The sequence below is a fragment of the Actinomadura luteofluorescens genome (assembly GCF_013409365.1).
In the GTDB taxonomy this organism is placed as follows: Bacteria; Actinomycetota; Actinomycetes; order Streptosporangiales; family Streptosporangiaceae; genus Spirillospora; species Spirillospora luteofluorescens.
Map to the genome: position 1 here is coordinate 6,852,515 of NZ_JACCBA010000001.1, position 115,343 is coordinate 6,967,857.

95 protein-coding genes and 2 tRNA genes (1 of these 97 cut by a window edge) are annotated in these 115,343 nt (G+C 72.0%); 48 read left to right on the forward strand and 49 right to left on the reverse strand.

Going from position 1 to position 115,343, the window contains the following annotated elements; translation table 11 throughout:
- From BJY14_RS31845 to BJY14_RS46800, 5 genes are all read left to right on the forward strand, one after another.
- Positions 1-207 carry the end of an alpha-L-rhamnosidase gene (locus tag BJY14_RS31845; protein ID WP_179846995.1) on the forward strand. It extends 2,490 nt beyond the left edge of the window, so the window shows 207 of its 2,697 coding nt (coding positions 2,491-2,697); the start codon falls outside the window, past its left edge; it ends in the stop codon at positions 205-207.
- 79 nt (positions 208-286) lie between these two features.
- Entirely contained in the window at positions 287-1,567 is a 1,281-nt protein-coding gene (locus BJY14_RS31850; protein ID WP_218905678.1) for an ABC transporter substrate-binding protein, read from the forward strand.
- 2 nt (positions 1,568-1,569) lie between these two features.
- The gene (locus BJY14_RS47440) at positions 1,570-2,544 is read left to right on the forward strand and encodes a carbohydrate ABC transporter permease (RefSeq protein WP_179846996.1); all 975 of its coding nucleotides are present in this window, start codon (positions 1,570-1,572) and stop codon (positions 2,542-2,544) included.
- Positions 2,541-3,368, forward strand: a complete 828-nt coding sequence (locus BJY14_RS31860) for a carbohydrate ABC transporter permease (RefSeq protein ID WP_179846997.1) — start codon at positions 2,541-2,543, stop codon at positions 3,366-3,368. The genes BJY14_RS47440 and BJY14_RS31860 overlap by 4 nt, the downstream gene beginning before the upstream one ends.
- Before the next feature lie 50 nt (positions 3,369-3,418).
- Complete coding sequence (locus tag BJY14_RS46800; protein WP_179846998.1) at positions 3,419-7,096, forward strand: glycosyl hydrolase; 3,678 nt, start codon at positions 3,419-3,421, stop codon at positions 7,094-7,096.
- A 42-nt stretch (positions 7,097-7,138) separates the two neighbouring features.
- Here BJY14_RS46800 and BJY14_RS31870 read toward each other — a convergent pair whose 3' ends face one another.
- Entirely contained in the window at positions 7,139-8,719 is a 1,581-nt protein-coding gene (locus BJY14_RS31870) for an alpha/beta hydrolase (protein WP_218905679.1), read from the reverse strand.
- Between the two features lie 317 nt (positions 8,720-9,036).
- On the opposite strand from BJY14_RS31870, the gene BJY14_RS46805 reads away from it, so the two are divergent.
- On the forward strand, positions 9,037-11,574 hold the full coding sequence (locus tag BJY14_RS46805; RefSeq protein ID WP_312879493.1) for a collagenase: 2,538 nt from the start codon (positions 9,037-9,039) through the stop codon (positions 11,572-11,574).
- A 60-nt stretch (positions 11,575-11,634) separates the two neighbouring features.
- Here the strand turns inward: BJY14_RS46805 and BJY14_RS31880 are convergent, their stop codons facing one another.
- From BJY14_RS31880 to BJY14_RS44620, 5 genes are read right to left on the reverse strand one after another with little or no spacing between them, the layout of a single operon-like run.
- Positions 11,635-12,591: an ABC transporter ATP-binding protein gene (locus BJY14_RS31880; RefSeq protein ID WP_179846999.1), complete on the reverse strand. Its 957-nt coding sequence runs from the start codon at positions 12,589-12,591 to the stop codon at positions 11,635-11,637.
- Positions 12,588-13,553 (reverse strand): ABC transporter ATP-binding protein, encoded by a 966-nt coding sequence (locus BJY14_RS31885; RefSeq protein ID WP_179847000.1) that lies wholly within the window; start codon positions 13,551-13,553, stop codon positions 12,588-12,590. Before BJY14_RS31885 ends, BJY14_RS31880 begins: the two co-directional genes overlap by 4 nt.
- Entirely contained in the window at positions 13,550-14,539 is a 990-nt protein-coding gene (locus tag BJY14_RS31890; protein WP_179847001.1) for an ABC transporter permease, read from the reverse strand. Before BJY14_RS31890 ends, BJY14_RS31885 begins: the two co-directional genes overlap by 4 nt.
- Complete coding sequence (locus tag BJY14_RS31895; RefSeq protein WP_312879494.1) at positions 14,536-15,483, reverse strand: ABC transporter permease; 948 nt, start codon at positions 15,481-15,483, stop codon at positions 14,536-14,538. The genes BJY14_RS31890 and BJY14_RS31895 overlap by 4 nt, the downstream gene beginning before the upstream one ends.
- A complete protein-coding gene (locus tag BJY14_RS44620; protein ID WP_246396191.1) occupies positions 15,483-17,147 on the reverse strand; it encodes an ABC transporter substrate-binding protein in 1,665 nt (554 codons plus the stop codon). The genes BJY14_RS31895 and BJY14_RS44620 overlap by 1 nt, the downstream gene beginning before the upstream one ends.
- Positions 17,148-17,246: 99 nt before the next feature.
- Here BJY14_RS44620 and BJY14_RS31900 point away from each other — a divergent pair, with 99 nt between their 5' ends.
- On the forward strand, positions 17,247-18,692 hold the full coding sequence (locus BJY14_RS31900) for an aminopeptidase P family protein (RefSeq protein ID WP_179847003.1): 1,446 nt from the start codon (positions 17,247-17,249) through the stop codon (positions 18,690-18,692).
- Positions 18,693-18,766: 74 nt separating this feature from the next.
- Here the strand turns inward: BJY14_RS31900 and BJY14_RS31905 are convergent, their stop codons facing one another.
- The 3 genes from BJY14_RS31905 to BJY14_RS31915 form a co-directional block, all read right to left on the reverse strand.
- Positions 18,767-20,038 (reverse strand): S1 family peptidase, encoded by a 1,272-nt coding sequence (locus BJY14_RS31905; RefSeq protein ID WP_179847004.1) that lies wholly within the window; start codon positions 20,036-20,038, stop codon positions 18,767-18,769.
- A 181-nt stretch (positions 20,039-20,219) separates the two neighbouring features.
- On the reverse strand, positions 20,220-20,888 hold the full coding sequence (locus tag BJY14_RS31910) for a GntR family transcriptional regulator (protein WP_179847005.1): 669 nt from the start codon (positions 20,886-20,888) through the stop codon (positions 20,220-20,222).
- A gap of 104 nt (positions 20,889-20,992) precedes the next feature.
- Entirely contained in the window at positions 20,993-21,949 is a 957-nt protein-coding gene (locus BJY14_RS31915) for a LysR family transcriptional regulator (protein WP_179847006.1), read from the reverse strand.
- Positions 21,950-22,197: 248 nt separating this feature from the next.
- Here BJY14_RS31915 and BJY14_RS31920 point away from each other — a divergent pair, with 248 nt between their 5' ends.
- Positions 22,198-23,013 carry an ATP-binding protein gene (locus BJY14_RS31920; RefSeq protein WP_179847007.1) on the forward strand — a complete coding sequence of 272 codons (816 nt, stop codon included), beginning with the start codon at positions 22,198-22,200 and terminating at the stop codon, positions 23,011-23,013.
- Positions 23,014-23,038: 25 nt separating this feature from the next.
- On the opposite strand, the gene BJY14_RS31925 is transcribed toward BJY14_RS31920, so the two are convergent.
- The 6 genes from BJY14_RS31925 to gcvPA are packed head-to-tail and all read right to left on the reverse strand — an operon-like array spanning position 23,039 to position 29,211.
- Positions 23,039-23,707, reverse strand: coding sequence for a GntR family transcriptional regulator (locus BJY14_RS31925; protein WP_218905680.1), 669 nt, complete (start codon positions 23,705-23,707; stop codon positions 23,039-23,041).
- Positions 23,704-24,348: a GntR family transcriptional regulator gene (locus BJY14_RS31930; protein ID WP_179847008.1), complete on the reverse strand. Its 645-nt coding sequence runs from the start codon at positions 24,346-24,348 to the stop codon at positions 23,704-23,706. Before BJY14_RS31930 ends, BJY14_RS31925 begins: the two co-directional genes overlap by 4 nt.
- A gap of 34 nt (positions 24,349-24,382) precedes the next feature.
- On the reverse strand, positions 24,383-25,141 hold the full coding sequence (locus BJY14_RS31935; RefSeq protein ID WP_179847009.1) for an SDR family NAD(P)-dependent oxidoreductase: 759 nt from the start codon (positions 25,139-25,141) through the stop codon (positions 24,383-24,385).
- A 14-nt stretch (positions 25,142-25,155) separates the two neighbouring features.
- Positions 25,156-26,262, reverse strand: coding sequence for an ATP-NAD kinase family protein (locus tag BJY14_RS31940; RefSeq protein WP_179847010.1), 1,107 nt, complete (start codon positions 26,260-26,262; stop codon positions 25,156-25,158).
- 7 nt (positions 26,263-26,269) lie between these two features.
- On the reverse strand, positions 26,270-27,850 hold the full coding sequence (gene gcvPB / locus BJY14_RS31945) for an aminomethyl-transferring glycine dehydrogenase subunit GcvPB (protein WP_312879495.1): 1,581 nt from the start codon (positions 27,848-27,850) through the stop codon (positions 26,270-26,272).
- A complete protein-coding gene (gcvPA, locus tag BJY14_RS31950) occupies positions 27,847-29,211 on the reverse strand; it encodes an aminomethyl-transferring glycine dehydrogenase subunit GcvPA (protein ID WP_179847011.1) in 1,365 nt (454 codons plus the stop codon). Before gcvPA ends, gcvPB begins: the two co-directional genes overlap by 4 nt.
- 98 nt (positions 29,212-29,309) lie before the next feature.
- On the opposite strand from gcvPA, the gene BJY14_RS31955 reads away from it, so the two are divergent.
- From BJY14_RS31955 to BJY14_RS31975, 5 genes are read left to right on the forward strand one after another with little or no spacing between them, the layout of a single operon-like run.
- The gene (locus tag BJY14_RS31955; protein WP_179847012.1) at positions 29,310-30,659 is read left to right on the forward strand and encodes an ABC transporter substrate-binding protein; all 1,350 of its coding nucleotides are present in this window, start codon (positions 29,310-29,312) and stop codon (positions 30,657-30,659) included.
- Positions 30,660-30,675: 16 nt separating this feature from the next.
- On the forward strand, positions 30,676-31,611 hold the full coding sequence (locus BJY14_RS45835; RefSeq protein WP_179847013.1) for a carbohydrate ABC transporter permease: 936 nt from the start codon (positions 30,676-30,678) through the stop codon (positions 31,609-31,611).
- Positions 31,608-32,453 carry a carbohydrate ABC transporter permease gene (locus BJY14_RS31965; protein WP_218905682.1) on the forward strand — a complete coding sequence of 282 codons (846 nt, stop codon included), beginning with the start codon at positions 31,608-31,610 and terminating at the stop codon, positions 32,451-32,453. Before BJY14_RS45835 ends, BJY14_RS31965 begins: the two co-directional genes overlap by 4 nt.
- The gene (locus tag BJY14_RS31970) at positions 32,450-34,465 is read left to right on the forward strand and encodes a beta-galactosidase (protein ID WP_179847014.1); all 2,016 of its coding nucleotides are present in this window, start codon (positions 32,450-32,452) and stop codon (positions 34,463-34,465) included. The genes BJY14_RS31965 and BJY14_RS31970 overlap by 4 nt, the downstream gene beginning before the upstream one ends.
- Before the next feature lie 2 nt (positions 34,466-34,467).
- Positions 34,468-36,621, forward strand: a complete 2,154-nt coding sequence (locus BJY14_RS31975; RefSeq protein WP_179847015.1) for an MGH1-like glycoside hydrolase domain-containing protein — start codon at positions 34,468-34,470, stop codon at positions 36,619-36,621.
- Between the two features lie 49 nt (positions 36,622-36,670).
- Here BJY14_RS31975 and BJY14_RS31980 read toward each other — a convergent pair whose 3' ends face one another.
- The 7 genes from BJY14_RS31980 to BJY14_RS32010 all read right to left on the reverse strand — a co-directional run bounded on the left by BJY14_RS31980 (position 36,671) and on the right by BJY14_RS32010 (position 44,938).
- Positions 36,671-37,597: a formylglycine-generating enzyme family protein gene (locus BJY14_RS31980; protein WP_179847016.1), complete on the reverse strand. Its 927-nt coding sequence runs from the start codon at positions 37,595-37,597 to the stop codon at positions 36,671-36,673.
- A 53-nt stretch (positions 37,598-37,650) separates the two neighbouring features.
- On the reverse strand, positions 37,651-39,651 hold the full coding sequence (locus BJY14_RS31985; RefSeq protein ID WP_179847017.1) for a beta-N-acetylhexosaminidase: 2,001 nt from the start codon (positions 39,649-39,651) through the stop codon (positions 37,651-37,653).
- A 56-nt stretch (positions 39,652-39,707) separates the two neighbouring features.
- Positions 39,708-40,688, reverse strand: a complete 981-nt coding sequence (locus BJY14_RS31990; RefSeq protein WP_179847018.1) for an aliphatic sulfonate ABC transporter substrate-binding protein — start codon at positions 40,686-40,688, stop codon at positions 39,708-39,710.
- Complete coding sequence (locus tag BJY14_RS31995) at positions 40,685-41,461, reverse strand: ABC transporter ATP-binding protein (protein WP_179847019.1); 777 nt, start codon at positions 41,459-41,461, stop codon at positions 40,685-40,687. The genes BJY14_RS31990 and BJY14_RS31995 overlap by 4 nt, the downstream gene beginning before the upstream one ends.
- Complete coding sequence (locus BJY14_RS32000) at positions 41,458-42,228, reverse strand: ABC transporter permease (RefSeq protein ID WP_179847020.1); 771 nt, start codon at positions 42,226-42,228, stop codon at positions 41,458-41,460. The genes BJY14_RS31995 and BJY14_RS32000 overlap by 4 nt, the downstream gene beginning before the upstream one ends.
- Entirely contained in the window at positions 42,228-43,697 is a 1,470-nt protein-coding gene (locus BJY14_RS32005; protein ID WP_179847021.1) for a sulfatase family protein, read from the reverse strand. Before BJY14_RS32005 ends, BJY14_RS32000 begins: the two co-directional genes overlap by 1 nt.
- A 74-nt stretch (positions 43,698-43,771) precedes the next feature.
- Positions 43,772-44,938, reverse strand: coding sequence for an ROK family transcriptional regulator (locus tag BJY14_RS32010; protein WP_179847022.1), 1,167 nt, complete (start codon positions 44,936-44,938; stop codon positions 43,772-43,774).
- Positions 44,939-45,007: 69 nt separating this feature from the next.
- Here BJY14_RS32010 and BJY14_RS32015 point away from each other — a divergent pair, with 69 nt between their 5' ends.
- The 3 genes from BJY14_RS32015 to BJY14_RS32025 all read left to right on the forward strand — a co-directional run bounded on the left by BJY14_RS32015 (position 45,008) and on the right by BJY14_RS32025 (position 47,254).
- Positions 45,008-45,985: an ROK family protein gene (locus tag BJY14_RS32015; protein ID WP_312879497.1), complete on the forward strand. Its 978-nt coding sequence runs from the start codon at positions 45,008-45,010 to the stop codon at positions 45,983-45,985.
- Between the two features lie 361 nt (positions 45,986-46,346).
- Positions 46,347-46,532 (forward strand): hypothetical protein, encoded by a 186-nt coding sequence (locus BJY14_RS32020; protein WP_179841661.1) that lies wholly within the window; start codon positions 46,347-46,349, stop codon positions 46,530-46,532.
- Positions 46,529-47,254 carry a peptidoglycan-binding domain-containing protein gene (locus BJY14_RS32025; RefSeq protein WP_179847023.1) on the forward strand — a complete coding sequence of 242 codons (726 nt, stop codon included), beginning with the start codon at positions 46,529-46,531 and terminating at the stop codon, positions 47,252-47,254. Before BJY14_RS32020 ends, BJY14_RS32025 begins: the two co-directional genes overlap by 4 nt.
- 6 nt (positions 47,255-47,260) lie before the next feature.
- Here the strand turns inward: BJY14_RS32025 and BJY14_RS32030 are convergent, their stop codons facing one another.
- From BJY14_RS32030 to BJY14_RS32040, 3 genes are read right to left on the reverse strand one after another with little or no spacing between them, the layout of a single operon-like run.
- A complete protein-coding gene (locus tag BJY14_RS32030; RefSeq protein WP_179847024.1) occupies positions 47,261-48,064 on the reverse strand; it encodes a class I SAM-dependent methyltransferase in 804 nt (267 codons plus the stop codon).
- A 34-nt stretch (positions 48,065-48,098) separates the two neighbouring features.
- A complete protein-coding gene (locus BJY14_RS32035; RefSeq protein WP_179847025.1) occupies positions 48,099-48,836 on the reverse strand; it encodes a glucose 1-dehydrogenase in 738 nt (245 codons plus the stop codon).
- A 27-nt stretch (positions 48,837-48,863) separates the two neighbouring features.
- On the reverse strand, positions 48,864-49,949 hold the full coding sequence (locus tag BJY14_RS32040; RefSeq protein ID WP_179847026.1) for an NAD(P)H-dependent amine dehydrogenase family protein: 1,086 nt from the start codon (positions 49,947-49,949) through the stop codon (positions 48,864-48,866).
- 287 nt (positions 49,950-50,236) lie between these two features.
- On the opposite strand from BJY14_RS32040, the gene BJY14_RS32045 reads away from it, so the two are divergent.
- Entirely contained in the window at positions 50,237-51,499 is a 1,263-nt protein-coding gene (locus BJY14_RS32045) for a hypothetical protein (protein WP_179847027.1), read from the forward strand.
- On the opposite strand, the gene BJY14_RS32050 is transcribed toward BJY14_RS32045, so the two are convergent.
- The 5 genes from BJY14_RS32050 to BJY14_RS32070 form a co-directional block, all read right to left on the reverse strand.
- On the reverse strand, positions 51,486-52,100 hold the full coding sequence (locus BJY14_RS32050; protein ID WP_179847028.1) for a TetR/AcrR family transcriptional regulator: 615 nt from the start codon (positions 52,098-52,100) through the stop codon (positions 51,486-51,488). The genes BJY14_RS32045 and BJY14_RS32050 overlap by 14 nt on opposite strands.
- Before the next feature lie 5 nt (positions 52,101-52,105).
- The gene (locus tag BJY14_RS32055) at positions 52,106-53,224 is read right to left on the reverse strand and encodes a hypothetical protein (protein WP_179847029.1); all 1,119 of its coding nucleotides are present in this window, start codon (positions 53,222-53,224) and stop codon (positions 52,106-52,108) included.
- Between the two features lie 16 nt (positions 53,225-53,240).
- Complete coding sequence (locus BJY14_RS32060; protein WP_218905683.1) at positions 53,241-54,752, reverse strand: NAD(P)/FAD-dependent oxidoreductase; 1,512 nt, start codon at positions 54,750-54,752, stop codon at positions 53,241-53,243.
- 100 nt (positions 54,753-54,852) lie between these two features.
- On the reverse strand, positions 54,853-55,233 hold the full coding sequence (locus BJY14_RS32065; protein WP_179847030.1) for a hypothetical protein: 381 nt from the start codon (positions 55,231-55,233) through the stop codon (positions 54,853-54,855).
- Positions 55,234-55,340: 107 nt separating this feature from the next.
- On the reverse strand, positions 55,341-55,685 hold the full coding sequence (locus BJY14_RS32070) for a hypothetical protein (protein WP_179847031.1): 345 nt from the start codon (positions 55,683-55,685) through the stop codon (positions 55,341-55,343).
- A gap of 100 nt (positions 55,686-55,785) precedes the next feature.
- On the opposite strand from BJY14_RS32070, the gene BJY14_RS32075 reads away from it, so the two are divergent.
- A complete protein-coding gene (locus BJY14_RS32075) occupies positions 55,786-56,232 on the forward strand; it encodes an NUDIX domain-containing protein (protein WP_179849772.1) in 447 nt (148 codons plus the stop codon).
- A gap of 418 nt (positions 56,233-56,650) precedes the next feature.
- On the opposite strand, the gene BJY14_RS32080 is transcribed toward BJY14_RS32075, so the two are convergent.
- The 3 genes from BJY14_RS32080 to BJY14_RS32090 form a co-directional block, all read right to left on the reverse strand.
- Positions 56,651-56,854: a ribbon-helix-helix domain-containing protein gene (locus BJY14_RS32080; RefSeq protein WP_179847032.1), complete on the reverse strand. Its 204-nt coding sequence runs from the start codon at positions 56,852-56,854 to the stop codon at positions 56,651-56,653.
- A gap of 103 nt (positions 56,855-56,957) precedes the next feature.
- Entirely contained in the window at positions 56,958-59,117 is a 2,160-nt protein-coding gene (locus BJY14_RS32085) for a serine/threonine-protein kinase (protein WP_312879498.1), read from the reverse strand.
- Entirely contained in the window at positions 59,114-61,333 is a 2,220-nt protein-coding gene (locus BJY14_RS32090; RefSeq protein ID WP_312879499.1) for a serine/threonine-protein kinase, read from the reverse strand. Before BJY14_RS32090 ends, BJY14_RS32085 begins: the two co-directional genes overlap by 4 nt.
- A 108-nt stretch (positions 61,334-61,441) precedes the next feature.
- Here BJY14_RS32090 and BJY14_RS32095 point away from each other — a divergent pair, with 108 nt between their 5' ends.
- The 3 genes from BJY14_RS32095 to BJY14_RS32105 all read left to right on the forward strand — a co-directional run bounded on the left by BJY14_RS32095 (position 61,442) and on the right by BJY14_RS32105 (position 64,386).
- Complete coding sequence (locus BJY14_RS32095) at positions 61,442-61,711, forward strand: hypothetical protein (protein ID WP_179847035.1); 270 nt, start codon at positions 61,442-61,444, stop codon at positions 61,709-61,711.
- Positions 61,712-63,015: 1,304 nt separating this feature from the next.
- Positions 63,016-63,891 (forward strand): SDR family NAD(P)-dependent oxidoreductase, encoded by an 876-nt coding sequence (locus BJY14_RS32100; protein ID WP_179847036.1) that lies wholly within the window; start codon positions 63,016-63,018, stop codon positions 63,889-63,891.
- A 9-nt stretch (positions 63,892-63,900) separates the two neighbouring features.
- The gene (locus BJY14_RS32105) at positions 63,901-64,386 is read left to right on the forward strand and encodes a MerR family transcriptional regulator (protein ID WP_179847037.1); all 486 of its coding nucleotides are present in this window, start codon (positions 63,901-63,903) and stop codon (positions 64,384-64,386) included.
- 345 nt (positions 64,387-64,731) lie between these two features.
- On the opposite strand, the gene BJY14_RS32110 is transcribed toward BJY14_RS32105, so the two are convergent.
- Complete coding sequence (locus BJY14_RS32110; RefSeq protein WP_179847038.1) at positions 64,732-65,634, reverse strand: LysR family transcriptional regulator; 903 nt, start codon at positions 65,632-65,634, stop codon at positions 64,732-64,734.
- Between the two features lie 282 nt (positions 65,635-65,916).
- Between BJY14_RS32110 and BJY14_RS32115 the strand changes: the two genes are divergently transcribed.
- The 5 genes from BJY14_RS32115 to BJY14_RS32140 all read left to right on the forward strand — a co-directional run bounded on the left by BJY14_RS32115 (position 65,917) and on the right by BJY14_RS32140 (position 70,228).
- Positions 65,917-66,417 carry an SRPBCC family protein gene (locus tag BJY14_RS32115; RefSeq protein ID WP_218905684.1) on the forward strand — a complete coding sequence of 167 codons (501 nt, stop codon included), beginning with the start codon at positions 65,917-65,919 and terminating at the stop codon, positions 66,415-66,417.
- A 1,087-nt stretch (positions 66,418-67,504) separates the two neighbouring features.
- The gene (locus tag BJY14_RS32125; RefSeq protein ID WP_312879805.1) at positions 67,505-68,473 is read left to right on the forward strand and encodes a tyrosine-type recombinase/integrase; all 969 of its coding nucleotides are present in this window, start codon (positions 67,505-67,507) and stop codon (positions 68,471-68,473) included.
- Positions 68,474-68,930: 457 nt separating this feature from the next.
- On the forward strand, positions 68,931-69,239 hold the full coding sequence (locus BJY14_RS32130) for a hypothetical protein (protein ID WP_179847039.1): 309 nt from the start codon (positions 68,931-68,933) through the stop codon (positions 69,237-69,239).
- Complete coding sequence (locus BJY14_RS32135) at positions 69,236-69,712, forward strand: PIN domain-containing protein (protein ID WP_179847040.1); 477 nt, start codon at positions 69,236-69,238, stop codon at positions 69,710-69,712. The genes BJY14_RS32130 and BJY14_RS32135 overlap by 4 nt, the downstream gene beginning before the upstream one ends.
- 174 nt (positions 69,713-69,886) lie before the next feature.
- The gene (locus tag BJY14_RS32140) at positions 69,887-70,228 is read left to right on the forward strand and encodes an SDR family NAD(P)-dependent oxidoreductase (RefSeq protein ID WP_179847041.1); all 342 of its coding nucleotides are present in this window, start codon (positions 69,887-69,889) and stop codon (positions 70,226-70,228) included.
- Between the two features lie 1,709 nt (positions 70,229-71,937).
- Here BJY14_RS32140 and BJY14_RS32145 read toward each other — a convergent pair.
- Positions 71,938-72,008: transfer RNA gene (locus BJY14_RS32145), tRNA-Gly, on the reverse strand.
- A 137-nt stretch (positions 72,009-72,145) separates the two neighbouring features.
- Between BJY14_RS32145 and BJY14_RS32150 the strand changes: the two genes are divergently transcribed.
- Together BJY14_RS32150 and BJY14_RS32155 are read left to right on the forward strand one after the other, a co-directional pair.
- Positions 72,146-72,219: transfer RNA gene (locus BJY14_RS32150), tRNA-Pro, on the forward strand.
- A gap of 487 nt (positions 72,220-72,706) precedes the next feature.
- Entirely contained in the window at positions 72,707-74,743 is a 2,037-nt protein-coding gene (locus BJY14_RS32155; protein WP_179847042.1) for a hypothetical protein, read from the forward strand.
- Here BJY14_RS32155 and alaS read toward each other — a convergent pair.
- Positions 74,734-77,370 carry an alanine--tRNA ligase gene (gene alaS / locus BJY14_RS32160; protein WP_179847043.1) on the reverse strand — a complete coding sequence of 879 codons (2,637 nt, stop codon included), beginning with the start codon at positions 77,368-77,370 and terminating at the stop codon, positions 74,734-74,736. The genes BJY14_RS32155 and alaS overlap by 10 nt on opposite strands.
- Before the next feature lie 129 nt (positions 77,371-77,499).
- Positions 77,500-77,880 carry a winged helix-turn-helix transcriptional regulator gene (locus BJY14_RS32165; RefSeq protein ID WP_179847044.1) on the reverse strand — a complete coding sequence of 127 codons (381 nt, stop codon included), beginning with the start codon at positions 77,878-77,880 and terminating at the stop codon, positions 77,500-77,502.
- Between the two features lie 123 nt (positions 77,881-78,003).
- On the opposite strand from BJY14_RS32165, the gene BJY14_RS32170 reads away from it, so the two are divergent.
- Positions 78,004-78,582 (forward strand): YceI family protein, encoded by a 579-nt coding sequence (locus BJY14_RS32170; protein ID WP_179847045.1) that lies wholly within the window; start codon positions 78,004-78,006, stop codon positions 78,580-78,582.
- 51 nt (positions 78,583-78,633) lie between these two features.
- On the opposite strand, the gene BJY14_RS32175 is transcribed toward BJY14_RS32170, so the two are convergent.
- From BJY14_RS32175 to BJY14_RS32185, 3 genes are read right to left on the reverse strand one after another with little or no spacing between them, the layout of a single operon-like run.
- The gene (locus tag BJY14_RS32175; protein WP_179847046.1) at positions 78,634-79,317 is read right to left on the reverse strand and encodes an HAD family hydrolase; all 684 of its coding nucleotides are present in this window, start codon (positions 79,315-79,317) and stop codon (positions 78,634-78,636) included.
- Complete coding sequence (locus BJY14_RS32180; protein WP_179847047.1) at positions 79,314-80,138, reverse strand: alpha/beta fold hydrolase; 825 nt, start codon at positions 80,136-80,138, stop codon at positions 79,314-79,316. Before BJY14_RS32180 ends, BJY14_RS32175 begins: the two co-directional genes overlap by 4 nt.
- A 27-nt stretch (positions 80,139-80,165) precedes the next feature.
- Complete coding sequence (locus BJY14_RS32185) at positions 80,166-80,765, reverse strand: TetR/AcrR family transcriptional regulator (RefSeq protein WP_179847048.1); 600 nt, start codon at positions 80,763-80,765, stop codon at positions 80,166-80,168.
- Positions 80,766-80,847: 82 nt separating this feature from the next.
- On the opposite strand from BJY14_RS32185, the gene BJY14_RS32190 reads away from it, so the two are divergent.
- Positions 80,848-81,645, forward strand: coding sequence for an SDR family oxidoreductase (locus tag BJY14_RS32190; protein ID WP_179847049.1), 798 nt, complete (start codon positions 80,848-80,850; stop codon positions 81,643-81,645).
- Between the two features lie 92 nt (positions 81,646-81,737).
- Here the strand turns inward: BJY14_RS32190 and BJY14_RS32195 are convergent, their stop codons facing one another.
- Together BJY14_RS32195 and BJY14_RS32200 are read right to left on the reverse strand one after the other, a co-directional pair.
- Entirely contained in the window at positions 81,738-83,573 is a 1,836-nt protein-coding gene (locus tag BJY14_RS32195) for a glycosyl hydrolase family 18 protein (RefSeq protein ID WP_179847050.1), read from the reverse strand.
- A 194-nt stretch (positions 83,574-83,767) separates the two neighbouring features.
- On the reverse strand, positions 83,768-84,253 hold the full coding sequence (locus tag BJY14_RS32200) for a MarR family winged helix-turn-helix transcriptional regulator (protein ID WP_179847051.1): 486 nt from the start codon (positions 84,251-84,253) through the stop codon (positions 83,768-83,770).
- A gap of 61 nt (positions 84,254-84,314) precedes the next feature.
- Between BJY14_RS32200 and BJY14_RS32205 the strand changes: the two genes are divergently transcribed.
- The gene (locus tag BJY14_RS32205; protein WP_179847052.1) at positions 84,315-84,731 is read left to right on the forward strand and encodes a cupin domain-containing protein; all 417 of its coding nucleotides are present in this window, start codon (positions 84,315-84,317) and stop codon (positions 84,729-84,731) included.
- Positions 84,732-84,747: 16 nt separating this feature from the next.
- On the opposite strand, the gene BJY14_RS32210 is transcribed toward BJY14_RS32205, so the two are convergent.
- Both BJY14_RS32210 and BJY14_RS32215 read right to left on the reverse strand, forming a co-directional pair.
- Positions 84,748-85,392, reverse strand: coding sequence for a response regulator (locus BJY14_RS32210; RefSeq protein ID WP_179847053.1), 645 nt, complete (start codon positions 85,390-85,392; stop codon positions 84,748-84,750).
- Positions 85,344-86,630, reverse strand: a complete 1,287-nt coding sequence (locus BJY14_RS32215; RefSeq protein WP_312879500.1) for a sensor histidine kinase — start codon at positions 86,628-86,630, stop codon at positions 85,344-85,346. The genes BJY14_RS32210 and BJY14_RS32215 overlap by 49 nt, the downstream gene beginning before the upstream one ends.
- 196 nt (positions 86,631-86,826) lie before the next feature.
- Between BJY14_RS32215 and BJY14_RS32220 the strand changes: the two genes are divergently transcribed.
- Positions 86,827-89,361, forward strand: coding sequence for a Tex family protein (locus BJY14_RS32220; RefSeq protein ID WP_179847054.1), 2,535 nt, complete (start codon positions 86,827-86,829; stop codon positions 89,359-89,361).
- A gap of 51 nt (positions 89,362-89,412) precedes the next feature.
- Here BJY14_RS32220 and BJY14_RS32225 read toward each other — a convergent pair whose 3' ends face one another.
- Positions 89,413-90,567: a DMT family transporter gene (locus BJY14_RS32225; RefSeq protein WP_179847055.1), complete on the reverse strand. Its 1,155-nt coding sequence runs from the start codon at positions 90,565-90,567 to the stop codon at positions 89,413-89,415.
- Between the two features lie 294 nt (positions 90,568-90,861).
- Between BJY14_RS32225 and tig the strand changes: the two genes are divergently transcribed.
- From tig to clpX, 4 genes are all read left to right on the forward strand, one after another.
- Positions 90,862-92,352 (forward strand): trigger factor, encoded by a 1,491-nt coding sequence (gene tig, locus BJY14_RS32230; protein WP_179847056.1) that lies wholly within the window; start codon positions 90,862-90,864, stop codon positions 92,350-92,352.
- A gap of 251 nt (positions 92,353-92,603) precedes the next feature.
- A complete protein-coding gene (locus BJY14_RS32235; RefSeq protein ID WP_141587275.1) occupies positions 92,604-93,236 on the forward strand; it encodes a ClpP family protease in 633 nt (210 codons plus the stop codon).
- 118 nt (positions 93,237-93,354) lie between these two features.
- On the forward strand, positions 93,355-93,960 hold the full coding sequence (locus tag BJY14_RS32240) for an ATP-dependent Clp protease proteolytic subunit (protein ID WP_179849775.1): 606 nt from the start codon (positions 93,355-93,357) through the stop codon (positions 93,958-93,960).
- A 173-nt stretch (positions 93,961-94,133) separates the two neighbouring features.
- On the forward strand, positions 94,134-95,408 hold the full coding sequence (gene clpX / locus BJY14_RS32245; RefSeq protein ID WP_179847057.1) for an ATP-dependent Clp protease ATP-binding subunit ClpX: 1,275 nt from the start codon (positions 94,134-94,136) through the stop codon (positions 95,406-95,408).
- Between the two features lie 263 nt (positions 95,409-95,671).
- Here the strand turns inward: clpX and BJY14_RS32250 are convergent, their stop codons facing one another.
- Positions 95,672-96,268: a TetR/AcrR family transcriptional regulator gene (locus BJY14_RS32250; protein ID WP_179847058.1), complete on the reverse strand. Its 597-nt coding sequence runs from the start codon at positions 96,266-96,268 to the stop codon at positions 95,672-95,674.
- 64 nt (positions 96,269-96,332) lie between these two features.
- Between BJY14_RS32250 and BJY14_RS32255 the strand changes: the two genes are divergently transcribed.
- Positions 96,333-97,496 (forward strand): SGNH/GDSL hydrolase family protein, encoded by a 1,164-nt coding sequence (locus BJY14_RS32255; RefSeq protein WP_179847059.1) that lies wholly within the window; start codon positions 96,333-96,335, stop codon positions 97,494-97,496.
- A gap of 19 nt (positions 97,497-97,515) precedes the next feature.
- On the opposite strand, the gene BJY14_RS32260 is transcribed toward BJY14_RS32255, so the two are convergent.
- Both BJY14_RS32260 and BJY14_RS32265 read right to left on the reverse strand, forming a co-directional pair.
- Positions 97,516-98,169 carry a response regulator transcription factor gene (locus BJY14_RS32260; RefSeq protein WP_179847060.1) on the reverse strand — a complete coding sequence of 218 codons (654 nt, stop codon included), beginning with the start codon at positions 98,167-98,169 and terminating at the stop codon, positions 97,516-97,518.
- Positions 98,166-98,966, reverse strand: coding sequence for a sensor histidine kinase (locus BJY14_RS32265; RefSeq protein ID WP_179847061.1), 801 nt, complete (start codon positions 98,964-98,966; stop codon positions 98,166-98,168). Before BJY14_RS32265 ends, BJY14_RS32260 begins: the two co-directional genes overlap by 4 nt.
- 376 nt (positions 98,967-99,342) lie before the next feature.
- Here BJY14_RS32265 and BJY14_RS32270 point away from each other — a divergent pair, with 376 nt between their 5' ends.
- Entirely contained in the window at positions 99,343-101,964 is a 2,622-nt protein-coding gene (locus BJY14_RS32270; RefSeq protein WP_179847062.1) for a valine--tRNA ligase, read from the forward strand.
- A gap of 136 nt (positions 101,965-102,100) precedes the next feature.
- On the forward strand, positions 102,101-103,081 hold the full coding sequence (locus BJY14_RS32275; protein WP_179847063.1) for a hypothetical protein: 981 nt from the start codon (positions 102,101-102,103) through the stop codon (positions 103,079-103,081).
- Here BJY14_RS32275 and BJY14_RS32280 read toward each other — a convergent pair.
- A complete protein-coding gene (locus BJY14_RS32280) occupies positions 103,053-104,255 on the reverse strand; it encodes a folylpolyglutamate synthase/dihydrofolate synthase family protein (protein ID WP_179847064.1) in 1,203 nt (400 codons plus the stop codon). The genes BJY14_RS32275 and BJY14_RS32280 overlap by 29 nt on opposite strands.
- Positions 104,256-104,344: 89 nt before the next feature.
- On the opposite strand from BJY14_RS32280, the gene BJY14_RS32285 reads away from it, so the two are divergent.
- The 9 genes from BJY14_RS32285 (at position 104,345) to rodA (ending at position 115,319) form a co-directional block, all read left to right on the forward strand.
- Positions 104,345-105,766, forward strand: coding sequence for a bifunctional folylpolyglutamate synthase/dihydrofolate synthase (locus BJY14_RS32285; protein ID WP_376770021.1), 1,422 nt, complete (start codon positions 104,345-104,347; stop codon positions 105,764-105,766).
- Between the two features lie 5 nt (positions 105,767-105,771).
- Complete coding sequence (locus BJY14_RS32290) at positions 105,772-106,116, forward strand: DUF4233 domain-containing protein (protein WP_179847065.1); 345 nt, start codon at positions 105,772-105,774, stop codon at positions 106,114-106,116.
- Positions 106,117-106,240: 124 nt separating this feature from the next.
- Positions 106,241-107,743 (forward strand): hypothetical protein, encoded by a 1,503-nt coding sequence (locus BJY14_RS32295; RefSeq protein WP_179847066.1) that lies wholly within the window; start codon positions 106,241-106,243, stop codon positions 107,741-107,743.
- A 46-nt stretch (positions 107,744-107,789) separates the two neighbouring features.
- Positions 107,790-108,197 carry a nucleoside-diphosphate kinase gene (ndk, locus tag BJY14_RS32300; RefSeq protein WP_179847067.1) on the forward strand — a complete coding sequence of 136 codons (408 nt, stop codon included), beginning with the start codon at positions 107,790-107,792 and terminating at the stop codon, positions 108,195-108,197.
- Positions 108,198-109,286: 1,089 nt separating this feature from the next.
- Complete coding sequence (locus BJY14_RS32305) at positions 109,287-110,321, forward strand: rod shape-determining protein (protein ID WP_132197821.1); 1,035 nt, start codon at positions 109,287-109,289, stop codon at positions 110,319-110,321.
- Positions 110,322-110,478: 157 nt separating this feature from the next.
- Positions 110,479-111,468 (forward strand): rod shape-determining protein MreC, encoded by a 990-nt coding sequence (gene mreC / locus BJY14_RS32310; RefSeq protein ID WP_179847068.1) that lies wholly within the window; start codon positions 110,479-110,481, stop codon positions 111,466-111,468.
- Between the two features lies 1 nt (position 111,469).
- Positions 111,470-112,069 carry a rod shape-determining protein MreD gene (mreD, locus tag BJY14_RS32315; RefSeq protein WP_179847069.1) on the forward strand — a complete coding sequence of 200 codons (600 nt, stop codon included), beginning with the start codon at positions 111,470-111,472 and terminating at the stop codon, positions 112,067-112,069.
- On the forward strand, positions 112,066-114,138 hold the full coding sequence (gene mrdA, locus BJY14_RS32320) for a penicillin-binding protein 2 (protein WP_179847070.1): 2,073 nt from the start codon (positions 112,066-112,068) through the stop codon (positions 114,136-114,138). Before mreD ends, mrdA begins: the two co-directional genes overlap by 4 nt.
- Positions 114,135-115,319 (forward strand): rod shape-determining protein RodA, encoded by a 1,185-nt coding sequence (gene rodA, locus BJY14_RS32325; protein ID WP_179847071.1) that lies wholly within the window; start codon positions 114,135-114,137, stop codon positions 115,317-115,319. The genes mrdA and rodA overlap by 4 nt, the downstream gene beginning before the upstream one ends.
- Positions 115,320-115,343 lie beyond the last annotated feature (24 nt).

The following is a 115,343-nucleotide window of genomic DNA, read 5'->3' on the forward strand; positions in this document are numbered from 1 at the left end:
CGCGACGGCGTGTTCGAACTGCGGGTGGCGGTGCCGCCGGGCGCGACCGCCACCGTCCACATCCCCACCGACGACCCGGACGGGGTCCGCGAGAGCGGGATCCCGGTGGCGGACGCCCCCGGGGTCTCGGTCGCCGGAACGGCGCGGCGGGAGCTCCGCTGCCGGACCGGCTCGGGGGAGTACCGCTTCACGGCGGCCCTTCAATGACGTCCGTCCCCGCGCGGGACGGCCGCGGCCGGGACCGCCGCCACCCCGGCGGTCCGCGCCGCGCACGCGAGGAGGAAAGATGACATCGTCGTTCCAGAACGCGGCCCTCAGCCGCCGAGGATTCCTGCGGATGTCCGGAGGAGTCGCCGCCGCGGCCGCGCTGCCGGCGGGACTGGCCGCCTGCGGGGGGTCGTCCGGCGGCTCGGGGACCCTGCGCCTGGTGGGCGTCGCCGACCAGCAGAAGGCGCTCGACCTGCTCACCAAGGCCTACACCGGGGCGAAGTTCAGCACCTCGTTCGCGCCCACCGACCAGGTGCAGACGTCGGTGCGCACCCAGCTCGGCGCGGGCAACGCCCCCGACCTGCACGTGGTCTACCCGGGCAACGGCAGCGCCATGAGCATGGCGCAGATCGCGCAGGCGGGGCTGCTCGCCGACCTGAGCGGCCAGGCGTGGACGAAGAAGATCCCGGCGAGCCTGAAGCCGGCGTTCCAGAAGGACGGCAAGACCTTCATCTACTCGGCCGGGTCGAGCGTCATCGGCGCCATCTACAACAAGAAGGTCTTCGAGAAGGCCGGCGTGGAACCGCCGAAGACCTGGAGCGAGTTCCTCGACGTCTGCGAGAAGCTCAAGAAGAAGGGCACGGTCCCGATCGCGCTCGGCGCGCAGACCCCCTGGGTCACGCAGCTGATCACCTACGCGCTGGTGCCGTCGACCGTGTACGCCAAGAACCCGCAGTTCGACAGCCAGATGCAGGCGGGGTCGACGTCCTTCGCCCAGTCCGGCTGGGTGCAGGCCCTCGACATGTACCTGGACCTGCAGAAGCGCGGGTACTTCAACGACAACCCCAACGGCACGACGTTCGAGCAGCAGACGTCCATGGTCGCCACCGGGAAGGCCGCCATGGCGATCCAGGTGTCGGCCGTCCTGCCCGACTTCCGCGCGGCCGCCGCGAACGCCGCCGACCTGTCGATGTTCCCGGTGCCGGGCGCGGACGACGCGGCGCAGGTGCGGATCCCCGCCGGGGTCGTCGTGGGGCTCGGCGTCAGCGCCCGCAGCAAGAACAAGGAGGCCGCCGAGAAGTTCGTCGCGTTCCTCGGCGAGCAGCAGAACATCAACCGCTGGGCCGAGGCCGTCGCCTGCGTCCCGCTCGTCCGCGACTCCTCCTCCAAGATCGACCCGGTGCTGGAGCCGTTCCTGCCGTACCTGGACGGCGACAGGGCCGACCCGTTCATGGACCAGGCGTGGCCGAACGCCGAGGTGCAGCCCGCCCACTTCGCGATGGTGCAGGAGCTGCTCGCGGGCAAGACCACCGTGGCCGAGGGCCTGGCCAAGATGGACGAGACCTACCGGAAGAAGTAGCCGTGCCCCCGACCGCACGTCCGGCACCGGCCGCCTCGGCGGCCGGTGCCGCGGGACCTCCCGACAGCGCGGCGCGCCTCCCCGCGCCGCCCCGCCGCCGCCGGCGCGGCGGCTTCCTGACGCCGCCGTGGTGGTTCGCGGCGCCCGCCCTGCTGGTGTACGCGCTGATCGTCCTGTATCCGAGCGCCAGCGGGATCCTCTACGCCTTCACCGACTGGAACGGCATCGGCGACCGGTCGTTCGTCGGCGCCGACAACTTCGACCGCCTGCTGAGGGACGACGCCGCGCGCGGGTCGCTGGTCAACACGCTGCTGCTGACGGTCGCGATCGTGGTCGTCCAGAACGGCATCGGGCTGCTGCTCGCGCTGGGCGTGCACACGCGCATCAGGTCGCGGGCGGTGCTGCGGGTCGTGTTCTTCGCGCCCGCCGTCGTCAGCCCCGTGATGGTGGCGTTCCTGTGGAAGTACGTCTACAACCCGGCGCCGGACGCGGGGCTCAACGGGATCCTCGGCGCGGTGGGGCTCGGCTCCCTGCGCCAGGACTGGCTCGGCGACCCCTCGCTGGCGCTGTGGTCGGTGGCCGGCATGGTGATCTGGCAGTTCTCCGGATACTCGATGGTCATCTTCCTGGCGGGGCTGGAGGGGGTGCCCGCGGAGCTGCACGAGGCCGCGATGATCGACGGCGCCGGCCGGTTCCAGCGGTTCCGCAGCGTGACCTGGCCGCTGCTGGCGCCCGCCGTCACGATCAACGTCATGCTGTCCACCATCGGCGGGCTCAAGCTGTTCGACCAGGTCTACGCGGCCACGAGCGGCGGGCCCGGCCATGCCAGCGAGACGCTGTCGACCGTCCTGTACAAGCAGGCGTTCGTCTTCGGCAACTACGGCTACAGCACGGCGATCGCGCTGGTCCTGGCGCTGTTCGTCGCCGCGGTCTCGCTGATCCAGATCCGGTACCTGCGCGGTCGGGAGGTGGCATGAGCCTGCGTTACGGACTGCGCACGTTCGCCCTGGAAGTCGTGATGATCGCGGTCGCGCTGGCGTTCCTGTTCCCGGTGTACGCGCTCGTCACGCTGTCGCTGAAGGACAAGCAGCAGATCGCCTCGGCGCCGCTGTCGCCGCCGTCGTCGCCGACGCTCGGCAACTACGCCGACGCCTGGTCGCGGGCGTCGCTGGGCTCGGCGCTGCTGAACAGCACGGTGATCACGGTGGCGAGCCTGGTGGCGCTCATCGCGATCGGGGCGTTCGCGGCGTACTTCCTCGCCCGCTGCGCCTCGCGGCTCGGCTACACGCTGTACGTGCTGTTCCTGCTCGGCATCGTGCTGCCGTTCCAGCTCGGCATGATCCCGCTGTTCAAGCTCGCCGACTCCGCGGGCCTGCTCGGCACCTACCAGGGAATGATCATCTTCTACACCGGCATCCAGCTGCCGTTCACGATCTTCCTGTACACGGGGTTCATCCGGGCGCTGCCGGGCGACTACGCCAACGCGGCGCTGATCGACGGCGCGGGCCACCTCCAGGCCTTCACCCGCGTCGTGTTCCCGCTGCTGCGGCCGATCACCGGCACGGTGCTGATCCTCAACGCCGTGTTCGTCTGGAACGACTTCTTCACCCCGCTGCTGTACCTGGGCGGGTCGGCGCGCGAGACGGTCCCGGTGCGGGTCTTCGCCTTCGTCGGCCAGTACGTCTCGGACTACGGCCTGGTCTTCGCCGGCCTGGTCCTCGCCGCACTCCCGATCATCGTGATCTTCCTGGTGCTGCAGCGGTATGTCATCAAGGGGTTCGCCAGCGGGCTCAAAGGATGAGCGAAGCGAACCGGGGGGTGTGGGGGGTCGTCCCCCCACAGGAAACAAGGATGAGCGGGATTCGGGGGCGGTTGGGGGAGGTGTTGGAGGCGCCGCCGCGTGCGTTCTCGCCCGTGCCCATCTGGTGGTGGAGCGGGGAGCGGCTCGACCGGCGGCGGCTGCGCGACCAGCTCGAACGGTTCGCCGAGGGGGGCGTGTACAACCTTGTCGTGCTGAACCTGGCGCCGTCGGGTCCGATGTTCGGCGCGGACGCCGACGATCCGCCCTTCTTCTCCACCGCGTGGTGGGACCTGCTGGACGCCGTGTGCGAGGACGCCGCCGAGCTGGGCGTGTCGCTCTGGTTCTACGACCAGCTCGGGTTCTCGGGCGCCGATCTGCAGGCCCGCCTGGTGCGGGATTTCCCGGACTACGCGGGGCGGTGGCTCCGGCGGGACGGGACGGCGGACGTGCGCGGTTTCGACTACCTGTCGGCCGAGGCGTGCGCGGCGCTTCTCGACCGTGTGCACGGCGAGTTCGCGCGGCGGCTGGGGCACCGGCTCGGCAACGTGATCGTCGGGTCGTTCCAGGACGAGCTGCCGTCGCTGCCGACCTGGTCGGAGGGGTTCGCCGGGGAGTTCGAGCGGCGCCGCGGCTACGACCTGGCGCCGCACCTCGCAGCGCTGTGGGGGAGCGGTGGCGGGGACGCCTTCCGGGTCCGCCTCGACTACCACCTCACCCGCGCCGAGCTGGCCGAGGAGGCGTTCTTCCGGCCGCTGGCCGAATGGCACGAGCGGTACGGCCTGCTGCACGGCTGTGACCAGCAGGATCCGGCGCGGGCGGGGCTTCCCGTGGACGGGGTCAGGCTGTACGCCGACTACGCGCGCACGCACCGCTGGTTCGGCGCCCCCGGATCCGACCACCACGGCGACGCCCGTGTCCACTCCTCGCTGGCGCACCTGTACGGCCGGGACCGGACCTGGATCGAGGCGTTCCACTCCAGCGGCTGGGGAGGGACGCTGGAGGAGACCTTCGACTGGCTGCTGCCGTGGCTGCGCGCTGGGGCGACGCTCTACAACCCGCACGCCGTCTACTACTCGACCAAGGCGGGCTGGTGGGAGTGGGCGCCGCCGTCCACCGACTGGCGCCAGCCCTACTGGCGGCACCACCGCGTCTTCGCCGACGCCGTCGCCAGGCTCTGCGCCGCCCTCTCGCTGGGGCGGCACGTGTGCGACGTGGCGGTGCTGTTCCCGACCGCCACCGCGCAGGCGGGGACGCGGCTCGACGGCGTGGACCCGGACGCGGCGCTCGCGCAGGAGGTCTACCGCGATCTGGTCGGCGACATGGCGTGGTTCCGGATGGTGCCCGGCGCGCTCGACCGGCTGGGGATCGACGCCGACGTCGTCGACGACGACTCCGTGCAGCGGGCCACGGTCGCCAAAGGGCGGCTGGACGTCGCGGACGAGTCGTACGGGGTCGTGCTTCTCCCGTCCTGCACCGTGCTCGAAGGGGAGACGGCGCGCAGGCTCACCGCCTTCGCCGAGCACGGCGGCCGTGTCGTCGCGGTCGGCGCGCCGCCCGTCCGAGGGGTCGGGGACCCGGGTGCCGACGAGGCGGTGGCGGGGCTCCGCGCCGTGCTGGAGGTCGTGCCGGGGACCGGCGCGCTCGGTGCCGCCCTCGACGGCGTCCGCCGGGTGGACGCGCCGGTCCCCGCCCTCGTCCGGGAGGTCGACGGCACCACGCTGGTGTTCCTGACGGCCGCGCCGTCGATGGCCAGCCGCGTTTCGGTGGGACGGCCCGACGAGCGCGGCGCCGACCTCGGCTGGCTGGACGTGACCTACGACTTCGATCCCGGCCGGTACGTGCGGGACATGCCGGTGCGGGTCCGGGGCGTGAGCGGTCCGGCGTTCGCCGCGAGCCCGTTCGGGGGCCCGCCGCGCCGGCTGGAGACGCGGGCGGTGGACGGGACGTCCGTCGAAACCGTCATCCCGTTCGACGACGGGCCCGCCGCGCTGCTCCTCTTTCCGGGAGGCGAGGACATCGCGGCACCGGACCCCGCCCCGGCAACGCGGGAGACCGTCCTCGACCTCGGCACGTCCTGGACGATGGACCTGGTTCCGACCCTCGACAACGCCTGGGGCGACTTCGCCCGGCCCGCGGCCGGTCACGACGTCCCATTCGAACGCTGGACGGTGAGTCACCGGACGGAGGAGGAGCCAGAGTGGTCCGAGGCGCACGCCACGTTCGGCCCGCACGGGGTCTGGGCCAGGGAGAGCGAGGGACGGTGGCGCCCCTTCGTGTACTCCGACTCCCGCGGCATACGCAAGGACACCCTGCACCGCGCCTTCCTCGGGCCCAAGGGGCACGTCCCGGAGGAGTTCCTCGATTTCGGGGACGTCCGGTCCGGTGACGCGGTCGTGTTCCGGACCCGCCTGACCGTGCCCGGCGACGGCGGCTTCGTGGCCATCGGCGCTGCCGCCGCCAAGACGGTCCGGCTGGACGGCGCCACCGTCGCGCTGGACGACCTAGGCCACCTGGCGATCGCCGAGGCGCCGGTCCCCGCCGGTGACCACGACGTCGAGGTCCGGCTCGTCCCCGACGAGGACGTCCGGCTGCGCGCCCACCTCGCCGTCGTCACCGACCGCGGGCGCTACCGGCGGCCGGAGTGGATCACGGTGGCGGGGCCCGCGCGGCCGGGGGCCGAGGTCGCGCTGAGCATGCCGCTCCCGGCGTCCGCCGCCGGGGCGATGCTCCAGGTGGCCTCGGCCGCGCCCTGCCGCGTCCTCGTCGACGGCGCGGAGATCGGCCGCCAGGGAGGGTTCGACCCGTACGCCGAGCAGGAGGTCCCGCGCGTCGGCCGCTACCGCGTGACGGGCGGCGAGCTGACCCTGGTCCTGACCGAGGGCGGCCCGCCTCCCGCGGTCCTCGTGGACGGGCCGGTCGTGTCCGGCCCAGGCTGGACCGCGGCGCGCGACGGCGCCCCGGTGCCCGTCGCGTCGCGGCGCGCGCAGTACGGCGACCCGGCGTCCCTCCACCTGCGCCGGCGGCCCCACCCGCTGCCCGGCGCGGCGTGGCTTGAGGACGACCCGGAAACGGACGTCGTCCTCCCCGCGACCCTCGCGATGCCGGACGCGGCGCCGCGGGTGGAGAGGCTGCGTTTCACCGTCCCGCCCGGCGCGACTCGCATGGCCGTCGACGTCCGCGGCGAACTTCTGGAAGCGACCCTGGACGGGGAGCCTCTGGCCCCGGCCCCCGAGATGCCGCTGCCGGGGCAGGAGGCTCCGCCCGGCCGGACGGCGGAACTGCGAATCCGTACCCATCCCGGCCACCGGGCGGGGGCGGCGCTCGCGGGGCCGGTGCGTTTCACGGTGGGGCCCGGCACGATCGAGCTGGGCGATTGGGAGGAGGCGGGTCTCGCCGGTTACAGCGGCGCCGTCCGCTACCGGCGCTCGTTCCGCCTCGCGGCGCCTCCGTCCGGAGCGGCGCTCGACCTCGGGCGGGTGCGCGGCACCGCCGAAGTCACCGTCAACGGCGAGCCCGCCGGGGTGCGCATCTGCGCCCCGTACCGTTTCGACGTCGGGGCGTCCCTGCGCGAAGGCGGCAACGAGATCGAGATCCTCGTCTGCGGAACCCTCGCGCCCTACCTCGACGAGGTGAGCCCCACGCACTTCGTCTTCCAGGGCCAGCGCGCCTCGGGGCTCTTTGGCCCCGTCCGGCTACTGATGGAGGCACCGGCCGCCGGCGGGCGCTGACCGAACGGGACGGTAGCGCCGCACGGCGGCCGGTGCCCCACGTCACCTCACGAACTGTCGCGGGACGGCGGTCGCCTGCGCGCCGGAGGCCGCGGCCGGAGCGGGCGTGACCCAGACCGGTGCCGGGTCGGGGTTCTTGGCGCAGGTGCGGTCGACCAGGCCGCGGTCCTGCGGCACCTTCCCGCCGCGCAGGTAGCCGACGAGGAGATCGTCGAGGCACGCGTTGCCCGCGAACGTGATCGCGTGGCTGCCGCCGCCCCTCTCCACGACGAGCCGCGCGCTCGGCAGGGCCCGCGCCATGTCGAGGCCGCCCTCGTACGGTGTGGCCGGGTCGTCCGTCGCCTGGAACAGCAGCATGGGCGGCAGGCCCTTGCCGGTGATCCTGGTGCGGTGCCCCGCCTTGACGGGCCAGGTCAGGCAGCCCGCGTTGAACCACATGTTGTTGTAGGTGTAGAAGGGCGCCTTCTCGTTGACCTTCGCCTGGTCCTTCCGCCAGTACCGGAAGTCGCGCGGCCACTTGCTGTCGCCGCACATCACGGCGTTGTAGAGGTCGAAGGAGTCGTCCTCCGGGTCCGGCGCGGCGTAGCGCTCGTACGCGGTGACGAGCGGCGCGGTGTCGCCCGAGTTGGTGTACGCGGAGAGCACCGTCGCGAGCCGGGGCCACCGGAGGACGTCGTAGCCGCCCGCGACCTGCGTGTCGTCGAACTCGTCGGGCCCGATCCGGCCCACGGGGTGCTCGCGCAGCCGGGTGCGCATGGCGTACCACCCGGCCTCGACCTCGGCGGGGTCCGTTCCGAGGTGGTAGACGCCGTCGGCCTTGGCGACCCATGCGGTGAACGCCTTGAACCGCTTCTCGTGCTGGAGGTCCTGGAGGACGTTGTGGTCGTACCAGGAGACGGACGGCCCGACGATGCTGTCCAGGACGAAGCGGCGGACGTGCCGCGGGTACAGCTGGGCGTACGTCGAGCCGAGTGTGGTGCCGTACGACCACCCGAAGAAGTTGATCTTCTCGGCGCCGAGCGCGCGGCGGATCGACTCCATGTCCCCGACGTGGTCGACCGTCGACAGGTGCGGCAGCAGCCAGGAGTGCTTCTCGGTGCACTTCGCGACGTACCCGGCGGCCCTGTCGAGCCACGCCCCCGTGGTGCCCTGGCCGACCTGGAAGTCGGGCCGCGGACCGTCGAAGTAGTGCGGGTCGCAGGACATGCGCGGCTCGCTGTGCTGGGATCCGCGCAGGTCGAAGCCGATCCAGTCGTAGGCGGCGGCGACGTCGGGCGGCAGCTTGGAGGGGATCCAGCTCGCCATCCACAGGCCGCTGATGCCGGGCCCGCCGGGGTTGAGCAGCATCGGTCCCTGCCGCCGGCCGGGGGGCGCGGTGGCGGGCAGCCGGTTCAGCGCGATCCTGACCGTGCGCCCGTCCGGGCGGGCGTGGTCGAGCGGCACCTCCAGCATCGCGCACTGCAGCGCGGGGTTCGCGGCGTCGCCGCAGGACTTCCAGTCCGGTCGCGGCGGGTCGCCGGCCGCGGCGGTCGCCGGCGGGGGCCCGGCCAGCGCCGCGGCCGCCAGCATGCCGCCGCACGCCGCGAGCGCGGCGCCCGCGCGTGTCCTGCTCGTTCGTCTCACAGACATCTCCAGAGGGTTGGTGACATTGCAGTGTACAATTTCACCTTTCTTTCGTCATTGTCCAGAAACGGCATCGGAAGGGCTTCGCGGGCCGGGAACGGGGCGCCACCTCGCGAAATTCCTTTCCGCCGCCGCCGGTGAGGTCCGCCCGACAGATCCATAACCCAGATCGATGGTGCGGTGTATGACCACGGGCCGTTTCCGCACCACAAACTGCGGGCGCACGCTTCCCCGAGCCTCCGGGCCCTGGACCCCGGAGCCCTGCGAGAACGTCCGGTACCCCCGCCGGACGCCCACCCCATGGAGGAAGACCCCCCGTGAGAAACAGACGCAGATCGACCCGCTGCCTGCTGGCGTCAATGGCGGTGGCCCTCGGGACGACGTTCCTCGTCGCGCCCGCGTCCGCCGCCCCGAAGCCCCCTCCCGCCAGCCTCCGCCCCGACGGCGGCGGCGACGCGCGCCACATCCAGAAGGCCCCGCTCCCCGCCAAGGACCGGCCGCCGCTCTCCGCGGACGACAGCGAGCTGAAGAGCAGTCCCGACAAGCCGAAGAAGTCGGCGGAGCACAAGCGCCCCTCCATGAAGGGCGCCCCGAAGGCGAGCGCGAAGGCGGCCGCGGCCGCGTGCAGCGCGAGCGACTTCACGAGCCGTTCCGGAAGCGCGCTCGTCCAGCAGATCAAGTCGTCCACGACCGACTGCGTCAACTCGCTGTTCAGCCTCACCGGCACCGACGCGTACTACGCGTTCCGCGAGTCGCAGATGGCGAGCGTCGCCTACGGCCTGCGTGACAACGGGCTCTACTACCCGGGCGACAACACCACCGGCACGGCCCAGCTGGTCCTCTACCTGCGGGCCGGCTACTACGTCCACTGGTACAACCCGTCGACCGTGGGGACCTACGGCCCCACGCTGAAGACGGCGATCCAGTCGGGCCTGGACGCCTACTTCGGCAACGCCAAGTCCTCGACGGTCAGCGACGCCAACGGCGAGGTCCTCGCCGAGGCGGTCACGCTGATCGACAGCGCGGAGGAGAACGCCCGCTACATCTCCGTGGTCAAGCGGCTGCTGACCGGCTACAACAGCTCCTACGACGCGTCCTGGTGGATGCTCAACGCGGTGAACAACGTCTACACGGTGCTGTTCCGCGGCCACCAGGTCCCGGAGTTCGTCACCGCGGTCCAGTCCGACCCGAGCCTGCTCGACACGCTCAACTCCTTCGCCACGGGCCACCTCTCCCTGCTCGGCACCGACCGCAGCTACCTGACGTCCAACGCGGGACGTGAGCTGACCCGCTTCGTGCAGCACTCCGCGCTGCAGACGAAGGTCAGGCCGCTGGCCAAGGGCCTGCTCGGGCAGAGCGCCATGACCGGGAAGACCGCCCCGCTGTGGGTCGGCGTCGCCGAGATGACCGACTACTACGACAAGGCGAACTGCTCCTACTACGGCACCTGCGACCTGGCGCAGCGGCTCGCCGCGAACGTCCTGACCATCAACCACACCTGCAGTTCGAGCATCAAGATCCGGGCGCAGGACATGACGGCCGCCCAGCTGTCGGACAGCTGCGCCAGCCTCCAGAACCAGGACGCCTACTTCCACGGCCTGGTGAAGGACGGGAACAGGCCCGTCGCGAACGACAACAACACCACGATCGAGGTCTGCGTCTTCGATTCGAGCACCGACTACCAGACCTACGCCGGCGCGATGTTCGGCATCGACACCAACAACGGCGGCATGTACCTGGAGGGCGACCCGGCCGCCGCGGGCAACCAGCCGCGGTTCATCGCCTACGAGGCCGAGTGGGTGCGCCCGGCGTTCCAGATCTGGAACCTCAACCACGAGTACACGCACTACCTCGACGGCCGCTTCGACATGTACGGCGACTTCAACGCCGGTGTCACCACGCCCACCATCTGGTGGATCGAGGGGTTCGCCGAGTACGTCTCCTACTCCTACCGCAAGGAGGTCTACGACGCGGCGATCACCGAGGCGGCGAGGGGCACCTACGCGCTCAGCACGCTGTTCGACACCACCTACAGCCATGACACGACCCGCATCTACCGCTGGGGCTACCTGGCGGTGCGGTACATGTTCGAGAAGCACCCGAGCGACGTCGCGACCGTTCTCGGCTACTACCGGACCGGCAACTGGAACGCCGCCCGGACGTTCCTGACGAGCACGATCGGCAGCCGCTACGACAGCGACTGGCGGACGTGGCTCGCCGCGTGCGCGTCCGGCGCGTGCGCCGGCGGCGGGGGCGGCGGCAACCAGGCGCCGGCCGCGGCGTTCTCGGCCTCGGCGAACGGCCTGGCGGTCTCCTTCACCGACCAGTCCACCGACTCCGACGGCACCATCGCCTCCCGGCGGTGGGACTTCGGCGACGGCGCCACCTCGACGTCGGCCAACCCGTCCCACACCTACGGCGCGGACGGTACCTACACCGTCTCCCTCACCGTCACCGACGACAAGGGCGCCACCGGCACCGCGACCAAGCAGCTGGCGGTGTCGGCCGGGGGCGGCGGCGGGACGACCGAGTGCACCGGGAGCGACACCCGCCAGCTCGGGCAGAACTGCCAGCGCGGCAACCTGTCGGCCACCCAGGGGAACCTCTCCTACCTGTACCTCTACGTGCCCTCCGGCACGCGATCGATCAAGATCACTTCGTCGGGCGGCACCGGTGACGCGGACCTGTACTACAGCTCCACCGGCTGGGCCACGTCGACGTCCTACACCCAGAGGTCGATCAACAGCGGAAACGCCGAGACCCTGACCATCACCAACCCGCCCGCGGGCTACAACTACGTGAGCCTCTACGGCAAGCAGGCGTTCAGCGGAGTGACCGTGAAGTCCGAGTACTGATCCGACACCACCCCCGACACGACCGCCGGGGCCGGACCGAGAGGTCCGGCCCCGGCTTCGTCACGAGGTGAGCGGTTCGGTTTCCGGGTAGTGGCAGGCGACCTGGCGGCCCGCGACCATCTTGAGGGACGGCAGGTCGCTGCGGCACCGCTCCTGCGCCTTGAAGCACCGCGGATGGAAGGGGCAGCCCGCCGGCGGCGCCGACGGGCTCGGCGGGTCGCCGCGGAGCACGATGCGCTCTCGCGCCCGCTCGGCCACCGGGTCGGGCAGCGGGATCGCCGACAGCAGCGCCCGCGTGTAGGGGTGTGCCGGCGCGCCGTAGACCACGTCCCTGGCCCCCGTCTCCACGATCCGGCCGAGGTACATGACGGCGATGCGGTCGCACACGTGCCGGACCACCGCCAGGTCGTGGGCGATGAACACCTGCGCCAGGCCGAGCCGGCGCTGCAGGGCGGCCAGCAGGTTGACGATCTGGGCCTGGATCGACACGTCCAGCGCCGACACGGGCTCGTCCGCGACGACCAGCCGCGGGCCGGTCACCAGGGCGCGGGCGATCCCGATCCGCTGGGCCTGGCCACCGGAGAACTCGTGCGGGTACCGGTCGAGGTGCTCGGCGCCGAGCCCGACGTACTCCAGCATCTCCTGGACGCGGGGCCGCGGGTCCCGCTCGCCCTGCACGCGCAGCGGCTCGGCCACGATGGAGCCGACCGTGTGGCGCGGGTTCAGCGAGGCGAACGGGTCCTGGAAGACGATCTGCAGGTCGCGGCGCAGCGGCCGCATCTCGCGCTGGGACAGCCGGGTGATGTCCTCGCCGTCGAAGATGATCCGCCCGGCCGTGGGGTCCAGCAGCCGGACGAGCATCCGCCCGGTCGTGGACTTGCCGCAGCCGGACTCGCCGACCAGTCCGAGCGTCTCCCCGGCCCGCACCTCCAGGTCCAGGCCGTTCACCGCCCGGACGGCGCCGCGCCGCGTCCGGAACGTCTTGGTGAGCCCTTCCAGCCGTAGCAGCGCCGTCATCCGGCCGCCCTTTCACTCGTGAGCAGGTGGCAGGCCGCCGGGTGGGACTCGCCGAGGAGCGCCGGACGGGTGGTCTCGCACACCTCGACCCGTTCGGCGCACCGCGGATGGAACGGGCACCCCGCCGGCGGAGACAGCGGAGACGGCGGGGTGCCCGCGATCGGGGACAGCTCGCCGGGCGGGCCGGTGAGCCGGGGGAGGGAGCCGAGCAGGCCGCGGGTGTAGGGGTGCAGCGGCACGGCGAACAGCGCGCCGGCCGTCGCCCGCTCGACGGCCCGTCCCGCGTACATGACCAGGACGTCGTCGGCGACCCGCGCGACCACCCCCAGATCATGGGTGATCATCAGGACCGCCAGGCCGCGCTCGCGCTGGATCCGCGCGATCAGCTCCAGGATCTGCGCCTGGACGGTCACGTCCAGGGCGGTGGTCGGCTCGTCGGCGATCAGCAGGTCCGGCTCGCAGGCCAGCGCCATGGCGATCATCACGCGCTGGCGCATCCCGCCGGAGAACCGGTGCGGGTGGTCGCCCGCCCGCTCCCCGGGATCGGGGATGCCGACGTCGGCGAGCAGCCGGGCGGCCTCCGCGCGCGCCGCGCGGCGCGACGAGCCGAAGTGCAGCCGCCGCGCCTCGGCGATCTGCTCGCCCACGCTGTAGTGCGGGTGCAGCGACGACAGCGGGTCCTGGAAGATCATCGCGACCCTCCGGCCGCGCAGCGCGCGGACGCGCTCGCGGGCCGCCCCGACGATCTGGGTTCCCGCCAGCTCGATCGACCCGCTCACCCTGGCGCCGTCGAGCAGCCCCATGATCGCCAGGCTGGTCACGGACTTGCCGGACCCGGACTCGCCGACGATGCCGAGGGTGCGGCCCTCCTCCAGGGTGAACGACAGCCCGTCCACCGCGCGGATCGTCCCCTTCGCGGTGCTGAACTCCACGGCGAGGTCCCGAACACTCAACAAGCTCATGTGAACCTCACCTGAGGATCGACAGCGGCGTAGAGCAGATCCACGACGAGGTTGGCGAACGTGATGAAGAACGCGGCCAGCAGTGCCACGCCCATCACGACGGGCTGGTCCGACTTGTCGATCGAGTCGATGGTGAGCCGCCCGATGCCGGGCAGCCCGAACACGCTCTCGGTGATCAGGGCCCCGCCGAGCAGCGCGCCGAGGTCCATGCCGAAGACGGTGAGGACGGGGGTGAGCCCGGCGCGCAGGCCGTGCTTGGCGACGACCGTCCGCTCGGGCAGGCCCTTGGCGCGGGCCGTCCGGATGTAGGGCTCGGCCATCGTCTCCACCATCGACGCCCGGGACAGCCGCGCGTACATGGCCGCGTACAGCAGCGCGAGCGCGACCCACGGCAGGACGAGGTTCTTCGCCCAGGTGGCGGGGTCCTCCGCGAACGGCACGTAGCTGGAGTAGGGGAGCAGCCCCCCGATCTGGACGACCAGGACGGTCAGCGCCATCGCCGTGAAGTAGATCGGCAGCGACGCGGAGGTGAGCGTGCCCACCATCAGCGTCCGGTCGAGCAGCGAGTCCTTGCGCAGCGCGGAGACGACGCCGACCGTCACGCCGCCGGCGAGCCACAGGACGGCCGCGCCGATCCCGATCGAGACCGTGGTCGGCAGGCGCTGCATCATCAGGTCCCAGACCGGCATGTTGTTCTGGTAGGAGAACCCGAGGCAGGGGAAGTGGCACGGGACGGCCTGCGGGCCCGAGCCGTAGCTCCGGCCCGCGAAGATTCCGCCGAGGTAGTCGGCGAACTGCCGCCACAGCGGCCGGTCCAGCCCCATCTGGTGGTGGAGCATGGCGAGCCGCTCGGGCGTGCACGACTTGCCGCACGCCTGCAGCGCGGGGTCGGCGGGGAACACGTAGAAGATCGTGAAGGTCACCGCGCAGATGACGAGCAGCACCCCGGCGACCCCGGCCAGGCGCGTCGCGACGTACCGGGTCACCGGCCCGCCCCCTTCGGGTCGAGGGCGTCCCGGAAGGCGTCGCCGAGCAGCGTGAACGCCAGCACGGTCAGCAGCAGGCAGACGCCGGGGACCACGAAGAACGTCGGGTCCACCTGGTACCAGTCGATCGCCTTGGCCATCATCTGCCCCCAGGACGCGTTCGGCGGCCGGACGCCGATGCCGAGGAACGACAGCGCCGCCTCGGTGCCGATGTTGACCGGGATGGTGAGCGTCGCGTAGACGAGGACCGGCGCCAGCAGGTTCGGCATGACCTCGCGGAAGACGATCCGGTGGCGCGGCATGCCGGTGGCGCGCGCGGCCTCCACGAACTCCCGGTGGCGCAGCGACAGCGTCTGGCCGCGGACGATGCGCCCGATGTAGGGCCAGCCGAAGAAGCCCATGACGAACACCAGCTCCAGCGTCCGGTTCCCCTCGGGCAGCACCGAGACCAGAGCGATCATGAAGATGAGCTGCGGGAACGACAGCACCAGGTCCATGACGCGGCTGATCGCCGCGTCGACCCGGCCGCCGGCGAAGCCCGCGGTGAGGCCGAGGGCGGTGCCGGCGGCGGTGGCGACGCAGGTCGCCGCGACGGAGATCAGCAGGGAGATCCGGGCGCCGTAGACCATGCGGCTGAACACGTCCCGGCCGGTGCCGGGCTCGACGCCGAGCCAGAAGTCGCCGTCGATGCCGCCGAACGCCCCCCTGGGCGCGCCGGCCAGCGCCTTGTCGATCTTCTCGGGGTGGAACTCGTTCGGGCCGTGCCCGTTCAGGGCGGTGAGCAGCGGGGCGGCCAGCGCCAGCAGCACGAACAGCGCGATGATCGCCAGGCCGGCGAGCGCGGCCGGGTCGCGGCGCAGCCGCCCGCCGGCCGGCCGCCACGGCGACCGGCCGGCGGGCGCCGGCACGCTGCCCGCCGCCTCGGTGAGGGGCGGGGCGGCCACTACATCACCCCGATGGTGGCGAAGTCGAACTCGCCTTCCCAGATGGCGTGGCCGAACGTGCCGGTGACCTTGGAGCCGCGCAGCAGCGGCAGCTTGTCGTGGATCAGGGGGACCATCGGCGACAGCCCCATCAGCTCGCGGTCGAGAGCCGTCCAGGCGGCCGGGTCGTTCCCCTTCACGGCCGCGCCGATCTTCTCGTTCACCGCCTTGTCGTTCAGCTGCGAGACGACGGTGTTGCCCTTGGGCGCGATGGTGCGCCCGTCGAAGATCGGCGGGATGAAGGAGGCCGCGGACGGGTAGTCGGCGCACCATCCGTAGAAGACGAGCTCGTCCTCCTTCGCGGTGTCGCCGATGGTGTCGTAGTAGACGCTCTTGGCGACCGGGTTGATCCGGACCTTCACCCCGACGCGGGCCAGCGCCTGCTGCACCGCCTCGGCCTCGGACTTGCCGAGCTCGCTGCTGGTCGTCGTCAGGTCGATCGAGAACCCGGCGCTCCTCCCTGCCGCGGCGAGCAACTGCCTGGCCTTGGCCGGGTCCCCGTTCGGCGGCGCCTGGTAGACGTTCTGCGCCTGCCCGCCGGTCATGGCGGGCGGGAGGTAGGAGCCGGCGAGTTCACCGACGCCGCTGCCGCCGTGCGCGGTGCGGTAGGCCTCCTTGTCGACCGCGTACTGCATCGCCTGCCGCACCTTCGGGTCGTCGAACGGCGGCCTGGAGGTGTTCATCGCCAGGAACCGGGTGCACAGGCTCGTCGCGCTGACGAACCGCTTCCTGACGTCCGGGCGGGTGAGGATGCGCGGCATGCTCGCCGGCGCGACCGAGTACAGCGTGACGGCGCGCTGGTCCCTGCCCTGGTCGGCGATGAGCCGCTGGTCGATGGTGGCCTGCGCGAGCCCCTCCTCCACCACGATCCTGTCGGGGTTGGCCTGGCGGACGCCGTCGGCGGCCTTGTCCCAGTGGGTGTTCCTGACGAGGATCAGCCGCTGGCCGCGGTCGTACGACTCGACCTTGTAGGGGCCGGAGGAGAAGGGGCGCTTGTCGAAGTTGACGCCGGTGTCCTTGGCCTTGGGGACGGGGGCGAACGTCGGCAGCGTGGTGATCTTCGGCCAGTCCATCGACGGTTCCCTGAGCCGGAACACGACCGTCCGCGCGTCCGGCGTAGTGATGGAGGCGAGGCCGCCCTTGTCCTTGTAGGGCCCCTTGTACCCGTCGCCGCCCTCCAGCATCGTCCTGGCGTATCCGGGGCCCTCCGGCAGGTCGGGCGCGAAGGAGCGCTCGACCCCGTACTTGACGTCGGCGCTGGTGATGGGCGTCCCGTCCTCGAACTTCAGTCCCGGCCTGAGGTGGTACGTCCACGTCCTACCCCTGTCGGACGTGGTTCCGGTGTCGGTGGCGAGGTCCGGGACGACCTTGGTGCCCTCCTGGCCCTCCGCGGCGGCGTAGGTGGTGAGCGTCCGGTAGAGCAGCCGCGTGCCGAAGTCCATCGCGAACATCACGTAGTTGCGCTGCGGGTCGAGATGGGCGAAGTCCTGCGTGTAGAGGACGGTGAGCGTGCCCCCGACCTTCGCGGCGGTGGCGTCGCCGCCCGAGCCGCAGGTGGAGGCGCCGCCGGCGGCGGCGCTGAGCGAGAGGGCGAGGGCGAGGCAGGTCCTGACCGGACGTTTCATGGCGTCTCCGTGCATCGACGGGCGGAGTGCCATATAAAATAGTACAGTGCAATTGCACTACAAGCCCCGTTATCGAATCTCCACATCCAGGACTTTCACATGGACGACCCAGCAGCCGGCCGCTTCGCGACGGGCAGCCACGACCTGCCCGTCTCCGAGACCCTCGCCTCCTTCATGACCCGGGACTGGGCCCCGAGCGGGAAACCGCTTCCGGCGCGCCTGGCCGTGGCGCCGTACGCGGAGAAACGCCGCGCGGCCCTGTCGGCCCTCTTCCCCGGTGAACGCCTCGTGCTGCCCGCCGGCCCGCCGAAGGTGCGCAGCAACGACACCGACTACCGCTACCGCGCGCACACCGCCTACGTCCATCTCACCGGGGACACCGGCGCCGACACCGGGACCGGCGCGGTCCTGGTGCTCGAGCCGACCGGCGCGGGCCACGACGCCGTCCTGTACCACCGGCCCCGGTCCCCGCGCGACGACGCGGGCTTCTTCCGCGACCGCAGGCACGGGGAGTTCTGGGTCGGCCCCCGCGCCGCACCGGCCGAGACCGAGGAGAAGCTCGGGCTGGCCTGCGCGCCGCTGGACGACCTGGCCGGGGCGCTCCGCGGCCGGGTCCCGACCCGGGTGATCCGGGGCGTGGACCCGGAGGTCGACCGCGCCGTCCCGGCAGGCGCCCCCGAGCCCGACGCCGAACTGGCCGCCTGCGCCGCCGAGCTCCGCCTGGTCAAGGACGACTGGGAGATCGCCCAGCTCCAGGCCGCCGTCGACCACACGGTGGACGGCTTCACCGCGGTCGCCGCCGGGCTCGCCCGCGTCACCGGGATGCCGCGCGGGGAGCGGTGGGCGGAGGGCACCTTCGAGCGCGTCGCGCGGATCAGGGGCAACGGCGTCGGATACGACACCATCGCCGCGGCCGGAGCGCACGCCTGCGTCCTGCACTGGACGCGCAACGACGGCACGCTGCGCCTCGGCGAGATGCTCCTGCTCGACGCGGGGGTGGAGACCGACACCCTCTACACCGCCGACATCACCCGGACCCTCCCGGTGAGCGGGTGGTTCACCCCGCGGCAGCGGCAGGTCTACGACCTCGTCTACCACGCGCAGGAGGCGGGGCTGGCGGCCGTCCGGCCGGGGGCGCGCTTCCGCGACTTCCACATGGCCGCCATGCGCGTCATCGCCGAAGGACTCCAGGACTGGGGCGTGCTGCGCAGCGCGGAGGACGCCCTCGATCCCGAGTCGGGCATCTACCGCCGCTACACCCTCTGCAGCAGCGGGCACATGCTCGGCCTGGACGTCCACGACTGCTCGGCGGCGCGGGCGTCCCAGTACCTGGACGGGGAGCTGCGCCCCGGGCACGTGCTGACCGTGGAGCCGGGCCTCTACCTGCAACCGGACGACCTGACCCTGCCGCCGGAGCTGCGCGGCATCGGCGTGCGCATCGAGGACGACGTCCTCGTCACCGAGACCGGCGCCCGCCTGATGTCCTCGGCCCTGCCCCGCCACCCCGAGGAGATCGAGACCTGGATGCAGTCGCTGAAGGGCTGACGGCGTGAGGGGCGGTGCCGTTCCCCTGGGCCACGGGGAACGGCACCGCCCCTGTGCTCGGGCCGACGGGGAGGTCAGCCGCTGAGCAGGGACACCCCCAGGCCGGACAGTGCCCGGCCTATGGGTTCGTGGATCATGCCGCACCCCGAGTTCGGACCGCCGCTGAGGATGCCGTGGGCGTAGCCGCCGTCGAAGACGCCGCTGCCGCTGTCACCGGGACCGTCGCACGCGGTGCTCCAGGTCATGCCGGACAGCGTCCGGTCCGGGTAGGAGACGGTGGCGTCGACCTCGGTGATCGACCCGCAGGTGTAGCCGGTGGTCGAGCCCTGCTTGCAGACGTAGCCGCCGACGTAGTCGCTCTCGCTTCCGTAGACGGACGTCTGGGGGAGCACCCAGCCCCTGGGCTGCCACCAGCCCGGATCGTCGATCGAGACGGCGGCGTAGTCGCCGTACCAGCCGAAGGTGTAGTTCGCCGCGCCTCCCACGTTCTGGTAGCCGTAGCTGTAGGTCGACACGTCCCACCAGTAGCCGAGTTCGGCGCAGTGGCCGGCGGTGAGCATGTAGTAGCGGCTGCCCGAGTAGGTCATGAACGCGCTGGTGCAGCGCGCCCCGCCGGTGAAGATGGCCAGCCCGGACCGCAGCGGCGGGTCGCAGCTGTAGTCGTCGTAGCAGTAGCGGGGCACCGACTTGTGGGCGTAGGTCGACACCCGTACCGCGCTGCCGAAGGTACGGCGCGCCCAGCTGACGACATCGCGCTGGGCGGGGGTGAGCGCCGCACCCTTGAGGCTGCTCAGCTTCACCACGTTGCCGGACGTGACGACGCCGGTCTGCAGGCCGTTCGCGGCCCCCTTGTTGGCTTCGGCGACCCGCTTGGCCAGCGAGGCGGACACCTGCTGGAGGTGCCCGAAGCCGTACCGGACCTTCTTCGTCCTGGTCGCGCCCAGGCCGGCGCTCTTCGCCTTCGACCGCACCGCGGCCGACGCGCCCGCCGCGGTGACGCCGACGGTGAGTTCGCCGCCGTGCGCCTGGTCGATCCAGGCGCCGCCGTACGCGGAGCCGAGATCCTTGCCGAGCCGGGTCGCCAGCGCGAACTGCGCGGGCTGCCGGTCGGCTCGGCGGCCCGCCTCGGCCGCCGAGACGCCGTGGTCCTTGACGATCTGCTTGACGAGTGTCTGCTGGGCCTCCTGCTGGAGCTGGGTCCGGGACCTGTGGTCCGGGGAGGGGGCGGGGGGCGCGCCACGGTCACCGGGGGCGTCGGCACGGGCCGGCGCCGCCAGTGAGGCCGCGGTCAGGGCGGCGGCCACGGCGGCGGCCGCGGCTGCCCTTCTGCGTTTCGGGCGGACCATTCGGGGAGCCTCCTTCGCGGACGGGGGTGCCGCGGCGTCCGGCCGCGGCGTCCGCAATGCAATGTGAAATTGCACTGTAAAATGTGAAACGGCACTTGCCAAGGGCCGCCTCCCCGGCGAAGGCCCAGCTCCAGGGAGTCATGGCCGGATCCGGCCAGGCGTCATGGGGGCGGGGGCGCCCTCAGCGGTGGTCGCCCCGCACGTGGTCGAGGTGGCGCGTCATGAGCTCCCGCGCCCGCTCGGCGTCACCGGCGACGAGCGTGTCCAGCAGCCCGAGGTGCTCCTCCGCCGACGCCACCAGCGTCTCGGTCGCGGCCGGCCGGGCGAGGCCGTGCATCTGCGAGCGGCCGCGCAGGTCCAGGATGGTCCGGACGAGCGTCCGGTTGCCGGTGAGTTCGAGGAGTTCGGAGTGGAAGCGGTGGTCGGCGTCGAGGAAGCCGATCGGATCGCCGTCCCGCGCCGCCGCGAGCGCCTCCTCGGCGAGGGCGCGCAGGCGGGGCCGGACCGCCTCGGGAACGGCGCCGGCCAGCCGCACGACCGCGGGGACCTCGACCAGTTCCCTGATCTCGGTGAGTTCGGCGAGGTCGCGGGCCGAGGGCCGCACGACCCGGAAGCCCCGGTTGCGCACGGCCTCGAACAGGCCGTCCCGGACGAGGTCGATCATGGCCTCGCGGACCGGAGTGGGGGAGATCCCGAACTCGTCCGCCAGGGTCGGGGCGGAGTACACGACGCCCGACCGCAGCGTGCCCGTCGCCAGCGCCTTGCGCAGCGCGTCGGCCACCTGGCCGCGCAGGCTGCTCTGGCCGCCGAGGTCAGGCAGCCCGACCATGGCATCGGCCACCGGATCCATTGGCCCTCCTCACCCACGATCAGAATACCGCCACGTGGGCGGCCAGAGGCCCGGCGTCCCGCACCGGGCGGCGAGATCACGAGCGCGCGGTCACCGGAGTGCCGTCACAGCAGCGGGTGCACCTGGGGATGGGCGTGCCACCAGGCCTCGAAGGTCGGATGGCTGCCGGTGTGCTCCACGTAGGCGGCCGCCAGCCCCCGGTAGAGCGCCGCGGCCTCCTCCTCGTCCAGGCGGTCCCGCCGCCAGGCCACGATGAGCCGAGCGACCTGCGGCTCCCCGGCCAGGGGCCGCACGACCGTGCCCGGGTGCGGCGGCCAGGACGGGTCCACCATCCGGACGCCGTGCCCCGCCGCGACCAGCGGGCACGCCGCCCCGCTCGGCGCCTCGTAGCGCACGATGGGCTCGAAGCCGGCGGCGCGGCACGAGGCCCGCAGGGAGGACAGCGAGCCGTCGTCGGCGCCCGGCGGGGCGATCCACGCCTCGTCCCGCAGGTCGAACAGGTCGATCTCGTCCCGGCCGGCGAGCGGGTGCCGCTCGGAGAGCGTGACGAAGATCGGGTAGCGCGGCACCAGGGTGCGGCTGACCACGGGCGCCGCCATCGGGATGTCGAAGCCCTCCATGAGCCCGATCAGCGCGGCGTCGAGATGGCCGCGGGCGAGGGCGTCGCCCAGCAGGGCGGAGGAGGGCTCGATGCGCAGGGACACCTCGCGGCCGGGAAGGGCCTCGCCCACCCGCGCGACGATGCTGCCGACGCAGGCGAGGTGGACGCACCCGAGGCCGAGCGTCCCCTCCGGGCCGCGCGGTCCGCGCAGGTCGCCGAACAGGGTGTCCATCTCGGACAGGATCGTCCGCGCCCGGCTGATGACCTGGCCGCCGAGCGGCGTGGGCTCCAGCCCGGACCGGCTGCGGGTGAACAGCACCCCGCCGACGATCTCCTCGACCCGGCGGAGCTGGTTCGACATTGCGGGCTGGGACATCCCCATCCGGGCCGCCGCCCGGGTGACGCTCCCGGTCTCCGCCATCGCGCACACCATCCGAAGGTGACTGATGTCGAGATCCATAGCTGGAAATTATGCATCAGCCGATGACCCGCGACTCGGACCGACCGCAATAATCTCCGTACTCCTCCACATAGGTAAGCGATCGCGGCGCCAGCGGCGCCCTCACCCTCGGTTCTCCTGGCCGTGATCGCGCGGATGGAAGAAGGGAGATCCCGTCTCGCCGGCCCCCAGGACGAGGACCTTCTCACCCCTTTCTCGCCATGGGGGCCGGACGCGCCGCCGATAATTCTCGTGGAAAGCGATTGCTCATGCCGGAAAAGTCGCAGACAGCGCGGGCAGAGGGTGCGGGACTGGCCGGCGGAGCGTTCCCGGCATGGCCCTTACCGTCCGGACCGGCGGCGGCGGCGTTCGCGCGCTCCATCGCCCGTTCGGTGCTCGCCGAGCTGGAGATGCCCCCGGCCGCCGTGGGCGACGCGCAGACGATCATCTCCGAGCTCGCCACCAACGCCGTCGTGCACGGCGACCGGGAGCGCGCCGAGGTGTGGGCGTACCTCAGCCGTCACCCCTCCCCGCGGCTCACCCTCAAGGTCTTCGACGCCGCCCCCTGGCGGGGGACCGGCGGCCCTGTCCCGGCGGACGCCACCGCGCTGATCACCGGCGAGCCCGCCTCCGACGCCTGCGGCGGCCGCGGGCTGATGCTCGTGGACGCGCTGACCGGGGAGGCCGGCGGGAGCTGGGGCGTCCACCCCACCCGCGGCAGGCTCGGCCCCGGCCCGGTGTCCGGGAAGGCCGTCCACTTCACGATCCCGCTGCCGGAGGCGTCCGCGGCCGTCCTGTCCCCGCCGGTGCCGGGCGCGGTGCCCGAACGGCTCTGCGAGCTCGCCGGCGTGCGCGGCCTGCGGGCCCTCGTCTCGCTCGGCGCGGAGGCGACGGTGGTGCACTTCGGGTCCGGGCTGTGGGTCTGGGTGAAGGACGGGGCGCTGCTGTACGAGCTGCCGGGACACGGCGTCGTCCGGCACCCGCAGTCGGACGCGGTCGAGGTCGTCGAGCAGATGGTCCGGCTGTGCGAGGAGGGCGCGGCCGGCGGGCCCGCCCCCCGCGCGCCGTCACGGGACCTGTGCTGAGCGGTGTCCTTGGGCGGGACCCGCCTCACCGTCCCTCGGGCCGGTCCGCCCAGATCCCCCGGACGTGCCGCAGGTGGTGGCGCATCAGCGCCTCGGTGCCCCGCGCGTCGCCGCTCGCCACCGCCTCGATCAGGTCCTCGTGCTCGCGTGCCGACGGTTCGAGCTCGCCCCGCTCCGCCAGCCGCGGCACCCCGTAGAGGCGGGACTTGTAGCGCAGCTCGCTCACCAGCCGGACGAGCTGGGCGTTGCCGCCGAGCCCGAGCAGCGCGAGGTGGAAGCGGTGGTCGGCGTCGATGTAGGCGACGACGTCGCGCCGCTCGGCCGCCGTCACGATCGCCTCGGCCAGCGGCCGCAGCGCGCGCACCTCCGCGTCCCGGCCGGCCCGCGCGAGCCGCACCGCGGCGGGGACCTCGATCAGGGACCGGACGTCGGTGATCTCGTCCAGCTCGTGGTCGGACAGGTCGGTGACCCGGAAGCCCTTGTTGCGGACGACCTCGACCAGCCCCTCCCGGGCCAGGTCGATCATGGCCTCCCGGACGGGGGTCGGCGACACCCCGAACCGCTCGGCGATGGCCGGGGCGGAGTACACGACGCCCGACCGCATCTCACCGCTGACGATCGACGCGCGCAGCGCGTGGGCGATCTGGACCCGCACGCTCTTGCGCGGGCCGAGCGAGGGCAGGTGCAGCATCATCGCTCCGTGAGGCGGGTGAGGATCCTGTCCTTGCCGCTCTGCCAGTTGGCCTTCAGGGCCTCGACGGCCCCCTCGACGTCCGAGGCGACCAGGCGTTCGGCGATCCGCTCGTGCTCCTCGGCCGAGCGTTCCAGCACCTCCCAGTCGCCGACCACGACGCGCTCGTAGCGGTGCATGGTGAGCTTCAGCGAGGTGATGAGGTCCATCAGCCGCTCGTTGGGACAGCCGGACAGCAGCAGGTCGTGCCAGGCGTCGTCGTAGCGCTCTATCACGGCGTGCTCCGCCTCGGGGACGGAGAACGCGCGGGCCTCCTCCAGGAGGCGGGGGGCGACCGCGTGCAGGAACTCGGGGTCGGTCGACTCCAGCGCCAGCGACTCCAGGGCGGCGACGATCGTGGTGAGGTCGTCGAACTCCTTCGCGCTCATCGGGGCGAACCGGAACCCCTTGCCGCGCTCGCTGACGATGATGCCCTCGCGCTCCAGCCCGATGAGCGCCTCGCGGAGCGGGGTGCGGCTGACGCCGAGGTCCGCGGCCAGCACCATCTCGTTGATCGCCTGTTCGGGGGCGAACTCCCCCTTGCCCAGCCGGTCGAGGATCTCGTCCTTGATCTGTTCGCGAAGGGGGCGGCGGTCGATCGGCATGCTGTCGTCTTCCTCTCCTGGGGTGAGCGGACGGTCAGGCCGTGCCGGCGCCGTCGACCGGGATGACGGCCCCGCTGACGAACGCGGCAGCGTCGCCGGCGAGGAACGCCACCATCGCCGCGATGTCGGCGGGCCGGCCGATCCGGCCGAGGGGGCGGTCCGCCGCGCCGGCGTAGAAGGCCTCCGCCGGTTCGCCGAGCTGGCGGGCCTCCTCGGCGAGCATGCCGGTGTCGGTGTCGCCGGGGCACACGCAGTTGACCCGGATGTTCTGCGGCCCGTGGTCGATCGCCATGGCCCGGGTCATGTTCACCACGGCACCCTTCGAAGCGCAGTAGGACACGGCCTGCGCTCCCCCTTGGATGCCCCATCCCGAGCCGGTGTTGATGATACTGCCGCCCCCGGCGGCGGCCATCAACGGTATCGCCGCCCGGCTCATCAACATGATCGATTTGACGTTGACGGCCATCACCAGGTCCCAGTCGTCCTCGCCGATCTCCAGGACGGTGGAGCGGCGGATGACGCCCGCGTTGTTGAACAGGACGTCCACCCCGCCGTAGGCGTCGCGCGCGGCGGCGACGATCCGCGCGCAGTCGGCCGCGCGGGAGACGTCCCCGCGCACGAAGGCGGCCCGGCCGCCCGCGGCCCCGATCGCCTTCGCGGCGTCCGCCCCGGCCTCGGCGACGTCGGCCAGGACGACCGCGGCGCCGAGCTCCGCCATCAGCTCGGCGGCGGCCCGCCCGATGCCGCCTGCGGCCCCGGTGACCACGGCGGTCTTGCCTTCGAGTGAGTTCACGTTCGGTCTGCCTCTCATCGGACGGGATACATGGCGAACCGGCCGTGCCCGGTCAGCACGGGCAGGTGGCCGCGCAGGTCGGCGTCGAGGTCCTCGTCGCCGGTGTCGACCAGCAGCGGGCGGCCGCCGAGCGAGGCGAGCTTGGCCTCGGTCGCCGCCACCGCGAGACGGTCGCGGCCGGCGGCGCGCAGCACGGCGGGGGAGATCTGCTGGTTGCCCCTGCCGAACAGGAAACCCTGCCCGCCGATCGGAGTCACGGCTATCCACGCCGGCGTCGTGCCCGCCAGCGCCTCCAGTTCGGCGGCGGCCACGTCCGCCGCGACGACCGTCCCGCTGCCCGCCAGCACGTTGACGCCCATGAGGGGGACGTCGGCGCCGAGCGCGTTCGCGACGGCGCGCATCGTGGTGCCGGGCCCGAGCACCAGCAGTTCGGACGGCCCGAGCCGCTCCGCGAGGGCCGCGGCGATGCCGCGGACCGACGACGGGTCGGTGACCGTGCCGCCCACCTTCCGCTGCTGCACGCGCACCGGGACGTCGGGCACCCTCACGTGGCCGTACAGGCGGGCGGAGACCCGGCCGTCCCGGACGGCGTCCTCGTCCAGGTCCATCACCTCGGCGTCCCGGATCCGCACGCCGCCGGCGGCCATCAGGGCGGCCGCCTCCCCGGCGGCGCGCGGCGTGGCCCCGAAGACCGCCGAGTGCATCTTCACGCCGGTGGGCACGCCGAGCACGGGCACCGAGGCGCCGACCGCGTCCAGCACGTCGCGCGCCGTCCCGTCGCCACCGGCGAACAGCAGCAGGTCGGCGTGCGGCGCGAGCGCGGCCGCCGCGCGGACGGTGTCGGCCGCCGTGGTGGGATCGCCCGGCCGGTACCGGACGTCGGGGATCAGCCCGGCGTCCAGGACGGCGTCCTCGCCCATCGGCCCGCCCGCGGTCGGCACCGTGAACGGGCCGCCGATCCGGGAGCGCAGCTCCGCCAGGGCGAGCGCGGCGCGCTCCGCCGCGTGCGGCGTCGCGCCGAGCGCCCGCGCCTTCTCCTGGACGTCGGCGCCGTCGCTGCCCTTGAGGCCGACCCGGCCGCCGAGCCCGGCCACGGGGTTGACCACCAGCCCGATCCTCATCGCGGCCTCATCCGCCGAGGACCTTGCGGCGGTAGGCGCGCCAGGTGACCGCCCAGGTGGCCGGGTCGTCCAGGACGTCCTCGCGGGCGCGGTGCACGGTGGAGCGGTGCGGCGCCGTCCGGACGGTCTCGGGGTCCTCGTAGGCCTCGCGGGCCACCTCGGCGAGGATGGCGGCGTACTCGTCCAGCTCGGCCCGGGAGTAGGACTCGGTCGGCTCCAGCGTCATCGGCTCGGGGACGATGTACGGGTGGTGGCTCGTCCAGTAGTGGGTGCCGAAGTCGGCCGCGCGGACGCCGATGTCCTCGCTGTGCACGCCGGTCTCCTCGGCGAGCTTCTCCCAGCTGTAGCGGACCTGCTCGACCCGCGGCCGTCCCGGCGCGTACGGCACCGACGCCCCGCGGATCTGGAGCACCTTCGCCATCAGGTAGTTGTTGTTGAGGACGGCCACCTCCGCGGCCTCGCGCAGGCCCGCGCCGCCCAGTGACATGATCCAGGCGTAGGCGCGCACCAGGTTCGGCACGACGCCGTAGAACGGCCGGATCTTCCCGATCGACTCGGGCCGGTCGTCGTCGAGGCGGTAGCGGGTGCCGTCGAACTCGACGGTCGGCGTCGGCAGGTAGGGGGCGAGCTCCGCGCTCACGCCGCACGCGCCGGCGGCGGGCCCGCCGCAGGCGTGCGGCGTGGAGAACGTCTTGTGCAGGTTGAAGTGGCACAGGTCGAACCCGGTGTCGCGGGCGCGGGTGATGCCGAGGATGCCGTTGGCGTTGGCCTGGTCGTAGGCGCACAGCCCGCCGGCCTCGTGCACGATCCGGACGAACTCCTCGATCCGCGGGTTGAACAGCCCGGTGTCCTCGGGGTTGGTGATGAGCAGGGCCGCGGTGCGGGGGCCGACCGCCCGCCGGAGCGCCTCGATGTCGGGGTAGCCGTCGGCGTCGGGGTACAGGGTGATGACCTTGAACCCGGCCGTCTTCGCGCACGCCGCGTTGGAGGGGTGCGAGAAGATCGTGGTGATGACCTCGTCGCGGGTCTCGGCCTCCCCGCGCGCCGCGAAGTAGGCGCGGATCATCGCGACGTTGGTGTAGATCGCGGCGGAGCCGGCGCCCGGCTGGAGGGAGAACCGGTCCATGCCGGAGATCTCCTTCAGCAGCCCCTCCAACCGGTACATGATCTCCAGGACGCCCTGCACGGTCCGCTCGTCCTGCAGCGGGTGCAGCCCGGCCACCTTCGGGTCGCGGACGAACCGGTCGTTGACCTTGGGGCTGTACTTCATGGTGCAGGTGCCCTGGCCGACGTCGACGTTGAAGTCGGCGCCGAGGTTCTCCTGGGACAGCCGCAGGTAGTGCCGCAGAACCTGGGGCTGCGACAACTCCGGCAGGGCGGGCGGCGCGGCGCGGCGCAGCCCGTCCGGCAGGACGACGTCCGCGGGCACCTGCGAGAGGGGCGGCAGCACGCCGCGCTCGCCGGGGGTGCCCAGCTCGAACAGCAGCGGCTCGTCCCAGCGGGCCTGGTGGAACCGGCGCAGCGGGGGCTTCGGGCCGATCTCGGCGTCGGCGGGGGTCAGGGGGGAGGGGGTCGGGCCCGTCTTCACTTGGCGATCTCCTGGAGGGTCTCGGCCAGCCGGTCGATGTCGTCCTTGGTGTGGATCTCGGTGACGCAGTACAGGGCGTCGGTCCCCGACAGGACCCTGCCGCCGAAGATCCCGTGCTCCAGCAGCGCCTCGCCGATCTCGGCGGCGGTCCGCGAGCCGGTGAAGCGGAGCGTGAAGTCGGCGAAGTGGGGGGCGCCCGCGTAGGGGGCCAGCACACCCGGGACCTCGGCCAGCCGGTCCAGCGCGTACCGGGTGTTCGCCAGGATCGTCTCCGCGACCTCGCGCATGCCCTGCGGTCCCATCAGCGCGAGGTAGACCCCGGCGGCGATGCCGTTCAGGGCGGCGGCGGTGCCCACCCACTCCTTGCCCTCCTCGCGGACGGCGAAGGAGGTGCGCTCGTAGGCCACGTCGCCGAAGCCGTACTCGCCCTCGACGCTGGTGGGCGCCAGGCCGAACAGCCGTGAGGGGAACTCGCCCACGTAGAGTTCCTCGTCCCGCGTCGCGATGAAGCCGCCGTTCATCCCGCCGAAGCTCATGGGCAGCCCGAGGGGCTGGATGTCGCCGCAGACGATGTCGGCGCCGTACCGGGACGGCGGGGTCACCGCCCCCAGCGAGATCGGGTTGCAGCCCACGACGTACAGGGCCCCGGCCTCGTGCGCCGGCTCGGCCAGCGCCGGGAGGGCGGGATCCAGGATCCCGGACGCGGAGGGCGCGTCGGCGAACACCGCCGCGACGTCCCCGCCCGCCAGCTCGGCTCGCACCGCGGCCGGGTCGGCCAGCCCGGTGGCGGGATCCACCGGCACGAGGACCACGTCGTGGTCGGGACGGACATAGTCCTCGATCTTGGAAAGCCTGCCCGGGGCGACGGCCGTCACCAGCAGCAGCCTCCGGCGGCCGGTGATCCGTCCCGCCATGCGCAGCGCCGTGGCGGCGGCCTGGTAGCCGTCGTACACCGGCACGCTCACGACGTCCATCTCCAGCAGCTCGCCCATCAGCGACTGGTACTCCCAGAGCGCCTGGAAGCGGCCGTGGTCCTCGTACGGCTCGCCCGCGTAAGCGGTGAGGAACTCGCTGCGGTTGACCACCTCGTCGACCACCGCGGGCACGTGGTGGTGGTAGCACCCGGCGCCGAGGAAGCTCAGCGCCTCCTGGGCGCTGGTGTTCTTGTTCAGCAGCGCGCCGACGTGCCGGACCAGCTCCGCCTCGGAGCGCAGCGGCGGAGGCAGGTCCAGCGGACGATCCAGCCGGATGCGGCCGGGCACGTCGGCGTAGAAGTCCTCGACGCTCCGCGCGCCGATCGCCGCCAGCATCTCCCGCTTGACCTCGGGCACCGAGTTCGGGATGTAGGGGTGCGCGTTCATCTCGCTCTCCTTCACATTCCTTGCCTCACCCTCTTGACGAGAACACAGGATGCAGTGTGCTGTATACAGCATTATCCCGAATCCCTTGGGGAGGCAAGATGGCGACCAACCCCGGACGGGCGGCCATCGGACGCCGGACCGTCCTGACCGCCGGAGTCGCCGGAGCCGTCTCGGCGGTGCTCGCGGCGAGCGGGTGCGCCACCGGAGGCGGCGCGAAGAAGGCGGGGCCCGCGCTGAGCGCCGGCGCCCAGGCCAAGATCGAAGGAAGGATCGCCGTCTGGTCCTGGGACGTCGCGGCGAAGGCGCTCAAGCGGCTCGCGCCGGCGTTCGAGCGGCGCCATCCCGGGACGAGCGTCGAGGTCGTCGACATCGGCTACGACAACGCCTACGACAAGATCACCGTGGGGATGAAGGCGGGGAAGGGCCTGCCCGACGTCCTCACCATCGAGGGCGGCAGGCTGCCCGGCTACATCGGCGCCTTCCCCGGCGGGCTGTACGACCTGACCCCGCTCGCCGGCGCCCGCCAGGCCGAGTTCGCCCGCGCGGCCTGGAAGGACGTCACCGACGAGCGCGGCAAGGTCTTCGCGCTGCCCTGGGACGGCGGGCCCTGCGCCCTCTACTACCGCACCGACATCTTCGAGAAGGCCGGCGTCGACCCGGCGGGCATCGCGACCTGGGACGACTACGTCCGCGCCGGCGAGCAGATCAAGGCCAGGACGGGCAAGAAGCTCCTCGTCATGGACCCGCAGGAGGACAGCATGTTCCCGATGCTGCTCCAGCAGCAGGGACAGGGATACGTGCGCGGCGGGAGGATCGCCGTCTCCGACCGGCAGGCCGTCCGCGCCGCGACGCTGCTCAAGACGCTCGCCGACAAGGACCTCGTCGCCTTCGAGAAGGGCTGGGACGGCCTGGTCTCGGCGACCAAGGCGGGCAAGGTCGCCACCACCCCCTACGCGGTGTGGTGGTCGGGCACCCTCACCGACGAGATGCCGGAGCTCAAGGGCAGGTTCGGCGTCGTGCCGCTGCCGGCGTTCGATCAGGGCGGCGTGCGGACGTCCAACGACGGCGGGTCGACGCTCGCCGTCAGCGGCCACAGCGCGAACGCGCGGGCGGCGTGGGCGTTCATCGAGTTCGCCCTCGCCGACACCGCCAACCAGGTGTCGATGCTGAAGAACGAGGGCCTGTTCCCCGCCTACCTGCCCGCGCTGAAGGACCCGTTCGTGACCGCGCCGCAGCCCTACTACGGCGGGCGGCCCGTCTTCGCGACGTTCGCCGACCTGGCGGACAAGGTGCCCCCGATCGAGGTCTCCAAGGACGGCCCCAAGGCGAGGGACGTCGTCAACCGGACCGTCTCCGGCATCGTGCTGCACGGGGACGACCCGGCCAAGGCCCTGAACTCGGCGGCCAGGCAGATCGCCGCCGCCACCGGCCGGTCGATCGCCGAGTGACGCCGTGGTCGTCGACGTGACGAAACGGAAGTCCGGGGGCGGCGGCCCCGCCCGGGCGGTCCGGCCGGACGCGCCCCGCCGTCGGGAGCGCTGGCGCCGCCGGTGCGCGCCGTGGACCTTCGCGGGCCCGGCCGCGGCGCTGCTGGCGCTCTTCTTCGCCTATCCGCTGCTGGCCGGCTTCTACCAGAGCTTCACCGCCGACCGCGACGGCGTGACGACCTGGGTCGGGCTGGCCCAGTACCGCCGGATGATGGAGGACCCCGTCTTCTGGGCCGCGCTGCGCAACACCGGCCTGATCCTCCTCGTCCAGGTCCCGGTCATGATCGGGCTGGCGCTGCTGCTCGCGTTCGGGCTGAACCAGTCCTGGCTGCGCCTGCGCTCGGGCCTGCGCATCGCCTACTTCCTGCCCGCCGTCACGATGCTGGTCGCCTACTCGGTGGTGTTCCGCGTCCTGCTCAAGACCGACGGCGGCCTGGTCAACCAGATGCTCGGCGCCGTGGGCCTGCCCTCGGTCGACTGGCTGAACGGCCCCGGCTGGGCGCGGCTCGCGCTGATCGGCTCGATCACCTGGCGGTGGACGGGCTACAACGCCGTCATCCTGCTGGCGGGGCTCCAGTCGATCGGGCGGGAGCAGTACGAGGCGGCGGCCATCGACGGCGCCGGGCCCGTCACCACGTTCGTCCGGGTGGTCATGCCGCAGCTGCGTCCGGTCATCCTGTTCTGCTCGGTGACCTCGACGATCGGAACGCTCCAGCTCTTCGACGAGAACTACGTCCTGACCGGCGGCGGACCGGGCAACGCCACGACCACGCCCGTCCTCTACCTCTACAAGGTCGGCTTCGAGCAGCTCGACTTCGGCTACGCGGCCGCCATCTCCTGGGTCGTCGTCGCGGTCATCGGGCTGATCTCCTACGCCCAGTTCCGCTTCCTGGGGAAGGAGAAGTCCCGGTGAGCCCGGTCACCGAGGGGAGGGGCCGCCCCCGCGCGGGCCGCCTGCTCGCCCTGCTGCTGCTCCTGGCGGGCGCGCTGATCAGCGCCGCGCCGTTCTACTGGATGGTGGTCGCCTCCACCCGCGACGACTCCGAGCTGTTCGCGTCCCCGCCGCCGTTCCTGCCCGGCGGGCGGTTCCTGCACAACCTGGTGGAACTGGAGCACACGATCGGCTTCGGCCGCGTCATGCTCAACAGCGCGGGCGTCACCGTGGTCTACACCGTGCTCAGCTCGCTGATCTCCGCCATGTGCGGGTACGCGCTGGCCAAGTACCGGTTCCGGGGACGGCGGCTGCTGCTCGGCGCCGTGCTGGCGACCATGATGATCCCGTTCCAGGTGCTGCTCGTCCCGCTGTTCCAGATGATGGCGAGCCTCGGGTGGGTCGACACCTACCAGGCGGTCATCCTGCCGTTCCTGGCCAACTCGTTCGGCATCTTCCTCATGCGCCAGGCGTTCCTCGCCTTCCCGGACGAGCTGATCGAGTCGGCCCGCATCGACGGCGCGGGCGACGTGCGGATCTTCTACCAGGTCGTCCTGCCGGTGGTCCGGCCCCAGTTCGGCGCCCTGGTCATCTTCACCTTCATGACGCAGTGGAACGCCTTCCTGTGGCCGCTGCTGATGCTGAACACCGAGGACAAGTACACCGCACCGGTCGCGCTGTACACGCTCATCGGGCAGAGCCACGTCGACTACGCCGGGCTGATCCTCGGCTCCTTCCTGGCGACGCTCCCCCTGATGTTGATCTTCTTCCTTTTCCAGAAGCAGTTCGTGTCCGGTCTGTTGGGAGGGGCGGTCAAGGGATGAGCGGAAAGGACGTTCGGGTGCCGGGGCTGCTCTATGGCGGGGACTACAACCCCGAGCAGTGGCCCGAGGACGTGTGGGTGGAGGACGTCCGGCTGATGAAGGAGGCCGGGGTCAACCTGGTGACGGTCGGCGTGTTCTCCTGGGCGCGGCTGCAACCGGGCCCGGACGACTGGGACTTCGGGTGGCTCGACCGGCTGCTCGACCTGCTCGCCGGGCACGGGATCGCTGCCGACCTGGCCACCGCCACCGCGTCGCCGCCCGCGTGGCTGGTGCGGCGCCACCCGGAGATGCTGCCCGTCACGGCGGACGGCGTCCGGCTGGAGTTCGGTTCCCGCCAGCACTACTGCCCGTCCTCGCCGGTCTACCGGGAGTCGGCGGCGCGGCTGGCCCGGATGATCGCGCAGCGCTACCGCGCGCATCCGGCGGTCGTGCTGTGGCACGTCCACAACGAGTACGGCGACCACGTGACCGAGTGCTTCTGCGCCGAGTCCGCGGCGGGCTTCCGGTCCTGGCTGGGGGAGAGGTACGGCGGTGTCGCGGAGCTGAACCGCGCCTGGGCGACCGACTTCTGGTCGCAGCGCTACGGCCGGTGGGAGGAGATCGAGCCGCCGCGCGCGGCGCCCGGCCCGGTGAACCCGACGCAGCTGCTCGACTGGCGCCGGTTCTGCTCCGACGCGCTGCTCGGCTGCTACCTGGCGGAGAAGGCCGTCCTGGACGAGGAGGGCGGGGGCCTCCCGGTGACGACGAACTTCATGTCGATGTTCAAGGCGCTGGACTACTGGAAGTGGGCGTCGCACGAGGACGTCGTGTCCGACGACGCGTATCCTGACCCGGCCGACCCGGCGGCGCACGTGAACGCCGCGATGAACTTCGACCTGATGCGCTCGCTGAAGGCGGGCCGGCCGTGGCTGCTCATGGAGCAGGCGCCGTCGGCGGTGAGCTGGCGCCCGGTCAACGTGCCGAAGCCGCCCGCGCTGGGACGGCTGTGGTCCTTCCAGGCGGTGGCCCGAGGCGCGGACGGCGTGCTGCATTTCCAGTGGCGGGCCTCGCGCGCCGGAGCGGAGAAGTTCCACAGCGCGCTCCTGCCGCATCGCGGCACCGGCTCTCCGCAGTGGGACCGGACCGTGCGCCTCGGGCGCGACCTCGCCCGCCTCGCCGAGGTCGCGGGCACCCGCACCACGGCCGATGTCGCGATCGTGCTGGACTGGGACTCCTGGTGGGCGCTGGAACTGGACGATCACCCCTCGTCCCGGCTCCTGCTCAAGGACCTCGTGCTCTCCTGGTACGGCGCCGCGCACGCGCGCAACGTGGCCGTCGACTTCGTCCCGTGCGGCGCGGACCTGGCTTCGTACCGGCTCGTGCTGCTGCCCAACCTCTACATGGCGAGCCGCGAGACGTCCGCCTGGCTCGGCTCGTACGTCGCGGACGGCGGCCGCCTGGTCTGCGGCTTCTTCAGCGGCATCGTCGACGAGCACGACCATGTGCATCTCGGCGGCTACCCGGCGCCGCTCCGGGACGTGCTCGGAGTCGTCGTCGACGAGTTCTGGCCCGTCCCGGACGGCGCGTCCGTCGAGGTGGCGTTCGGCGACCGCACGGTCCCGGCGACGCTGTGGAGCGAGTGGCTGGAGACCGCCGGGGCGCGGACCGCGGCCGTCTACGGCTCCGGGGCGCTCGCCGGACGCCCGGCGGTCACACGCAACGCCCACGGCGCCGGCCGGGCCTGGTACGTGAGCTGTCATCTGGGCGACGGCATCGGCCTCGTGCTGGACGAAGCGTTCGCCGACGCGGGCGTCCGCCCGGTGCACGCCGTCCCGGACGGGGTCGAGGCCACCCGCCGCGACGGGCCCGCCGCGTCCTACCTCTTCCTGCTCAACCATCGCGACGCCGAGACGGACGTTCCCGTTCCCGACGGCGTCGACCTCCTGTCCGGTGCCGCCGTGCGGGACACGCTGCGGCTGCCCCCGCTCGGGGCGGCGGTGCTCAGGACGGCCCACCCCCACCCCGAAAGGTGATCATGCGACGATCGCTCAACGCCCTGGCCGGGCTGACGCTCGGCTCCGCCCTCATCGTCACCGCCGTGCCGGCGTCGTCGGCCGCCGAGCGAAAGGCCGGGCCGGAAGGCTACGCCGACGTGCTCGACCTGCACGGCGTCCCGGCGAACGCCCTGCCCGCGGAGGTCAACGAGGTCAACGTCTTCAGCGACCGCGGCGCCTGGCACGCCTACGCCCTGCCGCGGCCGGGTGACAAGGACGCCTACGGCGGGTTCTCCGGGCCGCTCTACATCGCCCAGGAGTACCCGTGGTGGCTGAGCAAGGCGTTCAGCCGCATCCGGCTTCGCGCGGACGGCCGGGACCTCGACCTCGGCGCCGCCGGGCCGCCCCGGCTCACCGCGCTGCCCGGGATGCTGCGCCAGGTCTACGACCTGCCGGGGCTGCGGCTCACCCTCGAACTGCGCTTCGGCTCCGGGCACAGCGCGCTCGTCCGCGCCTCCGTCGCCAACACCGGAACCGCCCCCCGGACGGTGGAGGTCGGCTGGAGCGGGTCGCTCCTGCGCCCGGACGAGGAACCGATGAGGAGCGCGCCGTCCCTGCACGCCACGGAGCGCGGCGTCGCGGTCGGCTTCGCCCGCGTCCGCGAGCAGTGGGACTATCTCACCGACGGCACCGAACGGTTCGAGGTGACCCACGCCGACCCCGTCCGCACCACCGTCACCGGCGACTCCTACCGCACCGACCTGGCTCGGCCGCTCACCCTCGCGCCGCGCCGCTCGTCCGATCTGACCTGGACCGAGACCTACACCTTCACCGCCGCCGAACGCGAGCGGGAGGCCCCGGCCGTCCGCGACCTGCTGCGCCGCCCCGGCAAGGCGATCGGCGACACCGACGCCCGGTGGCGCCGGTACGTCGCGTCCGTCACCGCCGGCGTGCCCGCCGGACGGCGGCGGCTCGCGGTCAAGGCGCTCGAAACCCTCGTCACCAACTGGCGCGGCCCGGCCGGGCGGCTCGACCACGGCGGCATCACGCCGTCCATCTCCTACAAGTGGTTCACCGGCGGCTTCTGGGCCTGGGACACCTGGAAGCAGGCGGTCGGCGTGGCCGGCTTCGACCCGGCGCTCGCCCAGTCGCAGATCAGGTCGATGTTCGACCACCAGATCACCGCGGGTTCGCGGGACCGGCCGCAGGACGCCGGAATGATCCCCGACTGCCTCTTCTACAACGACCCCGCCCGCGGCGGCGGCAACTGGAACGAGCGCAACAGCAAGCCGCCGCTGGCCGCCTGGGCGGTCTGGGAGACCTACCGGCGAAGCGGCGACGTCCGGTTCCTGCGCGAGATGTATCCGAAGCTGGTCGCCTACCACGACTGGTGGTACCGCACCCGGGACCACGACCACGACGGGCTCGCCGAGTACGGCGCGACCGTCGACCCGTCCAACGACACGCCGGAGGCCCGGCGGCAGGCGGCCGCCTGGGAGAGCGGCATGGACAACGCCCCGCGCTTCGACGCCGCGCTCGGCACCACCGCCGTGGAGAACCGGGACGGCGCCGGACGGGTCGTGGGCTACTCGCTGAACCAGGAGTCCGTCGACCTCAACTCCTACCTCGCCGCCGAGAAGGGCTACCTCGCGGCGATCGCGCGTCGGCTCGGTGACCGGGCGGCGTCCAGCCGCCTGACCGCGCAGGCGCGGACGCTGACCGCCGCGATCCGCACGCGGATGTACGACCCGGCGACCGGCTACTTCTACGACACCGACCTCGCGTCGGGGCGGCGCCTCACCGACCGGGGCCGCGGCATCGAGGGTGCGATCCCGCTGTGGGCGGGCGTCGCGACGGGTCCCCAGGCCGCCGCCGTCCGCGGCAAGCTGACCGACCCGGAGGAGTTCGCGACTCCGATGCCGTTCGCGACGGTGTCGAAGAGCTCGCCGTACTTCGCCCCGGAGAAGTACTGGCGCGGCCCCGTCTGGCTCGACCAGGCGTACTTCTCCCTGGAGGGCCTGCGGAGGTACGGCTACCGCGCCGACGCGTCCGCTCTCGGCGACCGCCTGCGCGGCTCGGCGTCCGGGCTGCTCGGAGACGCGCCGATCATGGAGAACTACAACCCCCTGACGGGAGCCCCGCTGAACTCGACCAACTTCAGCTGGTCCGCCGCGCTGCTGCTGGCCCTGGACTGACGCCCCGGGCGGCGCCGGCGCCCGGACGGCCCTGGCCTCCCAGGGCCGTTCAGGCGTCGGCGGCGCAGCGGAAACCGGCGTTGCCGGTGGCGGAGTCGGGCGTGTTGGACGTGCGGGCGGCGACGCGGTACCGGTTGCAGTAGGAGTCGTGGCAGAGGTACGAGCCGCCGCGCATGGCGCGGGTGTCTCCGCCGCGGGTGAAGGCGTCGGCGCACCATTCCCAGACGTTGCCGACGGTGTTGTAGAGCCCGTAGCCGTTGGGACGGTAGGCGTCGGCGGCGACGGTCCCGGGACAACCGTCGTGCTGGTCGGGGAATCGGCCGCGCCAGATGTTGCACCGGTCCTGCCCGCGCGGGCGCAGCTCGTCGCCCCACGGGTAGGTGGCCTGGTCGAGGCCGCCGCGCGCGGCGTACTCCCATTCGGCTTCGGTGGGGAGGCGTTTGCCCGCCCACGCGGCGTAGGCGGCGGCGTCGTTCCAGGAGACGTGGACGACAGGGTGTTTCCGGCGCTGCTGGATGTGGCTGCCAGGGCCCTCCGGGCGGTTCCAGGCGGCGCCCTCGATGCCGCGCCACCAGGGCGTTCCGGCCGGTGACGGAGCCGTGCGCGCCAGGGCCGGGGGCAGCAGGCCCTGGAAGACGTAGGACCATCCGAAGCGCTCGGCCTCGGTCTGGTAGCCGGTCTCCTTGACGAACTGGGAGAACTCGGCGTTGGTGACCGTGTGCGGGTCGATGCGGAACGGCTCCACGCGGACGTCGCGGACCGGCCCCTCACAGTCCAGGGGGTTGGCGTGGGCGTCCTCGTTGCCCATGCGGAAGGTGCCGCCGGGCAGCACGATCATGCGGTTGAGGCGCGGGGCGGCGCGGCGGGCCACGGCCGGCTGGGAGAGCGGTGCCGGCTGCGAGGGCGGTGCGGGCTGGGGGAGCGGCGCCGCCTGGCGCGAGGCGGCGCAGCAGGCGGGGATGTCGGCTGAGGTCATGGCTTCCGATGGAGGCGTGTGCGGTGGACGGGACCGTCCCCCGCACACCCGGTTCAGGAGACGGTCAGGGTCAGCGGCGCTTCCACGGGCGCCTGGCCGGCCGGCCGGAGGGTGAGGGTGGCCGTGTAGGTGCCGCGGGTGGTGAACGTCCGGTTCGAGACGGCGGTGAACGCGGCGTTGCCGCGCATGTCGGGGATGCTGGCCGCACGGGCCGTGGTGAGCGTGACGTCCTCCTGGACGCCGTCGCTCCAGGTGACGGTGCCGGTGAGGGCGCCTGCGGCGGGGGCGGTGACCGTCCAGGAGGCCCCTGCGGGCGAGCCCGCCGGAACGGTCCTGTCGGAGCCGAGGGCGGCCGTCCGCCAGGGGACGCCCGCGGTCGGGAAGAAGTTGACGCCCTGGAGGGTCAGCCGTCCGCCGACCATGGCGAGGCGTCCGGTGAAGTCGGTGTAGTCACGTTGGGACTGCGGCGTCCAGCCGACCTCGGCGGTGGCGACCAGGCGCGGGTAGCTGTAGTACTGCGCCTGCGGGAGGCGCCGGATGAACTCGCCCCACAGGGCCGACTCCACTCCGAGGACGTCGCTCTCGGACGTGCCGGGGATGTAGGTTCCAGGGTCCCAGCCGTAGTGCCGGTCCAGGCCGCACGGTCCGCCGCAGGCCCACGTGCCGCCCTGGGGCTGCCGGGAGTCCTGCTTCTGCGGGACGTAGGTGTTGGCGGCCGGGGAGAGGATCATCTTGGCGCCCCTGCCCGTGACGGCGCCGGCCACGGCGGACTTGTCGCCCGCCCAGTACTGGACGACCGCGTTGCCGCGCGGGAGCGCGGTCCGGGCGGTCTCGTTCCAGCCGACGACCGTCTTGCCCAGCGCGTCCACCTGGCCGGTGAAGGCGTCGACCATCGTCCGGTAGTCGGCGCCGCTCGTGCTGTGCGACTCGTCCCCGCCGATGTGCAGGTACGGGCCGGGCGTCATGGCCGCGATCTGGGTGAGGACCTGCTTGGTGAACTCGTAGGTGACCGGGTTGGCGGCGTCGAACGACGAGTACCCGACGTTGGGGGTGCCGTCGGCGGGGACGGTCGTCTCTCCCGGCTTGAGGGCGGGCTTGGATCCGGCGCTGTTGAGCTGGGGGATCGCGTGCAGGGCGGCGTTGGTGTGGCCCGGCATGTCGATCTCCGGGACGACGGTCATGCCGCTCGCCCCCGCGTACCGGACGATCTCGGCGTAGTCGGCCTTGGTGTAGAAGCCGGTGACGCCGGGTTCGGTGCCCATCTGCTGGCCGCTGGAGTTGCGGGTCATCGCGGTCGAGCCCGAGACCGAGGTGAGCCTGCCGTAGTCGATCCCGGAGGGGTTCGCCGCGGGGGCGTCCATCGCGATCCGCCAGCCCTGGTCGTCGCTCAGGTGCAGGTGCAGGCGGTTGACCTTGAACTGCGCGGCGGCGTCGATGTACTTCCTGACCTCGTCCACCGGGTAGAAGCTGCGGGCGACGTCGAGCATCATGCCGCGGTGCGTGAACCGCGGGTAGTCGCTGATCTCGACGTGCGGCACCGTCCAGGCGGCGCGGGCCTTCGCGGGCGACTCGACCCACTGGGGGAAGAGCTGCCGGAGGGTCTGCACGCCGTTGAGGGCGCCGTTGGCGGTGGACGCCTCGATGACGACCTGCGCCGGGTTCGCGGTGAGGCCGTAACCCTCCGGGCGGCCCGCGGGTCCGAGCCCCTGGCCGACCCTGACGACGATCGGGTTCCGGCCGGTCCTCGCGGACACGACCGGCAGGCGGTAGCCGGTGGACGGTCGCAGCACCTTCGCGAGGTAGGCGGCGGGCGCCGCGGCCCCGCCGCCGACCGCCGCGATGGAGGTCGCCGGATCGAGCCGGTAGCCGGGGCCGCCGTCCGCTTCGACGGACACCGGCTTCGGCACCAGCCCGAGCGGGCCGGCGGCGGGACGGTCCAAGGCCGTGCCGGCCCGCGCGGGCGCGGCGGCGAGTGGGGACAGGGCGGCGGTGAGGACGGCCGCGAGCGAGGCCGCGACCGTGCGGCGGGACAGGGGGACGCGTTGACGGGGCATGGGGGTGTGCCTCCTCAGGGTCGGCCCGGCCGGCCGGACGCCGGCCGGGTCCGGGGTCACTTGCTGCCGGCGTTGGTGTAGAGGCTCGCGGTGTAGTAGGCGGCCGGGTCGGGGGAGGAGGGAAGCTTGCCCATCGCGACGAAGATGTCCGACAGGCCCTTGTACCAGCCGTTCACCGTCCCGTCCCCGGTCAGCCGGGTCAGCTCCGCCGAGCTGAACGTCTTGGTGACGGCGGACGCGCCCTTGAACTGCGCGGGCGGCACCTTGACGAACGCGGCGGCCGTCGTCTCGGCCTCGGCCGTGTGCCCGTCCACCCAGTCGTTGGCCTGCTGGAGCACCCTGATGACCTTGCGCACGGTCGCCGGGTCGTCCTTCACGACCTGGTTGCGGGCGACGAAGGAGCTCGGGAACGACATCGCCGGGAAGAAGTCGGCGTTCTTGGACAGCTCGACCAGCCCGGGGGTGCGCTTCTTGATGGTGTCGATGAGCGGGTACCAGATCGCGGCGGCGTCCACCTTGCCGGAGGAGAACGCGGTGACCACGGTGCTCGGGTCCATCGGGACGCGCTTGACGTCCTTCGGGGTCATCCCCGCCTTCTTCAGCGCGAGCTGGAGCAGCATGTCGCCCGACGTCCCCTCGGGCACGGCGACCTTCCTGCCCCGGAGCCCGGCGACGCTCGTGATCCCCGACTCCGGCGTGGCGATGATCCGGTCGGCCTGGCCGAGCATGTTCACCGCGATGATCTTGGCTTTGCCGGACGCGGGCATCCAGGTGGCGCCCGGCCCGATGTAGCCGTAGTCGAGGTCGCCGGCGCCGAGCGCCTGGATCTGGAGCGGGCCGTTGGTGAAGACCTTCAGCCGGGGCTTGAGCCCGGCCTTCTCCCACAGGCCGAGCCTGTCGGCGGCGGCGAGGGTGGCCGCGCCGGAGAAGTCGGCGATGTAGCCGAACTTCACGGTGGTCCCGCCGTCGTCCTCGCCGCCGCAGGCGGCCAGTGGCAGCAGGAGGAGCGACGCGGCCAGCAGGCGCAGAGATCTCATGGTGCTGTCCCTTCGGGGGTCGGGGCGGGGGGCTGGTGGTAGACGGCCGTCCAGACCTCGCGGCGGAGCTCGTCGAACTCCGGCGACAGGCGGATCTCCTCGGTGCGGGGATAGGGCAGCCCGACGTCGACGACCTTGTGGATCCGGCCGGGGCGCGCGGCCATGACGACCACCCGCCCGGCCAGGTACACGGCCTCGTCGACGTCGTGGGTGATGAACATGACGGTGCGGCGCTCCCGGGTCCAGGTGTCGAGGAGCCCGTCCTGGAGCTGGACGCGGGTCAGCGCGTCCAGCGCGCCGAACGGCTCGTCCATCAGCAGCACCGACGGGTCGACGGCGTAGGCGCGGGCGATGGCGCACCGCTGCTTCATCCCGCCGGACAGCGTCTTCGGGAGCGCGTCGGCGAAGTCGGCGAGGCCGACCAGGTCGAGGTAGTGCTCGGCGGTCGCGCGGCGCTCCTTCCTCGCCACTCCGGCGATCTTCAGCCCGAACTCGACGTTCTTGCGCGCGCTCATCCAGGGGAACAGCGCGTACTGCTGGAAGATGACGCCGCGCTCGGGGCCGGGGCCCGCGACCCGGGCGCCGTCCACCTCGACGGTCCCGGCGTCCGGCGCGAGCAGCCCGGCGGCGAGGTTCAGCAGGGTGCTCTTGCCGCAGCCGGACGGCCCGACGACGGTGACGAACTCGCCGTCGGCGATGTCCAGCGAGACGCCGTCCAGGGCGGTGAACGAGGCGAACCGGTGGGTGACGTCCCGGAAAGAGATCTTGTTCATCGGCGCTCCTGCCATCCGGTGAGCCGCCGCTCGGCGAGCAGCAGCAGGCGGTCCATCGCGAGTCCGGTGAGCCCGATCACGATCAGCGACACGAAGATGGTCGGCAGCTCGTAGTAGAGCTGCGCCTGCTGCATCCGGTAGCCGAGCCCGCCCTGCGAGGCGATCAGCTCGGCCGCCACGACCGTGGCCCAGGACGCCCCGAGCCCGATCCGCATGCCGACCAGGATGAACGGGGTCGAGGCCGGCACCACCACGTCGGTGAACAGGGTCCGGTCCCCGGCGCCGAGCACCCGGGCGGCGTTGATCAGCGTCCGGTCGACCGAGACCACGCCCTGGTAGGTGGACACGACGCAGGACAGGAACGCGGCCAGGAAGATCACGAAGACCTTCGGGGTCTCGTCGATGCCCATCAGCACCACCGCCAGCGGGATGATCGCCAGCGGCGGGATCATGCGGAAGAACTGGAGCCAGGGCTCGAACAGCCCGCGCACCACCGGGTACCAGCCCATCGCGAACCCGACCGGGACCGCGAGCACGACGCCGAGGACGAAGCCCATCAGGACGCGGCGCAGGCTGGCGAGCAGGTCGTCGAACAGCGTGCCGTCACCGATCAGCTCCCCGGCGCGGCGCGCCACCGGGAGCGGGCCGGGGAACCCGTCGATCCCGCTCCTGGACAGCCCGACCCAGACCGCGAGGCCCAGCACGGCCGAGGCCAGGGTCAGCGAGGCGGCGCGCAGGCGCTCCCGCCCCCGGTCGGCGGCGGCCATCACGCGACCTCGTCCGCGACGCCGTCGACGTCGGGCGCCCGGCCGGCGCCGATGTCGGCCATGTAGCTCATCCAGGTGTAGGCCGGGTCGCCCCGGCGCACCAGCTCCCGGTAGAGCCGGCCGGTCATGTCCCGCCGCACGTCCGCGTAGGCGGGCGCCGGGTACACGTTGCGCAGCTCGTGGGGGTCGTCCTCCAGGTCGTACAGCTCGTGGACGCTCTCGGGGTTGAACACGAGCTTGTGGCGGCGGTCCCGGATCATCCGCTGCGAGTAGGGGAAGTGGTGGCCGTGGAACTCGGCGACCACCTCGGGGCGGGGGTCGTCCTCCCCGCGGATGAGCGGCAGCAGGCTCCGGCCGTCGCAGGGGTCGCCGGCCGGCAGCCCGGCCAGGTCGAGGATCGTCGGATGCAGGTCGATCAGCGTGGCGAACTCGTCGACCGCGCGGACGGGCGCGCCCGGCACCCGGATGATCCCGGGGATGCGGTAGATGTCCTCGTACATCGCCGGGCCCTTGTCGTTGAGCCGGTGCGCGCCGGTGAACTCGCCGTGGTCGGCGGTGAACACGACCGCCGTGTCGTCCCACAGGCCGCGCTCGCGGAGCCGGTCGAGGATCCGCCCGGCCTGCTCGTCGATCATCGTGACGTAGCCCCAGTAGACGGCGATCAGCTTGCGCCAGGCGTCGGCGTCGAAGTGGTCGGCCGACCAGTACTCGGCGTAGCGGCGCTGGACTTCCGGCTTGCCGGCGAACGTCTCGGCCATGGACGCGGGCAGCGGCACGTCCGCCGGGTCGTACAGGTCGTAGTAGGCGTCCGGCAGCAGGTAGGGCAGGTGCGGGCCGAACCAGCTGCACGTCAGCGCGAACGGCCGCCCGTCGCCCGCGTACCGGTCGATCAGTTCGATCGTCCGGTCGGCGAGGAACCGCTCGACGGTCGCCTCGGCGGGCTGCTCCAGCCGTCCGGCGATCAGGTGGCCGCGCCCGGAGTCGTTGGGGGCCTTGCCGAAGACCGCCTCGCGCACCTTGAACGGCGGGTGCCCGTTGTCCCTGAGCCAGGCCTGGTAGGACGGATGGTGGAACGGGTTCAGCGCCCCGGGCAGGTGCTCGCCGTCCATGCCGTAGTACTCGGGGCCGCGTTCGCGGCCGATGTGCCACTTGCCGACGTGGCCCACGTTGTAGCCCGCGTCCAGCAGCGGCCGGACGAAGTTGGGGAACTCGTCGTCCACCTCGTCCTTGGCGCCGCCGTTGCGTTCGGGATTGTTGAGCAGGCCGTGCCGGAACGGATGGGTGCCGGTGAACAGGGAGGCGCGGGCCGGGGTGCAGATCGCGGTCGGCGTGTAGAACCGGTCGAACCTGGTGCCCTCGGCCGCCAGCCCGTCCAGCGCCGGCGTGCGCACGACCGGGTTGCCGTAGCAGCCCAGCGTGTCGACCCGGTGCTGGTCGGTCATGAGGATCAGGACGTTGCGAGGGGGCACGGGACTCCGTTCATTAATTCCTGAGGGTTGACAGAAATAGGCGCTTTGTTGCGGAGGCGCAGGTCGGGCCGGATCTAGGGGTCCGCGGGCCGCGGGCCGGGCGGGAGGGGGTCCTGCTCCTTGAGGACCAGGGCGATCGCGCCCATCGCCGACGCGGCGGGCCCGAGGTCGGCCGGGACGACGTCGAGCGCGCGCGGCTTGCCCGGCAGGGCGAGCTCGCCGATCGCCGACCTGATCGGATCGAGGACCAGGCCGCCGAGCGTGGCGAGGTCCCCGCCGACGACGACGCGCCGGGGGTCGAGCTGGGCCACCGTGCCCGCCAGGACCGTTCCCAGCGTGCGGGCCGCCTCGACGACCACCGCGGTCACCTCGGGTGTCCGGGACCGCGCGGCCTCCAGCAGGTCGTCGGTGCCCGTCAGCCGGACGCCCCGCGACGCGGCGGCCTCCAGCAGCGCCGGCACGCCGATGCGGCCCTCCAGACAGCCGCGCCCGCCGCAGTGGCACCGCGGCCCCGCCGGATCGACCGAGACGTGGCCGACCTCGCCGGACGCCCCGTGCCCGCCGCGCAGCAGGCGCCCGCCGGAGATGAAGCCGCCTCCGACGCCGACCGCCCACCGCACGTAGACCACGTCCTCGGCCGAGCGCGCGGCGCCCCACGTCTGCTCGGCCAGCGCGGCGAGGCGGGCGTTGTTGTCGACCTCGACGCGGGTCCCGAAGGCGGCCTCCAGGCGTTCGGCGGCCCGCCGCCGCCGGTCGGGGGCGTCCATCACCCCGACCAGGCCGATCCCGACCGCCTCCAGCGCGCGCAGCCCGATGCCGCGGTCGTCGCAGACCTTGCGGACCAGCGCGATGGCGAGGTCGGCCTGCTCGCTCTCGTCCGCGTCCGGCGCCGAGTCGTCCACGGCGGTGGCGACGACCTGCCGGGCGATGTTGGCGATCGCGACCCGGATCCGCCGCCGGCCGAGGTCCACGCCGACCAGCAGGCCGGCGTCGGGGTTGAGGGAGACGCGGGTCGCCGGCCGCCCCCGGCCGCGGGGCCGGCCGTCGTCCTCGGCCCCCGACTCGATCACCGCCCCGCGCTCCATGAGCTCGGAGATGATGGCGAACAGCGTCGTGCGGGACAGGCCGGTGTGCTCGGTGAGCCGTGTCCGGCTCATCGGCCCCTCGCCGCGCAGCGCCGCCAGCACGGCGCCCTCGTGGGTCCGCCGGAGCCGTTGCAGCGCGTCCGCCCGCTTCTCCATGCCGGGAAGCATGGAGGATGCGCCCGATTAATGTCAATGCTCCGGACGAAAACCCCCTAAGGTGGGACGGTGAACAGCCCACGGGACATCGCAGCCGGTCAGGCCGACAAGAGGGACGGGGCGTCGCGCGGATCGGCCGGCGTCGTCGTCGCGCTCGACGTCGGCGGAACCCGCATCAAGGCGGGCATCATCGGCCCCGCCCACGACGTCCTGCTGGACCGCACCCGCGACACCGGCGCCGCCGAAGGGCCGGACGAGGTGACCGCGCGCGTGCTGAACCTGGTGACGGACCTGCTCGCCGAGGCGGAAGCGGGGGGACACGCCGTCGACGCCGTGGGCGTGGCGCTTCCGGGGATCGTCGAGGAGGCCGCGGGACGGGTGGTCCTGTCCGCCAACCTGGGCTGGCGCGACCTCGACCTCGCCGCCCGCCTCGCCGAACGCACGGACCTGCCCGTCGCGATCGGCCACGACGTGCGCGCCGGCGGTCTGGCCGAGTCGGTCCTGGGCGCCGGGCGGCAGTGCCGCGACCTGCTGTTCCTGCCGATCGGGACGGGGATCGCGGGAGCGATGATCCTCGACGGCCGCCCGTACGCCGCCGGCGGCTACGCGGGGGAGATCGGCCATCTGCGCGTGCACCCGGACGGCCGTCCGTGCGGATGCGGCGGCCGGGGCTGCCTGGAGCGGTACTCCTCGGCGTCCGCGATCGCCGCCGCCCATGCCGACCGCACCGGCGAGCCGGTGAGCGCGGCCGAGGTCGCGGCGCGCGTGGCGGCGGGCGACCCGGACGCCGTCGCGGTCTGGCGGGAGGCGGTCGAGGCGCTCGCCGTCGCCCTCGCCGCCTACGCCACGGTCTGCGCGCCGGAACTGGTCATCGTCGGCGGGGGACTGGCGGGCAGCGGCGAACTCCTGCTGGAGCCGCTGCGGGCCTCGCTGGCGGCCCGGCTGACCTTCCAGCGCGTCCCCCGGATCGTCCGCGCGGAACTCGGCGACCGGGCCGGCCTCCTGGGCGCCGCCCTGCTGGCACGCGCCAGTACCGAGAGCCCCTGAGCATCTGATGCGACAGCCGTTTCTCAGAACTCATCGGGCAGCATTCGAGTGAATGCGCAACTCCCGTCATGCGGGATTTCTCCGGGACGGGTGAACCGCAAGGCCTTGACGATCCGGAGACCCGAAGAACTGCTGGGAAGGCGATAAGCCTCTTTCCGTTCGGCTGGAGATTCGCCGCATTCGCGGCGGGATACTTTCTGTAGCGGCCTGTTGCTGAACGTGAATCATCGCTCGTCAGCGTCGCCGTCTCGAAAATGTGCCGCCCTCAGATCCCGCCGCGGCGAGCGGTGCCCGTACGGACGGCGCCGCTCCCAGGTCAGCGCCGTCACGGCGGGGCGGCTCCCCGCGAAGGCGGAAGCGCGTGCGCGACCAGGAGGACAGCGTGAACCAGGAGATCGAGCACATGGACGAGGTGGACGTCCACCCGGACGTGCACGTCGCCACGGAGCCCGACGAGCAGGAGGTCCTCGAACGGCTCTACGGCCCGCCCGACCGCGACGGGATATTCCGGGGCCCGCCGATCCACGAGCGAGGCGAGCGGCGATGACCGCGGCGAAGATGGTCGCCGAGGCCCGCAAGACGCTCGGAATGTCGGGGCGGCCGAACGCCATCACGCGGGAGTACGCGTCCAGGCACGGCGACGAGTACCTCCTCGCCCCCTGGTGCGACATGGCCGTCACCTACTGGGCGCGGCACAGCGGCAACGCCAAGGCCGTCCTGCCGGGCGGGGACCGCGCCTACACCCCGTGGCACGCCCAGGACTTCAGGAGGATCGGACGCTGGCACAGCGGGACCGTCAGCAGCGTGAACGCCGCGAAGCCCGGCGACATCGTGTTCTACGACTGGGGCGGCACCGAATCCATCGACGCGATCGACCACGCCGGCGTGGTCGAGTTCTCGCTCGGCGGAGGGCGGCTGCAGACGATCGAGGGCAACACCGACGACGCGGTGAAGCGCCGCATCCGCGCGGCCGGCGTCATCGCAGGCTACGGACGGCCCGCTTACGACGACTGGACGGAGAGCATGGTGAGGAACCTTCCGACGCTCGCCAGAGGCGCCACCGGGGAGGACGTGCAGACCGTGCAGGGCCTCCTGCTGGCGCGCAGCCACCCCGAGGTCTCGATCAGCGGCATGTTCGACGCCACGACCGAGGAGGCCGTGAAGGCGGTGCAGCGGTGGGGCGGTGTCGAGGACGACGGGATCGTGGGTCCGATGACCTGGCCGGTCCTGCTGCGCGTGCAGGACTCCATGGAATCCGGCGCCTGGTAGGCCCGGCTAGGGGCGCCGCGCGGTGACGGTCCAGGCGCGCGAGTCGAACCAGACGCCGTCGTCGCCCAGGTGGGCGGAGAGCATCTCGCGCAGGCGCGCGACCGCCCGTTCCGAGGCGGCGGGATCCAGCTTTCCCAAGGCCTCGCTCGTGGAGGTGAAGCCACGGACCCAGTCGAGCGCGGCGTCCACGTCCGGACCGTAGTAGACGGGCTCGCGGACGTCGGTGAAGGCGACGTCGGCGAACCCCGCCGCGCCCAGGATCTGCTCGACGGTCGACGGGTCGCCGAGGGAGAACGCGTCCGGCCCGGCAGGAGCGGCGGCCCCTTCTCGCTGGGCCTCGGAGAGGGCTCGGCGGATGGCGACGTCCCATTCGTTGCGTTCGGCGGGCTGCCACACCATCATCACCAGGCGTCCGGCCGGGCGCAGCGCCCGCCCGACGTTGGCGAACGCCGCGACCGGGTCGTCGAAGAACATCGTGCCGAACCGGCTGATCGCCAGATCGAAGCCCTCGGGCGGGAAGCGGTGGACCTGGGCGTCGGCGTGCTCGAAGGCGACGTTGCGGACGCCCTCGGCCCGGGCGCGTTCGCGGGCGCGCTCGACGGCGGGCGCGGAGACGTCGACCCCGAGCGCGCTGCCCGCCCCGGCCGCGCGTGCCGCCTGGCGGGTCGTCCGCCCGGAACCGCATCCGATGTCGAGGACGCGGTCGTGGAGCCGGACGCCGGCCGCCCGGCGCAGGATCCGGTCGTGCCGCCGCAGTTCGGCGTCGTAGTCGGTGGGGCCGAGCGCAGGTTCGCCTGAGGAGTCTCGCACCGTACCCTCTCTACCACTGCCGGGCCCGCCGCGGTCAGCCCTTGTGGGGGATCTGCTGGACGGTCCCCCCGTCGATGACGAACTCGGACCCCGTGGCGAAGGACGACTCGTCGGAGGCGAGGAAGACGACGAAGGAGGCGACGTCCTCGGGCAGGCCGGGACGTCCGAGGGGGATCGGGACCATGTCGTCGGGGATCCCTTCGGTGAGCGGCGTCCGGATCAGGCCGGGGTGCAGCGAGTTGACCCGGACGCCGTGCGGGGCGAGCTCGACGGCGACCGACTTGGTCAGGCCCCGCAGTCCCCACTTCGAGGCCACGTAGCCGTGCGCCCAGGAGGTGCCGCGGAGGCCCTCGATCGAGGAGTTGTTGATGATCGAACCGCCCCCGGCGGCGATCAGCGCGTCGGTGGCCGCGCGGATGCCGAGGAACGGGCCGGTGAGGTTGACGTCGATGATCTGCCGCCACCTGTCCGGCCTGAACCGGTTGATGGACGCGCCGTTGGCGATCCCCGCGTTGTTGAACAGCACGTTCAGCTCGCCGAACGCGCCGACGGTGGCCTCGACGGCCGCCGCCCAGTCGTCCTCGCTGGTCACGTCGAGGTGCACGTAGCGGCCCGCGTCGCCCAGTTCGTCCGCGACGGCCGCGCCCTCGTCGTCGAGGATGTCGCCGATCACGATCCTGGCGCCCTCGGCGGCCAGGGCCCGGGCGCTGGCCGCGCCGATCCCGCGGGCCCCGCCGCTGATCAGAGCGACCTTCCCGTCCACACGTCCCATGCTCGCCGTCCCTTCTGTCGCGGTGCCCTAGCCGGCCAGCGCCTGCGCGAAGACGCCGCGCGCGGTGGTGAAGGGCAGGTCGAGCGGCGTCCGCAGTCCCGGCGGCGCCGCGATGACGTCGGGGATCGCGTTGACGACGCGCCCGGCGCCCGAGGCGATGGCGGCGTGGTTGTGGTCGCCGTCGGCGCTGGTCGGGCAGACGTCGACGCGGTAGGACGGTTCACCGACGATCTCGACCCGGTAGGAGCCGCCGTCCTGCGCGGGCTGCGGCCAGTCGGGACGCAGGTCGCCGCGCAGCCGGGTCGTGTGCTCGATGACGAGGACCTCCCTGCCGCCGACGACGCCGCCGACCTGGAACCGGAGGGCCGCCATCCCGCCCGCCGGGATGTGGCCGGCGGCCACGTCGAACGCCTCCGGCGCGGGCTCCTGCTCGAACCACTCGGTGATCTCGTCGAGCTCGAATCCGAACCCCCGGGCCAGCATGCGGAGGCTGACGCCCCACGACGCGGCCAGCATCCCCGGCCGGAGGATCTTCGGCAGGTCCCCGACGGGACGTCCGAAGCCCATGAAGTCGAACAGGACCGGGCCGCCGTCGTAGGTCGCGTAGTCGGCGATCTCCGAGCAGCGCACCTGCTCCACCCGCCGGCAGGTGCTCGCGATCGCGAAGGGGAGCAGGTCGTTCGCCCAGCCGGGGTCCACCCCGGTGACGAACACGCTCGTCCCGCCCGCCCGGCAGGCGTCCTCGATGGGACGGATCATGCGGTCCGGCAGCAGCCCCCAGGGGTAGATCAGCGGCACCGGCGAGGAGGCGACGACGTCGCTGCCCGCGGCGAGGATCCGGCCGATGTCGGCGAGGGCGTCCGGCAGCCGGGTCTCGCCGATCGCGCAGTAGACGGTGCAGTCCGGCCGCGCGGCGAGGGCCGCCTCCAGATCGTCGGTGGCCGCGACGCCCGTGACCGCGTCGAGTCCGGCGAGCTCGCCGGCGTCGCGCCCGACCTTCGCGGGGTCCGACACGACCAGCCCGGCCAGTTCGAAGCGGGGATCCTCGATCAGCTGCGCCAGGGCGATGCGGCCGACGTTGCCGGTGGCCACGTGCAGGACGCGGATGGCCATGATGCTCCTCGACGGGCTCGCAGGGCATGGAGACGGCTAGTAGAACGCGTTACCGAGCAGCCTGCTGGAGGCCGCGCCACGGCGTCCACCGAGCCGCACCGGCCAGCTTGCTGGACACATGTCCAACATAGGGTGCGGGCTTGCGCCGCCGCAATGGCCGCCGCCTACCGGCCGACTCTCCGGACAACTGTCTGGACACTCTTCCAGTTTCTCTGGAACGCGTTCTACTATGGCGCCGTGCGCACGAAGGCCGTCCTCCGCCCGCCGCAGACCAAGGAGATCCGCAGATGGCCCACCCTCCGGTGACACCTCCGGGCCGGTACGCCGACCTGACCCGCGAGGAGCTCGCGGTCGTCGTCCCCGAGCTGCTCCTGATCGGGCAGCTCATCGACCGCTCCGGGATGGCGTGGTGCATCTCCGCGTTCGGACGGGAGGAGATGGCGCGCATCGCGATCGAGGAATGGGCGGCATCGAGCCCGATCTACACCGGGCGGATGCAGCGGGCCCTCGGCTACGCCCCCGACGAGCCCGGGAACGGCGACGTCCCCACCATCTTCAAGGGCCTCCAGCTCGACATCGGCGCCCCGCCGCAGTTCATGGACTTCCGCTACACCGTCCACGACCGGTGGCACGGCGAGTTCCACCTCGACCACTGCGGCGCCCTGATGGACGTGGAGCCGATGGGCGACGACTACGTCCGGTCCATGTGCCATGACATCGAGGACCCCACCTTCGACGCCACCGCGGTCGCGACCAACCCCAAGGCCCAGGTGCGGCCGATCCACCGGCCGCCGCGCCGGCCCGCCGACCGGCGCCCCCACTGCGCGTGGACCGTGATCATCGACCGGTCCCACCCGGACGCGCAGGGCATCCCGCTCCTCGCCGACAACGAGCGGTCCCGCGCCGCGACCCTCGCCCTCGCGCCGATCGACCCCGCCGACGACGGCCTCGCCGACTACTCCGGGCCCCTGCTCTCCGACCTCGACTTCGCCGCCTTCTCCCGCTCCGCGCTCGCACGGATCGCCGACGAGGTCTGCCTCCAGATGCACCTGCTCAACCGGGCCTTCACGCTCTCGGTGGCCCGGCGGGCCGCCGACGACGGAGAACTGCTCCGCATCCGCCGCAAGCAGCTCGTCGGCATCGCCGGAGTCGCCGCCGAGCGGCTCGCCCGCGCCCTGGACCTGCCGCGCGACCCCGAGGGAGCGGCCCGCCTCCTCGCGGTGCACCCCCTCCTCAACCCCTCCGCCTACGTCGACGCCGACATCAACGGCGCGCGCGTGGCCGTCCGCCCGTCCCCGGCGCATGAGGACGGCGCCTGGATCTCGCTCTGCGGCCCCGCGTGGACGACCGCGCTCCAGGCCATCGTCCGCGCCGTGGACGCCCATCTCGACGTCGAAGTGACCGGTTCCGGTGGCGACTCGTGGGAACTGGCCGTCGTCCGCCGCGACGCCCCCGCCCCGGAGCCCGGCGAGGTGGCCGTCGTCCGCTTCAGCACCGGCACGGCCTTCACCTTCGAGCCCCGCCGGTCCCTGCCGATCACCCCGGTGTGACGCCGCCGGGGCGCAGGGCGGGAGCCAGCCAGCGGTACAGGACGGCACGCAGCCGGGCTTCGTCCTTCGGCGGCTCGCCCGGGTGCTGGAGCAGCGAGGTCAGCAGCCGCATGACGATCTCGGCGAGGCCGTCGAGGTCGTCCTCGCCGACACCGGCGGCCGCCCAGTCGACGGGGAAGCGGCGCAGCATCTCGGCGCCGTAGGCGATGGCGTCCGCGGTGGTGGCCCCGCGGCCGAAGGCGGCGGAGTCCTCCAGCTGGAGCAGCAGGCTCAGCCGCGGCTCGCCCGGAATGGTCCGCACACAGAAGATCATGCCTTCGACCACGGCCTCGGCCGGGTCGCCGACCCCCTGGAGGTGGGCGATCAGCCGGTCGACGAACGACTCGGCGCCCTGGGCCGCGACCTCGCCGATGATGTCGCTGATACGCCCGAAATGGCGGTAGACGGTCTGGCGGGTCACCCCGAGCTCGTTCGCGACGTCCGACAGGGTCGTCTTCACGACGCCGTGCCTGTCGATGCAGCGGACTGTCGCGTCGACGATGCGCTGCCGGGCCTCCGCCTCCGATGCGGGAGGCCGGCCTCCCCAGCCGTGGTGCCCCATGGGCTTCAGGATCGCACAGGCTCCGGCGTCCGCCGTGACGCGGCGGCGCGCAGCGCGGCCACGATGATCCCGGACGCGGCGACCGCGCACAGCGCGGCGTACCACAGGCTGCCGACCGGCGTGCCCTGCTCGGTGACGCCGCCGGTCGACGCGAGGTACGCCGGCAGCGCGACGAGCCACAGGACGACGTGGACGCCGAGGTACAGCGCCGGATAGATCCGCGCGAACAGCGGCGACACCACCGGGACGCCCTTGCCGGCGCGCTCCGCGCGCCAGGCGTCGGCGAGCAGGAGGAGACCGGCGACCCAGACCGCGGCGAGCTCGGCGGTGAGGATCGTCCGCTGGACCCCGAGGCGGCCTTCGAAGGCCCCGCTCGGGGCGCTCACCACGACCATCGCCAGGGGTGTCACGGCACCGGCGACGAGGGTGCGCCAGCCGATCCGCGGGCCGGTGAGCGCGCCGTCCCCGCCACCCACCAGGCGGACGACGAGGTAGGTCATCGCGCCGAAGGAGACCGAGGCGAAGAGCAGCATGCTGTTCATCGGCACCGAGGCGAGCGCCGGCTGGTTGATCTTCTCGTTGGCGGTGTTCCACGCCCACCAGCCCAACTGTGGACCGAGCTGGTCGAAGACCTCGTAGAAGACCTGGCAGGCGAACGCGACCGCCACCGAGCCGGCCAGCGGCCCGCGCCGCGCGAAGACGCCCAGCGCCCGGACGAGCTCGTAGGCGAGCTGCGAGATCGCGGGATAGAAGGCCACGATGTAGAGGGGCAGCCGGTCGTACATGAACTGCACGGTGAACACGTTGTGGGAGAAGATGAACCCGACGTGGTCCTGCAGACCGAACCAGCCGGGGAAGTACAGCGGCGGTTCGATCACCGCCAGGTAGACGACCGACGCGAACCACAGCGCGACGTTGACCGGGTCGCCGTCGCGCCGCCACCGCCGCCACGCATGGACCAGGGCGAACACCGCGCCGCCGACGATGAGCAGTTCGAGTACCGCCATGCTGCCGTCGGCGAGGTCGAACGGGTTGCGGAAGGTCACCACGGGATCGGCGCCGTGGCAGGAGAAGCCGAGCTTCTCGGCGACGCGCTCGGCCGCCGGATCGCAGGTGTCACCCATGAGCCGCCCCCTCGCGTCAGGTGCCGACAAGGTCGTCGCGGGCCGGCGAGGCACCGCGAGCACCGGTGTAACCGGTGAAGTCGATGCCTGGCGGATCCCGCCGGTAGTCGAACCCGTGCGGCACGACGGTGCGACCGAGCCGCTGCCGCAGCTTGTAGCGCGCGATCCCGAACCAGAACCGCGGATCGGCGGCCATCTGCCTGAGCGACCTGTCGAGGTTGAACACCTGGGCGAACGTCCGCTCGACGTAGGCGTCCTCGCGGCTCGCGGCGGTGATGGCGTTGAAGACCGGCCAGCTCAGGCGCGCGGTGAGCCCGCGGCGCCAGGCCGCGGCGACCTCCGTCCCGGTCGCGAAGTCGTAGGCCTGGTCACGGGCCATCGCCAGCATCCACGGCACCTGGAGGGACTTCTTCTGCCTGCCGAGGAACTCGCGCGTGAACGCGAGGTCGACGGCGTCACGCCTGCCCAGCACCTCGCCGAGGATGAGCGCGGAACGGGCGGCGGAGCTCATCCCCTGGGCGTAGAAGGGGTTGAAGGCGCAGATCGAGTCACCTACGCACACCAGCCCGATCGGGGGCGCGTCGAGCAGGTCGAAGCGGCGCCACTTGTTGCCGGTCGACCGCGTCAGATGCACCCCCGAGGTCGGCGTGCAGGCACGGGCCGCCTGCGCGAGCACCGGCGTCCGCACACGGTCCAGCGCGTCCTCGAACGCCTCGACCCTGCGCGGCATCTCGATGCCCCACGACCCCATGCACACGATGGCGCGATCCCCCTCGATGGGGAAGAAGTTGCTGAGGAACTCGTGCTCGGCAGGGTGGTCGCCGCCGTCCTGCGTCGGCGTGATGACCAGGTGCTTCCACCACCACGTCTCCGGGCGCCGCTCCGCCGGGGGCAGGTCGTACCAGCGCGAGGTGTAGGTGACCTTGGCGTCGAGCGTCCTCTCCGGCGGCGCGGCCCACCCGTCCGCGCCGAGCCACTCCACGACCGACGAGCCGCGTCCCAGCGCGTCCACCACCAGATCGGCGTCCAGGCGGCCCTCGCCGCCGTACTCGACGCCCTCGACCCGGCCGCTCGCGGTGCGGAGCCCGGTGACCGTCACGCCCTCGCGGATCTCGACGGCCGGCAGCTCACGCACCTGGTCGCGCAGAACCCGCTCGATCAGCACTCGGGAGCTGTACACCATCGTCATCGACCCGGACTTGCGCGGGGCCCAGCCGTCGTTCTCGCAGTAGGCCGCGTCCATCGACGGCATCAGGTGCATCCCGCCCGCGGCGATCAGCGCCTCCTCGAACCCGGGGAAGATCTCGCCGATCGCGCGCCGGCCGGAGTTGAGAAGGAAGTGCGGGTGCTTGCTCTGCGGAACGCCCCGCCGATGCTCGGCCCCCGGCGGCAGCCGATCCCGCTCCAGCACGACCACCCTCTCGAATTGCCGGGCGAGCACCCCCGCGGCGCACAACCCCGCCACGCTCCCGCCCAGCACCACGGCCGTCCCGCCCGGCATCCCGCCACCGCCCATCCATTCATACACTTAATGAGTGAATGTATGATGAGGGCATGGCAAGGTCAACAGGACCGCGGTGCTCTCTCCACTTCGTCGGCCGGGCCCGTCCTGGCCGGAAGAAACCTGCTCAGTCCGTCATGCCGACGCTGAAGGGCGGCACGGGAGGGTCGGAATGTGCGCTGCTGCCCACGACCACGATCTGCCAGCAGGGCTCACGCGCATCGTCGAGCTGGAACCACACGTAAACGACGGGGAAGGGGATGCCGGCTGGATCGCGGGGCGGGGTGGTGGCAGCGGCGGCGAGGCGCTGGGCCAGGATGCCGGCGTGGCTCGTGGTGAACTGCGCCCCAAGGCCGGCCTGCACCACCGTTGTAGCCCGGTCGCCCTGCCAGACCGTGAGCTGGTCACCGGTCACACCGATGCTGGTGATGGTGTCGGCACGGATGAGGTGGACGTCCTCGGTCACTAGCCAGACCACCGGAGAACTCGTGAACGCGTCGGGCTCCATAACAGCGGAGCCTAGAGGCGCCCGACGCGTCCGAAAAGGCATAACCAGGTCCTGAAACGGCTGCGAACACGTGAGACTGGCCCACGCCAGGTCGAGGGGCCCGACGACTATCGCCAGAGGTAGTCGTAGCGGGCCGGAGCCTGGGCGACCATGACCTGTCCGTCCCTGACCTGCCATTCGGTCTGGTGCCCTTGCTCATGGAAGACGAGGAAGAGGCCGGTGACGCGGTCGCCGTCCTCGTCAACGGCGGGAAGGGCGGCGATCCGCCGGACCTGGTCGAGAACATCATCGGAACCGGAAGAGCGAACGGCCCGGGCATAGCACGCGGCGTCGAGCCAGCCCCCTTCCGGAAACGCCCACCCCGCAGGGTCCCCACGGCGGATGATGCGCTCGGCTTCGCCCCTCTGCCCGTGAAACTCCACCCATCCCCGTATGTAAACCCATGCGCTCATGCCGCCATGATGCCGAGGACACTGCTTCACCGAGCAGATTGGGAGTCCCGTGAGCTGGTTGCCCCCTGAGGAGTACGTCCGGACACTTCCGAATGCCACCATGTACGCCGCCTTGTACTTCACCGACGTCGACGGCAATCCCCTCGCCCTGCGCTCAGCACTCAGCGTGGAGACCTGGCAGTTCCCCGGCGGCAACGTCGAGCACGGCGACGCCACCCCGTTCGCCACGGCCGTGCGGGAGTGCAGGGAGGAAACCGGCATCGAGTTCGACGGACCGCCCGTTCTTCTTCTGACGCACTTCCTCCCGGCTCAACCGGCGTGGCCCTGCGCGAAGATCGGGTTCGTCTTCGACGGCGGAACGCTCACGGCCGCCGAACTCGGCCGGATCGTCCTGGACCCGTCCGAGCACACGGAGTGGCGCGTGCAACCGATCGACACGTGGAAGGCGACGATGAGCCCGCGCTCGTTCACCCGAGTCGCGGCCGTGGACGAGGCCAGAAACAGCCGATCCGCGACGTTCCTCTGCGAACCCCCGACGGTGACGTAGCCCGTCCGGACGAGGAACGGGTCTCCTCAGGCTCTCAGCGGGAACCGGCCGGCTGTATCAGTGGCTCGATTCGTTTGGCGATGGCCGGGACGTCGTCGAGGACATGGGTGGCGACCTCCAGAACGGTGGTGAACCGGTCGTTCTCCGCTTTCGGGTTGAAGCGGGCTCCGTTCAGCTTGAGGAAGACGTCCGTCGCGGCGAAGGCGACCCGCTCGTTCCTGTCGGTGAACGGGTGGGAGGTGGTGCGAGTGGAGCAGCGCGGCGGCCTTTTCGAGCAGGGTGGGATAGGGGTCCACGCCGAACGTCACCGTGGACGGCCGCGCTGCGGCGGATGCGACCAGCCCGAAGTCCCGCACGTTGAGATGATCGCCCACGGCCCGGCGCCCGATGGCGACGATCTCCTCGGCCGTGCGCACGCTCACGCGTCGCCCAGCCGGTCCAGCAGGTTCCGGTGGTCGCGGGCGGTCTCGTCGGCGAGTTCGAGCACGTGGGAGAGTTCCCGGCGCTGCCGGTACTCCTCAAGCGCAGTGATCAGGATCGCGTTCTTGGACCTGTGCTCGGCCGTGGCCGCCTCATCGAGCCAGGCGTCCAGGTCATCGGGAAGGCGTGCCGCGAAGGCCATGCCGGGACTTTTCCTGTGTGAGGTCACTCTGGTATCGGCGATGGTACTAAGAACGGTTCGGCGGTGTCGGGGATCGCCTCCCAGGCTCCTTGCCGACTGTGTCTCAGGAGAGGCGGAAGGCGAGGAGGGTCTTGTCGTGGGCGGCCACGAGGGTGCGGTCGCGGGTGGTGAGCGCCCAGCGCTTGGTCGGAGCGGAAGCCGAGGCGGGGTGGTTCCAGACGAGTTCGCCCGTTTCAGCGTCCCAGCCGTAGAGTCCCGCGCCCGTGCCCGTCACGCCGGTGCAGATCATTCCGCCGGCGGCGATCAGCCGGGCGGTGCGGGCCGCGGGCGTGTTGACGGACCAGACCCGGCGGCCGGTGCGGGCGTCGAGCGCGACGAGCTGCGGGTTGTCGAGGATGTAGGCGTACTTCCCGCTGACCAGGAGGCTCCGTTCCTGCCCGCCGGGCGAGGCCGGCGTGTAGGTCCACCGCTCCCGGCCGGTGGACGCGTCCAGGGCGTACAGGGTCGGGCCGCCGGTGTAGACCGTCCCGCCGGCCACCACGAAGTTCTGCGAGAGCTGCGTTTCGTCCTGGGGCTTCGCCGCGGCCTTGGGGAGTTCGACGCTCCAGAGCGTGCGGCCGGTGTCGGCGGCCAGCGCGTAAAGCGTGACGCCCGACGGATTGCGGAAGATCAGGTTCCCGCCGCCCTCGGGGACGAAGGTCAGGCTCCCGTCCGGATCGGACCAGCGGAGCGCGCCCGTCGCCGTGTCGAGCCCGACGAGCAGGCTCTTCGCCCCCTGGTTGCCGATCGCGACGACGGTGCGGTTCGTGATTCCGTAAAGGAAACAGAGCGAGGTCGGGGAGGGCCACTCGTAGGCCCAGAGGCGCGTGCCGGTGGCGGCGTCCACGCCGAAGACGGTGTGGTTCTGGCCGGTGAGGACGAGTACCCCGTTGTCCGGTCCCTGCAACTCGGGGACGTCGTCCCCGCCGGTCACATCGCTGGTCCATCTCACCCGGTGGGACTCGTCCACGGCGATCAGCCGGCCGCCGTCGTCCGGGACCCCGTAGACCAGGTTCGGTCCGAAGGCCGCGACGGAGAACCTGCTGGACCATAGCTGCCGCCCGGTGTCGAGCGAGTGCCAGCGGTACACCGGTCCCTCGTCGTGGGGGACGACCGTCCGGGAGAGGACCTCGACGGCGAAGCCCCGGTCGCCGAGGTCGCCGATCGTCGTCCGCCACAGCGGCTTCGGCGGGGCGGGCCTCCGTCCGGCCCCGCCGTCGGCCGTGGCCAGTGCAGCGGCCGTCCCGCCGCCGACGACGGCGAGTCCCGCGGCGGCGGCGCCGCCGAGCAGCAGCCGCCGGCGGGTGCGGGACCGGGCGAGCTCCCGCATGTCCAGGAGGAGCGTGTCCTCCCGCTGCCGCAACTCCTCGCCGAGGGGGCCCGGAAGCCACCCGGCGGCCGCCGGGTCGGCCGCGAGAAGCGACGGCAGCAGCTCGGTGGGCGGGCGCTCGCCGGGGTCACCGCTCAGGCAGGCGGCCACCAACCGCTCCAGGGACGCCGGGACGCCGTCCAGATCGGGCCCCTCGTGCAGGGTCCGGTGAATGACCGCGGCCAACGCGCCTCTGCCGAACGGGGGACGACCGGTGGCGGCGAAGGCCAGCACCGCCCCGAAGGCGAACACGTCGGCGGACGCGGTGAGCGTTCCGCCGCGGATCTGCTCGGGGGCCATGTAACCGGGGGAGCCGATGATCTGCCCCTCGGAGGTGAGCGCCCGCGTGGGCCCGTCGGCGGACGCGTCGACGGCCCTGCTGATACCGAAGTCGATGACCCGGGGCCCGTCCTTGGCCAGCAGGATGTTGGCCGGTTTGAGGTCGCGGTGCAGCAGCCCCGCCGCGTGGATCGCGATCAGCGCCTCGCCCAGCCCCGCGCCGAGCGTGCGCAGCAGCGGCTCGGGCATCGGCCCGTACCGCTCGACCGTCTCCTTCAGGCTGAGGCCGTTGACGTACGCGGTCGCCAGCCACGGGACGGCCCCGTCCGGCTCGGCCTCGACCACCGGGCTGGTGAACGCGCCGCTGACCCGCTGGGCGGCGGCGACCTCGGCCGCGAACCTGGCCCGGAACCCCGGGTCCCCGGCGAGCTCCGGCCGCACCACCTTGATCGCCACCGCCCGCCCGGCCGGGGACGCGCCCAGGTAGACCCGTCCCATGCCGCCCTCGCCCAGCCGCCGCAGCACCCGGTACCCGCCGATGCGCTCGGGGTCTTCGGGCCCGCGCGCGGCCGTCACGAGCCCGCCCGGAAGCAGAGCAGCCGCTGATGATCGGTCGCGAAGATCGACGAGCCGGACACGACGACGCCCCATTCCCTGGCGCGATGGACATCGCCCCAGTGCACCCACAGCCCCCGGCCGGAGGCCGTGGCGGCGAAGAGGCCGTGGGGCGCGCCGCCACCGAACGCGGCCGCGATGACGTCGTCCGAAGCCGCGTCCCGCCCCGGCTGGTCGACGAACTTCTCCGGGCCGGCCAGCGTCCACGCGGGGGCCCCGGTCGCGCGGTCGTGGGCGTGCAGATCGTCGCCCCTGAAGATCACGTTGCGGCCCGCGAGCAGGACGGAGGGGAACTCCGCGCCGGTGGTCCGCGACCACACCCTCTTCCCCCCGGCCGTGTCGACGGCCTGGAGCGTGTCGGCGAAATTCCCGAAGACCCTGCCGCCGGCGACCGTGATGCCCTGGGTCAGCCACTCCCGCCCGTTTCCGGACCAGTCGACGCTCCAGCGCCTGCGGCCGGTGGCGAGGTCGACGGCGCTGAGCGTGTGCTCGACGTTGAGGTACAGACCGTTCCGGTCGAGGGTGCCCTCGATGACCGAGTCGGCGACGGGGAACCGCCACCTGGCCTTGCCGCCGGCCAGGTCGACGGCCCACACGGCCGGGACGTCCTCGTCCGAGTAGGTCCCCGATTCCAGCAGGACCGCGCCGTCGGCCACGCCGAAGACGGAACCGGGAAACGCGCCGTCCGGCATCGGCAGATGCGTCGGCTCACCGGACGCCGCGTCGACCAGGGTGATCGTCGTCTTCCCGTCGAGACCGCCGCCGTTCGGGAGGACGAACGTCGACTCGTGGACCGCGCCGCCCGGGAACATGCTGACGTCCGCCGTCCACAGCCGCCGCCCCGACGCCGCGTCCACCCCGTACGTCGCGTCCTCGCCGCCCCACAGCACGACACCGCCCGAGACCAGCAGGTGCGACTCGTCGGACGAGACGGGCGCGGGCGGGACGAACGTCCACGCCGGCGCGGGCGCCGTGGCGAGGGCGGTCCCACGGGGCGCGGGCCTGGCGGGCTTGGACTTCCCGCCCGCCAGGGCCCAGCCCGCCGTCCCCGCGCCGATGCCGGTCACGGCGACCGCCGCCCCGGCGCCCAGCCCCAGCACGCGCCGACGCCGCAAGCCACCGGAGACCGTCTCCTCGATCCTCGGCAGCGGCGGCGGCAGCGCCACCGGCCCGGACGAGATCCGGTTCGCCTCGGCCTCCCTGGCCGCCAGGTCCCGGCGCAGGGCCGGGGTGAGGAGCGCTGAGAAGTCAACGGGGGTCAGCGCCGCGAGCACGTCCGCCAGCAGAGGCCGCCGCGCCGGTTCCTTGTCCAGGCAGGCGGCCAGGATGCCCCGCAGCGACGCGGGCAGCCCGTCCAGGCCGGGCTCGCCGTACATGATCTCGTAGAGCAGCGCGCCCGGGTCGCCCTCGCCGAACGGCCGGGCCCCCGTCGCCGCGTAGACCAGCACGCCCCCCAGCGCGAACACGTCCGCCGCGGGCCCCGCGTCCTTGGCCCCGGCGATCTGCTCGGGCGCCAGGTACGCCAGCGTGCCGATCATGCCGCCGGTACGGGTGATCTGCGTGGCGTCGACGACCTTGGCGATCCCGAAGTCGATGATCCTGGGGCCGTCCTCGGCCAGCAGGACGTTGCCGGGCTTGAGGTCGCGGTGCACCAGCCCCGCCCCATGGACGGCCTGCAGCGCCTCGGCGAGCCCCGCACCCAGAGCACGGACCGCGGGTTCGGGCAGCGCCCCACCGTCCTCGACGGCCTCTTTCAACGTGGGCGCGGGCACGAACGCGGCGGCGAACCAGGGCTGCGCCGCGTCCGCGTCGGCGTCCAGCACGGAAGCCGTGTACAGACCGCTGACCTTCCCCGCGGCGCCGATCTCACGGCGGAACCGCTCCCGGAAGCCCGAGTCCCCGACGGACTCAGGCCGGACGACCTTGAGAGCCGCAAGCCGACCACCTGGCGACCGAGCGAGATAGACGACACCCATCCCACCCGCCCCGAGCCGGGCAAGAACCCGATACCCGCCGACGCTGGAGGGATCCCCCGGCTGGAGTGGCCCCATCCCGCTCCCACCTCGACAGAACAAACGTGTCTGTAAGTCTACCGAACCAGCCCCCGGCACACCCTCGACGCCGCAGACGAAGGCCATCTCCATGAGCAGCACACAGAGGGCCCGGTGGGGGGACATGTCACTCCACCAGGGCGCTCAGCAGGCCCTGGCTGACCAGCGAACGGACGTCCCCACTGCGCGCAACGTGGCCATCCGTTCCGCGATCGCCTCCGCTACGCTTCGCCGATGGCGAGGGCGAACGCTGACCCAGGACTCATCGCACAATTTCGGGGTGGCCTGGAAGCCGGCTTGCTGCACGTGACCGACTCGGAGTCCCGTGAGTACTTCGATCCCGACGACTGCGCGAGCGGCTTCGTCGCCGGCCGCACCTTCCTGATCGTTGGCACGGCCTGCTTCGTTGACGATCTCGTAGAGGTGCGCGTCCGCAGTAATGGCTCGCGCAGTCACCGCAACCACGACCAATTCGCAACAGAGGTCGATGTGACACTGAGGTGACGAGCCGGCGCCGCCGGGTCGGAGGAGCCGTCTCGGGTAGCACTGCGCCGACACGTGGCCTACAAGGAGCGGGGACGCTCCCTACCGAGAGGCCGCCAGGCAGCCGCATGGCAGGCGTGACCAGGGTATCCGCGCCAATCTCGCCGCAGCGGCCTCGGACGCCTCCATGTCACGGCGAACACCACGGCCACCCGCGAACTGGCCAAGCCCACTGACTTCCACAACCGCGCCGCCCGGGAAACCGCCCGCCACCGGAACGCGATATGGAAGCGCCTTGCGCGGCAGCGGAGACGCCCACGATCCCCGACCACGCATCGCTGCGAGGCTGCGCCACCGCAAGCCGATTCGGGGGACCGGCCGCGTCGCCCCTAACTCGACTTGCGGTTCTTGCGGCGGCTGCGCCAAGCGGAGAAAGCCTGAGAGGCCCTGATCACAAAGGAAGGGTCTCCGCCACCCTGCAGCGACTGTGTCCCGATGAAGTTCGCATTGGGATCCTGACGTCGCTCATACTCGGCGTTGCTCTGCCCAGGAATGCGCTTTTCGGGTGCGGCCATCATTGCTCCAACAGTCGTTGTGGATCTTGCCTCACAGAACAAGTCGCCCTTTCAACACTCTGACGCAACCCGTCGCGCTCCGGTTGCCCCTACGGGGACAACCATGGCCACCCACCGCACCCCCCGCCTCAGAGTGCGTCCACCAAGGCCGTCAACCAGGCGCGCAGCGCGATCCACCACTTTCGCAGCAGGGGCCTGCCTCTCGCAGCCAGCGCGGCATCGTCTCGCGACATTGCTGTCGCACCCGCTACCACGGACTCGATCCGACAAGCCGAGCCACGAGTGAGACATCCAGAGGGCAGAGGAGGGCGAGCGAGATGGTTCGGCAGCTCCCGGAAAGGGGCGGATCGTGAGGCAGATGAGCCAGGACGAGCTGCTCGTCCTCCCCACCACGGTCAGCGTCGAGACCGCAGCCCGCGCCCTCGGGGTCGGACGTACACGCGCCTACCAGCTCGCCCGGCGAAGCAGTTCCCTGCAAGGGAATCCGCATCGGCACGAGCTACCGCATCGTGACGGTCGCTCCCGAACGCGTCCCCGGCAGCCACGTCCCCCGTAAGGATCCTTAGCGAACCGAAGGCGGTTTTGGTCCGTAGTGGGCATATCCGGTCTTCGGGTTCGGAACAAGGGACGACGTATGAGGCTCGGCAGGCTGACCACGGCCGCTGAACGCATCGGCAGGTGGACCGCCGACGAGCAGTGGCGGACGCCGTGCTTGCGTTTGAGTGCGCTCGAACTTCTAGCGTCGCCGGCATGACATCTCAAGCAGGGACTTCGCGGACATGGATCATCACTGGCGCGTCGGCGGGCTTCGGGCGCGCCATCGCGGAGTGCGCGGTCGGGCGGGGCGACAACGTGGTGCTGGCCGTGCGGCGGCCCGGGTCGGTGGCCGACCTCGCGGACGCCCACCGCGGCCAGGTGCTGGTCGTCGAGTTCGACGTGCGTGACACCGGGCGCGCCGGGGACGTCGTACGGTCGGCGGTCGACCGCTTCGGTCGGGTGGACGTGCTGGTGAACAACGCCGGCCGCGGGGTCGTCGGCGCGGCTGAGGAGGTCGGCGAGGAGGAGCTTCGTGCGTCTTTGGAATTGCACCTGCTGGGTCCGGCGGCGCTCGTGCGGGCCGTCCTGCCGTACTTCCGCGAGCAGGGGTCGGGCACGATCGTGCAGATGAGCAGCCAGGGCGGGCGCATCTCCTTCCCCGGTGTCGGCGCGTACTCGGCCGGCAAGTTCGCGCTCGAAGGCTGGTCGGAGGCGCTGGCCGGCGAGGTCGCGCCGTTCGGGGTCCGGGTGATGATCGTCGAGCCGAGCCGGTTCCGCACCTCCTTCAACGCGCCCGACGTGCTCGGGATCGCCGACGCCAGCACCGCCTACACCGGCCTCCTGCGAGCCGTCCGCAACGACATGGCGAGCGCCGACGGGATCCAGGAGGGCGATCCGGTACGGGCCGCGGAGATCATCGTGGACCTGGTCGCCGGTGACGAGGTGCCGTTGCGCCTTCCGCTCGGGCGTGAGGCGGTCGAGCGCATCGGAAGGTCCTACCGGCAGAACCTGGAGGAGCTCGAACGCTGGGCCCCTACCGCACGTGCCGCCGATTTCCCCGGCGCCGCCGCATCCGCCCGGCCGATCTAGAGTGGCGCCATGGCCACGGACGATCTGATGTCGAAGGCGCTCGCCGCCCTCGACGAGGTCGACGGCCCGATGTCGGTCGAGGTGATCCACCGCCTTGTCGACGTCGGCGCCGCCACCGACCCCATGACCATCACAGAGGTCGCCGACCTGCTCGACATGTCGCCGCACACGCTGCGCTACTACGAGCGGATCGGGCTGGTCCAGGTGGGCCGCGACGCCAGCGGACACCGCAGCTACGACGCGCAGGCGGTACGGCGACTGGTGTTCCTGACCCGCATGCGCCTGTCCGGGATGGCCATGCGCGACCTCCAGCACTACATGCGGCTGGCCGACGAGGGCGAGGGCACCGTCCCCGAGCGCCTCGACCTGCTGCTCGAACACCGCGACACGATCCGCCGCCAACTCAAGGAACTGACCCTGTCCCTGGCGGCGACCGAATACAAGATCGCCACCTACGGCGGCCACACCGGCCCGTCATCAGCGGGCAAGGCCTGACCAACCGAACCGTGCCGAACGGATCCACCCTTAGCCGGCACATCAACGCCGACGGCATCCACTAGAGACCAAGCTGATCAAGAGACAGATGCACGGCCGGGCGCGCTTCCACCTCCTGCGCCACCGAATCCTCCTCGGATGAGCCTCACCCTCCGCTACCACCGAAAGAGCGACAGAGCCGAAAACCCTAGAGTCCCGGGCTGTCCGGCCTACGGCCGGACAGCCCCTCACAAGATCTTCAGCAGTCTTCTAGGACGTGTTTCAAAGGCGGGCCAGTAGCCAGTCGTTGATGCAGGCGATGTGGAGAACGTCATGGCTGCCGCAAGGGTGGCTGTAGGGCGGGCTTCAGTCGGTGCTCTGGGTGTTGCCGGTGGCGGGGTCGACGGCGGCGGCGAGGGCGTGGATGAGTGGGTTGGTGTCGTTGGCGCGCCAGGCGAAGGCCCATTGAATGGGTGGGGCGTCGCGGACGGGGACGTAGGCCACGTTGGGGCGGGGGTAGTAGCGGGGCGCCTCTCCTGCCGCGGCGGCGACGGCCGTTCCGTCTCCGATCGTCTTCAGTTCGTCCTCCCAGTCGGAGACGATCGGGCCGCGGGCGATGGGACGCCCGGAGGGAGTGTGGAAGGGATGGAACGTCTCCTCCATGGGAGCCGATATCGCCGACCGGTGCGCGATGAAGGTCAGGTCGCCGAAGTCTTCCAAAGTGACCGATGCGCGGTCGGCGTAGGGGTGGGAGGCGGACATGGCGAGGACGACCGATGATGTGTGGGTGACCGGGCCGATGGTGATGTCGGGTTCGCCGACCGGAAGCCACAGGAGGGCCACGTCGAGCTCGCCCTTCCGCAGCGGGGTGAGCGGGTCGACGGTGTTGATCTCGCGGTGCACGAGCTGGACGTCGGGGTGCTGGGTCCGGAACCGGTCCAGGATCCCCTGGATGAGCAGTCCCTGCGGCCCCATGCTGCCGAGTGTGAGGACACCGCTGATTCCCCGGGCGATCAGCCTGGCGCGTTCCAGGCTGGTGTTGAGGTCGGCGTAGACCAGTTGCAGGTCGTCGCGGAGTTGCCGACCCAGCGGGGTGAGGTGGACCTGGCGGCGGTTGGAGCGGTCGAACAGCTCTCCGCCCAGGCGGCGTTCCTGTTGGCTGATCGCTTGACTGATGCGGGGCTGGGACACGTGCAGGCGCTCGGCGGCGCGGCCGAAGTGCAGCTCTTCGGCCACCGTCAGGAAGATCTCGATGTCCCGGAGCTCCACTGGCGTCCCTCCGCAGAAATAACCCGTGTGTTATCGACGTACGCGCGAAGTCTATCTTGATCGATTTTGGTGTTTCGAAGAGAGTGGACCGCAGGTCACCACGCAATCAGCCGAGGAGACCAGTGGGCGGCATGCGCGCCTCAAGGCCGCAAGCAGCCCTGCGCGCGTCAGTCGGGCGGGCGCGAGATCCACGGTGACCCCGGCCTCGGACTTTGACGAGAGCGCGTGGGGCGAGAACACCGATCTATGACGAGCACATTGGTCAGGCAGGGGAGGACAAGGATGTTGCGGGAAATGCGCTACCGCGGACCGTCGCTGGAGGAGCTGCACGAGAACTACGCCAAACGGCACCGGATCGACAAGGCCGCGCCCATCCATTCCGCGCACGAGGTGGTGATCGACGCACCGGCCGAGCGCGTATGGGCCCTGCTCGCCGACCCTGCTGGATGGCCGAGCTTCGACCCGGCCATCCGCGACGTACGCGTCGCAGGCAGTGACGGCGCCGCGGTGGACATGCAGTTCGTCTGGGTGAACGGGCGCACCACCATCACCTCACGGTTCGCTGTCGTCGAGCCTCTTCGCGAGATCACCTGGACTGGCACGGCGATGGGCTCACGCGCCGCCCACCGGCACCTCATCACGCCCCACCAGGACGGAACCACCCTCCTGCGAACCGAGGAGTCCATGTCTGGCGCCCTTCTCGGCCTCTTCTACAACAGCGCAAAGCTGCACGCCGAGCTCATCCGCTGGCTCACCTCGATCAAAGCCGCCGCACAGCAGTGATGACACCCAGGTACTCCACCGCCTGCACCGCCACCCGAAAAGCATCAGGCCTGGTCGTTAGGCGGGTCTGATTAACCCCCAGGAGTACACCGGTGCCCGAGGGGCTGTACCAAGCACAAACCCGGCGGGTCACTAGTTGATCAGCCGGATGCCATGACGGCGCAGGCAGGGCGGTTGACGGCCGAGGAGTAGGCATTGTCGGCCCGTACCCGCTCTGGCCGGGCGTGGCGCGCCCGGGCCCGATCCGCGGCCCCGCGAGTGCCTCCAGCACGGCCTGGAACGGGGTGAGTCACCGCGCTGTCCGGCGTTACCAGCAGCGCCAGTACTCCTGGCCCTGTCCGCAGGCCAGGTGGATCTTGGTGGTGAGCCCGCCGCGTGAGCGCCCCAGCCTGTGGTCGGCGGTTCAGGTGAGCCGCTACCGCTCGGCGGCCCATGCTGGGGGCCGGTGCGGGCACCGGCGGCGTGCCGGTGGGCACGGCAGACGGTGGAATCCACCCCGACCTGCCGGGTGATCAGTCCGTCCGCATCGGCGCAGGACTGCGAACAGGTGAGGATCTGGGCCAGATCCCGGCCCGCTGGCACGGCTCTGGCACGAAGACGAGAAACGGCCCCGAGGAAGAGCAGAAGCCCAGGTCGCCGGACGCCGGTTGACCTGGGCTTTTGGGGTGGGAGCGGGCGACGGGAATCGAACCCGCGTAGCCAGTTTGGAAGCGGCAGTTGAACACCTCTCGGAGATCGCCCCCGACCCACTAAACTGCAGGTCAGAGGCTGTTTCGTATGCCATCCTGTGCTCGCCGATGTCGCTCGGATTTCCATGATCCAGTGACAAATGAGCGACAAATGATCTTCGGGGGATCATGGGTTTCACACGCAAGCGCAAGGGGCCCGAGGGCACCCGATACCAAGCGCTTTATGACGACGCTCGGGGCGTCCGCCAGACGGCCGGCACCTTCGGCACCCGCAAGGAGGCCGACCGCGCCTGGCACGAGCCGAGTCCCGCATCGCCGAGGGCAAAGCGGGCGACCCCCGCCGAGCCCGCCAGACCTTCCGCACCTACGTCGAGGAACGCTGGTTCCCGAACCACCGCATCGAGGCATCGACCCGCCAGGACTACGCCTACGCCCTCGCCTCCCACGTCATGCCGTACTTCGCCGACATGAAGCTGCAGGACATCACCTCAGAGACCGTCCGCGAGTGGATCACGCACCTCAAGAAGCAGGGCGCCTCCGCCTACCGCATCAAGTACTGCAAGACGGCGATCCTCAACGCCATCTTCACCACCGCCGTCAACGACGGCGTCCTCGTCTACCACCCGAGCCGCGGCGTGAAGACCGACCCCGTCCCCGAGAAGCCGCGCCAGATCATCACCGCCGACCAGTTCGCCCGCATCTACGAGGCCCTCCCGGACGCGACCGCCCAACTCCTCGTCGAGACCGACATCGAAAGCGGCCTCCGCTGGGGCGAACTGACCGAACTCCGCGTCAAAGACCTCGACTTCGCCACCGGCATCCTCACCGTCAGCAGCTCCGTGGTCGAACTCGTCCCCAAGTTCCACCCCGAAGGCCGCCGCTTCCTGGTGAAGGACTACCCCAAGGGCAAGCGCTGGCGCCGCTTCAAGCTCAGCCCTCAGATCGTCGCCAAGCTAAAAGCCCACACAGAAGCCAACAACCTCGCCCCCGACGACCTCTTCTTCAGCCGCCACCGAGCCGAGCCGCCCAACCTCGAACTCCTAGACCCCGACGCCCTCACCTTCGAAGCCCCGAACGGCCACACCTACACCCACGGAACGACCACGGCCTACAGCCTCGGCAAGTGCAAATGCCACCACTGCCGAGCCGCCTACGCCGCCTACCGGGCCGAGCGCCGCGCCCAGGGCAAGGACAACCCCCGCAAGCCCCGCGTCATCGACGACTACCCCCACATCTCCGCGAACTGGTTCCGCACCCGCTGCTGGCACCCGGCCCGAGCCGCCGCCGACCTCGGCTGGTCACCCCGCATCCACGACCTCCGCCACGCCCACGCCTCCTGGCTCCTGGCCGGCGGCGCCGACCTGTAGGTCGTTAAAGAACGCCTCGGCCACCGCAAGATCTCCACAACCGAGCGCTACCTCCACACCCTCCCCACCGCCGACGAAACCGCCTTGGAGGCCCTAGCCAAGATCCGCGCCACCCAGGGCAGCCAGGACGCACCCTCAGACCTAGAAGCCCAACTAGCCGAAGCCCAAGCAAAGATCACCCAACTACAGGCCGTCCTAGCCGACCAGCTGATCGCCCAGCACACCGAATCAAGACCGAACCTGCGCTCCGTGTAGCGCGCCTCAGGATGGATCCGGGAGCGGAGGAGTCGACATGATGGCGTCCACGTACTCGGAGGCCGAGGTTCGCGAGTGAGGCCGCGAGCCTGTCTCGTCTTCCCGCAGCGAGGAAATGCGTCAGGCCAAGACCCACTAGCTCGTACGTGAGTTCTGCCCTCTCGCCGGGACAGTCGGCTCCTACCATTGGTAGGATTGAGTCGTGGACGCCAAGCGAACTCCCGCCAACCAGCCTCTTCGTGTCGCGAAGCGCCGCAAGACCGCGAGTGGGCACAGCGCGACCGAGAAGTTGTCGGCCACCATCCGCCGCGGCCGCAAGGCCGAGATCCGCGAACAGGCCCGCAAGCTGGGCCTGTCCGATTCCGCCTACGTTGATGAAGCGATCGCGGCCAAGCTCCAACTCGACGCCCTCGCCGAGTTCGTTGACGAGCTGGAAGAACAGCACGGGCCGTTCAGCGAGGACGAGATCCAGGCCGCCCTCGCCTCCTGGCCGTCTGCGCAAGATCAGTGAGCGCCGCTCGAGGCCGTCGGGCCACCAGGCTTGGCGGGATCCTGGTACTCGACAACGACGCCATCAACAAGGCGGCCACGGACCGCAACATTGCGATCTTCTTCGCTGCTGCGCTGCGCAAGCAGGCACGATTGGTCACGTCCAGTGTCGTGCTGACGGAGATCTTGCGCGGCTCCGACCGTGACACGAAACTGAACCACGTGCTGTCCAGCACCAGAACGGTCGTCGAGCCTGTCACCGAGGACCTTGCACGCGCTGCCGGGAAACTGATCGGTGACGCGGGGTTCGACTCGACGGAGGTTGTTGACGCTCTGGTCGCCGCGACGGCTCACATGTACGCCGACCGGGCGGAAGCGGCAGGACAACAGCCCGATGTGCTGATTTTGACCGCCGACGCCACCCACCCGCCGGGGCTGGCCGGTGACCGAAAGGGAATAAGAGTGCAGAACGTGATGGACATTCACTCTTCCTGAAGCCCGATTGGCGCGACCCACTGGACGCTGGGGGATGGCCGTATCGGCGGCGGAATCGAAGTGTCGGCAGCCCTCGGTGGCAGTGGTGGCAGCAGAGCGGGCTTCACCCCATGCCGGCCGGCGGCGGACGCTGTGCTTGCGTTTGAGTGCGCTCGAACTTCTAGCGTCCCTGGCATGACATCTCAAGCAGGGACTCAGCGGACATGGATCATCACTGGCGCGTCTTCGGGCTTCGGCCGTGCCATCGCCGAGTGCGCGGTCGGGCGGGGCGACAACGTGGTGCTGGCCGTGCGGCGGCCCGGGTCGGTGGCCGACCTCGCGGACGCCCACCGCGACCAGGTACTGATCGCCGAGTTCGACGTGCGTGACACCGGGCGCGCCGGAGACGTCGTACAGGCGGCGGTCGAGCGGTTCGGTCGGGTGGCTGGCCGAACGAGGGCGACGACACCGTCCCCGAGCGCCTCGACCTGCTGCTCGAACACCGCGACACGATCCGCCGCCAGCTCAAGGAGCTGACCCTGTCCCTGGCGGCGACTGAGTACAAGATCGCCACCTACGGCGGCCACACCGGCCCGTCATCAGCGGGCAAGGCCCGACCAACCGGCACTGAACCGCGCCGACCGGGCCCACCGCGTCCAATCGGCACGATCCCCCCGTCTTCAGCACTCGGGCGAAGACATCGGCTCGACGCGGACGTCATGATCGGCGCCGACGACATCCACCCGCGGACCCGCCAGATCATCGATCCGGACGCACGGGAGCGGGGAACCGCGTTGAGGACGCAAACTCCGCCACCGTGCTGATCCTCCGCCGGTGCCGGTCAGACCGTGATCAGAAGCGCCGCAGTCGAACCAGGATGACGGCCAGACGTGCCAGATCCCAGTGACAGTGGGTGACAAATGATCTTTAGGAGGGCGGCCAACATCGCCCCATAGAGCTCTGAGCTGGGGAAATTAGAGAGCGGGCGACGGGAAGGACAGATCCGCGCGTACGAGTGCTCTGGCTCGCAGGGGGCGGGGGAAGTGTGCTCCCGAGTCGTGCTCGATCTGCCTTGCCCTTCGGCATTCACATCAAGGCAGATCAACGCCCGCCTTCTTGAGGTACTTGTAAGCGCGCGCGCCCTAGACATTCCTCGGCCGTGTCAGCATCGACTCGAACCCAACTTCCGGCAAGTGGTCCTCCGCTTGCGTGAAACGTCCAAGGGCGGGCCCCACGCTCGGCATCGACTCTGAGAAGCGCGTTCACGCCCTGCTCTAAGAGCCACTCCAGTAGGAAGCTGGCATCATCCATGGCGGAACCATATCGGCGGCGTCGCGGCCTGGTGACGGCCGTTTGCTGAGCACCTGGCGACAGCTGCACGACGCGCGGCGGGGCGCTCGCCGCCCCTTGACCGGCCGCGCAGGTCGTCGTCGTTGATGTCCGACCTTCAGAGCCCTCAATAGGCGGACGGGTTGTACCCTGGCTCGCGGCAGGCGCCCTGGCGCTACTTGGAGTCGGTAGCCTGATTCGTCCGAGGGTAAAAGTGAAGCGTTGGCTCGCGTCCCGGCAAAGGTCCTGACCTACTCACGATCGACTCATACGGCCTCACCCACATCCGAGGCGATCACATGTTCGGAAAGTACACCGCAGTCGGACTAAGCACTGGCCTCCTGGTCGGTGCTGTAGGCACTTACCTCCAAGATGTCGACCATCCAAACAGCGACTCCGTTATCGGAACCGGGGTGCTGGGGGCGCTCGCTGGGTTCCTTGCCGGTTTCCTAACGGCAGTCACCACTCTGGCGCTCCGCCGCCTGCAGGATCGACGGGCCAGTCGAAGCGATTAGGGCCGCGAGAAGAAGCAGCGCGCAAGGCGGTTGCCCAACTCAACAGCGGCGCTCAGCACGTCGAGGCCCTAAAACCGATGCCGGAGCACGAAGGGTCGTCCTGCCGACGGCGATCCTGCCCGAGCTTGGGCGCACCTCGACGCCTACGCCGAGCCCGGCCCGAACGGACGGGTGTTCGCCGTCCCGGAGGGCGGCGCGCCACAAGCGAGCGTGACAAGAAGATCGCCGATGGACTCAACCTGATGATCGGAGGGCGGCTGATGGTGCCACCGCCGGACGAGCCGGAGGGGCCGTCAGGAGCGCTCATCCCGGCCTGATCTGGCACGAAGACGAGGAACAGCCCCGAGGAAGAGCAGAAGCCCAGGTCGCCGAACGCCGGTTGACCTGGGCTTTTGGGGTGGGAGCGGGCGACGGGAATCGAACCCGCGTAGCCAGTTTGGAAGACTGGGGCTCTACCATTGAGCTACGCCCGCGGAGCGTGTGAAGCCTGGTGGGCCTCGGTCGCCATCCCGTAGCGTACAGGGTTCTCGGGGTGGACGTGTCCGGGGCGGAGCGGGCGGGGGCCGATCGGGACTACACTTCTCGCGTCATCGCGTTCGGCGGTGGTGTGCGGGCTGTAGCGCAGTTTGGTAGCGCACTGGCTTTGGGTGCCAGGGGTCGTGGGTTCAAATCCCGCCAGCCCGACCGTTGACCCGTCTCCCTCGCGGGGGGGGGCGGGCGTCCAGGGGCGGCGGCCCTCCGGGAGGGCGCCGTTGAGGATCTTGAATCTTCCGGGCCTTGTCGACAGGTCTCGGTGCCTGTGCGGTACTTAGCGGAAATAGCATTATGCATTTGTAGCGTGACGGTAAGTGACGCTTGGGTGTGCTATAGGAAGGTGCGCAGGGGCGAGGAACGTCTGGGGTCGTGTCCGGTCGGCCGCGGGAGCGGATCGGGCTGGGGTGGCGGCGTCCGAGCGTTCGCAGGGGGGCTGCTGCCGGGGCGGGGTTTCCTCGGCCGGCTGTCTGACGGTTCCGCCGCCTGCATCCAGGAGGCGTTCGGCTGCGGTGGTCAGCCGACGCCTCGTTCGTTTCCTATGGCCTCCTAGGGGGTCTCCATGGCACGGCATACCTTCGGCCGGACGCCGGCCGATCGAACGATGGTTCCGGGCGCCGTCACGTCTCACGGTGGCGTCATGACCGCACCGGCGCTTCTGGCCGGGCCCACCGAGGTCACCTTCTGGTCCGACGCCGTCAGCGGGGTCCGGTACACCGACCTGCTGGACGGGGCGGGCGTGGCCGTCAGCAGCATCGTGTCCTCCGACGGGACGGACGGTCTCCCGGTCGGCACGATCCCGGAGTTCCAGGGGCCGGACGGTGAACCGTACGGGCCCGCCGACATGTGGGCGGACTTCGGCGGCGCCCGGTTCAAGCTCGTCGCGTCCGACCTGGGCTTCGCGTCGGCCGTCCGGGCCGGGGCAGGCGCCGGGTCTGAGGGTCCCCCCGGAACGGTGTGGGTCGACGCGGCCGGGGCGCCCTACTTCGCGGACGGGACCGGCCTCACCGACTCGCGCGCGTCGATCCAGGCCGCGATCGACGACGTCGCGGCGGCCGGTGGCGGGGTGGTGTCGCTGGCGCGCGGCACCTACCAGATCGGGTACGTCGCCAACGCGGGCGGCACCGGGGCGGCGGGAGGTCTGCAGCTCAAGGACAAGGTGTGGCTGCGCGGGGAGGGCATCGGGACCCGTCTGGAGGCCACGGGGACGTGGTCGACGCTCGCCGGGCTGGTCGGCATCGGTGACCGGGCGGTCAGCCGCGCGGTGCGGGACGCCCGGGTGTCGGACATGTGGCTCAAGGGGACGCCCGGCGCGTCCTTCGCCGGCTCGCCCGCGGCCAACGTCCACGGCGTGCTCCTCAACACGGTGGGCGTCACCGGGGAGCCGGACGCGGTGCACCGGCTGCACGACCTGTGGATCTGGGACACCGAGGTCGGTGTGGCCCTCCTCGGCACCGACGACCAGGCCCTGCAGGTCCAGCGCATCAGGGGGCGGCACTTCCGCCGCCAGGGGCTGCTCGTCGGGAAGGAGTCCGGCGGGGGAGGGTCGGACGACTACTTCCTCGGCATCGACGTCTCGTCCGCCAACTACAACGGCGGCGCGTACGCGGGCATCGAGGTGTACACCTCGAACAACCATTTCTCGCAGTGCAAGTCCTGGTACAACAAGCGTTCGAGCGCGTTCGCCGCCGGGGCCGCCTACAAGGACGGCGCGGGCTGGTACGTCAACGGCACCCGGAACATCTTCACCAGCTGCGAGGCTCAGGACAACGGCGGCCACGGCTGGGTCGTGAGGCTGGGCAAGAACACGATGGCGGCGTGCGTCGCCGACTCCAGCAACTACTTCGACAACATCTCGGGCAGCGCTCGGGCGAACGAGTGCTCGGGGTTCTACCTCGGCTCGTCCGTCACTGAGATCACGCTGTCGGCGTGCCTGGCGTTCGACCGGAACACGACGAACAAGTATCAGAAGTACGGTTTCGCGCTGGACGCGGCGTCCCGCAACGTCTTCATCACGGGGGTGGCCTGGGACAACCGGGCGACGTCCTCGTCGGCCACCCCGCTCGACGGAGTCGCGTGGATCAACGGTGCGGTCCATCCGTCCCACGAGATCCTGGTCCTGTCGGCTTACGGGAACAACCGCGCCACGATCGCCTATGGCGACCCGGAGGAGGCCGGGGGCACCGTCCAGAAGCGGCAGGACTCCCCAGGCGCCGCGGTCGTCTACACCTCGCCGCGGCTGCAGGACGTGCCCGCCCTGGTCGCCCAGGTACCGGGTGGTTCGCTGCGGTACCGGTGGGAGGCGCTGATCTTCTACCGTGCGGACGCCGTCCACGACGCGAGGATCGGCGTCCGCACGGGGCGCGACGGTGCCGCCGGAGCGGTGGAGGCCCGATGGCAGGCCGAGTACCCCGGGCCGAACGGCAGCGCGGCTGTCAGTTACTCCTCCTCGGACGTCGGCGACAACCGCTACGTCGTGGCGGACGGCGCGGGCAACGTCGGCGGTGACGGCTCCAACCGCCAGCGGTCCTGCCGGTTCAGCGGCACCCTCTTCGCCGGCTCCGGTGTCGGAACGGCCACCCTCGCGATCCAGGTCGCCGAGGACGGCGGGACCGGTGACGGCGTGCGGGTGATCGAGGAGTCCTTCCTCGTGATCACCCCCGCGGCCTACACCTGAGCCGCGGCGGAGAGAAGGGCGCGGGCCTCGGTCGCCGCGGTGGTGATCGCCTTGGGGAGGTTCTCCGGGCGGCGGCCGCCCGCGTTCGCGACCGGGCCCTTGCCGCCCGCGCCGCCGCCGACCTCCCGGGCCGCGGCGGTCAGCAGGTCGCGGGCCCGGACGCCGGTGGACGCGCCCGCCGCCGCGACGAGCACCGCCTTGCCGCCGGACTCGGTGCCGAGCACGACGAGGCCGCGCTGGTCGCGGCGGGTGAGGACGCCGGTCGCGATCGTGCGCAGGTCGGCGCCGGTCAGGCCGGGGACGATGCGCGCCACGAGCCAGCCGCCGGGCACGGGTTCGGCGAGGGACGCGAGGCGGTCGGCGTGCCGGTCGAGTTCGGCGCGGTGCAGCGCCTCCAGGTGGCGCTGGGTCTCCGCGAGGGTGTCCAGGCGTTGCCGGAGGCGGTCCGGGGCCTGGTCGGGGCGGACGTTCAGCAGCGCCGCGAGCTCCTCCAGCAGCGACGCGGTGCGGTCGTGGTGGCGGAGGGCGTCCGCGCCGGTGAGGGCCTCGATCCGGCGCAGGCCGGTGCCGATGGACGACTCGCCGACGATGTGGACGGGGCCCGCCTGCGAGCCGTGGCCGACGTGGGTGCCGCCGCAGAGTTCGCGGGAGGCGTCCCCGATATCCACGATGCGGACGTCGTCGCCGTACCGCTCGCCGAACAGCGCGATCGCTCCCGCGCGTTCCGCCTCCGCGCGGGTCGCCTCCCAGACGCGCACCTCGGGGTCGTCGAGGAGGTAGTCGTTGACGAGGGTCTGGACGAGGCCGGTGTCGACGGGGGAGAAGTGCGCGAAGTCGAAGCGCAGGCGTCCGGGTTCCACGCTGGAGCCCTGCTGCGCCGCGTGGTCGCCGAGGGTGCGGCGCAGCATCGCGTGCAGGACGTGGGTGGCGCTGTGGGAGCGTGCGGTGGCCGCGCGGCGGTCCGCGTCCACGGTCGCCTCGGCGTCGTCGCCGGGACGGACCTCGCCGTCCACGATGCGGACGGTGTGGACGTGCAGGCCGTCCAGTCCCGGCCGGGTGTCGAGGACGTCGAGGGTCGCGCCGGACGTGCGGATCGTGCCCGTGTCGCCGACCTGGCCGCCCGATTCCGCGTAGAACGGGCTGCGGGTCAGGAGCACCTCGAGTTCGTCGCCCGTGGTCGCGGTGGGCACCTCGCCGTCCGGGCCGAGCAGGGCGCCGATCTGTGTTTCGGCTGTCTCTGAAGAGTGGCCGACGAAGTCGGTGAGGCCGTGCGCCGCGGCGACGCGGCGGTAGAGGTCCTGCCGCGCGACCGCGCCGCCCTTGCGGCCCTGCCCCGCGCGGTGCGCCTGGCGGCGCTGCTCTTCGAGGAGTTCGGCGAACGCGTCCTCGTCGACCGTGAGGCCGGCCGACCTCGCCGCGTCGACGGTCAGGTCGATCGGGAAGCCGTAGGTGTCGTGGAGTTCGAACGCCGTCCGCCCGGAGAGGGTGGTCGTGGCACGGCCGATCGCCGCGTCGAGGATCTGGGAGCCCTGGCGCAGCGTCCGCTCGAACGCCTCTTCCTCTGCCGTGACGACCTGCTCGATGAGCTCGGAGCCGCGGGACAGTTCCGGCCAGGTCGAGCCGAGGGTGCCGACGACGCTGGAGGTCAGCGCGGGCAGCGCCGGGCCGTCGATGCCGAGCCGGTGCGCGTGCCGGATCGCGCGGCGCATCAGGCGGCGCAGGACGTAGCCGCGGCCGTCGCGGGCGGGCATGACGCCGTCCGCGATGAGGAACGCGACCGAGCGGGAGTGTTCCGCGACGACGCGGAAGGACGTCGAGTCGTCGCTGCCGTCACGTCCTGGGTAGCCGCGGCCCGCCATCTCCTGGACGAGCTGGAACGTCGGCGCGAGCAGGTCCGTCTCGCACACCGTGTCCACGTCTTGCAGCACCGCCGCGAGACGGTCGAGACCGAGCCCCGTGTCGATGTTGCGTGCGGGGAGTTCGCCGAGGATCGGGTATCCGTCCTTGCCGGGGCCCTCCCCACGGAGGTTCTGCATGAAGACGAGGTTCCACAGCTCCTGGTAGCGCTCGCCGTCCACCGCGGGCCCGCCTTCACGTCCGAAGGACGGCCCCCTGTCGTAGTGGAGTTCGGAGGACGGTCCGCAGGGGCCGGGGATGCCCATCGACCAGTAATTGTCCTCCATGCCGAGCCGCTGGATCCGCTCAGAGGGGACGCCCACGCGCCGCCAGAGCCGGACGGCCTCGTCGTCGTCCAGGTACACGGTGACCCAGAGGCGCCGCGGGTCGAGGTTGTAGTGGCGGGTGAGGAGCTCCCACGCCCAGGAGATCGCCTCCGCCTTGAAGTAGTCGCCGAAGGAGAAGTTGCCGAGCATCTCGAAGAACGTGGTGTGCCGCGTGGTGCGGCCCACGTTCTCGATGTCGGACGTACGCGCGCACTTCTGCACGGACATCGCGCGCGGGTGCTCGGGCGCGGTCTCGCCTAGGAAGTACGGCTTGAACTGGTTCATGCCCGCGTTCGCCAGCAGCAGCGTGGGATCGGAGGGGATCAGCGGGCTGGACGGCACGGCGCGGTGGTCGCGCTCCTGGAAGAAGCCCAGGAAGGTCGAACGGATGTCAGTCGAGCGCATGGGACGGCCTCACGAGGTCGATGGGATGAAGGCGCACGCCGCCGAGCCGGGCCGGGCACGTCTGCGCGTTCCCCAACTCGGCGCGGCTAGCTCGCCGTCCCACCTCGTGAATGACCATCGCCGTCCACGTTACCGGCGCGCGTCCTCCGCCTGCACGTCGTTTTGGCGGGCGTCGTAGTCGGCGCGGGAGGCGTCGATCTGGGCGAGGTGGGCCTCGGCCCAGGTGACGAGGGTCTCGGCCGCGTCCATGAGCGTCGCGCCCATCGGGGTGAGCGAGTACTCCACGCGGGGAGGGACCACGGGGTAGACGGTCCGGGTGACGATGCCGTCGCGCTCCAGGCCGCGCAGGGTGACGGTGAGCATCCGCTGGCTGATGCCGGCGATCTCGCGCCTCAGCTCGGTGAACCGCTTGGTGCGCTCGCCGAGCACCGCGATGACCTGCAGCGACCACTTGTCGCCGATGCGGTCGAGGATCTCGCGGGCGCGGCAGCCCGCGACGGTGTGCTCCATCGGTTATCTCCAGGTGACCGAGGCAGAAAAAAGTGCCTTCTTGTGCCGGGCGTCGGGGTGTCCGCACCATGGAGACGGTTCCTGATGGGAACCGCCTTACCTTCCATAACCGTAGGAGACACCATGACGGCCCAGCTTGTCGAGATCCCCGGCTACCTCGCCGGGACCTGGACCATCGACCCCCTCCACTCGGGGGTCGGCTTCACGGTCCGGCACCTGATGGTCAGCCGGGTCCGCGGCCGCTTCGGGACCTTCGAGGGGACGATCGTGACCGGCGCCGACCCGCTCGGCTCGTCGGTGACCGCGACGGTCGACCTGGCCTCGGTCGACACCGGCAACGCCCAGCGCGACGAGCACGTCCGGGCCGCCGACTTCCTGGACGTCGCGAAGTACCCCACCATGAGCTACCGCTCGACCGGCGTGCGCCGGGACGGCGGGGACTTCGTGCTGGACGGCGAGCTGACGCTGCGCGGCCTCACCAGGCGGGTCCCGCTCCGGCTGGAGGTCGGGGGGTTCGGCCCCGACCCGTTCCGGCAGGACGACCCGTCCAAGGGCGCCCGCGCCGGGTTCACCGCGACCGGCGAGCTCAGCCGCCTGGAGTTCGGCGTGGGCGAGGCGACGACCCTGGCGGGCGGCGGGCTCGCGCTCAGCGACAAGATCCAGATCGTCTTGGAGATCGAGGCGGTCCTCCAGGACGGCTGACCTCGCCGGGCGCGACGGTGCGCACCGCCGCGGAGACCGTGCGCACCGCCGTCAGCCCTGGAGCAGGGACGCGAGCGCGTCCAGCGTCGTGATGCGCGCGACGTCCAGTGCGCCGGGGGCCGGGCCGCCGGAGCGGTCGAGCCACACGCCGGTGAGGCCCGCGGCGGCGGCGCCCCGCGCGTCGGTGCCGAGGCGGTCCCCGACGTAGGCGGACGCGTGCGGCTCGGCGCCCACGGCCGCGCAGGCCGCCAGGAAGATCTCGGCGGCGGGCTTGGCGGCGCCCGCCTCGCTGGAGGCCACGACGACGGGGAGCCGGCCGGCGAACCCGATCCGCTCGACCTTCAGCCGCTGCTGCGCGGCGTCCCCGTTGGTGATCACCCCGAGCCGCAGGCCCCGCGCCGCGAGGGCGTCGAGCGCCGGTGCCGCGTCCGGGAACGGGCGCCAGGCGGCCTGGTAGCGCGCCACGTACCCGGTGAGCCACGCGTCGGCGCGGGCGTCGTCCCAGACGCCGAGGCCGAGTTCCCGGGCGAGGGTGACGATCCGGAGGCGGCGCTGCTCGGTGAAGCTCAGCTCGCCCGCCAGGTACCGGTCGACCGCCTCCTCGGTCAGCTCCGCCCAGCGCGCGGCGAGCCGCGCCGGGTCGGCGTCGGGGAACATGCCGACGACGGCCCGGCGCGCGGCCCCCTCGTGGTCGAGGAGCGTCCCGTCCAGGTCGAACAGCACCGCCGTGATCATGAGAGGAAGCCGAGGAGCGCGGCGGTCAGCTCGGCGGGCGCGTCCTCCTGCACCAGGTGACCCGCCCCTTCGATCGCACGCAGGCGCGAGCCCGGGACGAGACCGGCGAGCTCGCGTCCCTTTTCGATCGGTATCCAGGTGTCTTCGGCGCCCCAGCAGATCAGGACCGGGAGGGCCAGCTCGCCGTAACGCGCCTGGACCTCGTCGGTGTGGCGCTGGTCGGCCTGCGCGATCTGCCGGTAGAACGCGGGCTGCCCGGCTTCTCCCAGCCACGGTGCCACGAGCGCGTCGAGGGTGGCCGGGTGCAGGCCGCGGTGGCTCGCCGACGTCACGTACTCCCGGACGAGGGCGCCGTGCAGCGCGGGCGGCAACTGCTCGAACACCTCCGCGTTGGCCCCGACGAGGCGGAAGAACGGCGACCCCCACGGGGCGAGCGCGACCGGATCGACCAGGACGAGGTCGCGGTAGCGCGCACCGTGCAGGAGATGGGCTCGCAGGGACACGGCGCCGCCGAAGTCGTGGGCCACGACGGACGGCTCGTCCAGGCCCCAGTGCGCCAGCAGTTCGGTGAACACCGCGCCCTGCGCCGCCAGCGAGACGTCCTGCCCCTCGCTCATCTCGGACGTCCCGTAACCAGGCATGTCCCAGACGTATACGCGGTGGGTCGCCGCCAGAGCGCTCGCGACGCCACGCCACACGTAGGACGAGAAAGGTGTGCCGTGCAGGAGGACGACCGGATCCGCATGCTCGTTCCCGAACACATCCCACCTGACGTCACCACCCTGGCTTCGGTAGATCTGGCGCAGCGTCCAGTCCTGCAAGAAAGCTCCCAATGTCGTCGAACCGGCTCAGCCGAACCCGTGTGATTCGGCGAGTACCCGCGCCGCCTCCATGACCGACGCGCGGCGCCGCGCGACGGAGGCCGCGTCGTCCTCCTCGTCCAGGACCACCCGGCGCAACTGCGGGACGGCGAAGTTCCACGCGATGAGGCCGAACACGGTGAACATCAAATCCTGGACGGCCCGCGCGCGGGCCGGGTCCGCGGGGCCGCCGCCCGCGCCGTTCTCGGTGAAGCGCGCGGCCTTGCGCCGGAACTCCTCGCGGCGCTCCGCCTCGCCCTGCACCTCGCCCGGGGTCTCCAGAGCCTCCCAGAGCAGCAGCCTGACCAGCTCCGGGTGCTCCCTGTACCAGTCGAACAGCCGGCCGACGGAGTCCGCCAGGCCGTCCGGATCGATGTCGGTCGCGTTGCCGATCTCCGCCATCTTCGCGCGCACCACGGCGCCGAACAGCTTCTCCTTGCCGCCGAAGTACAGGTAGATGGCCTGCTTGTTGGCCCGCGCCTCGGTGGCGATGCGATCGATCCGGGCGCCCGCGAGCCCGCGCGCCGCGAACTCGGCGGTGGCGGCCTGGAAGATCCGCCGGCGGGTCGCCTCCGCGTCGTAGCCCATACGCGGATTAAACCACCCGGTTGACTTCGGCCGGTCCGGCGGGCACTCTAAAACAACCAGATGGTTTATTTATGGAGGACGCATGACCACGACCGAAGCACCCGTCCCGGTCCGCTCACCGCTCCCGGAGAGCCTCGCCGGCCGCACGGCGGTGATCCTTGGGGGCAGCTCCGGCATCGGCCTGGCCGCGGGGGAGCTGCTCGCCTCGGCCGGTGCGCGGATCGTGCTCGCGGGCCGCGACAGGACCCGGCTGGACGCCGCCGTGGCGCGCGTGGCCGCGGCCGGGACCGCGGCCGAGGTGCTGGGAGCGGCCGCCGACGTCACGGACGAGAACGCGCTGGAGGAGGTCTTCGAGCGCGCCGGCACCGTCGACCACGTGCTGGTGACGGCCGGGCGCCCCGCAGGGATGGGGCCGCTCACCGGGCTCACCCGGGACGTCGTGCGGGACGCCGTCGAGGGACCGGCGTGGGCGGTGGTCGCCGTCGCGCGCGCCGCCGCCCGCCGGATGCCCCCGGGCGGGTCGATCACGCTGACCTCGGGCATCCTCGTCAGGCGCCCCCGCCCGGGGATGTCCGCTCCGGTCGCGGCGGGCGGCGCCGTCGAGACGCTCACCCGCGCGCTCGCCGTCGAGTACGCGCCCGCGCGCCTGCGGGTCAACGCGATCCGGTTCGGGGCCTTCGACACCCCGCTGCTGCGGACGGCCTATGGAACCGCCTCAGGCGCGGAGGGCGACGCGGCGATGGCCGAGGCGGGCGGGTCCATGCCGCTCGGACGGTTCGGGACGGCCGAGGAGGCCGCCTCCGCCGCCCTGTTCGTCATGGCCAACACCTACATGAACGGGGAGATCCTCACGGTGGACGGAGGCCAGTCCCTCGTCTGAGCAAGGGGCGGGCCCCTGACCGGCGTCCGGTTGGTCAGGGGCCCGAAGTCTCGGCTGTCTGAGGGGCTGGGAGTACCCCTTCTGCGAACAGCTCAGCCGAGACCGCTCTTGATCGCGGTGATCAGCTCACCGCCCGTCGTGTCGCCGCTGAGTTCCCAGAAGAAGGCGCCGCCGAGACCCTGGTCTCCGGCGAAGCCCATCTTCCCGCGGATGGTGGACGGGGTGTCGTAGCTCCACCACTCGCCGCCGCACTTGCCGTAGGCGGTTCCGGCGACCGTGCTCGTCGCGGGGCACTTGCCCTTCAGGACCTTGTAGTCCTCGATGCCGGCCTCGTAGGTGCCGGGCGCGGCGCCGGTCGCGGTGCCGCCCGGCTCGGACTGGGTGACGCCCGTCCAGCCGCGGCCGTAGAAGCCGATGCCGAGCAGCATCTTGCTCGCCGGCACGCCCTTGGCCCTGAGCTTGGCGATGGTGTCGGTGGTGTTGAAGCCCGCGTGGGGGATGCCCGGGTAGGACGTGAGCGGCGAGTGCGGCGCCGTCGGTCCCTTGGCGTCCCAGGCGCCGAAGTAATCGTAGGTCATGGGGTTGTACCAGTCGACGTACTGGGCGGCGCCCCCGTAGTCGGTGACGTCCATCTTCCCGCCGTCGGAGGCGTCCGCGGTGATCGCGGCGGTCACGAGATTGCCGGACCCGAACTTGGCGCGCACCGCCGCCATCAGCTTCCTGAAGGCGTCCGGCCCACTGGTGTCGCAGGTCAGGCCGCAGGCGTTCGGGTACTCCCAGTCGATGTCGATCCCGTCGAACACGTCGGCCCAGCGCGGGTCCTCGACCAGGTTGTAGCAGGACTCGGCGAACGCGGCGGGGTTCTGGGCGGCCTGGCCGAAGCCGCCGGACCAGGTCCAGCCGCCGAACGACCACAGCACCTTCAGGTTCGGGTGCAGCTTCTTCAGCTTGCGCAGCTGGTTGAAGTTGCCGCGCAGCGGCTGGTCCCAGTTGTCGGCGACGCCGTCGACGCTCTGGTCGGCGGTGTACGCCTTGTCGTAGTCGGCGTAGGAGTCGCCGATCGCGCACCGGCCGCCCGTCACGTTGCCGAACGCGTAGTTGATGTGCGTGAGTTTGGCGGCCGAGCCGCTCGTCTCGACGTTCTTGACGTGGTAGTTGCGCTGGTAGACGCCCCAGTTGGTGAAGTACCCGACGACCTTGTCGCCGCCGCCTCCGGGGTTGCCGCCGCCGCCTTCGTCGGTGGTGACCGACACCGATGCCGACGCGGGGGAGGTGTTCCCGGCGGCGTCCTTGGCCTTGACGGTGAATGTGTAGGCGGTCTTGGCCGACAGCCCGCCGACGGTGGTGCTGGTACCGGTCACCGACGCGGCCTTGGTGGAGCCGTTGTAGACGTCGTAGCCGGTGACGCCGACGTTGTCGGTCGCTGCGGTCCACGCCAGCGACACGCTGGTGGCGGTCGTGCCTGTGGAGCGGAGGCCGGACGGGGCCGAGGGGGCCTCGGTGTCCTTCTCGGGGGGCGTGGAGCCGTCGCAGGTCGCGCCGTTGATCGTGCAGCCGGTGAACCAGCCGGAGCCGGTGCCGCCGAACCCGAAGCTGGTGGTCGCGCCCGCGGCGATCGTGCCGTTCCAGCCGGTGTTGGCGAACGTGTAGTGGTTCCCGGAGACGGTCTTGGTCGCGTTCCAGACGTTGCCGACGGACGTCCCGGACGGCAGGTCCGCCTCCAGCTTCCAGCTGCTGATCGCCGCGCCGGTGCCGTTGGTGATGGTGCAGTTGCCGTCGAAGCCGGTGCCCCAGTCGGAGGTCTTCTTGCAGGTGGCGGTGACGGCCTGCGCCGACGACGCCGGGGGCGCCGTGAGCAGGGCGGTGGCCGCCGCCAGTGTCGCTGCGCCGGCGAGCGCGATGGCCCGCCGTCCGCCCGGTCGTGACATGGTTCTCCGTTCGGTTCGGCCCCCGAAGCAAACAGGAATCCCCGCCAATTCTTAGGAAAGTTTCCTAAGAATTGCGCCGATCGTAACCGCGCCGAACGGCGCCGACAAGGGCCTGCGGGAGACCCGCAAGCGCCCGTGCGAGTGGTCTAAGCGACTGCCTGGACCCATACGGTCACCCGGCCGCCGAGAAAAGTTCAGGGCGCGCCGAACCAGCCCGGCATGTCGAGCCGCCACAGGTCCGCGGGCGTCATCCGGCGCAGATCGTCCTCCAGGGCCCGCATCCGCTCGGCGCCGAGCGCGCGGACCCAGTCGCCGCGGATCCGCTCGAAGGCGCGCTCGGACCGGAGGAGGGAGTCCAGGGCCCGCGGGGTCAGCCGGACGATCTTCCGGCGGGCGTCCCGGGGGTCGGCGCCGCGTTCCAGGTAGCCCGCCCGCTCCAGCGACTCCACCATCTTGCCCGCGGCCTGCTTGGACACTCCGAGCCGGCGGCCGAGCTCCACCGCCGTCGTGCCGTCCGGGCCGATGGCCTGGAAGACGAAGCCGTGCATCGGGCGCAGGTCCGGATGCCCCTCCCGGGCCAGCTCGGCGTGCAGCTCGTCGATGATCGCGCGGAACGCCAGGAAGAGCCGCAGCGGCAGCTCGAAGCCGGGCGCGTCGTGCGGCCCGCCGTCACTTGACATGAAAGACAACCTCATTGACTATATGGACAACCACATTGTCTAACTTAGGGGATGGAGAGCCATGACGCTCATCCGCGACGCCGAGAGCCGCCGGACCGAGACGCCGAACGGCCTGATGATCACCGCCGCCACGCCGACCCAGGGCGGCACCGAGGGGCTCGCCGTCTGGCGCGTGGAGATGACGCCGGGCAGGACCGGCCCGCTGCACGCCTTCGACACCGAGCAGGTGTGGACGTTCCTCGACGGCGAAGCCACCGTCGACCTGGACGGCCGCGAGCTGGAGGCGGGCGCCGGCGACACCGTCGTCCTGCCCGCCGGCGTCCGCCGGCAGATCACGACGGGCGGCACCGGGTTCACCGCCGTCGTCGCCGCCCACGCGGGCTGCCTCGCCTACGACCCGGACGCGCTGGTGGACGAGACCCGCTGCGCCATCGCGCCCCAGGGGGACGAGCGGATCGTCCCGCCCTGGGCCCGCTGACCCGCCGCCCCGGCGATCAGGCGCCCAGGTAGGCCAGGACGGCGAGCACGCGGCGGTTGTCGTCCTCGGACTGGGGCAGCCCGAGCTTGCCGAAGATGCTGTTGGTGTGCTTGCTGATCGCCTTCTCGGTGACGAACAGCGACGCGGCGATCGCCGCGTTCGAGCGCCCCTCGGCCATCAGCCCGAGCACCTCCCGCTCGCGAGGGGTGAGCTGCTGCAGCGGCTCCTCGCGGGCGTGCCGGGTCAGCAGCTGGGCCACCACGTCCGGGTCGAGGGCGGTGCCGCCGCCGGCGACCCGGCGCACCGCCTCAACGAAGACCTTGACGTCCGACACGCGGTCCTTCAGCAGGTAGCCGATGCCGCCCGTGCTGTCCGACAGCAGCTCCCGCGCGTACAGCTGCTCCACGTGCTGCGACAGCACGAGCACCGGCAGGCCCGGGACCTCCTTGCGCGCCTCCAGCGCGGCCCGCAGGCCCTCGTCGGTGAACGTCGGGGGGAGCCGGACGTCCACGACCGCCACGTCCGGGCGGTGCGTCGTCAGCGCCCGCAGCAGGGACGGCCCGTTGTCGACCGCCTCGACGACCTCGAACCCGAACGCCTCCAGCAGGCGGATCAGCCCGTCCCGGAGGAGGGCGAGGTCCTCGGCGATGACAACGCGCACGGCAGCTCCATGGTCACGACGGTCGGCCCGCCGACCGGGCTCGTCACCGCCATCGTCCCATCGAACGCCGCTAGCCTGCGCTCGATACCGCGCATTCCGCTCCCGGCCGCCGCGTCGGCGCCGCCCGTCCCGTCGTCTCCGACGATCATCATCAGCCGGCCGCCGCCGTGCTCGATCTGCACCCAGGCGCGCCGCGCGGCCGAGTGCTTGACCACGTTGGCGAGCATCTCCGCGACCGCGAAGTAGGCCGCCGACTCCATCGGGGCGTCGCCGCGTCCCGGCAGGTCGATGTGGACGTCCACGGGCAGCGGCAGGGTGAGCGCGAGGGCGCGCACCGCGCCGTCGAGCCCCCGCTCGGCCAGCACCGGCGGGTGGATGCCCCTGACCAGGTCGCGCAGCTCCGTCAGCGCCGTCCCGCTCGCCTCGCGGGCCTCGGCCAGGAGCTTCTGCGCCGTCTCGGGGTCGTGCTTCATCATCTCCTCGGCGAGGCCGATGTTCATGCTCAGCGCGACCAGCCGGGCCTGCGCGCCGTCGTGCAGGTCCCGCTCGATGCGGCGCAGCTCGGCGGCCGAGGCGTCCACCGCGTCCGACCGCGTCTCGGTGAGCCGCTCGACGCGCTCGGCCAGCGCTTCCCGCGTCGGCGCGAGCAAGGACTGGGAGAACCTGGCGTGCGCCTCCAGGAACAGCGGCCCCAGCGGGATGGACACCGCCGTCAGCGCCGCGCCCAGCACGATGGTGCCGACGACGCCGACCACGCCCCAGTCGTCCAGCGGCCAGAAGGGGCCCCAGCCGTAGTCGACCACCTGCGCCAACCATGGCGCCACGAACACGCCCTCCAGCCCATACAGAGTGAGACCGCCCGCGAGGACGCCGAGGACGAGTGCGACGGGTACGTTCACGAATGTCCACAGCAGGTCGCGCCACGAGGCCGGATCGGTGAGGATCCACTTCAGCCGGCCGAACACGCCCGCCCCGGCCGGCTCCGCCCGGTACGGGACGGGGATCCGCACCCCCGACCACTCGGCCGCCCACGCGCGCTGCTGGTTGGCGATCGTCCGGATCGCCTGGAACATCACCGGCGCCAGGACGACGCCGAACCCCAGCGGGACGAACGCGATGGACAGCACGGTCACGATGAACAACGGCAGGTTCACCGCGTACGCCAGAACGATCTGGACCACGGCCCGGCCGAAGCAGATGAGGGCGCGCCGCCCGTACCCGCGCAGTAGCTCGCTCACCGTTCCTCCAAGGGGTTCGCCGTGGGACCTCCACCATTGTCGTCATTCGCGCCTCTGCGCTCGGTGGTGCTAGACCCCCTCTTCGTGACCGATGCGGTGGGGTTAGGCCTACCGTCATTCGAGCGTGACAAGACAACAGGCCCCGTTCCCTGGACAATGCACAGGCGACACCCAGGGGAGAAAGCGAATCCAAGCTGTGACAGCGACCATCAGCCAGACGTCCGACGGCCAGGGCCCCGGGCCCGCCCTGCGGCCCATCACCGAGCGCATCGCCGAGGAGATCGGCGTCCGCGAGGGGCAGGTGCGGGTCGCGGTGGACCTGCTCGACGGCGGGGCGACCGTCCCGTTCATCGCCCGGTACCGCAAGGAGGCGACCGGCGCGCTCGACGACGCCCAGCTCCGCGCGCTGGAGGAGCGGCTGCGCTACCTGCGCGAGCTCGACGAGCGCCGCGCCGCGATCCTGGAGTCGGTCGAGTCGCAGGGCAAGCTCACCGGCGAGCTGCGGGCGCAGATCATGACGGCCGACTCCAAGGCGCGGCTGGAGGACATCTACCTCCCGTACAAGCCGAAGCGGCGCACGAAGGCGCAGATCGCCCGCGAGGCCGGGCTCGAACCGCTCGCGGAGGCGCTGCTCGGCGACCCGGCCCGCGACCCGCGGGCCGAGGCCGCGGCGTTCGTGGACGAGGAGAAGGGCGTCGCCGACGAGGCCGCCGCGCTGGAGGGCGCCCGCGCCATCCTGGTCGAGCGCTTCGCCGAGGACGCCGACCTCATCGGCGCGCTGCGCGAGCGCATGTGGAACCGGGGCCGCATGGTCTCGCGCGTGCGGGACGGCAAGCAGGAGTCGGGCGCGAAGTTCTCCGACTACTTCGACTTCGCCGAGCCGTTCGCGAAGCTGCCCTCGCACCGCGTCCTCGCGCTGCTGCGCGGGGAGAAGGAAGAGGTCCTCGACCTCGACCTGGAGCCCGAGGAGGCGGGGGAGGACCCCGCCGCGCGCAGTTCCTTCGAGGTGGAGATCGCCCGCCGGTTCCAGATCACCGACCAGGGGCGTCCCGCGGACAAGTGGCTGTCGGACGCGGTCCGGTGGGCCTGGCGCACCAGGATCCTCGTGCACCTCGGCATCGACCTGCGCACCCGGCTGCGCCAGGAGGCCGAGGACGAGGCGGTCCGCGTGTTCGCCGCGAACCTGCGCGACCTCCTGCTCGCCGCGCCCGCCGGCACCCGCACGACCATGGGCCTGGACCCCGGCCTGCGCACCGGCGTCAAGGTCGCGGTCGTCGACGCGACGGGCAAGGTCGTCGCGACCGACACCGTCTTCCCGCACGAGCCCCGGCGCAGGTGGGACGAGTCGATCGAGACGCTCGCCCGGCTCGCCCGCGAGCACCGGGTCGACCTCGTCTCGATCGGCAACGGCACCGCCTCGCGCGAGACCGACAAGCTCGCCGCCGACCTCATCGCCCGGCATCCCGACCTCAAGCTGACCAAGGTCATGGTCTCGGAGGCGGGCGCGTCGGTGTACTCGGCGTCGGAGTACGCGGGCCGCGAACTGCCCGGCATGGACGTCTCGCTGCGCGGCGCCGTGTCCATCGCCCGTCGCCTGCAGGACCCGCTCGCCGAGCTGGTCAAGATCGACCCCAAGTCGATCGGCGTCGGCCAGTACCAGCACGACGTGTCCGAGGTGAAGCTGTCGCGCTCCCTCGACGCCGTCGTGGAGGACTGCGTGAACGCCGTCGGCGTCGACGTGAACACCGCGTCCGCGCCGCTGCTCACCCGCGTGTCCGGCATCGGCGAGGGCCTCGCGGACAACATCGTCGCGCACCGCGACGCCAACGGCCCGTTCCGCAGCCGCGCCGGACTCAAGGGCGTCCCGCGGCTCGGCCCGAAGGCGTTCGAGCAGTGCGCCGGCTTCCTGCGCATCCGCGGGGACGACCCGCTCGACGCCTCCAGCGTCCACCCCGAGTCCTACCCGGTCGTCCGCAGGATCCTGGACACGGCGGGCACGGACATCAAGGCCCTCGTCGGCAACACCGCCGTCCTGCGCTCGCTCCGGCCGGCGGAGTTCGTCGACGACACCTTCGGGCTGCCGACGGTCACCGACATCCTCGCCGAGCTGGAGAAGCCCGGACGCGACCCGCGACCGGCGTTCCGGACCGCCACGTTCAAGGAGGGCGTCGACAAGCTCGCCGACCTCGAACCCGGCATGCTCCTGGAGGGCGTCGTCACGAACGTCGCCGCGTTCGGCGCGTTCGTGGACGTCGGCGTCCACCAGGACGGGCTCGTGCACATCTCCGCGATGTCGGACAAGTTCGTCTCCGACCCGCGCGACGTCGCCAAGCCCGGCGACATCGTCCGGGTGAAGGTCCTGGACGTCGACCTGCAGCGCAAGCGCATCTCGCTGACCCTGCGCCTGGACGACGAACCGGGCCGCGACCAGCAGGGCGGCGGCGGACGGCGCGGCGAGCAGCGCGAGGGCGGCGCACGTCCGGGACGCGGCGGCCAGGAACAGCGCGGCCGGAACCAGGGCGGCCAGAACCGGCGCGGCCAGGACCAGCGGGGCCAGGACCAGCGCGGCCGGAGCCAGGGCAACCGAAGCCAGGGCGGCGGGCAGCGCCGTGGCGGTCAGGGAGGCGGCGACTTCTCCGGCGGCGGCGCCATGGCCGACGCGCTCCGGCGCGCCGGTCTGGACAAGGGCCTCCCCAGCGACGGCAAGGGCCGTTCCGGCAAGAAGCGCTGAGAACCGGCGACGCGGAGGGAACGGTGTCCCGGCTTCGCGCCGGGGCGCCGTTCAGCCGTCGCCGAAGCCGCGCCAGCGCCCGTCCGAGCCCGTCTCGGTCGGGCGCTGCGGGCGGACGGGACGGCGCGGCTGCGGCGGTGCCGTCTCGGGCCCGGGAGCCTCGGTCCGGTCGTAGGGGCCCTGGCCGAGCGGGTCCCCCGCGTACGGGGAGCGCTGCGGCGGCACCTGGGGCGCCTGGTGGTAGGCCTGGCCGAGCCTCGGGCCGCCCAGCACCGGCCCGCCGACCGCCGTGCCGAACGGGTCCGCCTCGTCCGGCGCCTCCGCGGAGGACGCGTCGGCCCCGTCCGGAACCGGCCGGTGCCGGGGGAACTGCAGGACGGCGACCGCGCCGAGCGCCAGCGCGCCCAGCCGCATCGCCGAGCGCGCCACGTCCTGCGGCCAGGGCTCCGCGTAGAGGAACGTGCCCATCGTGAGCAGGTAGGTCTTCGCGCTCACCGTCATCACGGTGGCCACGATCGACACCCGGCAGCGCTGGAACGCCATGACCATGATCCCGAAGCCGATGGCCGCCGCCAGCACCGTCAGGTACGGCCACGGCGTCGCGGCGATCCGCAGGCTGGTGGCGTGCGCGTCGTCGCTCCACCCCTTGATCGCCAGTTCGGCGGTGCCGACCGGGAAGCCCGAGCTCAGCCCGTAGGCGATGCCGGTCACCGGGCGCGCGTGCCGGCCGTCGGGCCGGTGGTCGCCGAGGACCAGGATCAGCACCGGCACCAGCACCGCCGGGGCGACCACCGCGGCGATCTTCCACAGCGGCGCGTCCGCCGAGCCGATCGGCTCGTCCCCCCGCAGCGACCCGGTCAGCAGCAGGATCGCCCCGCCGATCAGCACCAGGCTGAGCCACTCGCGCGGGGTCAGCCGCTCGCCGAAGAACACCAGCGCGATCAGCAGCAGCGGCACGATGCCGGACATGAAGATCGGTACCGCGGTGGACAGCGGGAGGTTGCGCAGCGCGAGGATCTGCAGGCCGAGCCCGCCGAGCACGATCCCGAGCGCGATCAGGAAGACCCAGTTGCTCACGATCGTCCACACCATGTGCGGGATGCGGTTGCCCCGTACCGCGGGCATCCGGTCCGCCGCGAGCTTGAACACGGCGAACCCGAGGTAGTAGAGACCGGTCGCACTGAAGGCCGCGGCTATCCCGTTCATCCCGGACGAGTATGGGGGTCCCGGTGCTCCATGTCACTGCCCGTGCGGCGGCGTTGACGCGGATTCGCCGGGCTTGCGGGCCTCCGATGTCCGCAGACGGCGCCGCTACCCCATAGACTTGGCCGCGCGAAGGCGCGGAGCCGTATTTCGGCGTGCCCGCGCCGCAGAGAGACTGACCGGCCGAGCACCACGGCGCAGCCCGCTGCGTGGAGGCCGAGGGCTCGCACGTAAAGAGGAAGAGAACGCGTCGACCGCCGCGGCCGAGACAGCGCCCGATCAAGGAGACCGACCCCAGTGAAGACCGATGTCGAGGAGCTGACCCCCACGCGGGTCAAGCTCACCGTCGAGGTTCCGTTCGACGAGCTCAAGCCGAACCTCGACAAGGCGTACAAGGAGATCTCGCAGCAGGTGCGGATCAAGGGCTTCCGGCCCGGCAAGGTTCCCGCCCCGCTGATCGACAAGTACGTCGGCCGGGGCGCGGTCCTCCAGGAGGCGGTCAACGACGCGCTTCCCGAGCTGTACGGCCGCGCCGTCGAGGAGTCCGAGATCTTCGTGCTCGGGCAGCCCGACGTCGAGGTGACCGAGCTGGAGGACGGCACCCAGTTCGCCTTCACCGCCGAGGTCGACATCCGGCCGAAGTTCGAGGTGCCCGACTACGACGGCCTGGAGGTCGTCGTCGAGGACGCCGAGGTCGACGACGAGCAGGTCGCCGAGACCATCGACAACCTCCGCGAGCGCTTCGCCTCGCTCACCGGCGCCGAGCGCGCGGCCGAGGACGGCGACTTCGCCACCATCGACCTCGTCGCGCGGATCGACGGCGAGGAGATCGAGGACGCCTCCACCACCGGCTACTCCTACGAGGTCGGCAGCAACTCCGCGATCGAGGGCCTGGACGAGGCCATCGTCGGCCTCGCCGCGGGCGAGGACAAGACCTTCACCGGCACCCTGGTCGGCGGCGAGCACGCCGGCGAGGAGGCCGAGATCACCGTCACCGTGCAGAGCGTCAAGGTGAAGAACCTGCCCGACCTGGACGACGAGTTCGCCCAGCTCGCCAGCGAGTTCGACACGATCGACGAGCTGCGCGAGGACGTGCGCGTCCGGCTCGGCCGCCAGGTGAAGCTGCAGCAGCTCTCCGAGGCGCGCGACAAGGCCCTCGAGGCGCTCCTGGAGAAGGTCGACATCCCGCTCCCCGAGAAGGTCGTGGACGAGGAGATCGACCGCCGCAACCAGCAGCTGGAGCAGCAGCTCCAGATGGCGGGCATGACCAAGGACGACTACCTCAAGGAAGAGGAGAAGACCGCCGAAGAGTTCGACACCGAGGTCGCCGACGCGGCCCGGCTCGCGGTCAAGGGCGGCTTCGTGCTCGACCAGCTCGCCGTCCAGGAGGAGCTGAACGTCGAGAACGAGGAGCTCAGCGAGTACGTCGTCTCGCAGGCGATGCAGATGGGCGTGCAGCCGCAGCAGCTCGCCGAGTACCTGACGCAGAACAACCAGCTCCCCGCGATCGTCTCCGAGGTGCTGCGCAGCAAGGCGCTGAACCTCGTGGTCGAGCACGTCACGGTCAAGGACGAGTCGGGCAACGAGATCGACGTCGACGCCGTGCAGCGCGAGCTGAACGGCGAGACCGTCCAGGCCGAGGACGCCGCCGACGAGAACGCCGCCGAGGTGCAGGCCGAGGGCGGCGCGCCGGAGGAGGCCCCCGAGGAGGCGGCTGAGGCCGCCGCTGAGGAGGCCCCGGACGCCGAGGCTGCCGACGAGCAGGACGGCAAGGGCAAGGACGCCTAGAGCTTTCTCCGGACGTCCGCGAAGCACCGGGCACGCCCCGCATCCGTACGACGGGTGCGGGGCGTGCGCGTTGAGCGGGCCCGCCGGGCCGGCTCCGGCGGCGAAGATCGTCCGCAACGTGCGAGTCGCCCGGGCCGCGCCGGGTACGCCCCTGGCGAAAAGCCGGGCCCCCGGGCGTGAGTGGGCCCGTGAGCGCGTTAATGTCCAATCATCCGAACCGATTAAAAGGACCGGAGGAACACCCGGTGAGCATGCCTCCGACTTTCGACGAGTCGTCGCGGATCCAGGCGCGGGTCGCCGAGGCGCCCCTGTTGCCTCTGGGCGACCAGCTGTTCCAGCGGCTGCTGCGCGAGCGCATCGTCTTCCTCGGCCAGCAGGTCGACGACGACATCGCCAACCGCATCTGCGCCGAGCTCCTGCTGCTGTCGGCCGAGGACGGCCGTCGCGACATCACGCTCTACATCAACTCGCCAGGTGGCTCCGTCACCGCGGGCATGGCGATCTACGACATCATGCAGTACGTCCCGAACGACGTCGTGACGGTCGGCATGGGCCTGGCCGCCTCGATGGGCCAGTTCCTGCTGTGCGCGGGCGCCCGGGGCAAGCGGTACGCCCTGCCGCACGCGCGGATCATGATGCACCAGCCGTCCGGCGGCATCGGCGGCACCGCCTCCGACATCAAGATCCAGGCCGAGCAGATGCTGTACGTGAAGAAGACGCTCGCCGAGAAGATCGCCGAGCACACCGGCCAGGAGCTCGACCAGATCGAGCGCGACTCCGACCGGGACCGCTGGTTCACCGCCGACGAGGCCAAGGACTACGGGTTCGTCGACCACGTCGTGCTCAGCGCCAACCAGGTGCCCTCCGAGGGCCCCGTCTCCTGACGACCTCACAACGATTCGGAGGCACACAGTGAGCGACCTCATCCGACCCGGTTTCGGCGATACGGTCCGGCCCGGCGCGTTCGCGGGCGGCTCTCCACGGCCGGTCGACGACCGCTACATCATTCCGTCGTTCGTCGAGCGCACCACGTACGGGGTCAAGGAGATGAACCCGTACAACAAGCTCTTCGAAGAGCGGATCATCTTCCTCGGCGTGCAGATCGACGACGCGTCCGCCAACGACGTGATGGCCCAGCTGATCACGCTGGAGTCGATCGACCCCGACCGCGACATCAGCATCTACATCAACTCTCCGGGCGGCTCGTTCACCGCCATGACGGCGATCTACGACACGATGCAGTTCGTCAAGCCCGACATCCAGACCGTGTGCATCGGCCAGGCCGCGTCCGCCGCGGCGGTGCTGCTCGCGGCCGGGACGCCGGGCAAGCGGGCGGCGCTGCCCAACTCGCGGATCCTGATCCACCAGCCCGCGACCGAGGGCACCTACGGCCAGTCCAGCGACATCGAGATCCAGGCCCGCGAGATCATGCGGATCCGCGATCTGCTGGAGACGATCCTCGCCGAGCACAGTGGCAAGAGCATCGACGAGGTCCGCCACGACATCGAGCGCGACAAGATCCTCACGGCGGCCGAGGCCAAGGACTACGGCCTCATCGACGACGTCTTCGCCAGCAGGAAGCGAAAGGCCGAGGTAGTGTCGTCCTGAGACGGCACGAGGACGAGGGAGTCCCCCAGCCCGGTCGTCACACTTCCGGGCGAGGGGCTTTCCAAGTCCGCTGGAGGCGGTAACGTCGAACCCGACGTCGTGAGCCTCCGGGACGCAGACCAGCTGCGCCGCATCCTCCAAGGCTGGCGGCCCCACGAAAAGGAGACGGTTGGGTGGCACGCATCGGCGACGGTGGTGACCTGCTCAAGTGCTCGTTCTGCGGGAAGAGCCAGAAGCAGGTCAAGAAGCTCATCGCGGGTCCGGGCGTGTACATCTGCGACGAGTGCATCGATCTCTGCAACGAGATCATCGAGGAGGAGTTGTCCGAGACCTCCGACCTCAAGTGGGACAACCTGCCCAAGCCGCGGGAGATCTACGAGTTCCTCGACTCCTACGTCATCGGGCAGGAGACGGCGAAGAAGGCACTGTCCGTCGCCGTCTACAACCACTACAAGCGGATCCAGTCGGGTGACAACGGCCGTGACGACCTGGTCGAGCTGGGCAAGTCCAACATCCTGCTCCTCGGTCCCACCGGATCCGGCAAGACGCTGCTCGCGCAGACGCTCGCCAAGCTCCTCAACGTCCCGTTCGCCATCGCGGACGCCACGGCGCTGACGGAGGCGGGCTACGTCGGGGAGGACGTCGAGAACATCCTCCTCAAGCTGATCCAGGCGGCCGACTACGACGTCAAGAAGGCCGAGACCGGGATCATCTACATCGACGAGGTCGACAAGATCGCTCGCAAGAGCGAGAACCCGTCGATCACCCGGGACGTGTCGGGGGAGGGCGTCCAGCAGGCGCTGCTGAAGATCCTCGAGGGCACCACCGCGAGCGTCCCGCCGCAGGGCGGGCGCAAGCACCCGCACCAGGAGTTCATCCAGATCGACACCACGAACGTGCTGTTCATCTGCGGCGGCGCGTTCGCCGGCCTGGAGAAGATCGTCGAGTCCCGGGTCGGCAAGCAGGGCATGGGCTTCGGGGCGCAGATCCGCTCCAAGTCCGACTTCGAGGAGTCCTCGGCCGTGCTCGGCGACGTGATGCCCGAGGACCTGCTGAAGTTCGGCATGATCCCCGAGTTCATCGGCCGGCTCCCGGTGATCACCTCCGTGCACAACCTGGACCGCGAGGCCCTGATCAACATCCTCACCGAGCCGAAGAACGCGCTGGTCCGCCAGTACCACCGCCTCTTCGAGCTCGACGGGGTCGACCTGGAGTTCACCGACGACGCCCTGGAGGCCATCGCCGACCAGGCCATCCTGCGCGGTACCGGGGCCCGCGGCCTCCGCGCGATCATGGAGGAGGTGCTCCTGTCGGTGATGTACGAGGTGCCGAGCCGCCAGGACGTCGCCCGCGTCGTCATCACCCGCGAGGCGGTCCTGGAGCACGTCAACCCGACCCTCGTCCCGCGCGACCGCCCCAAGCGCGAGCCGCGGGAGAAGTCGGCCTGACGCCGCACGAGGCCGGCACGGCACGAGCCTGACAACGCACGAGAGCAGCGGACGCCCCCCGGGGCGCCGCTGCTCTCGGCGTTCCGGCTAGAGCTTGTCTCGAAGTGGCCTCGCTCATGCGCGCGAACGCGTGACCTGCCCGGTGGAGCGAAGCCGGAGGCGAGCGGAACCGGGCGGATCGCGAAGCGATGCCGCGTTCGCTCAGGCCCGGTCACGTAGCGAGCCGCCAGGCGAGCGAAGTGGGCCGGGACGCGGTAACACAGTTAGTTCCGCGTTCCGCCTGAGGTGGTCTTGCGGGACGGGTGGTTTCTGAGGGCGAAGTCGACCGTGTCCAGCGCCCAGGCCCAGGACGCGTCGGCCTCACGCGGAGTGTGGCCGAACGCGCCCGCCAGTTCCAGGCTCACGTAGCCGTGGAAGACGCTGCCGAGGAAGCGCACCGCGTCCGTCTGGTCGGGTTCGGGAAGGTCGTATCCGCGCAGGATCGCCCTCGTCATCTCCGCGTGCCGGGGCCCGGCGCTCGCCGCGGCCGTCTGCGGGTCGAGGTCGAAGCGGGCCGCCGCGTACCGTCCGGGATGCTCCGCCGCGTAGACGCGGTAGGCGCCGGCGCACGCCACGAGCGCGTCCTTGCCCGCGCGCCCCGCCACCGCGCCCGCGACCCGGTCGGCCAGCTCCTCCAGGGCCAGCAGCGCGACCCGCACCTTCAGCTCCCGCGCGTTCTCGATGTGCGCGTACAGGCTCGGGTCCCTGACGCCGAGCCTGCGCGCCACCGCCGAGACGGTCAGCCGGTCGAAGCCGATCTCGTCGGCCAGCTCCGCCGCCGTCCGGGCGAGGCGTTCGGCGGTGATGCCCGCGCGTGCCATGTGTTCTCCGAACCTAGAGTAACTTGGTTGCTGCCTAATTGTATTAGGAAACTAGGAGGCGGACATGACCGAGTGGACCACCACCCCCATCGACGCGCGCCTCGTGCGCGGCGCGCTCGAACTGGAGCGGACCGGGCGCGGAGTGCTGCCGCACCGGCTGCCCCTCGCCGCGCGCGCCCAGTTCCCGGACGAGTACCTCGCGAGGACGGAAGAGCAGCCGTCCGGCGTCCGGCTGGCCTTCCGCACCCGGGCCACCGCCGTGGAACTGGACGTGCTGCCCACCAAAAGGGCCTACGAGGGCACCCCGCCCCAGCCGGACGGCCTCTACGACCTTGTGATCGACGGGCGCCCGGCGGGCCGGGGCAGCGTTCCCGGCGGGAACCTGACCGTCATCGACATGGCGACCCAGAAGGCGGTCACCAGGCCGGGCGAGCCCGGCACCCTGCGGTTCGCGGGCCTGGCCGCCGAGGCCAAGGACGTGGAGATCTGGCTGCCGCAGGTCGAGCCCACCGAGCTGATCGCACTGCGCACCGACGCCCCCGTCGAGCCCGTCCCGGACGACGGGCGCCCCGTGTGGCTGCACCACGGCAGCTCGATCAGCCACGGCTCCACCGCCGCCGGCCCCACCTCCACCTGGCCCGCGGTGGCCGCCGCCCGCGGCGGGGTGAACCTGATCAACCTCGGCTTCGGCGGCAACGCGCTGCTCGACCCGTTCACCGCGCGCGCCATCCGCGACACCCCCGCCGACCTGATCAGCCTCAAGATCGGCATCAACGTCGCGAACGCCGACGCGATGCGGCTGCGCGCGTTCGTGCCGGCCGTGCACGGCTTCCTCGACACCGTCCGCGAGGGGCACCCCGACACGCCGCTGCTGCTCGTCTCGCCGATCCTGTGCCCCGTCCAGGAGCACACGCCGGGGCCGCTGGCCCTCGATCCCGAGGCGCCGCGCCTGAGGTTCCGGGCCACGGGCGACCCGGCGGAGGTCGCGAGCGGGCGCCTGACGCTCACGGTCATCAGGGACGCGCTGGCCGGCATCGCCGAGCGGCGCGCCGCGGACGATCCCCACCTGCACTACCTCGACGGCCGCGCGCTCTACGGCGAGGCCGACTACGCGGAGTTGCCCCTGCCGGACGAGGTCCACCCGGCCCCCGAGAGCCACCGCCGCATCGGAGAACGCTTCGCCGCGCTGGTCTTCGAAGCCGGACAGGGCGCCTTCGCGGCCCGCTGAGCCGGGGGAGGGGCCGGGGTCAGCCGCGGGACTCGCCGAGGCCGGCCTCGCGGGCCAGGACGATGGCCTGGGCGCGGTCGGCGACGTGCAGCTTCATGAAGATGTTCGAGACGTGGTTGCGGACGGTCTTCTGGCTCAGGTAGAGCGTCCCGGCGATCTCGGTGTTGCTGCGGCCCTGCGCGATCAGTTCGAGGACCTCCCGCTCCCGCTCGGTGAGCTGCGGGAACGCGGCCTGCCGCGGGTCGGGCAGTTCGGTGAAGTAGGTGAGCACGCGGCGCGCGATCTCCGGGCCGTAGATGGCCTCGCCCGCCGCGACCGCCTTCACGGCGCGGGCGATCTCCTCCGCGCCCGACTCCTTCAGCAGGTAGCCGCGGGCGCCGGCGCGCATCGCCGCGAAGACCGAGTCGTCGTCGCGGAACATCGTCAGCACCAGCACGCCGATGCGCGGGCTGGTGCGGGTGATGGTGCGGGTCGCCTCGATGCCGTTGCCGCCGGGCATGTGCAGGTCCATGATGACGACGTCCGGCTGCAACTCCGCCGCCAGCCGCACCGCGCCCGGCCCGTTCTCGGCCTCGCCGACGACCTCCACCCCGAGTGCCTGCAGCAGCCCCTTCAGCCCCTGCCGGAACACCGGGTGGTCGTCGGTGATGAGCACCCGGATGGTCTCGGTCATCGCCGCCCGTCTCTTCCGATCGAGGGACGATGATACCCGGCGGCGATCCGGGCGGCGGCGAGCGGGAGGCGGACGGTGACGAGGGTCCCGCCGCCGTTGCGGGACGTGATCGCGCAGCTGCCGCCGACCTCGGCGGCCCACTCCTTCATCGCGGCCAGGCCGCGCCGCGGCCTCGGCTGGCCGCCGTTGCGGGCGGCGTCCGGCAGGCCGGGCCCGGTGTCGGCGACCATCAGGTGGAGGTCGGCGTCGCGGGTCAGCCTGACCGTCGCGGTGCTCTCGGGGGCGTGCAGCCGGACGTTCGTCAGCGCCTCCTGCACGATCCGGTAGGCCGCGACCTCCACCGCGGCCGGCAGCCCCGCGGGCTCGCCGTCGAACCGGACGTCCACCCGCTCGCAGCAGCCCTCGGCGAACGACTCGATCGCGGCGACGAGGCCGAGGTCGTCCAGCGCGGGGGGCCGCAGCCCGTGCGCCAGGTCCCGGATCTCCCCGACGGCCGTCGCCAGCCGGTCCCGGACCTCGGCGAGCAGCGGGTCCATCCGCTCCGGCTCGCCGGCGAGGGTGATGCGGGCCGCGTCCAGCGACATGGCGAGGCTGGCGAGCGTCGGCCCGAGCCCGTCGTGCAGGTCGTGCCGCAGCTGGCGGCGCTCCTCCTCCCGGCTGGCGAGGATGCGCTCCCTGGAGCGCTGCAGGTCGGCGGTGAGACGGCGGAGGTGAGGGATGGTCGCGGCACGTGCCGCCACGGCCCCCGCTGTGAACGCGCCGGCCAGCACGGTGGCGCGTGCCAGTACCGCTCGCATCCCGTCCCTCTCCCTCCGCCCCGCCGTCGAGGAGCTTCGCCGCCAGCCTTTCCGGCGGGGCGACCCGGTGTCAGGTGACCAGTGTCCCGACCGCGGCGGGAAAACGCTCTCTGCCCCGTCCGGCCGCGTGTCGCGGACGTCGCGCATGACGCTGGCCAGGCCGGTCTCCGGCGGGCGGCAGGCCGGGCCGCGCGGCGATCGCGGCCGCGGCCCGGTCGCCGGACGGGCGGGCGGGCGGAGGTTCCGGTCGACCGGATCAGGGTGATCTGCATGGACGTGCGGTGCGCGGCCAGGGCCGCCCGGCGCGGGATTTCTTCGGCGCGACCGGCCGTCTCCGGGGCCGTCCACCCCCGGCGTCCCCGTAGAATCGTCAGCCGTGACACAGCCCAGCACTGAGCGCGGCCAGGGCGCCGCCGCGGACGTCGACCTTCCCACCCAGTACCGGCCGGCCGATGTCGAGGGCCGGCTCTACGAGCGGTGGGTATCGGCGGGGCTGTTCACCGCCGACCCCGAGCGCGCGCCGGAGCGTCCCGCCTTCTCCATCGTGATCCCGCCGCCGAACGTGACCGGCTCGCTGCACATGGGCCACGCCCTCGACCACTCCATCCAGGACACCCTCGTCCGGCGCCGCCGGATGCAGGGCCACGCGGTGGCGTGGGTGCCGGGCATGGACCACGCGGGCATCGCCACGCAGAACGTGGTGGAGCGCGAGCTGGGCAAGGAGGGCCTGTCGCGGCACGACCTCGGGCGGGCCGACTTCGTCGAGCGGGTCTGGCAGTGGAAGGCGGAGTCCGGCGGCCGCATCCTCGGCCAGATGCGCCGGCTCGGCGACAGCGTCGACTGGACGCGCGAGGCGTTCACGATGGACGACGACCGCGCCCGCGCCGTCCGGACGATCTTCAAGCGGCTGTTCGACGACGGCCTGATCTACCGCGCCGAGCGCATCATCAACTGGTGCCCGCGCTGCCTGACGGCGCTGTCGGACATCGAGGTCGAGCACGAGGACGTCGACGGCGAGCTGGTCTCGATCCGGTACGGGTCGGGCGAGGACGAGATCGTCGTCGCGACCACCCGGGCCGAGACGATGCTCGGCGACACCGCCGTGGCCGTCCACCCGGACGACGCCCGGTACGCGCACCTGGTCGGCCGGGAGATCGAGCTCCCGCTGACCGGCCGCCGCATCCCGGTCGTCGCCGACGAGCACGTCGACCCCGCGTTCGGTACCGGCGCCGTCAAGGTGACCCCCGCGCACGACCCGAACGACTTCGAGATCGGGCGGCGGCACTCGCTGCCGTCCCTGTCGGTCATGGACGAGCGGGGCAACGTCACCGCGCCCGGCCCGTTCGAGGGGCTGGACCGGTTCGAGGCGCGCCCGGCGGTCGTGGCCGCGCTGCGCGAGCAGGGCCGGATCGTCAAGGAGGTCCGCCCGTACGAGCACTCGGTCGGGCACTGCCAGCGCTGCTCCACGGTCGTCGAGCCGCGCGTGTCGCTGCAGTGGTTCGTCAAGGTGGAGTCGCTGGCGCGGGCCGCGGGCGACGCCGTCCGCGACGGCCGCGTCAAGATCCACCCGCCGGAGATGGCGTCCCGCTACTTCGAGTGGGTCGACAACATGCACGACTGGTGCATCAGCCGCCAGCTGTGGTGGGGGCACCGGATCCCGGTCTGGTACGGGCCGGAGGGCGAGGTCGCCTGCCCGGGCCCTGACGAGGAGCCGCCCGCCGGGTGGACGCAGGACTCCGACGTCCTCGACACGTGGTTCTCCTCCGCCCTGTGGCCGTTCTCCACGCTCGGCTGGCCGGACGAGACCCCCGACCTGAAGCGCTTCTACCCGACGTCCGTCCTGGTCACGGGCTACGACATCCTGTTCTTCTGGGTCGCCCGCATGATGATGTTCGGGTTGTACGCGATGGACGGCGTCCAGCCGTTCGGCACCATCGCCCTGCACGGGATGGTCCGCGACCAGTTCGGCAAGAAGATGTCCAAGTCGTTCGGGAACGTCATCGACCCGCTCGACTGGATCGACGCCTACGGCGCCGACGCGACCCGCTTCACGCTGCTGCGCGGCGCGAACCCGGGCGGCGACGTCCCGGTGGCCGAGGAGTGGGCGCAGGGCTCGCGCAACTTCTGCAACAAGCTGTGGAACGCGACCCGGTTCGCGCTCATCAACGGCGCGCACACCCGCGGCGCCATGCCCGCCGAGCTCTCCACGATCGACGCCTGGGTGCTGTCCCGGCTGCACACGGTGATCGCCGAGGTCGACGCGCACCTGGAGGCGTTCGACTTCGCGAAGGCGTGCGAGGCGCTCTACCACTTCGCGTGGGACGAGGTCTGCGACTGGTACGTGGAGCTGGCCAAGGTGCAGCTCGCCGACGGGCGCGCCGAGGCGACCCGCCGCGTGCTCGGCGAGGTCTTCGACAACCTGCTGCGGCTGCTGCACCCGGTCGTCCCATTCGTCACCGAGGAGCTGTGGACGTCCCTCACCGGCGCGGAGACGGTCGTCACCGCGCCGTGGCCGGCGGCCGACCCGGCGCGGCGCGACGGCGCCGCCGAGGAGCTCGTCGGCTCGCTCCAGCGGATGGTGACCGAGGTGCGGCGGTTCCGCGCCGACCAGGGCCTCAAGCCGGGTCAGAGGGTCGCCGCGCGGATCGAGTGGAACGGCTCCGCCCTGCACCGCCACGAGGACGGCATCCGCGCGCTGCTGCGCCTCACCGAGCCGGAGGACGGCTTCTCCTCGACGGCGTCCCTGCCGGTCGAGGACGTGAAGGTGCACCTCGACACCGCCGGGGTGATCGACGTGGCGGCGGAGCGCAAGCGGCTGGAGAAGGATCTGGCCGCCGCCCGCAAGGAGGTCGACCAGGCGCGGCGCAAGCTCGGCAACGAGGCGTTCATGGCGAAGGCGCCGGAGGCGGTCGTGGCGAAGAACCGCGACCGGCTCGCCCAGGCGGAGTCCGACATCGGCAGGCTGGAGGCGCAGCTCGCCGCGCTCCCGGCGGGCTGACCCCGTCGCGGCGGGCCGGCCGGGCCGCCTTGACACCGGTGCTGACACGGCGATCCGTCGGCGCGGCGGTGCCCGCCGCAGTTACGATCCGGTAGGGCCTGTGGGCCTTTGCGGTAGATGAACCTTCGGGAGTGCAATGGCCGATTCACCACCTCGGTCCGGCACGTCGGACTCCGCGTCCGGCGACGACCTGGACGCGGCGCAGGTCATCGAGGACGGTTGCGGACCGGAGCCCGCCCCCGCGCCCTTCGGCGGCGCGCGCCCCTGGTGGTCGGTCGACATCGGCGACGGGACCGGCCCGCACGCGATGGTGAACGGCACCGGCCCGCAGGCCATGCCTCCCCTGCGGGAGGTTTCGGGCCCGTCCGCCATGCCGAGGAACGGCACGGGCCCGCACGCGATGCCCGTCTCGGCGAACGGGTCGGGGGCGCTTCCGGTCGTCGGCACGGGCCCGCACGGCGTCATCCGCGGCGGCACCGGCCCGCTGCCGCAGGTCACCGGCGCGTCGCCGGGGGCCGGTGGGCGCATGCCGAAGCTCCTGCTGGCCGCGGGCGCCGTCGTGGCCGCCGGTCTGCTGCTCGTCGCGGGCATGCTGGTGCTGCGGACCGGCGGCGTCGTCAAGGACGCCGAGACTGCGGCCGGCCCCGGACCGTCCAAGAAGGTGGTCAACGCGGGTCCCACGGCCGGGGGCCTGCACAAGGATCCGCTGACCTCGCCGCAGGCGAGCGTCGCGTACCCCTTCGTCGCGGGCGCGGTCGAGGCGGGCGGCGTCCCGGTGGCCAAGAACGGACTCGCCGTCTACACCGAGGAACCGGTGCGCAAGGTCAACGTGCTGTTCGTGGGCGGGACGGGCCGGATCGGCGATCCCGCCGACTTCCTTCAGACGACGCAGCCCAACACGTTCATCGCCGGGCAGGACGCCGATCCGGGCCGCAAGGGCGGCAAGGCGGTCTGCGGCACGTTCGCCGTCCTCGCCGAGACCCACACCTACTGCGCGTGGGCCACCAAGGACTCCTTCGGCGTCATCGCGTCCAACCGGCCCACGGTGAACCCGCAGTTCCCCCTGATGGCCGATCTGATGCACCGCATCAGGAAGGACGTCGAGAAGTCGAAGTGACGTAGAGGCGCTCTGTGTCGGCGCCTACCGCGTCCAGGACGATCCCGGTGAAGTAGACCGTGCCGAGGACGACGACGCGGTGCCCCAGCGTCGCGAGCGACTCGGGTGTGATGGCGGCGGGCCCGACCACGTCCCAGTGGGGCGGCAGGGCGCGGGTGAACCGCAGGTGCGGCATCGGCAGCCGGACGAACGTCACGGGCAGCGCGCCCAGCGCGGCGACGGCGCCGTCCAGGTCCTTGTGGTCGGGGAGGCAGACCACGGCGTGGTCGATCGTCCCCCAGGCCTTCCGGGCGGCGCCGAGGGCGGCGGCGATCCCGGCCCGGTCGATCGCGGAGTCGACCAGCAGCCGCGTGGCCGTCCCGGGCACGGCGTGCCAGGACAGGCGGCCGGGCAGGACGATCGAGGACAGCACGGCCCGCACCGTCCCGGCGGCGGGCTCTTCCGCTCCGGGGACGCGGCGGGCGGCGACCACGCCGAGTTCGGCCGCCGCGCGCCCGAGACCGGCGGGAAGCAGGTCCGGGGGGAGCCCGCTGCCTCCGGGCCCGACGAACTCCACGGCGCCGAGGACCCGCGCGACCTCGGCCGACTGCGGCGCCGACAGGACGCGCGTGCGCGGCCCGGCGACGCCGAGCTTCTCCTCGGCGATCTCCGCCGGGGTGTCGCCGAGCACCCCGGCGTGCTCCCGGAAGACCGGGGTGATCGCGGCGACGTCCGGCGGGAACAGGGCGACCTCGTCCGACCGTCCGCCCATGCCCGCCTCCAGGACCAGCGCGTCCGCACCCACGCGGCGCGCGTGCAGGACGCCCGCGATCGTGAAGAGCCCCGACGGCGACAGGTAGCCGCCGGACGGCGGCGGGAGCGCGGCGACGGCCTCCCCGAGGACGTCCGCCAGGGAGGCGAGCTCCTCGGCGGAGACGGCGCGCCCGTCCACCCTGATGCGGTCGCGGTTGCTGCGCAGCCCGGGACTCGTGACCGTGCACACGCGTAGCCCTGCGGCCCCGAGGAAGGCCGACGCGTAGGTCGCCGCCGTCCCCTTCCCCTTGGAGCCGACGACCGTCAGGACGGGAACGCCCGGTGCCAGGAGGCCCAGTGCGCTCGCGAGGGCGCGGGCCCGCCCGACGTCGCGGGTCTCGCCCGGGGCGCGCCGCTCCCACTCGCGGAAGAACACCTCCATGTCTCCAGTGTGGGCCGTCCCCAGTGTGAGCCGTCTCCGGGTGTGGGCCCGGACGGAGGTGCGCCCACCGCCGAGTAGGCTCTGAGACCGTGAGTCAGGTATCCGAGCCGTCCGATTACAAGGCCACCGTCGGCGCGATCATGGAGCGCGGGGTCGAGTGGGAGATCGACCCGACCCTCGACCGGATCGCCGACCTCGTCGACGTCCTGGGCGGGCCGCACCGCGCGTACCCGGTGATCCACATCGCCGGGACGAACGGCAAGTCCACCACGGCCCGGCTCGTCGAGGCGCTGCTGCGCGAGCGCGGCCTGCGCACCGGGCTCTACACCAGCCCCGAGCTGACGACGCTGCGCGAGCGCATCGCGATCGACGGGGAGCCGATCAGCGAGGAGCGCTTCGTCGAGGCGTTCAACGACGTGTCGCCCTACCTCCAGCTGGTCGACGACAAGCACGGGGCCCGGCTGTCGTTCTTCGAGGTGCTCACCGCGATGGCCTTCGCGGCGTTCGCGGACGCGCCGGTCGACGTGGCGGTGGTCGAGGCGGGCATGGGCGGCGTCTGGGACGCCACGAACGTCGCCGACGGCGCCGTCGCGGTGATCACGCCGATCGGCCTGGACCACACCCGCTACCTGGGCGACACGCTGGAGCAGATCGCGGGGGAGAAGGCGGGCATCATCAAGCCGGGCGCGGTCGCGGTGCTGGCGCAGCAGCCGGTCGAGGCCGCCGAGGTGCTGCTGCGACGGGTCGTGGAGACCGGCGCGACGGCGGCGCGCGAGGGCGTCGAGTACGGCGTGCTCAGCCGGGACGTCGCCGTCGGGGGCCAGCAGGTTTCGCTGCGGGGCCTGCACGGCGTCTACGACGAGATCTTCCTGCCGCTGTTCGGCGAGCACCAGGCGAGCAACGCCGCGACGGCCCTGGCGGCCGTGGAGGCGTTCGCCGGCGGCGCGCCGACCTGGGGCGAGCCGAACCTGGAGGCCGCGACCCGGATCGCGCCCGGCGAGTCCTTCCTCGGCGGCGAGGAGGGGCAGCTCGACCCGGCCCTGGTCCGCAGCGGCTTCGCCAAGTCGGCCTCGCCCGGCCGGCTGGAGGTCGCCCGGACGGGCCCGACCGTCCTGCTGGACTCCGCGCACAACCCCGCCGGGATGGCCGCCACCGTCGCCACGGTCACCGAGTCGTTCGGCTTCACACGGCTCGCCGGGGTCCTCGCCATCGCCGCCGACAAGGACGTCGCCGGGGTCCTCGACCAGCTCGAACCCGTGCTGGCCGAGCTGGTGGTCACCCGCAGCTCCTCGGCGCGCTCGATGCCGCCCGAGGAACTGGCCGAGATCGCCGAGGGGATCTTCGGCGCCGACCGCGTCCATGTCGCCGAGCGGCTGGACGACGCCATCGACCGGGCGATCGGGCTGGCGGAGGAGACCGGCGAGTACCGGGGCGCCGGCGTGCTGATCACCGGCTCGGTGGTCACCGCGGGCGACGCCCGCACCCTGCTGCGCGTCGGGGAAGGCCGGTGACGGGCATGAGCGCGCGGACCGCCGCGAACCCGGCGCGCAGGCTGTTCGCCACGGTGCTGGCGTGCGAGGCCATCGTGATCGCGCTCGCGATCCCGGTGGCGGTGACGGTGCTGGACGTCGGCGGGGCGACCGCCGGCGGCGTCTGCGGCGGGCTGGCCGCCGCATGCGTGGTGCTGGCCGGCCTGCTGCGCTTCCCGTGGGCGGTCCACGCGGGCACGGTCCTCCAGGTGCTGATCATCGCGACCGGGTTCATGGTGCCGGCCATGTTCTTCCTTGGTGTCGTTTTCGGGGCGCTTTGGGGCACGGCCATTTGGCTGGGACGCAAGGTGGGGGGCGCTCAGCCGCGCTAGGTTCGCGAGGACGGCACCATTGCGTCCGCCGATTCTCGCGTATCTCTCTCATCGTCTTATTTGGACATTCTTCCTTTATGGGAAATGTGCGTGCGGCGGATGACGACGTCCTAAGGAGCACGCCGTGTCCTCCCACGCACGCGAACACCCGCCCGGCGACCTCACCGGGACGCGGCCCGCCGGGCCCCCGGCGCGCCCCGCCGAAGGGGCCGTCCGGCGGCGGCTCGCGACGCTCGGCACGCTGCTGCTGACGTTCACCGCCCTGCCCGCGGCCCTCCTGGTGGTGCCCGACGCGTCCGGCGGCGTCGTCCCGGCCGCCGCGAGCGCCCTCGCGCTCGGCGACGCCGAGATCCCCGGGCTGCTGCGCGCCACCGGGCTGTCGCTGCCCGCCCTGCTGGTCACGGTGCCGCTCGCCGCCGTCGCCGCCCGCCGCCTCCCCGCGTGGGGCGTGCTCATGGCAGGGTTCGCGGTGCTGCTCGCGGGCATCGGCGCCGCCCGTCTCGCCGACTCGCTGCCCGACATCGGGACGGTCCGCGCCCTCCAGGGCGCAGGGGCGGGCATCGTGCTGCCCGCGAGCCTCGTCCTGGTGTGGGAACGGCGCAACCCCGCCCTGTCGGCCGCCTGGGCCGGAGCCCTCGCGGGCACGCTGATCCTCGCGATGCCGCTGGCGCTGAAGGCCGTCCCCGTGCCCGCCGACGGCGCCGCCGTCCCCGACTGGCGCGTCGCGCTCGCGCCCTACCCGCTGCTCGCCGTCGCCGCCGCCGGAGCCGCGCTCGCCCACCCCCTCCTGCGGGGACGCCGCCACCGGCGGCCGCCCCCGCTCCGGCGCACCGAGCGCGGGCCGCTGCTCCTCGTGCCCGTCCCGGCGGGCGGCTTCGCCTTCCTCGCCGTCGTCGCCGCGCACGGCTGGTCGCCCGGCGCGCGCCTGCTCCTCGCCGGGCTCACGCTGCTCGCCCTGGCCGGCCTCGCCTTCGCCGGCGCCCGGGCCGCGGCCGCCGGCGGGCCGTCCGGCGGCGCGGTCGTCATGATCGCCGTCGGCCTGCTCTGCCAGCCCGTCGCCGGCCCGCTCGCCGGGCTCGCCGCCGCCGGGACGGGGACCGCCGGCCCGCCGGCCCTCCCGTTCGCCGTGGCGGCCGCCGCCGCCCTCGCCGCCGCGCTCGCGGCCACCCGCACCGGAACGCGCGGCGCCGTCCGCACCGGCTACCTCCTCATGGCCGCCGCCGTGCCGCTCGGCCTCGCGGGCGGCGCCCTCGGCCGCTGGGCGCTGCTCGCCCCCCTCGTCCCCCTCGGCGCCGGCGCGGGGCTGGCCCTCGCCGCCTCGCTGCGGGACGCGAGAGTGGGCGCCGCGCTGTTCGGGCTGTCGCTGTGCTTCCCCGCGGTCCTGGCCGGGCAGCTGCTCGTCCTGTCGCTGCAGGCGGCGCGGCTGCAGCGGTCGCGACCGGTCACCGACGCCCAGCACGTGCACGCGCTCCTCGAGGGCTACCGGATCTGGCTGGCCGTCGCCGGGGTGGTCGCCGTGCTGCTCGCCGGAGCCACCGCCCGCCTGTGCGCCGGACGCGCCGCGACGACGCGCGCACGCGCGCCGCGGCTCTCCGGGAATGCGACCGCGGGCCCGGGAGCCGGGTAGGATTCGCGCGCTTACCTATTCCGATAGTCCTTTAGGAGAAACACCCGTGTCCGAGCGCACTCTTGTCCTGGTCAAGCCCGACGGCGTTCGCCGCGGCGTCGTCGGCGAGGTCATCTCCCGGATCGAGCGCAAGGGCCTGAAGCTCGTCGCGCTGGAACTGCGCACCCTCGCCCGCGAGACCGCCGAGGCGCACTACGAGGAGCACTCCAGCAAGCCGTTCTTCGGCGAGCTGGTCGACTTCATCACCGGCGGCCCGCTCGTCGCCATGGTCGTGGAGGGCCCGCGCGCCATCGAGGCGTTCCGCTCCCTCGCCGGCGCCACCGACCCGGTCAGCGCCACCCCCGGCACCATCCGCGGCGACTTCGCCCTGGAGATCGGCGAGAACATCGTCCACGGCTCCGACTCCACCTACTCCGCCGAGCGCGAGATCAAGCTCTTCTTCCCCGAGGTGTAGTGCTGTTCCAGCCCAGGGGGGCGACCCCCTGGAACCCCCGTCACGAGCCGGGCGATGCTAGCCCAGGGGGGCGACCCCCTGGAACCCCCGTTGCGAGCCGGGCGATCCTCACGCCACGGTGCGGGTTTCCGTGCCCGTGCGGGTTTTCGCGTGGCGCTGCGGTCGCCCGGCTCGGCGGGTCGGGCGACCTCCAGGCGCCTAGAGCGCCTTCCGGCCGCCCGACCCGCGCTGTGTTCGCCCAGGGGGGGCGACCCCCTGGAACCCCCGTTGCGAGCCGGGCGATCCTCACGCCACGGTGCGGGTTTCCGTGCCCGTGCGGGTTTTCGCGTGGCGCTGCGGTCGCCCGGCTCGGCGGGTCGGGCGACCTCCAGGCGCCTAGAGCGCCTTCCGGCCGCCCGACCCGCGCTGTGTTCGCCCAGGGGGGCGACCCCCTGGAACCCCCGTTGCGAGCCGGGCGATCCTCACGCCACGGTGCGGGTTTCCGTGCCCGTGCGGGTTTTCGCGTGGCGCTGTGGTCGCCCGGCTCGGCGGGTCGGGCGACCTCCAGGCGCCCAGGGCGCCTTCCGGCCGCCCGACCCGCGGTGCCGGTCAGGTCTACTCCAAGAGCGTTGGACGGCGATGGTTCGCATCGCTCTTGAACTGAAATCGCCCTGGCCCTGTCGGGAGCGGGGGACCGTCGCTCGTTCCACAATCGGCTTGTAAGCGGGTAAGGGCTGGGACTGCGGTGTCCCGGGCGCCTTCATGAGGCGGTAGATCGTCGGCCCGGGTTCGGCTTTTCCGCGGCCGCGCGGAACAGTGGCCCGGGACGAAACGAACCGTGTTGCGGCGTGGGGGTGTGGCGGGCCGGGGGAAACCCCCTAAGATCCTCGGATACCCGGTGGCGTCGGGCCTGCCGTGGGCGCCGCGCGTCCTTGGCCGAACGTGCCGCCGGGTCAGTCCGCCGGGTTCTCTTTATGGAAAACCGGGCTGGTCAGGACGCGTTTTTTTCGCGACGCGCGGCGCGGGGGTGACTGCCCGCGGAGGTACGCGCACGTTACGATGGACGCGCCGCTCAACACGCCCGTCAATCATGAAGGGCTCCCTTTCTTCATGGGTAACAAGCTGTCGTTTCTTGGCCGTGACATGGCGGTCGATCTCGGTACCGCCAACACCCTGGTGTACGTGCGCGGGCGTGGCATCGTCCTGAACGAACCCTCCGTGGTGGCGATCAATACCAATACCGGGAAGATCGTCGCGGTGGGCATCGAGGCGAAGCGGATGATCGGCCGCACACCGGGCAACATCGTCGCGGTCCGTCCGCTGAAGGACGGCGTCATCGCCGACTTCGACGTCACCGAACGGATGCTGCGCTACTTCATCCAGAAGGTGCACAAGCGCCGGCACTTCGCCAAGCCGCGGATCGTCGTGGCCGTGCCGAGCGGGATCACCGGGGTGGAGCAGCGCGCGGTGAAGGAGGCCGGCTACCAGGCCGGTGCCCGCCGCGTCTACATCATCGAGGAGCCGATGGCAGCCGCGATCGGCGCCGGGCTGCCCGTCTACGAGCCGACCGGCAACATGGTCGTCGACATCGGCGGCGGCACCACCGAGGTGGCGATCATTTCGCTCGGCGGGATCGTCACCAGCCAGTCGGTGCGCGTCGGCGGCGACGAGCTCGACCAGGCCGTGATCTCTTTCTCCAAGAAGGAGTACTCCCTGATGCTCGGGGAACGCACCGCGGAGGAGATCAAGATGGCGATCGGGTCGGCCTATCCCGGCGGCGAGGAAGAACCGCACGCCGAGATCCGGGGCCGCGACCTCGTCAGCGGGCTGCCGAAGACCGTCGTGATCTCCGCCGAGGAGGTCAGGCGGGCGATCGAGGAACCGGTCAACGCCGTGGTGGACGCGGTGAAGACCACCCTCGACAAGTGCCCGCCCGAGCTCTCCGGCGACATCATGGACCGCGGCATCGCGCTCACCGGCGGCGGCGCTCTGCTGAAGAACCTCGACGAACGGCTCCGCGAGGAGACCGGGATGCCCATCCACCTGGTGGACAACCCGCTCGACTCGGTGGTGCTCGGCACGGGCAAGTGCGTCGAGGACTTCGAGTCGCTCCGGCAGGTGCTCGTGCCGGAGCCGCGGCACTGATTCGGACATGGCCGGCCAGGGGGCGTGAGGGGTCGCTCCCCGGGCGGGCCGATTCGGACTTCGTCCGCCGAGGGCGGCAGCGCGCGCCGGGACGCGGGGGCGTCCCTCCTCGTGAGGCACCGGGCTCCCGGCGGACCAGGGAACGGGAGGTCGGTGCGTGAAGGACACCCGGCGCACCCGCGTGGTCCTCGGCGCGTTGCTGGTCGTGGCGCTCGCGATGATCACCATTGACTACCGCGGCGGGCAGGACTCGCCGCTGAGCGGCCTGCGCGGCGTCGGCGCGACGGTGTTCGGACCGGTGGAGCGGGCGTCGGCGTCCGTCGTCCGGCCGGTGGGCAACACCTTCGACGCCGTCACCGACGCGCCGGGCGAGCGCCGCCGCGCCGACCGGCTCGCGCGGCAGAACCAGCGGCTGCGCGAGCAGTTGCGCTCCAGCCGCCTCGACCAGGACCGGTCCGCGCAGCTGCGCAGGCTGCTCGGCACCGCCGGGATGGGCGGCTACAAGATCCACGCCGCGCAGGTGATCTCGGCCGGGCAGGGCTTCGAGGACACCGTCACCATCGACGCCGGCAGCCGCAGCGGCGTCAAGCCCGACATGACCGTGATGAGCGCCGACGGCCTCGTCGGCCGCGTCACCCGCGTCGGGCCCGCGACGGCCACCGTCCTGCTCGCCACCGACCAGACCTCCTCCATCGGCTCCCGCCTCGAGGAGTCCAAGGAGATCGGGATCACCCAGGGCCGGGGCCGCCGCGGCCTCGGCCGGGGCGGCGCGACGCCGCTGCGGTTCCAGCTGCTGGACGCCGCCGCGCCGATCAGGGTCGGCCAGCGGATCGTCACGCTCGGATCGCAGGGGCAGAAGCCCTACGTCCCGGGCGTCCCGATCGGCGCCGTCGAACGGATCGAGCGGTCGACCAGCGGGCTGACCCGTACCGCCTACGTCCGGCCGTTCGTGCGGTTCACGAGCCTCGACGTCGTCGCCGTCGTGGTCGCCCCGCCGAAGACCGACCCGCGGGACGCCGTGCTGCCCCCCAAGCCCCCGCCGCCGCCGACCCCTACCCCGACCGCGACGCCCTCGGCGAGCAAGAGCCCGAAGGCCAAGCCGCGCCGCTCCAAGAGCCCGTCCACGAATCCGACCCGGGGGGACTGACGTGCTGAACCCGCCCGAGGCGTCGCCGGCCGGCCGCGCCGCGGTGACCGCCGTGGTGATCGTCGTGACGCTGATCCTGCAGGTGTCGGTGGCGAACCGGCTGCCGCTGCCCGGCGGCGTCCAGCCCGACCTGGTGCTGCTGGCCGTCGTGGCGCTCGCGCTCGTCGCGGGCTCGATGACCGGGATGGTGGCCGGGTTCCTCGCGGGCCTCGCCGCCGACATCATCCCGCCCGCCGACCACACCATCGGCCGGTACGCGCTCGTCTACTGCCTCATCGGGTACCTGTGCGGCGTCGCGTCCGCCGAGATGGACCGCCAGTCCGCGGTGCCGTTCTTCGCCGTCGCCGCCGGGGCGCTCGCCGGGACCGTGCTGTACGCGGGCACCGGCATGATCCTCGGTGACCCGCGCGCCGGGTGGGCGACCGTGTCGAGCATGGTGCCGCTGCAGGTGCTCTACGACGTCATCGCGAGCCCCTTCGTGGTGTGGGCGGTGCTGCGCGCCACCCGCCGGTACGAACGCGGGGAACGCGCCCGCGGCGACCGCCTCGCCGTGCCCGCCGCCCGCTACCGCGCGATGTCGGGGCGGAGCGGGACCCTGTGAACCCGAGGACCCACTTCCGCCTCGTCGTCCTGTACGTGCTCGTCGCCGCGCTGCTGCTCGTCCTGATCGGGCGGATGTGGGCGCTCCAGGTCCTGGAGGGCGCGCACTACCGGGCCGTCGCGGCCGAGAACCGCACCCGCGACATCGTCGTCCCCGCCACCCGCGGCATGATCCTGGACGACCGCGGCAGGCCCCTCGTGCGCAACCGCAGCGCGCTCGTCGTGTCGGTCGACCGCACCACGCTGTCGCGGCAGAAGGACGGCGGCCAGACCGTCCTCAAGCGGCTCGCCGCAGTGCTCGGGACGTCCCAGGAGGAGATGTCCAAGCGGATCCGGCTGTGCGGGCCCGGCATCAAGCGGCCGTGCTGGCCCGGCTCGCCGTACCAGCCGATCCCGGTCGAGGACCACGTCGACCCCAAGCGCGCGCTGCAGATCATGGAGCGGCAGGAGGACTTCCCGGGGATCACCGCGCAGGTCCAGGCCGTCCGCGACTACCCCGAGCCGGAGGGCGCGCGTCCCGCGCAGCTCCTCGGCTACCTGCAGCCCGTCACGCAGGACGAGCTCGACAAGCGCAAGGGCCTCAAGGTCACCGGCTACAGCGGCGTTGACCTCGTCGGGCGCGACGGCCTGGAGGCGCAGTACGACTCGGCGCTGAGCGGCGAGCCCGGGTTCCGCAAGGTCCTGGTCGACAGCCAGGGCCGCGTCACCGGCACCGCGCGCGAGCAGCCCCCGATCGCCGGCAGCAACCTCGTCACCAGCATCGACGCGGGCGTGCAGGGCGCGGCGGAGAAGGCCCTCAAGAACGCCGTCGACAGCGCGCGCAAGCAGGGCCGCCCCGCCGACGCCGGCGCCGCGGTCGTGATGGACGTGCGCACCGGGCGGATGATCGCGATGGCGAGCTACCCGACCTACGACCCCGGCATCTGGACCGGCGGCATCTCCCAGGACGAGTACGACGCGCTGCTCGGCAAGAAGCAGGGCGAGCCGCTGATCTCCCGGGTCACCCAGGGGCAGTTCGCGCCCGGCTCCACCTTCAAGATCTCCTCGGTGGCCGCCGCGGTGAAGGACGGCAACAGCCTGACCGGCACCTACGACTGCCCCGGCTCCTACAACGTCGGCAACCGCGCCTTCCGCAACTTCGAGGGCGAGGAGCTCGGGGCGATGTCGCTGCACACGGCGCTCGTCAAGTCCTGCGACACGATCTTCTACCGGTTCGCCTACCAGGAGTGGCAGCGCGACGGCGGGATGAAGCCGAAGAAGAACCCCTCGGACCCGATGGTGAAGATGGCCCGCGACTACGGGTTCGGGTCGCGCACGGGCGTCGACCTGCCCAGCGAGAGCGAGGGCCGCATCCCGGACCGGGGGTGGAAGAAGACCTTCTGGGACGCCACCAAGGCCGCCAACTGCAAGGGCGCCAAGACGGGCTATCCGGAGGTCGCCAAGACCGACCCGGCCCGCGCCGCCTACCTGAAGGCCGTCGCGACGGAGAACTGCACCGAGGGCTACGTCTGGCGGCCCGGCGACGCGGCGAACTTCTCGGTCGGGCAGGGCGACGTCCTGGTGACGCCGCTGCAGCTCGTCCGGGCGTACGCGGCCATGGCGAACGGCGGCAAGCTGGTGACCCCGCGGCTCGGCGTCGCGGTCGTGCGTCCCGACGGCTCGATCGTCCGCCGGATCGACGCGCCGGCGCCGCGCAGGCTGCCGGTCGACGGCAAGGTGCTCAAGTACATCCGCGAGTCGCTCGCCGAGGTCACCAAGAGCGGCACGGCGTCCGGGGCGTTCACCGGTTTCGACTTCAAGCGCGTCGACGTCGGCGGCAAGACCGGCACCGCGGAGGTCTACGGCAAGCAGGACACGTCCTGGTTCGCCTCGTTCGGCCCGGTGGACAAGCCGCGCTTCGCGGTGGTCGCGATGGTCTCCCAGGGCGGGCAGGGCGCGCAGACGTCCGCGCCGGCCGTCCGGGAGATCTGGGAGGCCATGTACGGCACGAAGGACCGCAAGGCGATCCTCCAGGACGGGAGGCTCCCGTCCGAGCTGCCGCGGATGCCCGCCGAGGGGACCGCCCCATGATCACTGGTTCCGGGGTCGGCAGCGTCGACGCCTACGCCGCGCACCGGTCGTGGACCAGCAGGCTCGCCGGGCTGCGCCGGCTCGACCTGCCGATGCTGCTGGCCGTGCTGGCGCTGTCGGCGGTGGGCGCGCTGCTGGTGCGCTCGGCCACCTTCCACCTGCTGACCGAGCAGGGCAAGGACCCCGAGGGCTTCCTCAAGCGGCACATCCTGAACCTGATCATCGGGTTCATGCTCGGCGGCCTGGTCACCGTGCTCGACTACCGGCTCCTGCGCGCCTACGTCCCCATCCTGTACGGGCTGGCGTGCGTGGGGCTGCTGGCCGTGCTGACCCCGCTCGGCTCGACGATCAACGGCTCGCACTCGTGGATCGTGATCGGCGGCGGCTTCCAGGTGCAGCCGTCGGAGTTCGCGAAGGTCGGGCTCGTGGTGCTGCTGGCGATGATCCTCGGCGAGCCGCGCGACGGGGAGATCGGCCCCGGCCGGCGGGACGTGCTGCTCGCGCTCGTGCTCGCCGGGGTGCCCGGCATGCTGATCATGCTGCAGCCCGACCTCGGCACCACGCTGGTGTTCATCGCGGTGGTGCTCGGCATGCTGGCGATCTCCGGGGCGCAGAAGCGCTGGCTCGTCGGGCTGGTCGGCGGCGGCGTCGCCGCGGGCGCCGCCGTGTTCTTCTTCGGGCTGCTGAAGGCCTACCAGATCGCCCGGTTCACCGCGTTCCTGAACCCCGAGGCCGACCCGCGCGGCGCCGGCTACAACGCCCAGCAGGCCCGCATCGCGATCGGCTCGGGCGGGGCGTTCGGCAAGGGCCTGTTCCACGGCGAGCAGACCGGCGGCCACTTCGTCCCCGAGCAGCAGACCGACTTCATCTTCACGGTGGCGGGGGAGGAGCTCGGCTTCGTCGGCGCCGCCGTCATCATCGCGCTGCTCGGCGTGGTGCTGTGGCGCGGGCTGCGCATCGCCACCCAGGCCGCCGACCTGTTCGGGACGCTCGTCGCCACCGGCGTCGTGTGCTGGCTGGGGTTCCAGACGTTCGAGAACGTCGGGATGACGATCGGGATCATGCCGATCACCGGGCTGCCGCTGCCGTTCGTGTCCTACGGCGGGTCCGCGACGTTCGCGAACATGATCGCCTTCGGCCTGCTGCAGGCCGTCCACGTGCGCCGCCGCCCGTTCGATTAGCGCCCGGCGACCGCGTAGGCTGGA

Bases quoted from the DNA above. Each gene is read 5' to 3' on its own strand.
- BJY14_RS32225 (WP_179847055.1), bottom strand. From the start codon at position 90,567: ATGAACGGGATAGCCGCGGCCTTCAGTGCGACCGGTCTCTACTACCTC.
- BJY14_RS32280 (WP_179847064.1), bottom strand. From the start codon at position 104,255: ATGGAGGTGTTCTTCCGCGAGTGGGAGCGGCGCGCCCCGGGCGAGACC.
- BJY14_RS32170 (WP_179847045.1), top strand. From the start codon at position 78,004: ATGACGGCCCAGCTTGTCGAGATCCCCGGCTACCTCGCCGGGACCTGG.
- BJY14_RS32250 (WP_179847058.1), bottom strand. From the start codon at position 96,268: ATGGCACGCGCGGGCATCACCGCCGAACGCCTCGCCCGGACGGCGGCG.
- BJY14_RS32260 (WP_179847060.1), bottom strand. From the start codon at position 98,169: ATGACCGAGACCATCCGGGTGCTCATCACCGACGACCACCCGGTGTTC.
- BJY14_RS32055 (WP_179847029.1), bottom strand. From the start codon at position 53,224: ATGGGTGACACCTGCGATCCGGCGGCCGAGCGCGTCGCCGAGAAGCTC.
- gcvPA (WP_179847011.1), bottom strand. From the start codon at position 29,211: ATGAACGCGCACCCCTACATCCCGAACTCGGTGCCCGAGGTCAAGCGG.
- BJY14_RS31940 (WP_179847010.1), bottom strand. From the start codon at position 26,262: ATGAGGATCGGGCTGGTGGTCAACCCCGTGGCCGGGCTCGGCGGCCGG.
- BJY14_RS31920 (WP_179847007.1), top strand. From the start codon at position 22,198: ATGCCGGAAAAGTCGCAGACAGCGCGGGCAGAGGGTGCGGGACTGGCC.
- BJY14_RS32040 (WP_179847026.1), bottom strand. From the start codon at position 49,949: ATGGCCATCCGCGTCCTGCACGTGGCCACCGGCAACGTCGGCCGCATC.
- BJY14_RS32035 (WP_179847025.1), bottom strand. From the start codon at position 48,836: ATGGGACGTGTGGACGGGAAGGTCGCTCTGATCAGCGGCGGGGCCCGC.
- BJY14_RS32090 (WP_312879499.1), bottom strand. From the start codon at position 61,333: ATGTCCCCCCACCGGGCCCTCTGTGTGCTGCTCATGGAGATGGCCTTC.
- BJY14_RS32195 (WP_179847050.1), bottom strand. From the start codon at position 83,573: ATGTCACGACCGGGCGGACGGCGGGCCATCGCGCTCGCCGGCGCAGCG.
- BJY14_RS32100 (WP_179847036.1), top strand. From the start codon at position 63,016: ATGACATCTCAAGCAGGGACTTCGCGGACATGGATCATCACTGGCGCG.
- BJY14_RS31900 (WP_179847003.1), top strand. From the start codon at position 17,247: ATGGACGACCCAGCAGCCGGCCGCTTCGCGACGGGCAGCCACGACCTG.
- BJY14_RS32235 (WP_141587275.1), top strand. From the start codon at position 92,604: ATGCCTCCGACTTTCGACGAGTCGTCGCGGATCCAGGCGCGGGTCGCC.
- BJY14_RS31980 (WP_179847016.1), bottom strand. From the start codon at position 37,597: ATGACCTCAGCCGACATCCCCGCCTGCTGCGCCGCCTCGCGCCAGGCG.
- BJY14_RS32205 (WP_179847052.1), top strand. From the start codon at position 84,315: ATGACGCTCATCCGCGACGCCGAGAGCCGCCGGACCGAGACGCCGAAC.
- BJY14_RS31970 (WP_179847014.1), top strand. From the start codon at position 32,450: ATGAGCGGAAAGGACGTTCGGGTGCCGGGGCTGCTCTATGGCGGGGAC.
- alaS (WP_179847043.1), bottom strand. From the start codon at position 77,370: ATGCGCTCGACTGACATCCGTTCGACCTTCCTGGGCTTCTTCCAGGAG.
- BJY14_RS32105 (WP_179847037.1), top strand. From the start codon at position 63,901: ATGGCCACGGACGATCTGATGTCGAAGGCGCTCGCCGCCCTCGACGAG.
- BJY14_RS44620 (WP_246396191.1), bottom strand. From the start codon at position 17,147: ATGAAACGTCCGGTCAGGACCTGCCTCGCCCTCGCCCTCTCGCTCAGC.
- BJY14_RS31905 (WP_179847004.1), bottom strand. From the start codon at position 20,038: ATGGTCCGCCCGAAACGCAGAAGGGCAGCCGCGGCCGCCGCCGTGGCC.
- BJY14_RS32000 (WP_179847020.1), bottom strand. From the start codon at position 42,228: ATGGCCGCCGCCGACCGGGGGCGGGAGCGCCTGCGCGCCGCCTCGCTG.
- BJY14_RS31990 (WP_179847018.1), bottom strand. From the start codon at position 40,688: ATGAGATCTCTGCGCCTGCTGGCCGCGTCGCTCCTCCTGCTGCCACTG.
- BJY14_RS32165 (WP_179847044.1), bottom strand. From the start codon at position 77,880: ATGGAGCACACCGTCGCGGGCTGCCGCGCCCGCGAGATCCTCGACCGC.
- BJY14_RS46800 (WP_179846998.1), top strand. From the start codon at position 3,419: ATGAGCGGGATTCGGGGGCGGTTGGGGGAGGTGTTGGAGGCGCCGCCG.
- BJY14_RS31880 (WP_179846999.1), bottom strand. From the start codon at position 12,591: ATGACGGCGCTGCTACGGCTGGAAGGGCTCACCAAGACGTTCCGGACG.
- BJY14_RS31955 (WP_179847012.1), top strand. From the start codon at position 29,310: ATGGCGACCAACCCCGGACGGGCGGCCATCGGACGCCGGACCGTCCTG.
- BJY14_RS31925 (WP_218905680.1), bottom strand. From the start codon at position 23,707: ATGATGCTGCACCTGCCCTCGCTCGGCCCGCGCAAGAGCGTGCGGGTC.
- BJY14_RS32265 (WP_179847061.1), bottom strand. From the start codon at position 98,966: ATGCGAGCGGTACTGGCACGCGCCACCGTGCTGGCCGGCGCGTTCACA.
- BJY14_RS32255 (WP_179847059.1), top strand. From the start codon at position 96,333: ATGACCGAGTGGACCACCACCCCCATCGACGCGCGCCTCGTGCGCGGC.
- BJY14_RS32080 (WP_179847032.1), bottom strand. From the start codon at position 56,854: ATGGCCTTCGCGGCACGCCTTCCCGATGACCTGGACGCCTGGCTCGAT.
- BJY14_RS31930 (WP_179847008.1), bottom strand. From the start codon at position 24,348: ATGCCGATCGACCGCCGCCCCCTTCGCGAACAGATCAAGGACGAGATC.
- BJY14_RS32290 (WP_179847065.1), top strand. From the start codon at position 105,772: ATGAGCGCGCGGACCGCCGCGAACCCGGCGCGCAGGCTGTTCGCCACG.
- BJY14_RS32175 (WP_179847046.1), bottom strand. From the start codon at position 79,317: ATGATCACGGCGGTGCTGTTCGACCTGGACGGGACGCTCCTCGACCAC.
- BJY14_RS32185 (WP_179847048.1), bottom strand. From the start codon at position 80,765: ATGGGCTACGACGCGGAGGCGACCCGCCGGCGGATCTTCCAGGCCGCC.
- BJY14_RS32025 (WP_179847023.1), top strand. From the start codon at position 46,529: ATGACCGCGGCGAAGATGGTCGCCGAGGCCCGCAAGACGCTCGGAATG.
- BJY14_RS32140 (WP_179847041.1), top strand. From the start codon at position 69,887: ATGACATCTCAAGCAGGGACTCAGCGGACATGGATCATCACTGGCGCG.
- BJY14_RS32200 (WP_179847051.1), bottom strand. From the start codon at position 84,253: ATGTCAAGTGACGGCGGGCCGCACGACGCGCCCGGCTTCGAGCTGCCG.
- BJY14_RS32075 (WP_179849772.1), top strand. From the start codon at position 55,786: ATGTACGCCGCCTTGTACTTCACCGACGTCGACGGCAATCCCCTCGCC.
- BJY14_RS32070 (WP_179847031.1), bottom strand. From the start codon at position 55,685: ATGAGCGCATGGGTTTACATACGGGGATGGGTGGAGTTTCACGGGCAG.
- BJY14_RS32115 (WP_218905684.1), top strand. From the start codon at position 65,917: ATGTTGCGGGAAATGCGCTACCGCGGACCGTCGCTGGAGGAGCTGCAC.
- BJY14_RS32155 (WP_179847042.1), top strand. From the start codon at position 72,707: ATGACCGCACCGGCGCTTCTGGCCGGGCCCACCGAGGTCACCTTCTGG.
- BJY14_RS32050 (WP_179847028.1), bottom strand. From the start codon at position 52,100: ATGGGGCACCACGGCTGGGGAGGCCGGCCTCCCGCATCGGAGGCGGAG.
- BJY14_RS32305 (WP_132197821.1), top strand. From the start codon at position 109,287: ATGGGTAACAAGCTGTCGTTTCTTGGCCGTGACATGGCGGTCGATCTC.
- BJY14_RS31860 (WP_179846997.1), top strand. From the start codon at position 2,541: ATGAGCCTGCGTTACGGACTGCGCACGTTCGCCCTGGAAGTCGTGATG.
- rodA (WP_179847071.1), top strand. From the start codon at position 114,135: ATGATCACTGGTTCCGGGGTCGGCAGCGTCGACGCCTACGCCGCGCAC.
- BJY14_RS32095 (WP_179847035.1), top strand. From the start codon at position 61,442: ATGGCGAGGGCGAACGCTGACCCAGGACTCATCGCACAATTTCGGGGT.
- BJY14_RS31975 (WP_179847015.1), top strand. From the start codon at position 34,468: ATGCGACGATCGCTCAACGCCCTGGCCGGGCTGACGCTCGGCTCCGCC.
- BJY14_RS31910 (WP_179847005.1), bottom strand. From the start codon at position 20,888: ATGGATCCGGTGGCCGATGCCATGGTCGGGCTGCCTGACCTCGGCGGC.
- BJY14_RS32065 (WP_179847030.1), bottom strand. From the start codon at position 55,233: ATGGAGCCCGACGCGTTCACGAGTTCTCCGGTGGTCTGGCTAGTGACC.
- BJY14_RS32045 (WP_179847027.1), top strand. From the start codon at position 50,237: ATGGCCCACCCTCCGGTGACACCTCCGGGCCGGTACGCCGACCTGACC.
- BJY14_RS31885 (WP_179847000.1), bottom strand. From the start codon at position 13,553: ATGAGCTTGTTGAGTGTTCGGGACCTCGCCGTGGAGTTCAGCACCGCG.
- BJY14_RS31915 (WP_179847006.1), bottom strand. From the start codon at position 21,949: ATGGATCTCGACATCAGTCACCTTCGGATGGTGTGCGCGATGGCGGAG.
- BJY14_RS32275 (WP_179847063.1), top strand. From the start codon at position 102,101: ATGGCCGATTCACCACCTCGGTCCGGCACGTCGGACTCCGCGTCCGGC.
- BJY14_RS32190 (WP_179847049.1), top strand. From the start codon at position 80,848: ATGACCACGACCGAAGCACCCGTCCCGGTCCGCTCACCGCTCCCGGAG.
- BJY14_RS31850 (WP_218905678.1), top strand. From the start codon at position 287: ATGACATCGTCGTTCCAGAACGCGGCCCTCAGCCGCCGAGGATTCCTG.
- BJY14_RS32010 (WP_179847022.1), bottom strand. From the start codon at position 44,938: ATGGAGAAGCGGGCGGACGCGCTGCAACGGCTCCGGCGGACCCACGAG.
- BJY14_RS31995 (WP_179847019.1), bottom strand. From the start codon at position 41,461: ATGAACAAGATCTCTTTCCGGGACGTCACCCACCGGTTCGCCTCGTTC.
- BJY14_RS31985 (WP_179847017.1), bottom strand. From the start codon at position 39,651: ATGCCCCGTCAACGCGTCCCCCTGTCCCGCCGCACGGTCGCGGCCTCG.